This is a genomic window from Pseudomonas sp. URMO17WK12:I12 (genome assembly GCF_000514395.1).
Lineage (GTDB): Bacteria > Pseudomonadota > Gammaproteobacteria > Pseudomonadales > Pseudomonadaceae > Aquipseudomonas > Aquipseudomonas mucoides.
Window position 1 is genome coordinate 1 of the sequence record NZ_AZVV01000004.1, and the last position, 115,343, is coordinate 115,343.

A 115,343-nucleotide genomic window follows, 5' to 3' on the forward strand; every position below is an offset into this window, starting at 1 on the left:
TGTTAAAGAGCGGTTGGTTAAGATCTTTCGTCTCAACCGAGGCGCGCATTCTACAGCAGCCTCTGTTGCTGTCAAGCGGTTATTTTCAGAAGTTTTCAAAGTTTCGCTTGGAAATCTCTAACAACTTCAACCACTTGCGCCTCCGATCACTCGGTAGCGGGAGGCGAATTCTACAGCGTTACACGCTGCTGTCAACACCTCTTTTTCAACTCCTTTCGCGCTTCGATGACCTGAAGCCGCTTGCTGCCGAAAACTGCGTAACTCTTTGTTTACCAAGGAGTTTTCCGTTTCGACTGCGCCGGAAGTGGGGCGAATTATAGACATCCAGAATCTGCCGTCAACCTTTAATTTCACAATTCTGTCATATAAGGCAAAAAGGCCCGGAAACACAAAGGCCGGCCCCAAGGGGCCGGCCTTCTTCCCTTCTACTTACAAGCTAGGGAACGCAAATTGCGACGCCTCATGGCTCGCACGTTGCGGCCAGCGCTGGGTGATGGCTTTGCGACGAGTGTAGAAACGCACACCGTCCGGACCATAAGCATGCAGGTCGCCAAACAGCGAACGCTTCCAGCCACCGAAGCTGTGGTAAGCCACCGGCACCGGCAACGGTACGTTAACGCCGACCATGCCCACTTCGATCTCATCGCAGAACAACCGCGCCGCTTCACCATCACGGGTAAAGATGCAGGTGCCGTTGCCATACTCGTGATCGTTGATCAGCTGCATCGCCTCTTCCAGGCTGTTGACCCGAACGACGCACAGCACTGGCCCGAAGATTTCTTCTTTATAGATGCGCATCTCTGGCGTGACGTTATCGAACAGGCAGCCACCCAGGAAGAAACCTTCCTCATGACCGGCCACGCTCAAGCCACGACCGTCGACCACCAGGGTCGCGCCGGAAGAAACGCCGTCTTCGACATAACCGCTGACCTTGTCGCGTGCCTGACCGGTGACCAGTGGCCCCATGTCCAGACCACACGTAGTCCCCGCGCCGATTTTCAGCGCCTTGATCTGCGGCACCAGTTTTTCCACCAGCGCATCCGCCACCTGGTCACCGACGCACACTGCCACCGAGATCGCCATGCAACGCTCGCCGCAAGAACCGTAGGCAGCGCCCATCAACGCGCTGACCGCGTTATCCAGGTCCGCATCCGGCATCAGCACCGCATGGTTCTTCGCGCCGCCCAGTGCCTGAACGCGTTTGCCGCGCTTGGTGCCTTCGGCGTAGATGTATTCGGCAATCGGCGTCGAACCGACAAAACTCAGCGCTTTGACTTCCGGCGCTTCGATCAGCGCGTCCACCGCCGCCTTGTCACCGTGCACGACGTTCAGCACGCCTTTAGGCAGACCGGCTTCCAGCAACAGTTGAGCGATCAACAGCGTGGAGCTCGGATCGCGCTCGGACGGCTTGAGGATAAAGCAGTTGCCGCAGACGATGGCCAGCGGATACATCCACAGCGGCACCATCGCCGGGAAGTTGAACGGGGTAATACCAGCCACCACGCCCAACGGCTGGAAGTCCGACCAGGCATCAATGTTCGGGCCGACGTTACGACTGTATTCACCCTTGAGGATTTCCGGCGCAGCGCACGCGAACTCGACGTTCTCGATACCGCGCTTCAATTCGCCGGCCGCATCTTCCAGGGTCTTGCCGTGCTCTTCGCTGATCAGCTGAGCAATGCGTGCTTCGTTCTGTTCCAGCAGTTGCTTGAAGCGAAACATCACCTGGGCACGTTTGGCTGCCGGCGTGTTGCGCCAGGCCGGGAATGCAGCCTTGGCCGAGTCGATGGCTTTTTGAATGGTTTCACGGCTGGCCAATGGCAGCTTGTGGATCGCCTGGCCGGTAGACGGGTTGAACACGTCGGCCGTGCGACCGTCTTCGGTCACCAGTTCGCCATTGATCAAATGCGGGATAAGGCTCATGTAACGCTCCTGAAAAGTTGTCCACAGGCGCCCCGTATAAGGACGCCTCTATATAGAAGAGAAAATCAGTCGATCTTGTTCAGCACTTCGCCGACCGCGTCGAACAGACGATCAAGGTCTTGCGGCTTGCTGTTGAAGGTTGGGCCGAACTGCAGGGTGTCGCCGCCGAAGCGCACATAGAATCCGGCTTTCCACAGCGCCATACCCGCTTCGAATGGACGCACGATCGCGTCGCCATCACGCGGCGCGATCTGAATCGCACCGGCCAGGCCGAAGTTACGAATGTCGATGATGTTCTTCGAACCTTTCAAACCGTGCAGCGCATTTTCGAAATGCGGTGCCACCTCGGCCACGCTCTGCACCAGGTTTTCCTTTTGCAGCAGATCGAGTGCTGCCAGGCCAGCAGCGCAAGCCACCGGGTGCGCGGAGTAGGTGTAGCCGTGCGGGAATTCAACCGCGTACTCAGGCGTCGCCTGGTTCATGAAGGTCTGGTAGATCTCGGAACTGGCAATCACCGCGCCCATCGGGATCGCTCCGTTGGTGACTTGCTTGGCGATGCACATCAGGTCCGGGGTCACGCCAAAGGTATCGGCACCGAACATTTTGCCGGTACGGCCGAAACCGGTGATCACTTCGTCGAACACCAGCAGGATGTTGTGCTGATCGCAGATCTCGCGCAGACGCTTGAGGTAACCCTGTGGCGGAACCAGTACGCCAGCAGAACCGGCCATCGGCTCAACGAATACCGCGGCGATGTTTGACGCGTCGTGCAGCTCGATCAACTTCAGCAGCTCATCGGCCAAAGCAATACCACCCAGCTCCGGCATGCCACGGGAGTAGGCATTGCTCGCCAGCAGCGTGTGCGGCAGGTGATCGACGTCCATCATCGCCTGACCGAACATTTTGCGGTTGCCGTTCACACCGCCGAGGCTGGTGCCGGCGATGTTCACGCCGTGGTAACCGCGAGCACGGCCGATCATTTTGGTTTTGGTCGCCTGACCTTTCAGACGCCAGTAAGCGCGGACCATTTTCACTGCGGTATCCGCACACTCGGAACCCGAGTCGGTGAAAAACACGTGATTCAGGTTGCCCGGGGTCAGGTCGGTGATTTTCTCGGCCAGTTGGAACGATAGCGGATGGCCATACTGGAAGCCTGGCGAGTAGTCGAGCGTGCCCAATTGCTTGGCGACCGCTTCCTGGATTTCCTTGCGGGTGTGCCCGGCGCCGCAGGTCCACAGACCGGACAGCGAGTCATAGACTTTGCGGCCCTTGTCGTCGGTCAGCCAGCTGCCTTGCGCCGCCACGATCAGACGCGGGTCGCGCTGGAAGTTACGGTTGGCGGTATAGGGCATCCAGTGAGCATCAAGCTTGAGCTGGCTGGCCAGGGAAGACGGGGCGTTTTCAGGCAAGTTCATGGGCAAAACCTCGCAGGCAATAAGCGGCATAGAGATCAAAAGCGTTCTTGCAGCTAAATTGCCACGGGGATAAAGTCTGTGAAATCCAACTCTTCTAACGTTCAGTCAGGCCGCTACTAAACTATGAGCACGCGTCGTCCCGATCCACTGGCGCAAGTCAGCGACTTTGATATCCGCTTGTTGCGGATCTTTCGCAGCGTGGTCGAGTGCGGCGGCTTCTCGGCGGCGGAAAGCGTGCTGGGGATCGGTCGCTCGGCCATCAGCCAGCAAATGAGCGATCTGGAACAACGCCTGGGCTTGCGGTTATGCCAACGCGGTCGCGCCGGATTTTCCCTGACCGAAGAAGGTCGCGAGGTGTACCAATCGGCCTTGCAGCTATTAAGTGCGCTGGAAAGTTTCCGCACCGAGGTCAATGGCCTGCACCAGCACTTGCGTGGCGAATTGACCATTGGCCTGACCGACAACCTGGTCACCCTCCCCCACATGCGCATCACCCACGCGTTGGCACAATTGAAGGAACGCGGCCCGGACGTGCAGATTCAGATCCGCATGATCGCGCCCAATGAAGTGGAGCAAGGTGTGCTCGATGGCCGCTTGCACGTCGGCGTCGTGCCGCAGGCCAGTGCGCTGTCGGGGCTGGAATATCAGCCGCTCTATAGCGAGCGCTCGCTGCTGTATTGCGCAGTCGGCCATCCGCTTTTTTACGTCGACGACAAACAACTCGACGATGACCGTCTCAACAGCCAGGACGCGATCGCGCCGACCTTCCGACTGCCAGCGGAGATCCAGGCCCATTACCAGGCACTCAACTGCACCGCCAGTGCTTCGGATCGTGAGGGCATGGCGTTCCTGATCCTCACTGGGCGCTACATCGGCTACCTGCCGGATCATTACGCCAGCCTCTGGGTGCAACAAGGTCGCTTGCGTGCGCTGAAACCGAAGGCGCGTTTCTATGACCTGAGCCTTGCATCGGTCACGCGCAAGGGCCGTCGCCCGCATCTGGTACTGGAGAGTTTCCTGGAAAGCCTTGCTGCGACGCGCTGAACAACCGAAGAATCCTGTGAACCGGGACTTGTCTGAAGCCCGTGGGTGCGCTATCAACGCACTGGTTGCACCCACCTACCTGTCTGTCTGGAAGTGCCTATGACCTTTGAAGTCCCAGCTCACGGCGGTAAACCTGCCAGCCGCATTCGTCAGAAGAACGAAGAGACCATCATCAAAGCCGCCGAAGACGAGTTCGCCCGTCACGGGTTCAAAGGCACCAGCATGAACACCATTGCCCAGAATGCCGGGTTGCCCAAGGCGAACCTGCATTACTACTTCACCAACAAACTCGGTTTGTACGTGGCGGTGCTGAGCAACATCATCGAGTTGTGGGACAGCACCTTCAACACATTGACTGCGGAGGATGATCCGGCCGAGGCATTAACCCGCTACATCCGCGCCAAGATGGAATTTTCCCGGCGCCAGCCACAAGCGTCACGAGTCTTCGCCATGGAAGTGATCAGCGGCGGCGAATGCCTGACCGAGTATTTCAACCAGGACTACCGCGCCTGGTTCCAGGGCCGGGCCGCGGTGTTCCAGGCGTGGATCGACGCCGGCAAAATGGACCCGGTCGATCCGGTCAACCTGATCTTCCTGTTGTGGGGCAGCACTCAGCATTACGCCGACTTCGCGACCCAGATCTGCCGAGTCACTGGGCGTACCAAGCTGACCAAGCAAGACATGGAAGAAGCCGGCAATAACCTGATCCGCATCATTCTCAAAGGCTGCGGCCTGACCCCGTCTAATTAAGATACCTATGCCTTTTACCCTCAGCGGTTTTTGCGAATACCGCGAAGAGATTCGCAAAAGCCGCTTCATCACCTTCGCTGCGCCGATCTCAAGCCCGGCTGACGCCCAGGCGTTCCTCGAACAGCACAGCGACCTTAATGCTTCGCACAATTGCTGGGCATGGAAACTCGGCGACCAGTACCGCAGCAACGACGATGGCGAGCCCGGCGGCACCGCAGGCCGACCGATTCTGGCGGCGATCGAAGCACAGGACTGCGACCAGGTCGCGGTGTTGGTGATTCGTTGGTACGGCGGCATTCAATTGGGCACCGGCGGCCTCGCCCGGGCGTATGGCGGCGGTGCTAACAAATGCCTGCAAGCGGCGCCCAAGGTTGAGCTGATCAGCCGAGTGCCCGTCAGTTGCGCCTGTGCCTTCAGTGAATTGGCGCTGGTGAAACTTCGCGTGACGGAACTGGGCGGGCTGATCGTGGAAGAAACGTTCACCGCTAACGGCGTCGAACTGCAATTGGCGATGGGAAAAGCACAGATCCCTGCCCTGCAAACACAACTGGCGGACTTGAGTCGCGGACGCATTGTGTTGCAGCACTGAACGCACCAACAACGTTCACCCTTATTCCGCCGACGTCGGGATTTTGCCCACATCTACTGTGCACCCGGCTGTGGATAACCTGAGCACATGTGCCTGTAACCCTTCTGTCATGCGGGTTTGCGGGCTTTGTTCATTTTTCGTCCAATTTCCCACCACCAACGTTAAATTCACGTAAAAACAAACAGTTAGCGCGGGTTATCACCTTTAGAAGATAGCCGCACGGTACTTATGCCCGACGTTTGAGCTTGCGCACAAATACTGTGGAGCAATCTGTGGATAACCCGTTCATGGTCGTCGCGGCCCCATGTCCGGCATGGCTTGCGGGCTACTGTTCATTTTTTAACCAATCCCCTGCGAGCAAAACTGGAGCCTGATCAACAGCTTCGCCCTCAAGTGGTGCCTGGCCCGGCGCCGATGGATCGCAATGCACTGACCCTGAGGCCTGTGCTTGCGCGGATTTTCAGCTTTCCTGACCCAATGGCCAGGAAATTGCTTTATCCACAAGCATCACGCCCATCGACCCGAGTCAGTCATGCCCAACCCCGTGCCGATCCCCGATCAAACACCCCGCCTGCAATTGCGCCACATCAGCAAACGCTACCCCGGATGCCTGGCCAACGACGCCATCGACCTGACCATTGCGCCTGGCGAAATCCATGCCTTGCTTGGGGAAAACGGTGCTGGCAAAAGCACGTTAATGAAGATCATCTACGGCGTCACCCAGGCCGATTCCGGGGAAATGATCTGGCAAGGACAACGCGTGAACATACGCAATCCTTCCCAGGCCCGTGGTCTTGGGATCGGCATGGTGTTCCAGCATTTCTCGCTGTTTGAGACATTGAGCGTGGCGCAGAACATTGCCCTGGCGATGGGCGCAGCGGCCGGCACACCAAAACAGTTGGAACCGAAGATTCGTGAAGTGTCCCGCCGTTATGGCATGGCGCTGGAGCCCGAGCGACTTGTCCACAGCCTGTCGATTGGCGAGCGGCAACGGGTGGAAATCATTCGGTGCCTGATGCAAGACATCCGCCTGTTGATCCTCGATGAACCGACCTCGGTCCTGACCCCGCAAGAAGCCGAAGAACTGTTCATCACCTTGCGCCGACTCGCGGCCGAGGGCTGCAGCATTCTGTTTATCAGCCACAAGCTCGGTGAAGTCCGGGCGCTGTGCCACAGCGCCACCGTGTTGCGCGGCGGTCGAGTGGCCGGGCATTGCGTACCCGCCGAGTGCTCGGACCGGCAACTGGCGCGGCTGATGGTCGGCGAAGTCGCCGAGACAATTACGGACTATCCGAAGGTGGTAGGCGGCGGGGTGTTTCTCAGCGTCAGTCAGTTGTCCTGGCTCAATCCCGATCCGTTCGGCTGCTCGCTGAAGGATGTAGATCTTGAAGTGCAAAGGGGTGAAATCGTCGGCATCGCCGGTGTTGCGGGTAATGGTCAGGATGAATTGCTGGCGTTACTCAGCGGCGAAGAACGGCTGACCCGAAACAACGGCGCAACGATCCGTTTCGCCGGGCAAGCGGTCGCCCACCTGCGACCCGATGCACGACGCGAACTCGGCCAGGCCTTCGTCCCCGCGGAACGACTGGGTCACGGCGCCGTGCCGGAATTGAGCCTCGCCGACAACGCGTTGCTCACGGCGTTTCAACAAGGACTGGTCAGCAACGGCTTGATCCAGCGTCGCAAGGTCGACGCGTTGGCCGAAGAGATCATCCGTCGCTTCGGGGTCAAGACACCCGATGCCCAGACACCGGCCCGCAGCCTGTCCGGCGGCAACTTGCAGAAATTCATCCTCGGCCGGGAAATCCTCCAGCAACCCAGACTGCTGATCGCCGCACACCCGACCTGGGGCGTGGACGTCGGCGCCGCCGCGACCATTCACCGTGCGCTGATTGCCTTGCGCGATGCCGGCGCGGCGATCCTGGTGATCTCCGAAGACCTCGACGAATTGTTCCAGATCAGCGACCGCCTCGGCGCGTTGTGCGGCGGTCGCCTGTCGCCACTGAAAGCGACCGTCGACACACGCTTGATTGACGTCGGCGGCTGGATGGCCGGCCAGTTCGACGCCCCTCACTCACCTGCACCCGCATCGGCTTAACGGAGTTTTCCATGCTGCTTTTTCTCGAACCCCGTGGCCAGCAATCACGTCTGATGCTCTGGTGCTCGCCGTTGCTCGCGGCGGCCCTGACGCTGGGCTGTGGCTCATTACTGTTTATCGCGCTAGGCCACGATCCGTTGCTGACCTTGCACACCTTGTTGATCGCACCGATCAGCGACGGGTATGGCGTCTCGGAACTGTTGGTCAAAGCGTTGCCGATTTTGCTCTGTGCATTGGGGCTGGCCGTGGCCTATCAGGCGCGCATCTGGAACATCGGCGCCGAAGGTCAATTGCTGCTCGGCGCGTTGGCCGGCAGTGCCTTGGCGGTGAACATCATCGACCTGCAAAGTCGCTGGGCACTGGTGTTGATTCTGCTGGTCGGCACCCTGGCCGGCGCGGCGTGGGCCGGACTGACCGCGTGGTTGCGCACGCGCTTCAACGCCAACGAAATCCTCACCAGCATCATGCTCAATTACATCGCCCTGAACCTGCTGCTGTTTTGTGTGCATGGGCCGTTGAAGGACCCGGCCGGGTTCAATTTTCCGGAGTCGGCGATGTTCAGTGACTTCAGCCGATTGCCATTGCTGATGGAGGATGGTCGGGTTCACGCCGGGGTGTATTTCGCCTTGCTGGCGTTGGTTGCGGTGTGGGTGTTGTTGCAGAAAAGCTTTATCGGTTTCCAGATCAAAGTGCTGGGGCTGGACAAGCGCGCGGCGGGTTTCGTCGGGTTTCGCGAGAAGCGTCTGATCTGGCTGGCGCTGTTGATCAGCGGTGGTTTGGCGGGGCTGGCCGGCGTGTGTGAGGTGACCGGGCCGATCGGCCAATTGGTGCCGCAGGTCTCGCCGGGCTATGGCTACGCGGCGATCACGGTGGCATTTCTCGGGCGACTCAATCCCGTCGGCATTCTGTTTTCCAGCCTGCTGATGGCGCTGCTGTACATCGGCGGCGAGAGCGCGCAGATGAGCATGAACCTGCCGCAAGCCATCACCCAATTGTTCCAGGGAATGATGCTGTTTTTCCTGCTGGCCAGCGACGTGCTGATTCTCTACCGACCACGCTTGAACGTGCGCTGGGCCCGTCGCGCACCAGCCACCGTACCTGCAGGAGCGCTGTGATGGATATCGATCTGCTGAGCAATATTTTCTACGCGATGGTCCGTTGCGGCACGCCGTTGCTGTTGGTGGCGTTGGGTGAATTGATCTGCGAGAAGAGCGGCGTGCTCAACCTCGGTCAGGAAGGGATGATGCTGTTTGGTGCGGTGATCGGTTTTATTGTCGCGCTGAGCAGCGGCAATCTCTGGCTCGGCGTGCTGTTGGCGATGCTCGCCGGAATGCTGTTGTCGTCGCTGTTTGCCTTGGTGGCGCTGGTGTTCAACGCCAATCAAGTGGCCACCGGGTTGGCGCTGACCATCTTCGGCGTGGGCCTGTCGACGTTTGTCGGGGCGGCGTGGGTCGGCAAACCGCTGGCCGGATTTGAGCCGGTGGCGATCCCGTACTTGAGCGAGATCCCGCTGATCGGGCGGATGCTGTTTGCGCAGGATCTGTTGGTGTACCTGTCATTCGCGCTGTTTGCGTTGGTGGCGTGGGTGATTTTGAAAAGCCGCGTCGGGTTGATTATTCAAGCGGTTGGGGAAAACCCGGACGCCGCCAGTGCGATGGGCTTGCCGGTGTTGGGTGTGCGCACGCTGGCGGTGTTGTTTGGCGGTGCGATGGCCGGGTTGGCCGGGGCGTATCTGTCCCTGGCGTACACGCCGATGTGGGCGGAGAACATGAGCGCCGGGCGCGGCTGGATTGCGCTGGCGCTGGTGGTGTTTGCCAGTTGGCGAGTGTGGCGCTTGCTGCTGGGCGCGTACCTGTTCGGGCTCGCCAGCATCCTGCATTTGGTGGCGCAGGGGTTGGGGCTGGCGATTCCGTCGAGCCTGCTGGCGATGCTGCCGTATGTCGCGACGATTGTGGTGTTGGTGTTGTTGTCGCGGGATGCCGTGCGGACAAGGTTGTATGCGCCGGTGTCGTTGGGGCAGCCGTGGCAGGGTGGGCATTAGGATTGAATCGACCGGCCCCTTCGCGAGCAAGCTCGGCGCCTACAGGTTTGGCGCTGCGCCCGTAGGAGCATGGCTTGCCAGCGACGGCTGCCGAACTGGCAACACCTGAACCACGCCCCAAGCCAATTCAAAGACCAGGAAAACCACTAACAGCGAACTGGCCCCATGCAGCAAGGCATACAGCTGCCAAGCCGAAAACAGGAATCTTCCAACCGCGTCATACCGCCCAAACACCTGCTGCGGATCCCGAATCCGCAGCACCGCCCAAACGCACACAATCGACCCCAACAGATTTGCCATCAGCATGTGCATCGGCTCAAACGCCGGTAGTGTTCCAGGCAAATCCAACGCCTGACTCAACCCCGTCAGTGCCCCATGCAAACCCGCAAAACTCCACGGCGTGACAAACGCCGCTGTCACGATCAAGTCATACCAGGCACTGCCCCGCACCACCCGGCGATATTGCGCTGAAGTCCACATCGGCCCTGCTCCATATATATTCGAGGAGCAACAAGGCTAAAGCCTGGAGTATGCTCCAAGGTCAAGCCCTCTCGAGACGTCAACATGCGCATCGGTGAATTAGCCCAGGCCAGCGCCGTCAGCCGTGACACGCTACGGTTTTACGAGCAACGCGGATTGATCGCGGCGCAACGCAGCGCCAATGGTTATCGCGACTACCCGGCAGACATGGTGCAACTGGTGCAGTACATCAAGACCGCTCAAAGACTGGGTTTTACCCTCGGCGAAATCGGCAACAGCGTCGCGGCAATCCAGCAGTCGCCTGATCCAGACAGCGCCGTCACGCAATTGCTGCGAGACAAACTCAAACTGATCGAAACCCGGATGGATGAACTCGGCGCGTTGCGTCACGAGTTGCAACAACGGCTCGGGCAACGCTGTCCACTGAATCCGTGAACCTCTTTTTTCAAGGAAGCCACTCATGTCCAAGGCAAAAACCGCGCTCATCATCGGAGCCTCACGAGGCTTGGGCCTCGGCCTGGTGAAAACCCTGCTGGCCGACGGCTGGCAAGTCACCGCCACCGTGCGTAACCCGCAAAACGCCGACGCCCTGCGGGCCGTGGGCAACGTGCGGATCGAGAGACTCGACATGGACGATCAGTCGGCGGTGATCGCCCTCAGCCAACAGCTCAAGGGCGACGTGTTTGACCTGCTGTTCGTGAATGCCGGGGTCAAGGGCCCGGACGTTCAAACACCGGGCGGCGCGACGCTGGCCGAGGTTGGCCAGCTGTTTTTCACCAACGCCGTGGCCCCGATCAACCTGGCCCAACAATTCGTCGGGCAGATTCGCCCGGACAGCGGCGTGCTGGCGTTCATGAGTTCGGTGCTCGGCAGCGTGACCATGCCGGACGCACCGGAACTGGCGCTGTACAAGGCGAGCAAGGCTGCACTGAACTCGATGACCAACAGCTTTGTGACGCAATTGGGCGAGCACAAACTTACCGTGCTGTCGCTGCATCCGGGCTGGGTGAAAACCGACATGGGCGGTGAAGGTGCGGACATTGATGTGGAGACCAGCACCCGTGGGCTGGTTGATCAGGTAAATGCCTACACCGGCAAGGGCGGGCATCACTTCGTGAATTACCGAGGTGAAACCATTCCCTGGTAATCACCACACAATCCCCTGTGGGAGTGAGCTCGCTCCCACAGGGGATCATTCCAGACAAGGGATTTTTGTTGTCTGGTCGGGTCGGGCTTGCCCGGCGCTGCGTTTTGTCCGAAACTCCGCACCTCGCCCCCGCGGCGATCCTGGATCAGCAGACAGGGTAATCACTGAGCTGGCAACCCTGAACCCCACTTTCAGAGGAGCCGGCCAAAATGCCCGCATCCCGTACCTGGTTAAAAAATCCCCTCGCTATCTTCACTGCCAATGGCCTCGATGCCCGTGGCGGTCTGGTTGTGCAAGACGGTGTGATCGTTGAAGTGCTCGCCGTCGGCCAGCAACCGTCCGCGCCCTGTGGACACGTTTTCGACGCCCGCGAGCATGTGATCCTGCCGGGGCTGATCAACACCCATCACCATTTCTATCAAACCCTGACCCGCGCCTGGGCGCCGGTGGTCAATCAGCCGTTGTTCCCGTGGCTGAAAACCCTGTACCCGGTCTGGGCTCGCCTCACCCCGGAAAAACTGGCCCTCGCCACTAAAGTCGCGCTGGCCGAGTTGCTGCTGTCTGGCTGCACCACTGCGGCCGATCACCATTACCTGTTTCCCGAAGGCCTGGAAAACGCGATCGACGTGCAAGTCGAAAGCGTCCGCGAACTGGGCATGCGCGCCATGCTCACCCGCGGTTCCATGAGCCTCGGCGAGAAGGACGGCGGCCTTCCACCGCAGCAGACCGTGCAGGAAGGCCAAGTGATCCTCGACGACAGTCAACGCTTGATCGCCGAGTACCACGAACGCGGCGACGGCGCGCAAATCCAGATCGCCCTGGCGCCATGTTCGCCGTTCTCGGTGACTCCGGAAATCATGTCCGCCAGTGCTGAACTGGCAAACAAACTCGACGTGCGCCTGCACACGCACCTGGCCGAAACCCTCGACGAAGAAGATTTCTGCCTGCAACGTTTCGGCCTGCGCACCGTGGATTATCTGGACAGTGTCGGCTGGCTCGGCCCGCGTACCTGGCTGGCCCACGGCATCCACTTCAACCCGGACGAAATCGCCCGCCTCGGCGCTGCCGGCACCGGTATCTGCCATTGCCCAAGCTCGAACATGCGCCTCGCTTCCGGCATCTGCCCGACGCTGGACCTGACAGCGGCGGGCGCGTTGCTCGGGCTGGGCGTGGACGGTTCGGCGTCCAACGATGCGTCGAACATGATGCTCGAAACCCGCCAGGCGCTGTACATCCAGCGCCTGCGTTATGGTGCGGAGAAGATCACGCCGGAACTGGTATTGGGCTGGGCGACCAAGGGTTCGGCGAGTCTGCTGGGGCGTACCGATATCGGTGAGCTGGCGGTTGGCAAGCAGGCGGATCTGGCGTTGTTCAAACTGGATGAACTGCGTTTCTCCGGCAGCCATGATCCGGTGTCGGCGTTACTGCTGTGCGGCGCAGATCGGGCGGATCGGGTGATGGTCGGTGGCAAGTGGCGAGTGATTGATGGGCAGGTTGAGGGGTTGGACCTCAAAGGATTGATTGCCGACCACAGCCAGGCCGCTCGCCAACTGATCGCCGGAACCTGATACAACACAAATCTAAAACTGTGGGAGTGAGCCTGCTCGCGATGACGGTGTGTCAGACGCTATCAGTGTCGACTGATACGCCGCTATCACGAGCAGGCTCACTCCTAAAGGAGATTTGTGGTGGTTTCAGAGACCGAGCAGCGACAACATGATGAATGTCGCGAACAGCACAAAGTGGGTCATCCCTTCGATGGCGTTGGTTTCGCCATCGTTGAGGTTGATCGCACTGACGATCAACGTCAGGAAGATCATCACCGTCTGCACCGGCGTCATCGCCATCTGAAATGGCTGGCCGGTATACAGCGCCATCGCTTCCATCACCGGCACGGTCAGGATCACCGTCGATAGCGACGCCCCCATCGCGATGTTGACCACCGACTGCATCCGATTGGCCAACGCCGCGCGCAACGCCGTCAGAATCTCCGGTGCCGCCGAAATGGCCGCGACCAGAATCGCCGTAATCACCGGCGGAGCGCCCGTCCCTTCCAGCCCCAGATCAAGGGTCTTGGACATCACCTCGGCCAGTGCGCCGATCACCACCACACCAAACACCAACGTGCCGATACTCAGCGCCACATTGACCGGTTCGGCTTCTTCTTCCGGGACTTTGCGCCGGCGTTTTTCAGGGTAGCTGTAGCTGAAAAAGTAACTGTGCGGCCCGACCTGCATCCGCAGGAACAACGCATACAGCACGACCATGGCACCGATGGTGAAGCCCGAATAAATCTTCCAGTTGGCCGCGGGAATGAACTCCGGCACCACCATCGACACGCCCATGGCCGTGAGGATCATCACGCTGTAGCTGCGCGCCGAATCATCGTTGTAGGACTGCTCGCCGTGCTTGAGCCCGCCCATTAATGCGGCGAGGCCGAGGATGCCGTTAATGTCGAGCATGACGGCCGAGTAAATCGTGTCGCGCACCAGAGTGGACGAGGCTTCGTTGCTCATCATGATCGCCAGGATCACCACTTCCACCAGCACCGCCGCCAGCGTCAGGATCATCGTGCCGTAGGGGTCGCCAACTTTTTCCGCCAACAGCTCGGCGTGATGGGCGACGCGCATGGAGGCGGCGACGATGAACGCAATCAACACCAGCCCGGCGGCCAGCGCGACCGGTTGGCCGCTGTGGAGCATCCAGTGCTCCAGCGGGTACGCGACGACGGCGGCGAACATGGCCAGCAGCAGAAATGCTTCTTGCTTGAGGTGTGTGAACATTGCGGGCCTTTTTGCGCAGTGAAGCGAAAGCAGAGTGATGAGCTACTGACTGCGGTGAAGCGCTAACGTTTCGTTACACCTTAGCGCACCAGTGGATGGCAGCAGGTTCAGGGCGTGCACTTTTATCGGCCTCAAGGGCCGCATTGCGAGCAGGCTCACTCCTACATTGGAATGCGTTCCCCTGTAGGAGTGAGCCTGCTCGTGATGGCCTCGACACGGTCTCACGTCGTTTGTTGTCCTGTTGGTCAGCAATTTGCATTACCCCTTCCAACCACAAAACAAAATGGAGTTGGAATTCATGCATAAACGTCCGCTGAAGAAGCTGCTTTGCGCCGTCGCCGCCGCCATCGGTCTGAGCGCCAGCCTGACCGCCAGTGCCGCCGACCCGCTGAAAGTCGGCTTCGTCTATATCGGTCCGATCGGTGACCACGGCTGGACGTATCAGCATGAACAGGGGCGCAAGGTGCTGGCTGAAAAATTCGGCTCGCAGATCACCACCAATTACGTGGAGAACGTCGCGGAAGGCGCCGACGCCGAGCGGGTAATCCGCAACATGGCCAAGGACAACTACGACCTGATCTTCACCACCTCCTTCGGCTACATGAACCCGACGCTCAAAGTCGCCAAACAATTTCCCAAGGTCACCTTCGAGCACGCCACCGGCTACAAGCAGGACAAGAACCTCGGCACCTACCTCGCGCGCACCTATGAAGGGCGCTACGTCGGCGGTTTCCTCGCGGCGAAGATGACCAAGACCAAGAAGATCGGCTATGTCGCCTCCTTCCCGATCCCGGAAGTGATCCGCGACATCAACGCCATTCAACTGGCCCTGAACAAGTACAACCCCGGCACCGAGATCAAAGTGGTGTGGGTCAACTCGTGGTTCGACCCAGGCAAGGAAGCCGACGCCGCCAACGCGCTGATCGACCAGGGCGTGGACGTGGTGTTCCAGCACACCGACAGCCCGGCGCCGATCCAGGCGGCTGAACGTCGCGGTGTGTATGCCGTCGGCTACGCTTCGGACATGGCGCACTTCGGGCCGAAAGCGGTGCTGACATCCATCGTCAACGACTGGGGTCCGCACTACATTCAGGCGACCCAAAGCGTGCTCGACCACGACTGGAAATCCCAGGATTACTGGGGTGGATTGAAGGAAGGCACTGTTGAACTGCCGATCAGTGACCTGGTGCCGGCACCGGTGAAAGCCGAAGCCGAGCAGATCATTGCCAACATCAAGAGCGGTGCGCTGCACCCGTTCACCGGGCCGATCAAGGATCAGGCCGGCGTAGAGAAAATTGCAGCGGGGGCGACGGCGAGCAATGCCCAGCTGGCGTCGATGAACTACTACGTTGAAGGCATGAAGGCCGAGATTCCGAAGTAATCCATTTCAGCCACACCACCGTACCTGTGGGAGCGAGCTTGCTCGCGATAGCGGACTATCAGTCAGCCTCATCGCGAGCAAGCTCGCTCCCACAGGGGTACTCCGGTGTTTTTCAGACTGCGTATTCCTCAGGACAATTGCATGAACCGTCTTCCTATCATCGACATCGCCCCGCTCTACAGCGATGACCAAAATGCGTGGACAGCCGTCGCTACCGAGATCGACCACGCCTGCCGCGAATGGGGTTTCTTCTACATCAAGGGCCACCCGATTTCCGCGCAACGCATCGCCGCCGTACTCGACCACGCCCAACACTTTTTCGCCCAACCCACTGCCGAAAAGCTGAAAATCGACATCACCCAAACCCGCCATCACCGCGGCTACGGCGCCATCGCCACCGAACAACTCGACCCGAGCAAGCCCAGCGACCTCAAGGAAACCTTCGACATGGGCCTGCACCTGCCGGCCGATCACCCCGAAGTCCTGGCGGAAAAACCTTTGCGCGGGCCTAACCGTCATCCGTTGCTGCCTGGGTGGGAAGCGCTGATGGAGCAACACTACGTCGACATGCAGGCCCTCGCCCAAACCCTGTTGCGTGCGATGACGCTGGCCCTGGGCATCGAGCGGGATTTTTTCGACAGCCGTTTCAACGATCCGGTCAGCGTGTTGCGAATGATCCATTACCCGCCCCGCCACACCGCCAGTTCCGCCGAACAACAAGGCGCCGGCGCTCACACCGATTACGGTTGCATCACCCTGCTCTATCAGGACGCCGCCGGTGGCTTGCAAGTGCGCAACGTGAAAGGCGAATGGATCGACGCGCCACCGATTGAGGGCACGTTCGTGGTCAACCTCGGCGACATGATGGCGCGCTGGAGCAACGACCGTTACCTGTCGACGCCGCATCGGGTGCTCAGCCCGTTGGGCGTGGACCGTTATTCGATGCCATTCTTCGCCGAGCCGCACCCCGACACACGCATCCAATGCCTGCCCGGTTGTCAGGATGACGTGCACCCGGCGAAATACCCGGCCACTACCTGCGCCGAATTCCTGCTCTCGCGTTTCGCCGATACCTACGCTTATCGACGGGAACCGGAAGCGGTGTGATCAACCGGCTGGTCAGGTTTTGCTAAATGTTTCTACGAGCATCTGTAGAATGCTCGCCATCTGCACCTGATGAGAAAAGACCATGTACGACTGGCTGAACGCCCTGCCCAAGGCAGAACTGCATTTGCACCTCGAAGGCTCGCTGGAGCCTGAGCTGCTGTTCGCCCTGGCCGAACGCAACAAGATCGCCCTGCCGTGGAGCGACGTCGACACCCTGCGCAAAGCGTACGCCTTCAACAACCTGCAAGAGTTTCTCGACCTGTATTACCAGGGCGCCGACGTGTTGCGCACCTCGCAGGATTTCTACGACCTGACCTGGGCGTACCTGTTGCGTTGCAAGGCGCAGAACGTGATTCACACCGAACCGTTCTTCGACCCGCAAACCCACACCGACCGGGGCGTACCGTTCGAAGTGGTGCTCAACGGCATCGCCGCTGCGCTCAAGGATGGCGAGCAGCAACTGGGCATCACCAGCGGTCTGATCCTGAGCTTCCTGCGCCACTTGAGCGAAGACGAGGCGCAGAAAACCCTCGATCAGGCGCTACCGTTCCGCGATGCGTTTGTCGCCGTGGGCCTGGACAGTTCCGAGAGGGGACACCCGCCGAGCAAGTTCCAGCGCGTGTTCGACCGTGCCCGTCACGAAGGCTTCCTGACCGTGGCCCACGCCGGTGAAGAAGGCCCGCCCGAGTACATCTGGGAAGCCCTCGACCTGCTGAAAATCCAGCGCATCGACCATGGCGTGCGCGCCATCGAAGACGAGCGCTTGATGCAGCGGATCATCGACGAGCAGATCCCGCTGACCGTGTGCCCGTTGTCCAACACCAAGCTCAAGGTGTTCGATCACATGTCCCAGCACAACATTCTCGACATGCTCGAGCGTGGCGTGAAAGTGACGGTGAACTCCGATGACCCGGCGTACTTCGGCGGCTACGTGACCGAGAACTTCCACGCGCTGTACACCGACCTGGGCATGACCCAGGATCAGGCCAAGCGCCTGGCGCAGAACAGCCTGGATGCCCGGTTGGTAAAACCGTAAGGCTGCTGAAGATCACATGTGGGAGCGAGCTTGCTCGCGATGACGCCATCACACCCAACATCATTGTTGAATGTAAGGCCGCCATCGCGAGCAAGCTCACTCCCACAGGGATTGTGATTAATTGACGACCACTGCTTCCGTCAACTCCTCCAGCGTCTTCCCTCGCGTCTCCATCCCGAACACCCACACCACCCCCGCCGCAATCGCAAAACACATCGCCCCCAACGCGAAGACCCCGCCCTGCCCGGTCACCGGAAACACCAACCCCGTCACCAATGGACCGAGCAACGAGCCCACCCGACCAATCGCCGAGGCAAACCCCGAGCCCGTAGCGCGTGCCGACGTGGGGTACAACTCCGGCGTGTAGGTGTAGAGCACCGCCCACATGCCGAACAGGAAGAACTGCATCAACAGCCCCGACGCGATCAACAGGCTGACATTGCCGCCAAACACTGCGCTTTGCCCGTAGAGAAACGCCATCACCCCACCGCCGAGCAAGGTCACCACGCACACCGGCTTACGCCCCCAACGCTCCACCAGCCAGGCGGCCATGAGGAAGCCGGGAATCCCGCCGAGGGAAATCAGCACCGTGTAATACACCGACTGGGTCACGGCAAAACCCGACTGCTGAAGCAAGGCACTGAGCCAGGACGTGAGGCCGTAGAAACCCAGCAAGGCAAAGAACCAGACGCTCCAGATCATCATCGTGCGCTGGCGATACTGTGGCGACCAGATCTGTTGCAACGCGGAAAAGAAGTTGCCTGGCGTAGTCGCCACGTGCGGCAGCCGAACCGGCTCAGGTAAGTCCCCACGTCCCAGCGACACACGCACACGCTCTTCGATGCGTCGCAGCACCGTGTCGGCCGCCGCATGATGCCCGGCCTGTTCCAGCCAGCGTGGCGACTCGGGAATGAAAAAGCGGATCGCCAGCACAAACACCGCTGGCACCGCCAGAACCAGGAAGATGTCCCGCCAGCCAATCACCGGCAACAGAAAATAGGACAGCACCCCGGCCGCGACAAAACCCAGTGGCCAGAAACCGTCCATCAACGCGATGTAGCGCCCACGCCGTTTGGCCGGGATCAGCTCGGACAACATCGACTGGGCAATCGGAAACTCCATGCCCATGCCGATGCCCAGGAGGATTCTGAACAAGGTCAGCGTTTCAACGCTCTGCGCCGTAGAACACAGGTAACTGGCGATGCCCCACAGCACGATGCTCCACTGGAACACCGGCTTGCGACCAAAGCGATCGGCCAGCATGCCCGACAGTGAGGCGCCCAGCACCATGCCGAAGAAACTCGAACTGGCCAGCAGCCCGGCCTGCGCCGAACTCAGGCCGAACTCGGTTTTGATCGAGCCGAGCAGAAAGGTCATCATTGCCAGGTCCATGGAGTCGAAGAAAAACGCCAGGGCAATGATGATGAAAATGATCCGGTGATAACCGCTGATGGGCAGACGTTCCAATCGTTCTGCCGCGCTGAAGCCACGTGATTCCATGCCACATCCCCCTCATCCGAAAGTCCCTGGATCGAGTGTGCGCGATAGTGTCTGGCGGCTATTGCTGGATGCGACCTGTCCACAGCTCTGAACGACGCCTGAACACGATGCCGGCAGACGTCGACATCAGGACGCTCTAAAGCGCCATTTCCAGTTCGGTTTCCTTGGCGAAACGATGGATTTCACGCTGCCCCGCAGCGGTGATCTGCAAGGCGCGGGACTCGTTGGGCAGGCTCAACCAGCCCGATTGCATGAACAGCTGCAACAACGCCGCCCCCAGTGAACCGCCCATGTGCGGGCGTCTTTCGCTCCAGTCCGGGCAGGCGCAGGCCACTCGACTGTTGCGATGGGCCAGCGCCTGGATGAACACGCCGCGTGTCGCCAGTTGCGTCGAGCCTTTATGGGTAATCATGACCCGCTGATCGATCTGTTCGATCCAGCCTGCATCCAGCAATCGCTGGTAAAGGTCGGCGGCCAGGGTGCCGCCCAAATGGTCGTCGCACAGTCTCGCCCGCAGCAGTGAAGATGGCGCCGCCTGAGGTTTGGCGACGGGATTGGGACGCTTGAAAACATCCGGGACTTCCCGTGGCGTACTGGCCAGCGTGGCGCTGGCCAATGCCTCGATGGCCGCGCCGACTTCGGGGGCAGCCAGGCGGAAAAAACGCTTTCGCCCGCGAACGTCAACTTTCAACAGACCGCCTGCGGACAATCGCCCCAAGTGCGCGCTGGCCGAAGAGGGTGACAGGCCGGCCAACAACGCCAGCTCTTCGGTATGCCGCGCCGCGCCGTCCATCAAGGCCCACATCATTGCGCTGCGCTTTGGGTCAGCCAGTAACGTGGCGATCTGGCTGATGCAAGGTGCATGTTCCATGTATTCACTCCCTGTTGAATCGTTTCGTCTGCTGCTCAGAGACATCTTGACCAGTAATGTGTCGTCGGCCAAGACGCGGAAACCGCCATTAGCCGGGCAAAGTCCCCCGCTCACCCGAGCCATTTCTTCGCAGCCAGGGCAAAGGTCGGGTACTTGAACGGAGTGCCAGCCGACTGTAACGCGGACTCGCCATCGCGAGATCGACGGTGCGTACATGAGGCGGGCGCTAGTATAAGCGGGTTAACCGCCGGTTCCTGCCCTTGGGAAACCGTGGGTGCTGATAGTTGCTGACAGAAATTTCTCTATTTGCCTGCGACTATTGATCGTTGCCCGATATCGTCGGGAATTGTCTGCCCAAATCAGCACATCGGCTGGCAAGCATTTCCCGCAACAGGTTCACAGGCTTACTCAATTGTGCGCGATGGGCGCACAGCAAATTCAGCGGTGCGCGCTCACAGAGCAGTTCCGGCATCAACACTTTCAACCGCCCGGCGAGCACATCGGCGGCGACATCGAGCCAGGACTTGTAAGCGATCCCGGCGCCGGCCACCGCCCACAGACGCACCACATCAGCATCGTCACTGAAACGATCACCGCTGACCGTCAGGCCGACCTCGCGTTTGCCGTCATGGAAACTCCAGTGATCGTGGACCCGACTGCCGAGCATGAACAATAAACAATTGTGCTGGGCCAATTGCTCCAGCTGCCGGGGTTCGCCATGTCTGGCCAGGTAATCCGGCGCGGCACACAGGACGCGGCGGTTCTGCGGGGCGATGGGCAGCGCCACCAGGCTCGAGTCTTCCGGCTCGCCATAACGCAGGGCGATGTCGACCGGTTGCCGGAACAAGTCGGCAATGCGATCACCCAGCAACAACCGCACGGTCAGTTTCGGATGCTCGCGCTGAAACTCGTCCAGCCACGGCAATAACAGGTTGCGGCCAAAGTCCGACGGGGCGGACAGTTGCAGAATCCCGCTGACCTGGTCCTGACCACTGGCCAGCAAACGGCGCCCTTCATCCAGGTTGCTCAGGGCCGCCCGGGCATATTCCAGAAAGCCCTCGCCTTCGGCCGTCAGGCGCAGGCTGCGGGTGGAACGTGCGAGCAAGCGGGCACCGAGTTGTTGCTCGATGCGCTTCAACGCCGCGCTGGCCACCGCCGCGGACATGTCCATCACCCGCGCCGCAGCCGACAGGCTTCCCAGATCGGCAGCGCGAACGAACAGCTGCAAGTCATCGAAACGCAGCATTTTCAGCCTCGATTATCAAAAAAATATTGAAAGAGACTGCTCTTTTAGCGGGTTTTATCTTGCGGCGAAATAGCCAATCATCTGTGCCATCGAATTCATCACGCTCCCGGAGTCGTTCATGTCCCAGCCATTTACTGCCATTGCCACCCTCATCGCCAAAGCCGGCCAGCAAGACGCTCTCGAACAGCACCTGCGCGCCCTGCTGGAACCGACCCGCGCCGAGGCCGGTTGCGGCCAATACGATCTGCACCAGGACCTCGCCAATCCCTTGGCCTTTTACATGATCGAACAGTGGAGCAGCGACGAAGCCCTGCAAGCGCATGACGCCAGCGCCCATATCCAGAATTTCCGGGCCAAGGCCGGCGACTTCCTCGAACACTTCGACCTCAAGCGCCTGCGTACCGTGGCCTGACCCCTCCCGCCGACGCGCACTTTGTAGCAGCCGGACGCAGGCTTCGCCAGCTGCTACAGATCGGCATCAGGCCTACCCCTTCTTTTATTACCTTTCGGAGCTCCTTAGATGAAAGCCATTGCCTACTACAATTCGCTGCCGATCAGCGACGAGCACTCCCTGCAAGACATCGAGCTGCCAGAACCGGTTGCCGGTCCGCGCGATCTGTTGGTGGAGGTCAAAGCCATCTCGGTCAACCCGGTGGACACCAAGGTCCGCCAGAACGTCCAGCCTGAAGAAGGCGCAGCCAAGGTGCTCGGTTGGGACGTGGCCGGTGTGATCACGGCCGTCGGCAGCGACGTGACCTTGTTCAAGGTCGGCGACAAGGTTTTTTACGCGGGCTCCATTGCGCGTGCCGGTGGCAACAGCGAACGCCATGTGGTGGATGAGCGGATCGTCGGCCACATGCCGAAAACCCTCGGTTTCGCCGAAGCCGCCGCACTGCCGCTGACCGCCATCACCGCCTGGGAATTGCTCTTTGAGCGCCTGCAAGTTCGCGAAGGCAACACCGATGAAGGCCAGAGTCTGCTGATCGTTGGCGCGGCCGGTGGCGTGGGTTCGATCCTCACGCAATTGGCCAACCAGCTCACCGGGCTTAAGGTCATTGGCACCGCCTCTCGTCCGGACACCCAAGACTGGGTTCGTGAATTGGGGGCAGACCTGGTAATTGATCACAGCCAACCGCTGAGCGACGAACTCAAGCGTGCCGGCGTGGACGCCGTGACCCATGTCGCCAGCCTGACCCAGACCGATCAGCATCTGGACCAACTGGTCGAGGCGCTGGCGCCGCAAGGCAAACTGGCGCTGATCGATGACCCCAAGTCGCTGGACGTGACCAAGCTCAAACGCAAGAGCCTGTCGCTGCACTGGGAGTTCATGTACACGCGCTCGCTGTTCGAGACCGCGGACATGATCGAGCAGCACAAACTGCTCAACCGCGTTGCCGGGCTGATCGACGCTGGCACGTTGAAAACCACGGTCGGCGAGCACTTCGGCACCATCAATGCGGCCAACCTGCGCCGGGCACATGCGCTTCTGGAGAGCGGCAAAGCCAAGGGCAAGATTGTGCTGGAAGGCTTCTGAAACATGATGAAACAGTGTCGCTCAGCAATGAGCGACACCGTCAGTCCGAAGGTTGACGTCTGTCACAATAGCGATCGTATTCGGGTCTACAATCGAAATCTCTGCGGCACAATCTTTACGTAGCAACTTTTACGAGAGGAGAGATCAGCAATGAAGATCCTGATAAAAGAAGTGGCTAAATCTCAGTGGCAAGTCCGTCTGGACCAGCATGCCGTGACCTTTCGCAGTGAAGCCGAAGCACTGGCCTTTACCCGAACCCTCGAAGCCCGCCTGTACGCTCCCCACCAGATTCCCGGTCGCCAACAGCAGCGCGCTGCTGGCTGAGCCCTGCCTCAGACCTGGGCTTGCGCCAGCGCCCGGGCATTTTGCAAACGACGGGTGAGCATTGCAGCGCTCACCACCAACAGTCCGCACAGGCTGATGACCATCGCCATCGGCACGGCGCTGCCATCGTGTAAAACACCCACAAGCGCAGCCGCACCGGCAGCGACGGTGAACTGCAGGCACCCAAGCAATGCCGACGCACTGCCAGCACGGGCGCCCTGCCCGTTCATGGCGCACGCCGACGCATTGGGCAGGATGCAACCGAGGCTGGAGATGCAAATAAACAGCGGGATCAGCAACGGCCACAGGTGCTCAGGGTGCAGCGCACTGACGGCGAGCAGCGCCAGGCCGGCGGTCAGGTAAACCCACACGGCACGCGCCAGCAGGAACGCCGGCCCCCGCTTGGCCAGCAATCGCGCATTGACTTGCGCCACCAGAATAAACCCCGCCGCGTTCGTGCCGAACAGCCAGCCGAAATGCTCGGCCGGTATGCCATAGAGTTTGATGAACACGAACGGTGATCCGGCGATGTAGGAAAACATCCCGGCAATGGCGATGCCACCCGTCAGGGCGTGACCGAGATAGACCCGGTCGGACAACAGGCGACCGTACTGACGCAAAGCCCCCGCCAGCGGCTGGCGCGGCATATGCGCGGGCAAACTTTCCGGCAACCCGAGTGCCACGGCCAAGGCAGCCAGGGCACTGAAACCGGACAATACCAGGAAGATCGACTGCCAACCCGTGGTGTTGACCAGCAAGCCGCCGAGCATCGGCGCGAGAATCGGTGCCAGCCCCATGACCAGCATCAGTTGCGAATAAACTTTCGCCGACCCCACGGCGTCGCATTTATCGCTGACCACCGCACGGGAAATCACCATCCCCGCACAACCGCCCAACGCCTGGACAAAACGCGCGCCGATCAGCCATTCGAGGTTCGGCGCATAAGCGCAGGCCAGCGAAGCGAGGGTGAACAGACCGACCCCGGCCAGCAACGGGATACGCCGTCCAAAACGATCGGCCACCGGGCCGTAGGCCAGTTGACCAATCGACAAACCGAGGAAGTACGCCGCCAAGGTCAGTTGAACGTGTTTTTCATCGGTGCCGAAGGCCAGGGCCATTGCCGGGAAGGCGGGCAGATAGAAGTCGATCGCCAGCGGACCGAAAGCGGTCAGGGCGCCAAGAATCAAAATGGTACGGAAATTCATCAGGCATCCAGTTGAGCATGGGTCGGCAGGCCCCACAGTCTAGCCGCGCATGAACGCCTTGAACATTCCGATAGCTCGCTAACTATTAAAAACCCGCTGAATGAATGTAGATTCCCTGTAGGAGTGCGTTGGGTCAGGCGACTTTGGCGTCGTAGCCTTCTTCGGTGATCGCGGCGATTACCTGCTCAACCGTCAGCGCGCTCTCAACCCCGACTTCCTTGGCCGCCAGATCGACCCGCACGCTGGCCGCCGGATCCTTGGCTTGCAAGGCCTGGGTAATGGCTTTGACACAGTGACCGCAAGACATGCCCTGAACGTTGAACACTTGCATGGTGTGGCTCCTTTATTGAGGTTGCGAACAGTCTCGAGCTTGCCACCATGGCAAGGTCAAGTTCTTCAACAATCTGCCGGGCTGGCATTCGGCGTCGTGCTCGGCCAAGCTGCGTGCATCAATGACTCGATTTCAGGAGATTCAGCCATGCGCTGGTCAGCTCTCAGCCTGTTTGGCTTGCTCAGCCTCTTTGCCGCGACACCTTCGGTTCAAGCCGCCGGGGAGGACTATGGCGTACTGATCATCTCCCGCGAGCGCCTGGAAGTCGCGACCTCCTGCGAAATCGGTGTGTACATCCAGGACCAACTGTCCGCACGACTGTTCCAGGAACAAAGCACCTCGTTCAACCTGCCACCGGGCCCCGTGTCCCTGCGCCTTAAACTGCTGCCGGGCCAGGTGCCGGGTTGCAACCCGGGCATGCTCGCGCCGGGTTCGCAGATCATCTCGCTCAAGGCGGGGGATGTGTTGAAGTACCGGATCGCGATGACGCAGGAAGGGATGTACCTCAAGCCTGCTTCTCTCGAATACTGAGCAAATCCAATGTGAAGCCCCTGTGGGAGCGAGCTTGCTCGCTCCCACAGGGTTCGGCGCAGGCATAAATATTGGTGCTTGACCTTGCCCGCATGGCAAGGTTGATCCTGTGGGTATCTACTACAGGGAGTACGACCGATGTCCGAATCCACCACATTCGATCTGCCGATTGCCGGCATGACCTGCGCCAGTTGCGCCGGGCGTGTCGAACGCGCCTTGAGCAAAGTCATCGGCGCCACCGCCGTCAGTGTCAACCTGGCCACCGAACAGGCCCGCGTCCAGGCGCCCAGCGACAGCTTGCCCGCGTTGATGGCCGCTGTTGAACAGGCCGGTTACAGCGTGCCCCGCCACAGCCTGGAACTGAGCATCGACGGCATGACCTGCGCCTCGTGCGTCGGCCGGGTCGAACGTGCGCTGGCGAAGGTGCCGGGGGTCCAGAGCGTCAGCGTCAACCTGGCCAACGAACGCGCCCACCTCGAACTGCTCGGCCAGATCGATCCACAGACCTTGATCGCGGCAGTAACCAAAGCCGGTTACGCCGCCAGTGTCTGGGAAGTCGAACACCCGCCCACCGACACTCAACAACAGCGCCTGCACCGTGAACGCTGGGCGTTGATCATGGCTCTCCTCCTCGCCTTGCCGCTGGTGCTGCCCATGTTGCTGCAACCGTTCGGCGTGCACTGGATGCTTCCCGCGTGGGCGCAATTCGCCCTGGCAACGCCAGTGCAATTCATCTTCGGTGCACGTTTTTATGTCGCGGCCTGGAAAGCCGTGCGCGCCGGGGCCGGGAACATGGATTTGCTGGTCGCCCTCGGCACCAGCGCGGGTTACGGCCTGAGTCTTTACGAATGGGCCACCGCCGCCGGGCGCATGCCGCACCTGTATTTCGAAGCCTCGGCCGTGGTGATTGCCTTGGTCCTGCTCGGCAAATACCTGGAAAGCCGCGCCAAGCGCCAGACCGCCAGCGCCATTCGCGCCCTCGAAGCCTTGCGTCCGGAGCGGGCGATTCAAGTGATCGAGGGACGCGAACAAGACGTCGCCATCAGTGCCCTGCGCCTAAATGACCTGGTCATGGTCAAACCCGGTGAACGCTTCCCGGTGGACGGCGAAGTGGTCGAAGGCCAGAGCCACGCCGACGAAGCGCTGATCAGCGGCGAAAGCCTGCCGGTACCCAAGCAACCGGGGGACAAGGTCACCGGCGGCGCGATCAATGGTGAAGGGCGATTGTTGGTGCGCACCCAGGCCTTGGGCGCGGAAACCGTGTTGGCGCGCATCATTCGTCTGGTCGAAGACGCCCAGGCCGCCAAGGCACCCATCCAGAAACTGGTGGATAAAGTCAGCCAGGTGTTCGTGCCTACTGTTCTGTTGATCGCCCTGGCGACCTTCATCGGCTGGTGGCTGTACGGCGCGCCGATTGAAACCGCCCTGATCAATGCCGTCGCGGTGTTGGTGATTGCCTGCCCCTGTGCCCTCGGACTGGCCACGCCAACAGCGATCATGGCCGGGACTGGCGTGGCGGCACGTCACGGGATTCTGATCAAAGACGCCGAAGCACTGGAACGCGCCCATGAAGTCAGTGCGGTGGTATTCGACAAGACCGGCACGCTGACCTCGGGCGCACCGCGTATTGCCCATCTGACGGCTATCGACGGCAATGAAGCGGCCCTGCTGCAAATGGCCGGTGCGTTGCAACGAGGTAGCGAACACCCGCTGGCCAAGGCCGTGCTGGACGCTTGCACCGAACGCGGCTTGACCGTGGCGGATGTCGGCGACAGTCAATCGCTGACGGGGCGAGGCATCGCCGGCACGCTTGAGGGTCGTCGACTGGCACTGGGCAATCGTCGTCTATTGGAAGAAAGTGCTTTAAACGCGGGTTCATTGGCGGACTCGGCAACCGCCTGGGAAACCGAAGGCCGAACCCTGTCCTGGCTGATCGAACAAAGCCCTGAATCGAAAGTGCTCGGCCTCTTTGCTTTTGGCGACACCCTCAAACCCGGCGCCCTGCAAGCCGTGCAACAACTCAGCGCGCGGCACATCAGCAGTCACCTGCTGACCGGCGACAACCGTGGCAGTGCCAAAGTCGTCGCCGAGGCACTGGGCATCACCGATGTCCACGCCGAAGTGCTGCCCGCCGACAAAGCCGCCACCGTCGCCACACTTAAAAAAACCGGCGTGGTGGCGATGGTCGGCGATGGCATCAACGACGCCCCGGCGCTGGCTGCGGCGGACATCGGCATCGCCATGGGTGGCGGCACCGACGTGGCCATGCACGCGGCCGGGATCACGCTGATGCGTGGCGATCCACGGCTGGTGCCGGCGGCGCTGGAGATCAGCCGCAAGACCTACGCGAAGATCCGGCAGAACCTGTTCTGGGCGTTCGTCTACAACCTGATCGGCATTCCGCTGGCGGCGTTCGGTTTCCTCAACCCGGTGCTGGCCGGGGCGGCCATGGCGTTGTCGAGCGTCAGCGTGGTGAGCAATGCGTTACTGTTGAAAACCTGGAAGCCCAAGGACCTGGAGGACAATTGATGAACATCGGTCAAGCAGCCCGTCAAAGCGGCCTGAGCGCAAAGATGATCCGTTACTACGAGTCCATCGGACTGCTCAAGGCTGCCCATCGCACCGACAGCGGCTACCGGGTTTATGGCGACGACGACCTGCACACGCTGGCATTCATCAAGCGCTCCCGGGACCTGGGGTTTTCACTGGAAGAGGTCGGCAAGCTGCTGACCCTCTGGCAGGACCGCCAACGCGCCAGCGCCGACGTGAAGGCCTTGGCCCGTCAGCACATCGACGAGCTGAACCAGAAGATCCGCGAACTCGGCCAGTTGCGCGACACCTTGCAAGACTTGGTCGAGCATTGCCAGGGCGACCATCGCCCCGACTGCCCGATCCTCAAGAACCTGGCGTCGGGCTGCTGCGCCGAACCTGTGCGCCCCTGATCGCCAGGCCCTTCACCACCAGCAACGTGGTGAGGGGAATGCCGTGGAACAGCAACACCACCGCACCCGGCGTCCACCATGAATAGAACGGTGCGGCGATCAACATGCCGACGCCGAACCCGGTCATTTGCAGCAGGGTTAACAAACTGAAAATCGGCAAACGCAGAGCGTCCGGTTCGCGTTGCAAACGGGACATCAAGCCGACTTCCGAGAAGCCGTCACCCAATCCCGCCGGCAACGAGAACAACAGCAAACCGAACAGGGTCTGCTGCTGAAACATCAGGATGAAGCCGCAGGACATCAGCAACACCCCGAAGAAAAATCGCCGCTCCAGATTGATGTTGTCCGAGCCTTTCAGGCGACTGGCGATTCGAGCGCCGATTAACTTTCCGCACGCCCAGACCGCCAGCGCCAAGCCCAGCGTGGTGCTGGCTGATTCGGGGGTCAGCAGTTTGGAAACTATTGGCAAACCCACGTTGTGCGCGGCACTGCCAAGGGTGTCGGCCATGGTGACCGCGAGCATCGCGGCCACGACCGGTGCGCTGTGCAACCCTTGGCGCAGGGCCGCCCATTCACCGCCCTTGCGGGACGACTCATCACTGGCTGCCGGGATGGAAAATCGCAGCGGCAATATGAACAACGCGGCCAACAGGTACGTCACCACGTTCAGCGCAAACACCGTTTCAAACCCAAACGCCGCCACCAAAAGCCCCGCCACCAGACTGCCGCCGACCATCGCGGCCGACGATGCGGAGGTGATCCAGGCATTGGTCTTGAGCAGGTGTACGCCATCGATAAAATGCGGCAGCTGACTGTTCAGGCCGATGGCAAACATCGAGTTGCCCAAACCCAGGCCGAACGCGATAACGGGGAGCAGCAGCGCCTGTTGACTCACCGGCAGCACCAGCAACAACCCGAGCAATCCTGCGCGCAACAGGTCGAAGGCGATCAACGGCATGCGCCCGCCCCAGCGGCGATAGAACGGGGTGCCGATCAGACTGGCGAAAATCCCTCCGCCGACACGGCTGGCGAGGAAAATGCCGACACTCATGGCGCTGTTGCTGAGCAGGTAAACATAAGTGGCCAGGGCGACCATGTTGAGGAAAGCGCCAAAGTCCGAAACCAGACGGGCGGCGATGATCAGTCGGGCGTTGCGGGTGGAGGTGTTCACATTCAATCCTTGAGTGTGGAGGGTCTGGCTGTTGTGGATTGTCTGGTCTGACGCCATCGCGGGCAAGCCACGCTCCCACAGGTTATGTGCAGACCACGGATCTGTGATCGACATCTAACCTGTGGGAGCGTGGCTTGCCCGCGATGCAGACGCCGCGGTTCCACAAATAAAGCCTCTACAAAAAACCCGGCCGAAGCCGGGTTTTTGTTTAGCCCATCACTGCATCCAGGGCGGAGGCGGTTCTTCGGCTTTGCTCGGGGGCGCGTCGTCAGCAGCGCGGATCGCTTGCTTACGCTCTTCGTCCAGCCGCGCAGCCTCGATTTCACGCATGATCCCGCCAACGTCGGCCAACTCTTCCGGCTCGTCGAACTCGCCGGTCAAGATACTGGCCGGGTGCAAGGTGCCGGCTTCGTACAACGCCCACATTTCCTTGGCGTACTTGGTCTTTTTCAACTCCGGCGCAAACCGCCCGAAGTAGGACGCCATGTTGCCCACGTCCCGTTCCAGCATGTTGAACGCGTGGTTGTTGCCCGCCGCATCCACCGCCTGAGGCAAGTCGATGATCACCGGGCCGTCCGGGGTCAACAGCACATTGAACTCGGACAGGTCACCGTGCACCAGACCGGTACACAGCATCAGCACGATCTGTGAAATCAGGAACGCGTGATATTCACGGGCCTGGTCCGGTTCCAGCACCACGTCGTTCAGACGCGGCGCGGCATCGCCGTATTCATCGGCCACCAGTTCCATGAGCAGTACGCCTTCGAGGAAGTCATACGGCTTGGGCACCCGCACACCGGCACCGGCCAGACGGAACAGGGCCGCCACTTCGGCGTTTTGCCAGGCGTCTTCGGTTTCTTTCTTGCCGAACTTGGAGCCCTTGGCCATGGCACGAGCCTGACGGCTGTTGCGTACCTTGCGGCCTTCCTGGTACTCGGCCGCCTGACGGAAACTGCGTTTATTCGCCTCCTTGTAGACCTTCGCGCAACGTAACTCGTTGCCGCAGCGCACCACATAAACAGCTGCTTCTTTACCACTCATGAGTGGGCGCAGCACCTCGTCGACCAGACCGTCCTCGATCAGGGGTTCAATGCGTTTTGGAGTCTTCATCAGCTTTTATTGTGGGTCCTTTATTACCAAACACGCGAAAGTCATTCGTTATACGGCAATCCACTCGTTCGGGGGAGGGGTTGCCGACCTATGAACGTCGTGATGCACACAATGTGCCGGATTAATTGCTCATTCGCCGCCGGTCGTCAATGACCGCCGTAGATCATAGCTGAGCCGATGACACACGTAAGCGAATGGTTTTTAGGGCATTTACGACAGAAGCTGACATCCAGATTCGTACCCTTCGTAGGATTTTTCCAAACAGGCCTCAATTTCCCCCGCCAGCAGCCGAAGTCCTCAGTGACAAAGGTATTTGTCCGACAATTTTTCCTACAGAAAACGACGGCGCACTCACGGACCCGAGATGAACAACAACGTTTTCGGCTGCCAATATTCCGCGAGTCATCTGCACTGCGTGGGCCTACAAGAAAATCTGGAGCGCGGATGAACATCAAACAGAAGTTGACCTGGGCGTTTGCAATCATCGCCTGCTTGCCCGTGGTGCTGGTCGCCACCCTCGTTGTGATGAACCTGCGCAGCGATGCCAAAGAGAGTTTCGTCGATGGCAGCGGCCGCGAAATTCGTCAGGTCAGCAACGCCATGCAACTGTTTTTCGACGGCATCAGCCAGAACGTCGACTATCTGGCCAAACAACCGCTGATCAAAAACTCCGACGACAGCCTCAAGACCTACATGAGCGCCAACGCCGAGAGCATTCCGCAAGGCGAGATGGACAAAAAAGTCTTCGGCCTCCTGCAGGACCTGGGCAACAGTCACCCGTCCTACGCCTACGCCATTCTCGGCACCGCGGCCGGTGGTTATGTGTCGTGGCCGGACGATGCGAAGCTGAACAACTACGACCCGCGCCAGCGCCCCTGGTACAAAGCAGCCCAGGCCAAACCGGGCAAGCCGTTTCGCACCGAGGCCTACTATTGGGCACAGGACGACGCGACTTACGTCAGCACCGTGCGCACCATCGACAACAAATTGGGCAGCAACGGCGGCGTGGTCAGCATCGACGTGACGCTCAAGCAGCTCACCGAAATCGTCAAACAGATCAAGCTCGGTGAAACCGGCTACCTGATGTTGCTGGAAAACACCGGCATGGTCCTGGTGGACCCGAAACAACCGGAGCACAACTTCAAGCCACTGAGCAGCCTCGGCGAGGGTTACGCACAACTGGCCAAGGCCGGCAAAGGCCTGGTGGAAATCGAGCTCAATGGCGAACGCTACATGGCCAACGTCTGGCCGTCGGAGCAACTGGGCTGGACCTTCATCGGCCTGATCAAACAAAACGACGTGATGAGCTCGGCCACCCAACTGACCTGGCTGATCGCAATCATCGCCGCCGTGCTGGCCGTGTTCTTCGCCATCCTCGGCGCCAGTTTTGCCAGTGTCATCGTGCGGCCGATCCGCAGCGTGGCCAGCGGTCTGGAAGGCATCGCGCAAGGCGAAGGCGACCTGACCAAGAACCTGGAAATCCGTGGCAGCGACGAAACCGCGCAACTGGCCAATTGGTTCAACCAGTTCCTGACCGCGATTCGTAACCTGATCCAAAGCATCGGCGGCGCCGCGACCAAGATTCTCGCCACCTCGAAAAGCTCGACCCAGGTCTCCAACGACATGGCCGAAGCCGCCGGGCGTCAGCGTGAAGCGGTGGACATGGTGTCCACGGCGTTCCACGAAATGGTCGCCACCGCCAACGAAGTCGCGCGCTCTTGCAGTCAGGCGGCGGACTCTGCCGACAGTGGCCAGCGCCAGGCGCGCGAAGGCCAGCAGCAAATTGATGCGGCAGTAAGCAGCGTTGATCGCTTGAGCCAGGAAATCGAACAGTCGGCACAGTCGATGCAGCAACTCGAGCGCGACAGCAACGATATCCAGTCGATCCTGGGGACCATTCGCTCGATCGCCGAGCAGACCAACCTGCTCGCGCTGAACGCGGCCATTGAAGCGGCCCGTGCCGGCGAGCAAGGTCGCGGGTTTGCGGTGGTGGCTGACGAAGTGCGGGCGCTGGCCAAGCGCACGGCGGATTCCACGGCAGAGATCGACGGTCTGCTCGGCAACCTCGCCAAGCGCACCAGCCAGGTGACTCAACAGATGCATGCGAGCCTGGAAGTGTCGCAGCAGTCGGTGAGCCGCATCGGCGAAGCGCGCAACAGCTTCGGGTTGATTCGCGAGTCGGTGGACGTAATCCGCGACATGAACACGCAGATCGCCACCGCGGCCGAAGAGCAGCATCACGTGGCCGAAGACATCAACCGGCACATCAGCCAGATCCATGGCGACGCGCAATTGGTCGCGGAACTGGCGAACTCGGCGCGTCTGGATTCCCAGAGCCTGGCCGGGCTTTCGAATGAACTGGACGGGTTGGTTCGACGCTTCAAAACCTGATCTCAAGAACACCACACATCCACTGTAGGAGTGAGCCTGCTCGCGATGAGGCCATGTCAGTCAACATCAATGTTGAAGGTCAGTCAGCTATCGCGAGCAGGCTCACTCCTACAAGGATCAGGTGGTGTTATTGCTTGAAGAGCTCGCCAGGGGTAAACCCGAACAGCCCTTTGAACGCCGCAATAAACGCCGACGTCGAGTCATACCCACACGCCAGCGCTGCATTGGTCACGCTGTCGCCCTCCTCCAGCAAACTCAACGAAGACAACAGCCGCATCCGTTGTCGCCAGCCGCGAAAGCTCAAACCCGTCTCGCGCTGAAACAGGCGCATCAGGGTCTTTTCCGACGTGCCCAAGCGCTCCGCCCACGCCTGCAATGTCACGTTCTGCTCAGGGCTTTCAATCAACTCGTTGCACAACCCCAGCAGCCGCTCATGCCGTGGCAGCGGCAGGGAAAACCCCACCTCCGGCAAGTTCGCCAACTGATCCAGCAACACACCCACCAACCGCGCTTCCTGGCTGTCGCCTTGTGGATATTCCACGGGCAACATGCAAAAACTCTTGATCAGCTCCCGCGCCAACGGCGTGACCTCCAGCACCCGGCAGCGCCCGTCCGCCCACTCACAATCTTCGCGACGCACGTACAGGCTGCGCATTTCGGCGCGCATCGAGGTCACGACTTGATGTTCAAGGTCCGCCGGAATCCAGATACCCCACTGCGGCGGCGCATAGAAACTGCCTTCGGCGGTGTGCACGCCGAGAACACCACTGATGGCGTAGGAAAACTGCACCCAGTCGTGGCGATGCGGGGGTGTCCAGGACCCGGCGTTGAGACTTTCTACCCGGGCGAATAACGGTCGGGGCAGTAACGACAGGGTTGGGATTGTTCGTTCGAGGGAGATCTGTCCGTTAGTCGGCATCAACGAGCCTTATATCGCACGAGGGCTGATGGGGCCGACGTTAGGCCAAGTAGCAGATTCATACAAATCTATTTGATGCCGAGAATCCTTGTAGGCGTGAACCTGTTCGCGATAGCGGTGTGTCAGCCAACATTCATGTGTCTGACACACCGCTATCGGGAGCAGGCTCACGCCTACAGGTTACGGTGTTTCTTCAGCGTTCGATGATGGCGGTGACGCCTTGGCCACCCGCCGCGCAGATCGAAATCAATCCCCGCCCCTTGCCCGCCGCGTCCAGCAACTTCGCCAGGTTGGCGACAATGCGCCCGCCGGTCGCCGCAAACGGATGCCCGGCCGCCAGCGAACTGCCTTTGACGTTGAGGCGGCTGCGGTCAATGGAGCCCAGCGGCGCATCAAGGCCGAGCCGGGTTCTGCAATAGTCAGGATCTTCCCAGGCCTTCAACGTGCAGAGCACTTGCGCGGCGAAGGCTTCGTGGATTTCGTAGTAATCGAAGTCCTGCAAGGTCAGGCCATTGCGGGCCAGCAAGCGCGGCACCGCGTAGACCGGCGCCATCAACAGGCCTTCGGCACCGTTGACGAAATCCACCGCCGCCGCTTCGCCATCGCGCAGGTACGCGAGGATCGGCAGCCCCCGTTCCTTCGCCCATTCTTCACTGCCCAGCAGCACCAGCGACGCACCGTCGGTGAGTGGCGTCGAGTTGCCCGCCGTCATCGTGCCCTTGGCGCTTTTCTCGAAGGCTGGTTTCAGCTTGGCCAGTTGTTCCAGGGTCAGGTCCGGGCGCAGGTTGTTGTCGCGGGTCAGGCCGAGGAACGGTGTCATCAAGTCGTTGTGCCAGCCTTCGGCGTAGGACGCGGCCAGATGCTGATGGCTTTCCAGCGCCAGTTGATCCTGTTCTTCGCGGGGGATGTTCCAGGTCTGCGCCATCAGCTCGCAATGTTCGCCCATGGACAACCCGGTGCGCGGCTCGCCGTTGCGCGGAAATTCCGGAATCAGATGCCCGGGGCGCAATTGCAGGAATGTTTTCAGCTTGTCGCCGGTGGTCTTGGCGCGGTTGGCTTGCAGCAAAATCCTGCGCAGGCCCTCACTGACGCTGATCGGCGCATCCGAAGTGGTATCGACGCCACCGGCAATGCCGCAATCGATCTGCCCCAGGGCAATCTTGTTCGCCACCAGCAACGCCGCTTCCAGCCCGGTGCCGCACGCTTGCTGGATGTCATAGGCCGGCGTTTCCGGCGACAGCCGCGACCCGAGCACGCATTCGCGGGTCAGGTTCATGTCCCGCGACAGCTTGAGCACCGCCCCCGCGACCACTTCCCCCAGGCGCAGGCCGTGCAGGTTGTAGCGTTCGATCAAGCCTTCGAGCGCTGCGGTGAGCATCGCCTGGTTACTGGCGGTGGCATACGCCCCGTTGGAGCGGGCGAAAGGAATACGGTTACCGCCGATAATCGCGACGCGGCGCAGCTGAGTCATGAAAAGCTCCTTAAAAAAATGAAATGTGAATGCACATCCCTGTGGGAGCGGGCTTGTCCGCGATAGCGGTGGATCAGCCAACAACAATGTCGGATTGGCTGGCCCCTTCGCGGGCGGGCCCGCTCTCACAGGTTCTGCATGACCCCGCAAGTTCTGCTAAACCCAAGCTCCAACTACTCTGCAATGTTCAAGCGTAGGCCTTATCTCGTGGATCGAACGACTGATTGCCATTCGTGGTCCACACTTTGAACCACAGCCGCCGGAGCACGTTCCATGTCAGACCGTTATATCGACTTCGCCAATTCGTCCATCGGCCATCGCCTGGTCGGGGCCCTGGGTTTGCCGTCGCCGGTTCGCCTGGAGCGCTGGCAGGCAGGCCGGCTGCGGCCTGTCGAAGGGGCGCTGTTGATCGGTGGAGGCCCGTTGGCGGACAAGGTCAGCGCTTTAGCCAATCGCCTGACCGACGCGATTTACAGCTACGGTACCGAGCCGTCCCTGGCCACCGCGTGGATTCCCGGCCACGGTCCGAAACTCAAAGCCGTGGTGTTCGACGCCAGTCATTTGCTGCAGACCGATCAGCTCAAACAGCTGCGCGAATTCTTCCAGCCGCTGATGAAAAACCTCGATCACAGCGCACACCTGGTAATTCTCGGTCGTGCACCGGAGACCTTGAGCGACCCGTTCGCCGCCAGTGCCCAGCGCGCGCTGGAAGGCTTCAGCCGTTCGCTGGCCAAGGAACTGCGCAGCGGTGGCACCTTGCAGTTGATCTATGTCGGCGACGGTGCGGACGATCAGCTGGAAGGACCGCTGAGGTTTTTCCTCTCGCCGAAAAGCGCGTTTGTGTCCGGGCAAGTGATTCGTTTGAAGGCGTGCGCTACGCCCGTTGAGGACTGGACTCGACCGCTGGCGGGACGCAAGGCGTTGGTAACCGGTGCAGCGCGTGGCATCGGCGCTTCAATCGCCGAGACGCTGGCCCGTGACGGCGCCGAGGTGATTCTGCTCGATGTGCCACCGGCCAAAGCCGATCTCGACGCTCTCGCCGCACGCCTTGGCGGACACAGCATCACCCTCGACATTTGCGCCGAAGACGCCGCTGCACAGTTGATCGAACACCTGCCCGACGGCGTCGACATCGTGGTGCACAACGCGGGGATCACTCGCGATAAAACCCTGGCCAACATGACCCCGGAATTTTGGGATGCGGTACTCGCGGTCAACCTCAACGCGCCACAAGTGCTGACCAAGGCCCTGCTCGACAGCGGCACCCTGCGCGACAACGGTCGGGTGATTTTGCTGGCCTCGATCAGCGGCATCGCCGGCAATCGCGGGCAAACCAATTATGCGGCGAGCAAGGCCGGGCTGATTGGCCTCGCGCAAGCCTGGGCGCCGTTGCTGGATCAACGCGGTATCAGCATCAATGCAGTGGCGCCTGGGTTTATTGAAACGCAGATGACCGCGCACATTCCGTTCGGCTTGCGTGAAGCGGGCCGGCGCATGAGCTCGCTCGGCCAGGGCGGCTTGCCGCAGGACGTCGCAGAGGCCGTGGCGTGGCTGGCGCAACCGGGCACCGGCGCGTTTACCGGCCAGGCGTTGCGGGTCTGTGGACAAAGCGTTCTGGGGGCCTAAGTGATGATCACCGACTGGCACACACTCAGCCGCGAACCGAGCTTGCCGGCGTTGTACATGCGAGCGGCGACGCGACGCAAAATCACCGGCACCACCCTGCCCGACACCGGGTTGCACTGCTGGGTCAATGTCGATCCCAAACGCCTGGCGGCGTATCGCAACGTCTGCGGATTTGCCGACAACGGCTTGCTGCCGCCGACCTATCCGCACATCCTCGCGTTTGCCTTGCAGATGCAATTGCTCACGGCCAAGGAGTTTCCGTTTCCCCTGTTGGGGCTGATTCACCTGAGCAACCGCATTCGCGTGTTGCGCCCCATGGGCGGCGTGAATCGGGTGCGCGTGAGCGTGCAGGTGCAGAATCTGCAACCCCATGCCAAGGGTGCGACGTTCGATCTGGTGACCACGCTGGACGATCAATTGGGAACGCTCTGGGAGGCGCAAAGCCAGATGCTGTGCCGGGGCGTCAAACTGGACGGCGAACCGCTCGAGGACGTGTTGGCCCCGACGCTGGAGATGATCGAAGTGACCCGCTGGAAAGCGCCGGCCGACATTGGTCGGCAATACGCCAAGGTGTCCGGCGACTACAACCCGATTCACTTGAGTGCCGTCAGCGCGAAACTGTTTGGTTTCCCGACCGCCATTGCCCACGGGTTATGGAACAAGGCACGCACATTGGCGGCGCTGGCCGATCACTTGCCGACGGCGAACATCGAGATTGCCGTGCAATTTCGCAAACCGGTGCGGTTGCCCAGTGAAGTGACATTACTGGCGAGCGCGGCGGGGTCCAGTGGGGATTTTCGGTTGGTAGGTGTTGGAAATCTTGAGCACATGGTCGGGCATTGGCGGCCGGTGGCTTGATGCCAGGCAACAAAATATCTTGCGAGTTTGAAATGGCTTTCGCGAGCAGGCTCGCTCCCACACTGGATTTGCGCAACAACACAAATCCCTGTGGGAGAGAGCCTGCTCGCGATAGCGGTCGTCCAGACTAAGACGGAGCCACAGGCTGCGGAAACAAATTACCCAGCGTCTCCAGCAACCGCACGTGAAAAATCGGCTTGCGAAACAGTTCGAGCACCTGCAAGCGCAACATGTCGCTGACATCCTCCATGTCCGCGTGCCCGGACGTGACGATTACCGGCAAATGCTGACGCGACGTGTGCTCGCGCAAGCGCTTGATCAATGACATGCCGCTTTCCTCGGGCATACGCAAATCCGTGATCACCAGGGCAATGTCCGGATGGCGGGTCAAGTGCTGCAAGGCGAGCTTGACCGAGGTTGCGGTAAAACAGCAAAAACCCTCCCCTTCCAGCAACTCCGCCAGTTCCATCAACGCGTCCTCCTCGTCATCGACCAGGAGCAGCTGTTGCCGTGGGTGTGCGGGCGCATTCATGAGGGCTTCCTGCAATGGACCAGGCGATAACGTTAGAACCACTCAGGCTAGTTGGCAAACAGCAATGATCAAGGACCAGGCAGCACAGCTTTGATACTGGCGGTAAGCGAAGTAAAAGCGCTTGTAATGGAGCCCATGAAAACGCCCACAGCCACTGCCGCAAGACCCGCGATGATGGCGTACTCGATGCCCGAAGCGCCTTCGGTGTCTTTGGCCAGGTTGTAGTAGAAAACGATCTCGCTCTTGATGTGCTGAAAAGCGCTTTTAAAGGACATGACGACTTCTCCTAAGGACTGCGGGTGTTGCACGGTCGCAACATGATTCCCCTTTGCCAGCATCAGCATTGTCGGCATTCCCCAACCCAACAACTGTAAGAACGTATTAATACTTAAGTAGTACCCCACCCGTTTTCGGCAAAAAACGGGGCCTGGCATTTCAAACACCCCCATTTCCTCGTTTTTTTGCCACCCAGTAATGGCGTTTTGCTCTAGCTGCGCTACCTTCAAATAGCGAAATAGTTCCATGTATTTAAATGCTTTTTTGCGAATCTATCTCGTTCGAGACGGTACGGATCATCGGCAGCTGGAAAGGGAGAGCCCTCATGAACAGCCGCGTCACCCTGGGATTGGCCGGATTGTTTCTGGTGGGTGCCATCATTGCCGGTTACTGGGGACTTGCGCTGAGCCGTCAACCCGCTCCCGAGCCTGCCGCGCAACCTGTCGCTAACACAGCGCCAACCGTTCCAGCCCCTGTGCCAATGGACGATCCCACGCGCCAACCGGTGGTGGTCCTGCTGCACGACGTAGCCCCCTTCGTTCAAATCACCGCAGCCGACGTCACCCTCGAAAAACTGCGTACCGCCCCGGCCGGCAGTTTGACCACGCTTGAGCAAGCGATTGGCCGTACGCCTTGGCACGCCCTCACCGCCGGCACCTGGCTCAACGATCAAAGCTTCGAGGCCGGCAGCTCGCTGGCACGGATGATCCGCCCCAATGAACGAGCACTCGCGGTCGCAGTGGACGAAGTGACCAATGCCGGCGGACAACTGAGCCCTGGAGATTATGTCGACGTGATGCTGTTTCTGCGCGCCGACGCCAACAACACTCAGCAATCAGCCCAGGTGGTAGTCCCGGCGTTGCGCGTACTCGGGGTCGGCGAACAATTGGGGCTGACTAACGACGGGCGCCCCGCCAACCCGGCGCGCAGCAGTGAAGAACAACTCAAGCAGGACCAACTGCGGGCCAACGCACGCTCGGTGTTGCTCGCCGTCCCCGAACCCTTGCTGAGTCGCCTGACGCTCGCGGCCCAGGCCGGCACGTTGCGCCTGGCCGTGCGCAGCGCCGAAGAAAAACGCCTGGCGCATTACTGGGCCGGCGAAAGCGCTTCGCCGGCCAATCTCGCCAGCGCCAATCGCGACCTCGTGCAATTCAGTCAACTGGCCCTCGTCGGCACCCCCAAACCCCTCACCCTCGGTGCCAGTTCGGCACCGCAGAAAAAAGGCGTGGAAGTCATTCGCGGCAATCAGATCACTCAACAAACTCCCTGAATTGAGCAAGGACGCATCTACATGCGCAGAAGTACCATGTTCATGTTTCAAGGCCTGCTCTGGGGCACGCTGCTGAGCAGCGTGCCACTCACGGCAACCTTTGCGGCTAGCGGTAACTGTGCCGCACTCGGCCAACTGCCGGCGACACTGCAAGTCGGCGAAGGCTTACAGCAGGAAGTGCAATCCCCGGTGGCGATTACGCGGCTGGCCGTGGGAGATCCGAAAATCGCCGACGTGCGGGTCAACGGTAACCAGGCCTTTTTGCTCACCGGCATGGCGCCCGGCGCTACCAGCCTGATGGTCTGGACGGCGTGCGCCAGCGCCCCGCGTCAAAGCATGGTGTTTGTGCAGGGTCGCGCCACGGCGGCCATGACCGGCAAGTCAACCCTGGCCTCTCAGGACCCGCTGCTACCGTCGCAAGTGCAGACCGACATTCGCTTCGTCGAGGTCAGCCGGACCAAACTCAAAGAGGCCAGCACCTCGATCTACGGTAAAAACTCGAACTTCCTCTTTGGCTCCCCCGGCACCGTGCCGAACACCGCCGTGACACCGCGAGTGCTGCCATTGCGCAACCTCGATCCACGCATCGCCGTGCCGAGCATTCCGCTGGCCAATGACATGTTCAACATCGTCGCCGGCGGCGGCAACTTCCTGGCGATCATCAACGCCCTGGAAGGCAGCGGCTTCGCTTACACCCTGGCGCGGCCGAGCCTGGTGGCGATCAGCGGGCAGAGCGCGAGTTTTCTCGCGGGCGGCGAGATCCCGATCCCGGTGCCGAGTGCCAACAGCAACAGCTACTCCATCGAGTACAAGGAATTCGGAGTCCGCCTGACGCTCACGCCGACCGTGGTCAGCACCGATCGCATCGCCCTGAAAGTCGCGCCGGAGGTCAGCGAGCTTGATTTCGCCAACGCCGTCACCATCGGGGGCACCACGGTCCCGGCGTTCACCATTCGCCGCACCGACACCAGCATCTCCCTGGCCGATGGCGAGAGTTTTGTCATCAGCGGTTTGATCAGCACGCAAAACACGTCACAGGTCGACAAGTTTCCGGGACTGGGGGATATCCCGGTCCTCGGCGCCTTTTTTCGTAGTTCATCGATCAGGCGCGAAGAGCGTGAACTGCTGATGATCGTCACCCCCCACCTGGTTCAACCGCTGGCCGTCAATGCACCACTGCCGTCGCTGCCCGGTGAACAACTGCGCAACTACGACCCCGGTTTCTATCGCATGTTCTTCCTCGAAGACGGCAACTTCGATAAACGCAGCGGGTTATCGCAATGAGCCAGAACCTGAGCCAGACCTTCCTCGCGATCACGCGCAACGACACTGACCTTGAGTGGCTGCAAGGCGCCCTCGCCCCGTTGGGCCAAGTGGTCAGCGCCGGCGGCGGCAGCCTCGACGAACTGTTGGCGCTGGTCGACGTCACCTTCGCCAGCCTGGTGTTCGTCGGGCTGGACCGCGAACACGTGGTGGCGCAAAGCGCGCTGATCGAAGGCGCATTGGAAGCCAAGCCGATGCTGGCGATCGTGGCGCTGGGCGATGGCATGGACAATCAGCTTGTGCTGAATGCGATGCGTGCCGGTGCGCGGGATTTTGTCGCCTATGGCTCGCGCTCCAGTGAAGTCTCGGGGCTGGTGCGCCGGCTCGGCAAACGCCTGCCAACGGTGGCGCCGAGCACCCAGCTCGGTGGCCTGACCGTGCTCTACGGTGCGCAAACCAACGCCGACGGAGCGCTGATCGCCAACCACATGGCGCAAGTGGTGCAGAAAAGCGGCCAGCAAACCTTGTTGCTGGACCTGGGTTTGCCGCGCGGCGACAGCCTGGCGTTGCTCGGGCTGGAGAGCTCGTTTCATTTCGGTGACGCCGTGCGGCACTTGCGGCGCCTCGACGCCACGCTGATCGACAGTGCGTTCACCAGCAATGAGGCGGGACTGCGAATCCTCGCCTACGCCAGCCACGATGAACCACTGGAGCGCACCAGCGCCGCCGAGTTGTACATGCTGCTCAGCGCCCTGCGCCAACACTTCCAGCACATCGTGGTGAACCTCACCGGCCAGCCGGACAGCGAAGCGCTGCGCACCTTTGTCAGTCATTGCGACAAGCTGCTGTGGTACACCGATCAGAACGTGCTCGACTGCCGGCGCAACCTCGCGGTGCTCAACCTGTGGCGCGAAAAAGGCATGAAGCTCGATCACGCCCGGTTACTGATTGACCGCTACCTGCGCAATGTCGCACCCGACGCCGACACCCTGGGCAAAAGCTTCGGCATGGAAGTCTTCGCGATTCTGGCCTTCAGCCCGGAAGTGCGCCTGAACGCCAAAAACCAGGGTGTGAGCCTGTTCGAACTGGCCCCGCGTGAAGGCCTGACCCAAAGCCTGCGCACCCTCGGCGAAGGCCTGGCCAAACGCTCCGAAGGCCTGGCCAAACCCAGGATCGGCTGGTTCAACCGGCTGAGGGGTGCGCAATGAGTACGGAAAAACTCTTCGGCGCCCCGGCGCGCACGCCGTCCGGCAACACCGACAACGAAGGCCTGAAACTGGTGTTGCACCGCTACATCATCGATGCCATCGAAGAGTCCGGAAAAAACTTGCTGGAAGGGTCGCGGCCGGCGCTGTCGCAATTCGTCATCGACAAAGTGGCCGAATACATCGCCCGGCTGCACCTGGCGATTTCCCGTTATGAGATGGAGCGCTTGGCCGAAGAACTGGTCGACGAACTCACCGGTTTCGGCCCGCTGGAAGTGCTGCTGCGCGACCCGTCCGTGACCGAGATTCTGGTCAACGGTCCGCACCGGGTGTTCATCGAACGCGACGGCGTGCTGCATCAAAGTGACTTGCGTTTCATTGACTCGCACCACGTCGAACGCGTCATGCAACGTATTCTCGCGCCCTTGGGCCGACGGCTCGATGAGTCCTCGCCCATGGTCGATGCACGCCTGCCCGATGGCAGCCGGGTCAACGCGATCATTCCGCCGATTGCCCTCGACGGGCCGTGTCTGTCGATTCGCAAATTTCGCAAGGACATGCTCAAAAGCAGCGACCTGATGGCAATGCAAACCATCGATCAGGCGATCTACGACTTCATTCAGGAAGCCGTGGGCAAGCGCTGCAACATCCTGATCAGCGGCGGCACCGGCACCGGCAAAACCACGTTGCTGAACATCCTCAGCCAGTTGATCAATCCGCACGAACGCCTCGTCACCATCGAAGACGTCGCCGAACTGCAACTGGGCCACCCGCACGTCGTGCGCCTCGAAACCCGGCCGCCGAATGCCGAAGGTCACGGCGAAGTGAAGTCCAGCGACCTGATCCGCAACGCCCTGCGGATGCGTCCGGACCGGATCATCCTCGGCGAAATTCGCGGCGTCGAAGTGCTCGATGTCCTCACGGCCATGAACACCGGTCACGACGGTTCGATGAGCACCGTGCACGCCAACAATGCCCAGGACGCGCTGCTGCGCCTGGAGACATTGGTCGGCCTGACCGGCCGCACCATCGCCGAAAAAACCTTGCGCCAGATGGTTTGCGCCGCGCTGGACGTGGTGATCCAGCTCACCCGCATGCCCGACGGTCGCCGCTGCGTCAGCGAGGTGGTGGAAGTGGTCGGCGTGCGCGAAGACGTGTACGTCACCAACACCTTGTTCCGGCTCGACCGTCGCACCGGTTTCGGTTTTATGCGCGAGGCGGTCAACCCCGCCGGCGACAAACTGCGCCGCGAAACGGCACTTGTTTCCTCACCGCACTGAGGCCACGGCATGCTCAAACCGGCGCTGCTGATTCTCGCTTGCCTGATCCTGTTCGGGCTATCGATCCGCTTGTTGCTCCGCGGGCTGCGCCAGACCGGGACCGAACGCGTATTGGGTCGCCTGAGCCAAGGGCAGCCGCAAATCGTCGTCGAAAAAACCTCCTGGGCCGGGCCGGAACGGGCGTTCTTGCGCGCCGGTCTCGGGCGTCCGACTGAACGGTTGGGACGCTGGGTGCTGCTGTGGGCCCTCGGTATTTTGCTGGGCGTTGTCGTCGGTGGCTGGATCGGTGCGCTGCTGTTTGTACTGGTGCCGCCGTTGCTCCTGCGGCTGTATGTCGGCTGGCGTTATCAGCGCCGGCTCAAGCGCATGCTCGAACAACTTCCGCCGTTGCTTGATCACACCGTGCGCAGCCTGAAATCCGGTCGAACCCTGGCCGATGCCCTGCTCGGCGCTATCGAAGCCGCCGATGACCCATTGAAAAATGCCATGGGCCGGGTCCAGCGCAACGTGCAGTTGGGCGTCAGCCTGCCCGACGCCGCGTCGGACTTCGCCGAGTTGTATGAGAGAGATGAACTGCGCCTGCTGGCCCTGGGTTTGAAGGTCAATCATCGCTACGGCGGCAATGCCAGTGAACTGCTGGAGAACCTGATCAAAATGATCCGTGAGCGCGAGCAGGCCGCCCGCCAGCTCAGCGCCATGACCGGTGAAACCCGGGTGACCGCGTGGGTGCTGGGCATTTTGCCGATATCGATGGCCGGCTATTTTCTGGTCGCCAACCCCACCTACTTCCTCGCGATGTGGCACGACAGATCGGGACAAATCATGCTGGCGACAGCGTTCGGCCTACAGGCGGTGGGCAGCCTCGCGCTCTGGCGCATGTTGCGCAGCGTATGAAAATGCCTCTACTGATCAGTGCACTGCTGTTTTTCGGGGCCACGCTGTTGCTGCTCAGCAGCCTGCTGGACCAGCGTCGACGGGCGCGTCAGGTGGCCCAGCGGCTGGACGGCAAGCCGCTCGGCCACAGCCAGTTGGGTCTCTGGTTGCAGGCGTTGGGCAATAGCCGGATCGGTCAGCGCTCGGTCAATCTGGACAACGAAACCCAGGCACTGCTCAACCGCCTCGGCTGGCGCAGCACCCGTCGTCGCTCACTGTTCGCCGCGTGCCAGGTCGGCGTGCCGGTGCTGGCACTGGCCATGAGTTTGCTGATTCAGGGGGTGTTCTATCCCGATGCGCAGAATCACTGGATCGCCCCGCTGTTCGCCACGGCCATCGGCTATTTGCTGCCTAAGCGCTTACTCGCCGCTGCCTCGTTGCGTCGACAAAAACAACTGGCGTCCGAGATTTCCACCTTCATCCCGCTGCTGCGCATCCTGTTCGAATCGGGCATGGCGGTGGAGCAGTCGTTGCGCGTCCTGAGCACCGAAGGCAAACAACTCATGCCCGCGCTGACCCATGAACTGCGTCTGGTGCTGGCCCGTGTCGATTCCGGCCTGGAACTGGGTGAAGAACTGCACAAGGTCAGCCGTTTGCTGGCGGTCGATGAATTCACCGACACCTGCGTGATCCTTGAACAGTTGATCCACCAGGGCGGCGGTGCGATGAAGTCCCTGCTGACGCTCAAGCAATTATTCGATGACCGGCGCCTGACGCGCCTGCAGGAATACATCTCCAAGATGTCCGCCAAAATGTCCGTCGTGATGATGCTGTTTCTCTTCCCGGCGTTATTGATCGTGCTGGCCGGCCCGGGCTTCACCGCCCTGGCCCGGGCCATTGGTTCTTAGAGGGGTCCTGATGAAAGCGATGATTGCCGGTTTGAGTTTGCTGTTATTGGGCGGTTGCGCCACCGACGGCCAGACACCATGGAGCGCCCTGACCAGCAGCGCCAGTTGCAGCAAATTGAGTGCCGATGAACAACTGAAATTGAACCTGGCCGACGACATGGCCAACGACGGCAAACTGCACGCCAGCCTGGCCAACCTGCAAAGCCTGCCGGACAACGTGGCCGACGTACGCCTGCGCCGGGCCAAGGTCTACCGCCTGCTGGGGCGCAGCGAAGCCGAGCCGTTATACCGCAGCCTGCTCGGCACCTGCATGGCCGCCGAAGCCGAACACGGCTTGGGCCAACTCGCTGCCGCCAAGGGCGACAACGGCCTGGCCCAGGCTCACTTGCTGCGCGCCGCGCGGCTGGCGCCCACCGACGACAAAATCCGCAACGACCTCGGCGTGGTGTACCTCAATCAACTGCGCGTCGACGATGCACGCTTTGAATTCCTCACCGCCATGGAACTCAAGCAAGGTGATCAACTGGCCGCATTGAACATGGTGACGCTGCTGATCTACCAGGACGACTGGAGCCGCGCCGCCGAACTCGTCAGCCGCCTTGGCCTCAGCCCCGCCCAAGTCATCGAAGCCCAGGAACGCGCACAAAAACTCAAGACCCCGGGCAAGACAGGCCCGATTCCTGTTAACCAGGTCGCCGTCGTCACGACGCCGAGCCTCCAATAGGGAGTCCTTTGCGATGAAACCAATCGTCCTCAGCTGCCTCGGCCTGCTGGCCCTGCCCCTCGCCGCCCTTGCGCTCGACGGCCCATCCTCGCCACAACAAGCGGAAACCGAAGGCTGGCTGCAACTGCAAAGCAGCAACAAGGCTGCTTCGCAGAAACCACAGACCTCGACAGCGACTGAACGCGAGCTGAGCATGCAGCGCTGGTTGAAGAGTTATGAGCATGAGATCCCGCAGTTTTTTGATCAGGATCAGGGGGGGACGGTGAGCAGTGGGTCGGGGGGGTAGGTTTTGGTTTTTTGTGTGTGGTTTGCCGCCTTCGCGAGCAGGTTCGCTCCCACAGGTCAAACAGTGTGCAGCGGAGGAAAATCAGTGAGCCGTAACCCGCTGGCGCATCCCGGAACTGCTGGGCGACAACGCCAACGCCAACTGGGTGCGGTTATGCATATGCGTTAAACGCAACACCTGCGACACATACAATTTCACCGTGTTCTCGGTAATCCCAAGCTCACAGGCAATCTGATAATTGGTCTGCCCCTTGCCCACCAACCGCGCCACATCCAGCTGTCGTGGCGACAACTGATTGAAAATCGCCGGCATCTCCACCCGCTCCACATCACTGACCTCAGCGTCGCCGACATCCGCCTGAGGCCCACGTCGAACCTTATCCAGATCCTGATACAAATCATCGATCGACTCGGACAGATACTGCAGCTTCTGATTCAAATGCCCCAGCTGCAGATTTTTCTGCCGCTCCTGCAACGCCACTTCCTGACGCTGAACCCCTTCCAGCAACTCACCCAGATCAACCGGCTTCTGATAGTAATCAGCAAACCCGGCCCGCAGCGCCTTGATCACATCCTGCTTGTCCGCACGCCCTGTCAGCATGATGGCTTCAAACGCCCGGTGCTTGCCAGACAACCGCTGCAACACCTGAACCAACTCAATCCCGTTCAGCCCAGGCATCTGCAAGTCGCACAGCACCAGGCCGACATCCAGATCCTCCTCAAAGCGCTCGATCGCCTGCTGGCCAGACTCACACGGAATACAGCCATAGCCCTTGCTCTCGAGGAATTCGCACAGCTCCTCCACGATCAAAGGCTGATCATCGACCACCAGGATTTTTACCGCAGACGTAAACTTATTCACGCGCCACTCCATGCTCAGGCCAACGCTGACCGCTCCTGTACTGACAGCCCCAGGCTGCACAACCAGTGATTTGAAAGTAGACGCACTTTCTGACTCTGTACATAGAACGGGCGACTAGTGAATCCAGGCGAACGTGAACAACAACCCCACCAACACAAAGGGCGCAAATGGCTGCTTCCTAGACACTCCCGGCTCCAGGTAGCGAAGACGAGCCCTAAGCCCTTGACCCAAATGAAGCCAGACTCTTGGCGCCACCAGCAGCCATAAAACACTGGCCAGTGCGGCACCGATAAAGCTGCCCAGCAGGTGTATACCGTCCGTCGCGAGACCCAGGGCGCCCATCAGTTTCACATCGCCCGCGCCCATGCGGCGCAGCGCATAACCGGGCAAGGTGAAGGCCAGCGCCAGCAACAACGCCCAACCGCCCTGCGCGGCCTCGGCGCCCAGCCAGGTGGTGTCGGTCCACAACAACCAGGTCAGCGCCAACGCGCCTGCACCGAGGGTCAGGCCATTGGCGATGTGCTTTTCCCGGGCATCCTGTGCCGCGCAGAGCGTCAGCCAGATCAATAAAACAAAGCTTTGCATTCGGTAAAAAACATCCGTTATGGCTGAATGATTCTATGCTGATATCACGCTGTGACAGTCAGGGTAGACGCACTCATGAAATCAAGCCTCCCCCGCAAACAAAAAGGCGCCGTTGCGATTGAGTTCGCCTTGGTGTTCGTGCTTTTTTTCGCCGTGTTCTATGCAATTGTCAGTTACAGCTTGCCGCTGTTGCTGATGCAATCGTTCAACCAGTCGACCGCTGAAGCGGTGCGCCGCAGCGTGGCGGTGGACCCGAGCGCGCCCGGTTACGCGGCCACCGTGCAAGCCACCGCAGCAGCAGAATTGAACCGGCAGTTGGCCTGGATTCCTGCCGCACTGAACTTCAATGCCGCCACCGATTCCACCATCACCTTTGTCGCCGGAGTGCTTAAGGTCAAAGTCGATTACCCCACCAGCAAGCTCAACCGTGTGGTGCCGTTTCTGGTGCTGCCGGGGATCGGTTCGGTGCCCAATTTGCCGGCGACGCTCAGCGCCAGTTCGAGTCTGCAATTTTGAGTTCCGGCGACAAACTGTTCGGCCGTCTGCTGAACCGCCATCCGCCACAGCCTGTGACCATGCCCGACACCCTGTGCGTGCAGAGTGTGGGCTTGCAACTGTACCTGGATGCCGAAGGCCGGGTGATTCATCAGACGGGACCGCTGCGGCATATGCTGGCCCAGCAGATTCCAGCCGCGCAGTCCCCGCTGCTGGTGGATTACCTCATGCCCCACAGCAGCCTCGCGGTCGAAGGTGTGCCCGCCGACTGGCAGGGACAGACCCTGGACCTGGACTTCTACACCGTCAGCGGACAGCCCCTGCACCTGCGCGGCTGGGTCCAGCCCGCGGACAAAAACTGGTTGTTGCAGTTACTCGACATCGGCGACGTCTTGCTCGAGCGCCGGCAATCGCGCAGCCGCGAACAGAACCAGTTACTCACGGCGAAGATCAGCGAACAGCTGCGCCTGTGCAGCCTGGTGCGTCTGCCCGATGTTTTGCTCGATCAGCTTCAGGTGCTGGCGCAACGTTTTCACATTCCCTGCGTTGCGGTGGCGTTGCTCGATGAGCAGGCTCAGGGCTGGCAAATTCATCAGCAATATGCCGCCCTCGATGCGCCGAAGCTGTGGCAAAACGCTCAGCGCCTGGGCACCGGGCTCGACAGTTTGAACGGCTCGGTCGCCCAACACCTGACGCCCGCCGCGCACCCGCGCCTGCAAGACATCTTCGGGCATGCCGACGGCTTGGCGGTGCCCTATTACGACGCTCACGGTGTGGTCGCGTGGTTACTCTGCGGTGTGTATACGGCGCAGCAACGTGCTCCGGATCTCAACGACAGTGACTGGTTGCAGCTCTGCGCTGCACTGGCCAGCCCGCTGCTGGAACGCCTGCGCGAGCATCGTCATCAACTGCAACTGGAACGGCTGGAATCACTGCAAGGATTGCTCGGCACCGGTTGGTGGGAAATGTTCAGCGACAGCGCCCAGGTGCAGTTGGCGCCGTCGCTCGCCAACGTGCTGAGCCTGACGAGCACGCAATTACCGTTGAACGAATGGCTCGACCACATTCACCCCGCTGACCGCGAAGAACTGCGCAGTCGCCTGCTGGACTTGCAGGACGCCGGCACGCCGTTGTTGCTGTGTGTGCGTCTGCACCGCCCCGAAGCCACACAAACGCCGATCTGGTATCGCCTGCAAGGCCAGGCCCTGGGCGCCGGTAAACAGCGCCGTTTGGTTGGCTTCATGCTCGACATCAGCGATATCAAAAATCAGCAACAGAACGCCGCCACCGCCCATGCGCGACTGGACAACCTGATCGCCAGCTCACCCGCGGTGATTTACGTGCAGCGCTACGTCGAAGGCGCATTGCAACCGACGTTTTTCAGCGACAGCCTGCTGCCGCTACTAGGGCTGACCCTCGCCGATTGCAGCGTCGGGGCCTTGATCGAACGCATTCACCCGCAGGACCGCGATCAGTATTTCGAGCGTACCCGGCAGTTGCTGCGCGAAGGCTCGGTGCGTGCCCGTTACCGACTGCGCGACCATCGCGGCGATTACCACTGGCTGCTCGATGAGGCCAAGCTGCTGCGCGATGACCTCGGCCTGCCGGTGGAAGCCGTCGGTTTGTGGCTGGACGTCACCGAAGCGACCCTGGCCGCCGAACAGGTGAAACAGAGTGAAGAGCGCTACCGGATTCTGGTGGAGGACTCGCCCGCGATGATTTGCCGGTATCGCCCGGACCTGACGCTGACCTTCGGCAATCGGCCGTTGGCGACCTATCTGGAATGCCAGCCCGAACAATTGCCCGGGGTGAATCTAGGCCAATGGATGTCGGACGAACAACGTGAAGCGTTCGTGCAGCGACTCAGTCAACTGAGCCCTGAGTTCCCGGTGAGCACCGCGGAAATCAACCTGCAACTGCCCGGCCGGGAGCACGCGTGGTGGGTCTGGTCTGATCGCGGGGTGTTCGATGAGCAAGGGCTCCTGCTGGAGATTCAGGCCGTAGGGCGCGATAACACCGAAGTCCGGCGCTCGCAGCAGCAACTCACGCAGAGCGCAAAAATGGCCACCCTCGGCGAAATGGCCACCGGCCTGGCCCACGAAATCAATCAGCCGCTGAACGTGATGCGCATGGCCATCGTCAATGTGCTCAAGCGCCTGAGCACGGGCGAGGTGCAGATCGACTACCTCACCGACAAGCTCAACCGTATCGATTCCCAGGTCCAGCGCGCCGCGCGAGTGGTGGATCACATGCGCGTGTTTGGCCGTCGTTCGGAGATCGAACAGCATCCGTTCAACCCGGCGCAGGCCATCGAGGGCACGCTGGCGCTGTTGGCCGAAGGCATGCGTGGCAAAGGCGTTGAATTACGCGTCAGCGAGACCGGTTTTGACGTGCAAGTGCGCGGCTACGTCGATCAGCTGGAGCAGGTGTTGATCAACCTGATGGTCAACGCCCGGGACGCGCTGCTGAGCAAACGCGAGGCCGACCGCGAGTTCAAGCCGTGGATTTCGGTGTACGCCGAACGGGACAAGCAGTCGGTGCGGCTGTGGGTCGAGGACAATGGCGGCGGCATTGACCCGCGGTTGATGGAGAAGATTTTCGAACCGTTTTTCACCACCAAACCGGTCGGCATCGGCACGGGGTTGGGGTTGTCGGTGAGCTACGGCATCGTCGAGAACATGGGCGGACGCCTGAGCGTTCGCAACTCAGTGGAGGGCGCACGGTTTTGCATCGAGCTGCCGGTTGCGTTGGATGATCAGAGCAGCAGTGATGCTCGACCGGAGTGACAGCTGAGGTTGGCGCCGACCTGAATTTTCCCGACCTCGATGCCAAGGGTTTTCAGGACGGTGTTGAGCAGGTTGTCGAGCAGCGGGCTGAGGATCGAGTTCAGCGTTGTCGTCAACAGCGACAGCACGCTGGTCAACAGCGAGTTCAGCAAATCGAAAACCGCCTGCAGCAGGAAGCCGGGACTGAATGACGGGGTGTGAACAATCAATGGCAAGGGATTGATCGCCTGCGACAAGCCGGAGATCGCATTGGTGGCGGTCAAGGTATAAGGCGGACTGGAGGGGGCCAACCCGACTTTCGGCGGGTTGATGAACGTGGTTGATGCGCTGGTCGGCACGACGGGGCTGTCGATCCTGAGTTCAGCGCCACCACCGGAAAAGGGCACGCCGGCATGCCGGATATCGAGCAAGGTGAAGGGCGTGACGCTCAGAGGCGCAATCGAGGAGGCCCAATTGGAGTTGACCCGCCCGACCCGCAATTCAGCCACGGTGGTGGTGGTGAAAGCGGTCAGGCTTTTATTGGATTCGCTGGCGCAGGTGTAGTCGGTGACGTAACTGCTGCCCCCGCCCGCCTCAAGACTCACGTCCAGATTGGGATTGGGCAATACATACAAATCGAGTCCCAGTAACCCGGTGACCACAGACAAAGTGCTCGTCACTAAACCGGTCAGGTTAGTGACCAGCGACAAATCCAGGCTCACCAACACCCGGACCTGCGCGGTGCGCACATAGATTCGATTGGCGCCCAACGGCGCCAGTTTTGCCAAGGCCGGGTTACCCACTACCGACAACTGTGGCGGCTCGATCACCTTGATGTTTGCCGTGGCCCCGAGGCCCAACCCCAACAGATTCACCGGAAGCGTGCCCGTCAGCGCACTCTTGCTGTTGCCCAGTTCGATAAACGCCTGGACCAGTTGAAAGGCATTCACGTTAGCGTTCAGGCCGGACGCGGTGCTGCCCGTCTGCAACTGCAAGATGTCACCCAAATGCACTTTGAGCGGATTGACGACGGTGTTGGCCAGCGCATTCAAACCGGTCTGAACGTCCGCCGTCGCGCCATTGGCCTGGGCCACGGTCGCGGCAGCTCGCAGCAGCTGGCCCACCGTGGCGTCTGCGCCGAGCAATTGGGTGTAGTCGCCGGCGGTGACCTGCAGGTCAACGGCAAGCTGATCCATGTATTTGAGCAGGTTGATATTGGCAGCCACCAAACCGTTCCAGCTGGCGACGGTCAAGTTGATCGGCGCACCGCTCAAGCCAGACAACATACCGTTCAACAAATTAACGTCTGCCAGCGTGCTTTGAATACTCAGTTGGGCCACCGGCGGCCCCGCGACACCCGCAACGGCCGTGGCGCTCAGGTTAATGGTCGAGTTGGCAGGGGAGCCGCCGAACATCGCTCCGAGACCGCCGACCAGACTCTGCGGCACCACATGGCTGGCGATGACCCGGATCGCTTCGCTTTTGCTCGGGTCCGCCGCGAATACCCGAAGGTTGCCGGCGTTCACGGTCACCGCGCCGCAGGCAACGGCCAAGGCGCGGCCAGCGCTGGGGAGGGCGAAACCATTGCGTTGGGCGCTGGCGGTGGCGTAGGTGACGGCGGAGGCGCCGACCAGGCAGTCACCGCCCCGTGTGGCGGCTTCCAGCGCAGCCATGTCGGCGACCCGTTGCAGGTTGCGTTTTTCCAGGTAGAGCCGGCCGGTGTCGACCACAACCACCAGGCACAATAGCGCCGCCGCCATGGTCAGCGCCGCCATCAAGCCAATCGCCCCCCGTTGCCGGGCCGGTCCACGAAACTGCAAGCGGGGAGACATCGCGCACTCCTTTGCCGGTGCACTGCCGGGGCTTTCTGCGATCGTGAAGAGCAGTGTAGACAAGGGTTGGCCAGAATGCTGGCAACTCGCCAGCCCAGACAACAAAAACCCCTGTAGGAGTGAGCCTGCTCGCGATAGCAGAGTGTCAGTCGACATCAATTTTGACTGTTACACCGCTATCGCGAGCAGGCTCACTCCTACAAGGGGATTAGTGGGCTAATTTGGGTGGATAGTTGGCCAGGATGCGCGCCACGGTTTCGTGGATCGCAGTGCTGCGATCCGACGGGTTCGGCGAGCCGCTGAGCAGTTGCTCGTCGCTGCCGCGCCACACCAGTTTGCCGTCCTTGCCGTCGAGCAGGTCGATCTGGATGGTCGCCACTTTGTAGCTGACGTTGCGGGTTTCGTTGTACATCGGCGCACCCCAGTAACCGTTCCAGGGGTTGCCATAACCGCCGCCATAGCTGGTGGTGACTTGTTGCTGGCGCTCTTCGACGATCAGATAGGTTTGTACGTTCAAATCGCCCCGGGTGCCGGTGGCGGCCGGGCGCAAGCCGCGCTGATCAAGCTGATCGGTCACCGATTCACGGATGCGTTGTTCGGTCAGGTCACTCTTGATCCGCGGATCATCCGGGCGGTATTGCAGGGCCGGTTCTTTCCAGCTCCAGCTGCGGTAGGCGGCAAAATCGCGGCTGGCGTCAAAGTCATGATTGACCTGGTTGGCGGCGCAGGCACTGAGCAGCGCGGCCACAACCAGTACAGCGAGACGGCGGAACATGATCTTTCTCCGGTTGAGGCGTCACCTGCGCAATGCTTCTTATCGACAGAAGCTAACTCGGAGGATACGCCGACATTGCCTTTTCTACAGCCTTTCGCAGGGCATCGGCTTGTTCGCTCTGGCTGCCGCTTTGGCCGGTTTCGGCGCTGCCGCTCCACACCGGCTGACCGGTGCCGGCGTCGTACAGATCCACCTGCACCACCAGGACTTGCTCCTGATACGTGCGCACGATCGGCACGCTGCCGTACATGCCGTAACCGTTGCCATAGTGGTTGTAACCGCCATAACCAGCGCCGTAGTAACCGTAGTCGTCGCGCTCCTGGCGCAAGCGGGTTTCGATGTGCAGGTTGGCGCTGACAAACAGGTCGGCCGGACGGTTATCGTGCAGCGGACGCAAGCCGCGCTGATCGAGGGCGTTGCTGACCACTTCGGCCACCTGCGCCGGGTCGGCCCAGGTGGTGCCCGGCGGCAGATGGCCGTCGAGCCACGCCCAGCTGCGATAACGCCCATAGTCATGAGGCGGCGCCGGGTAGGCGCTGCGATCGAACACCTTGGCAGCGCCCGGCGGCGCTGGCGGAATCGGGTTCGACGACGCCACATACGGGTTGCCGCCCTGACAGGCCGCCAGCCCGAGACAGATCACCAGTAACCCTGAACGACTTTTCATTTCGAGCTCCGATCAGACCGGCCGACAGATCCAGTGCAAGTAGCGCCCGAGCCCGGCAAAGCTCGGGTGACGACGGTGGGCCAGTTCCATTTCGAGCAGGTCCACCAGCTCGGCACGGGCCTGGAATTCCACGGGCATATAGTCGTGAAAAACCCGCACGCCACTCTGGGTTTCGACCTGCCACAAGCCCTCAAGTTGCGCCGCCAATTCCCGCGGGTCGAGCGGTTGTTGCGGGGTCAGGCTCTGCTTTTCGCCCGCCATGTCGTTCTTGCGCATCTTGCGAAAGTGGCCCTTGAGCAGGTTGCGGTAAATCAACGCATCGCGGTTGTAGAAGGCCAGGGACAACCAGCCGTCTTTTTTCGTCAATTGATGCAATACCGGCAAAATCGCGTGAGGTTCGGCCAGCCATTCCAGCACGGCATGGCACAGGACCAGGTCGTAGGGTTCGGTGAGCTGACCGAGCAGTTCCTGCCACGGTGCCTGGATGAAAGTCGCGCTCTGCCCCGCCTCGGCGAAACGTTGGCGGGCGCCTTCGAGCATCGGTTCGGCGGGCTCGGCCAGCGTGACGTCGTGACCACGCTGGGCCAGCCACAACGACATGTGGCCCAGGCCGGCGCCGATGTCGAGCACACGCAGCGGCCGGTCCGGCAGGGTTTCGGCCAGGTCGGCCTGAAGCACCGCCAGGCGGATTGCGCCTTTGGCCCCGCCGTAGATTTTTTCGGCGAAGCGTGTCGCCAGTTGATCGAAATGACGATCACTCATCAGCTGAACCTCTTTTCGCTGTCCGCGAGTTTGCTGAGCACGACTTCATTCATGTCCAGCCCCAACTCGCTGCACAGCAGCAATAAATAGAGCACGATGTCGCCGACTTCCTGCCCGGCATGGGCGAGCTTGTCGGCCGGCAATTGACGCGACTGGTCTTCGGTCAGCCACTGGAAAATCTCCACCAGCTCGGACATTTCCACGCTGGCGGCCATGGCCAGGTTTTTCGGGCTGTGAAATTGCCGCCAGTCGTTGCGGTCACGGATGGCATGCAGGCGTTCGGTCAGTTCAACAAGGTTCATCGGGCTCTCCTGAAGGCGTATAGCTTCGGGGGGATGGCCGGGGATGGCAAGGGCGCTTTTCCCACAGGTGCAGTGCAACCCTCTATGCTTGTGGGGAACTCGCCACTGCGATCAATGGCCCAAGGCTCAACCACTTACATCAGGACGTTAACGACATGCAGGTAGAAGGTTTTTTCGAATGGCTCGGCCAGGCGCTCGGTTCGGTCATCCGCTTTATCGTTGACGCCCTCAGTGGCTTGTTCAACCTGTTGAGCCACGCCGGCAGCAACTTTGTCGATGGGTTGTCCCGGACACTGGGAATGGACACTTCGATCATCAACATCATTGCGCTGATCCTGGGGTTGATGCTGTTGTGGTCGGCGATTCGGGCATTCATGAATGCGTCGGTCATCATGGGGATTATCTGGTTGCTGTTGGGGCTGTGGCTGCTGAGCTGGATCATCCACTGACACCCAAAAATCTCTGTAGGAGCGAGCCTGCTCGCGATTGATCATTCCCACGCAGAGCGTGGGAACGATCACCTCCAACTATCGCTACAATGCCGGCTTCGCCAAGGAGCCTGCATGTCCAACCTGATTGCCGACTGGCGTGACCGCCCGACCCATCGGCGGGTCTGGGCGCTGGCTGCGCCGATGATTCTGTCGAACATTTCCGTACCGCTGGTGGCGCTGGTCGACAGTACGGTCATCGGCCACCTGCCCCACGCCCATCAGTTGGGGGCCGTCGCCGTCGGGGCCAGTTTGTATACCTTCCTGGCCTGGGCCATGGGTTTTCTGCGCATGGGCTCCACCGGTTTCGCGGCGCAGGCTGCCGGCCGCGGGGATGGCGCAGCGTTGCGGCAGATTTTGCTGCAAGGCTTGTTATTGGCGATGGGGCTGGCGATTGTCCTGGGGGCCGCGGGTGTTCCCTTGAGCGGCGTCGCGCTGCACTTCATGCAACCCTCGGCAGAGCTGGATCAACTGACCCGCGAGTTTTTCCACACGCGGCTGTTCGGACTGCCGGCAGCGCTGGCCAGTTATGCATTGGTCGGCTGGTTCCTCGGCACCCAGAACGCCCGGGCGCCGCTGGCGATTCTGCTGAGCACCAACCTGGTGAACATCGCGCTGAACCTGTGGTTCGTCCTTGGGCTGGAATGGGGCGTGGTCGGTGCCGCCCGCGCCTCGGTGATTGCCGAATGGACCGGCGCACTGATCGGTTTGCTGATGACGCGCAAAGCCTTGCGCGCCTACCCCGGTCATATCGTCTGGGCCGCGTTGGCCCTATGGCAGAGTTGGCGGCCATTGCTGGCGGTCAATCGCGACATCTTCATCCGCAGCCTGGCGCTGCAATCGGTGTTTTTCCTGATCACCGTGCAAGGCGCGCGACTTGGCGATGCCACCGTTGCCGCCAACGCACTGCTGCTGAACGGCTTACTGCTGACGGCCCACGCACTGGACGGTTTGGCGCATGCCGTGGAAGCCCTGTGCGGGCACGCCATCGGCGCCCGTGATCGAGGGGCGCTGCGGCGTTCTCTGGTGGTCGCCTGCGGCTGGTCATTGCTGGCGAGCCTGGGCTTTGCCGTGCTGTTTGCGTTCGCCGGGCATGTGTTTATCGAGATGCAGACGAACATCCAGAGCGTGCGCGACACCGCCTTCATCTACCTGCCCTACCTCGCCGCGCTGCCGCTGATTGCGGTATGGAGTTACCTGCTCGACGGGCTGTTCATCGGTGCCACTCGCGCCCGGGAAATGCGCAACGGCATGCTGTTGACCGTGGTTCTGCTGCTGCCTTTCGCCTGGGCGCTGCAAGGCTTGGGCAACCATGGACTGTGGATCACCTTTCTGCTGTTCATGGTGTTGCGCAGCCTGACCCTCGGTGCGTTTGCCTGGTACTTGCGCAAGAACGACGGCTGGTTCACTGGATGATGGGGTCAGGGCCCTCTCTGGGTTGAGCGTTCTGCCACAGGGTGCGCAGGCTATCGAGACGCGCCTGCTGGGTGGCGCCCGACAAAGGCAGTTCAGGCGTTGCGCCGGGGTGCTGCAAACGTAGCCACAACCAGCCATCGAGCACCGGTCGCTCGCTGAAGCCCAGCGCCAGCCCTTCCCTCAGATGGGACCATAGACGGGTGTAATCGCGACCGGTGGATTGGCTCCAGCGCCAGGCATGCTGCTCCAGCAGGCAGGTTTGCAAAGCGTCGCGCTGACGCGCACTGAGATCTTCCTCAATCCCTAGCGGTTTGACGACAAGCCCTGGATTGAACAACTGCTGCCAGCCCTGACAACCGATGGCCCGATCAGCCCAGGTTCCACCGAACCAGCGTATCTGCCGGATCGGACCGAGCCAGCGACTCAGTTCCGGGGCATCGCAGGCATCGAAAAAGTAACTGGCCGTGTGGGAGTTGTAGAAACTCAGCAAGGCGCGGTGGTGCAGGCCAACAGTGACGGTGAGCATGCGGCGTAAATGCTCGAGCAACTGTGACGCAGGCGCCTGACTGACCAGCCACAACCCGCTCCAGAGGTGGGGTTCGCGCAGACAACGCTCGGCCAGCGCCGGGCATCCCTTGAGGTCGACCAGCACGGGCCCGTGATCCCGTAACGACTGCCATTCGGTGTCGTCAAACAGCCCGTACTGGCGGACGTGGGCAAAGGGTTGCCGCAGCGTTGCTCCGGCCCCGGGTACGCCCGGCACATCGAGCAAGAGCCATTGTGAAGTTGGATCGGGAGCCTGGGCGGCAATCATGGTGCACCGCTCTGGCCAAGCTGTGTCGCTGCCCGGCACGCGCAAAGGACTTGTGTGCAATGTACGAAACTGCCCCCGCCGGGTAGCAGACACAGCAACACCAACGGTTCGCTGGACTGTAACAGGCGCAACAATCCATCAACCGACACATTGTTATCCGCCACCACAGCGGGCTGCGCATCGGCCAAGCCTGGCGCCTGGGCGACTGGGGGGCCGCAAAGAAATCCGGTGATGAGCGGTTGATCGGGATCGCCTTCGATAAAGCTCACCAGCACCTCAAGACCTTCTCTCATTGGCAGGGTGTGGGCGCCGCTCAATTCAGGCGCTATCGACAACCAACAGTGGCTGGGGGCCGCGCCTTCGCCCTGATAGAGCCAGTCAAATTGCACCGCGACAGGTCTGGCTACATCGGGTTGAGGCTCATCGACTTCGACCACCCAAGCCCGTTGCAGGCTGTGCATTCGGGGGCCAGTGGACAAATTCATCGGAGGCAACTCTGCGCCGTCCTGAACATGCCCGTCACCCAAGACCAGACAATGACCACGCCTGCGGTGCTCGAAGTGGTAATGCAGGCGTTCCTGCGCGCATAGCCGCTGGAAAAACTGCAGGTCCGATTCCTGATACTGCGTGCAGAAATCCCGAGGCGGGTAATCGCCGGTCAACTCGAAACGCCGATCCTTGCCGGCAATGCCATGTTCCTTGAGTACCTGGGCGAGGATCTCCGGGACCGAACGGTTGCTGAAAATACGCTGGCTGAATCGCTGGGCCAGGCAGGCCAGTTTCGGCTTCAGGCGTACACGACAGCGCCTGGGTGTGGCGCTCTGTCCGGCCTGGACCAGTTCATGCAACTGTCCGTGAAAACCGTTTCCCGGTGGACCGACATGCAAAAAGGCCGGCCGGTACAACAGGCTTGCCAGGTCCAGTGCCGGATCGTCAATCAGCAGCTCCATGTTGAACTCAAAAGGTTCGCTGATCGCGTCACTGCCGCTAAAGGCCAAGACCGCAAAGGGATCAGGCAGACCCTCTACATCCAGACGAAATGACGTCTCGTTGGCTGGATCGAACATCGGCGATTCTCTACAGGAGGGGCGGCTGGGGATTCTCTCTGAGAGAGTTGGCCGAGTAGAGAGCTGAACTACAACTTAGGAAATGACCTACGCGAAAAGAAGACCACATCGCAGGGATAGACGAGGATGTGAGTCATTTCGCGGGAAATCAAAGACGCGTCGCACCAGGTCATCTGAAATTTCCGCAGCGTGCGGAACATTTTCAGACAACCTGATGGGAGCGGTGCCCTACCTTACGAAGACAGGTAAGACGAACGGGTCAGGCCCAGGCGCAGAGCGTCGAGGAACTGGGTGCGCTCGGCCGCGGTGATGCGTGCACTGGCGCACTTGTCGCGGTAGTGGGTCATCAACTCTTCCGGCGACAAGTGCACGTAACGCAGCATGTCTTCGATGGTGTCGTGGGTTTCGATACCGGCGTGGTACACGCTGCCGTCGGCGTTCTGGTAGATGTTCACCGAGTCGGTGTCACCGAACAGGTTGTGCATGTCGCCGAGGATTTCCTGGTAAGCGCCGACCAGGAAGATCCCCAGCAGGTAGTCTTCACCTTCGTTCAGTGCGTGTACCGGCAGGCTGGTTTCGATGCTCTGCTCGTCGACGTACTGCTTGATCTTGCCGTCGGAGTCGCAGGTCAGGTCTTGCAGCACGGCGCGGCGCAGCGGCTCCTCGTCGAGACGGTGCAGCGGCAGGATCGGCAGGACCTGGCCGATGGCCCAGGTGTCCGGCAGGCTCTGGAACACCGAGAAGTTGCAGATGTACTTGTCGGCCAGCTTGTCGTTGAGTTCGTCGAGCACCTGGCGGTGCGAACGCTGACGGGCTTTCAACGAGTTGTGCAGGCGACGGCACACGGCAAAGTAGCATTGCTCGGCCAGGGCTTTTTGCGCCAGGGTCAGCTTGCCGTCGGCGTACTGGGTGGCCACGTCGCTCATGTAGTGCGTCGCGCGCCAGTAGGTTTCGGTGACCATCTCGATGTCGGTCGGGCCCAGCAGGTCAACCAGCCATTGCACGGTTTCCGGCAGTTCTTCCTTGTTGTCGATCTGCGGCACGTCGTCGTTGTGTTTCTCGACGTCGGTGACCTGCACCACCAGCATGGCGTGGTGAGCGGTCAGGGAGCGCCCGCTTTCAGAGAAGATGTTCGGGTGCGGCAGGTTCTGCGCGTCGCAGAATTCCTTGAGCATCCCGACCACGACACCGGCGTAATCGTCCATGTCGTAGTTGATCGAACTGGCGTTACGCGAATGCGTACCGTCGTAATCAACGCCCAGACCGCCGCCCACGTCGATGTGATCCACTGGCAGGCCGAGGTTGCGCAGTTCGCCGTAGTAACGAATCGCTTCCTTGAAACCGTGCTGGTAGTCCGCCAGGTTGGCGATCTGCGAGCCCATGTGGAAGTGCAGCAGGCGAATGCCCTGATCCAGGCCCGCGGCGCGGAAACGCTCAACCACCGACAGCAATTGTGCCGCCGACAGACCGAATTTGGATTTCTCGCCGCCGGTGTCCGCCCATTTGGACGAGGCCAGGGACGACAGACGTACGCGCAGGCCGACCTGAGGCTTGACCTTCAGCGAGGCCGCTTCTTCGATCACCAGGCCGACTTCGGATTCTTTCTCGATCACGATAAAGACGTTGTGACCCAGCTTCTGGCCCATCAGCGCCAGACGAATGAACTCGCGGTCCTTGTAACCGTTGCAAACGATGGTGCCGCCCTTCGGCGCCAGCGCCAATACCGCTAGCAACTCTGGCTTGGAGCCGGCTTCCAGACCAATGGAGACGTCCTGGGTCGCAATGATGTTTTCAATCACCGCTTCTTGCTGGTTCACCTTGATCGGGTACAGCGCGGTGTACTTGCTCTGGTATTCCAGACGCTCGATGTTCGCATCGAAGGCGCCGGTCAGCTGACGCACGCGGTCTTGCAGGATATCCGGGAAACGCACCAGCAATGGCAAGGACAAACCGCTTTTGCGCAGTTGGTCGACTTGCTCGAACAGATCAATAGGCGAACTGGTCGGACCGTTCGGACGAACTTCGACGCGACCGGCGTCATTGATCGCGAAATACCCGGCCCCCCAATGGCGAATCCCGTAAACACTGCGGCTGTCCGCAACTGTCCATTGGCTGCCATCGTCTTTGCGTGTGCGTCGTACGGACATTGAAGTCCCCTATAAAGAAGTCATAGAGCGTCGCCTGGGTTCAGGCCGGCGCAGTCTAAAGAATGAAAATGACGATTAGCCTGCATGCAAGGGCGATAGACCTCACATTCAGGTTTGAGTTTAGAAACCAGTCAGAACAGGCTCTGTGAAAACCATGTAGACGACGCCAGACCCGTTTTCAGGACTGGATCAAGCCGAGGGTGGTTTTCACAGAGGCTGCTAGCCGCCGGACTTCTTCGCTTTGAAACCGAGTTTGATCAGCTCGCCCAAGAGTAGCTCGACATGATCGCCCTGGATTTCAATGATCCCGTCTTTCAACGCTCCGCCTGTGCCACAACGTTTTTTCAACGTGGTGGCCAGTTCCTTGAGCGCGTCTTCGGCCAACGGCACGCCGGTGATGGTGGTCACCGTCTTGCCGCCACGGCCCTTGCTTTCGCGACGCACGCGAGCGATGCCGTCGCCGGCCGGGATAACGGTCTGTTTGCAGATACAGGCGTCCACCGGTTTACTGCAATCCGGGCAATGACGACCTGCGTCGGTGGAAAATACCAGGCCACCAAGGGCGGCGAAGGATGCGGCTTTTTTGGCCACCGGCAATCCTCTTGGGAGGACAAAGACTGGTCGCGGCAACCTGGGCAGGAGCCATCGACCGCGAAGCCCCACTCAGGCAGGGGCAGCGCTACTGAACCAGACGTGCGGGTTCAGCTTGAAAAGGTCGCGCAGTGTAACGGCAAAAAGCCGACTTGCTAAGAGCCAATCGGCGCCAATTTACAGCTCTTTTGCGACGCCATCCCGTTGCGCGCGCAGATAGCGCTTCAACGCCGCCAGAGAGTCCGGGCAATAAGGCTTTTGCTGGATTTCCAGCATGACCTGATCGATGGGCATAAAGCACGCTTCAAGCACCTCTTCGGGCTGCAGAATCAACGGCCCGTCCCAGACCGCCGAAAACGCCGAACACCAGAGCCGGTTGCCGGTGTCTTCAAAGAAGAAGTGATCGTGGGCGGTCAGTTCCACACCGCTCACGCCCAGCTCTTCTTCCAGCTCGCGGGCAGCTGACTCGGCGTAGGTTTCGCTGGCGAGCACCATGCCCCCTGCCGCCACATCCCAGTACCCCGGATAAATGGCTTTGCTCAAGGTTCGGCGGTGCACACAGAGATCACCGGCCGAATTGAACAGCATGATGTAGGTGCCGCGCCCGATCAGCCCACGCTCGCGCAAATCGGAACGGACCAGGGCACCAAGCAGGTTGTCCTGCTCGTCGACCCAGGCGATCTGTTCGGCATCCGAGGCCGCGCGATGGGCGGCCTCTTTGGCGTTATCAACCATGACTCAGCCTTGATTGAGCAATTGACGCAGATCGATCACTGCAGCGTTGGCCCGGGAAATGTAGTTGGCCATAACCAGCGAGTGGTTAGCCAGTACACCGAAGCCGCTGCCGTTGAGGATCATCGGGCTCCAGACCGGCTCCTGCGATGCTTCCAGCTCACGGATGATCTGGCGCACGCTGACCGTGGCGTTTTTCTTGGCCAATACGTCGGCGAAGTCGACTTCGATGGCGCGCAGCAGGTGAGACAGTGCCCAGGCCTGACCGCGAGCCTCGTAGAACACATTGTCGATCTGCATCCACGGCGTCTCGACGATTTCTTCGTCCACCTGTGGCACTTGCCCTGGCGTCAGGACTTCGGTTTTCAGCGAAGTGTTGAGTTTGACCCGACCGACGCTGGCCGACAGGCGTTGCGACAGCGAACCCAGTCGGGTGCCGACGTCACCGAGCCAGTTGTTCAGGTTGTCGGCGCGGGCATAGAACAGGGCGCTTTTCTGGTTAGGATCGGACAACCGCGCCTGATAGCGGCTCAGCGAATTGATGCCTTCCTGATACTCGGACTCACTGGAAGGCAGCACCCAGCTCTTGTTGTCGAAGTTGAAACGCGGTTCGGCCTTGGCCAGGTCGGCGTCTTCGGCCGATTGCGACTGGGAGCGGGCGAAGTCTTTACGCAGTGCACGGCTCAGGTCGCGAACCTGGACCAGCACGCCATATTCCCAGCTTGGCATGTTGTCCATCCACAGGCCCGGCGGGAAACGGTCGTTGGAAATGTAGCCACCCGGTTTGGTCAGCAACGTACCGGCGACGGTCTTGAGGGTTTCCACTGTGGTGTAGCCGACGACCATCTGCTTGCCTTCTTTCTCGGCAGCGATCTGGGCATTTTGCTGGACCGGGAACAGCGCGGGCTCCTCGCTCCAATACCAACCCAGGGCAATCGCCACCAGCAGGTAAAGGCCGATCAAGGTGGCCAGCGCCCGGCTGAACAGCAGGCCGCCGATATAACTGCGGGTGGCCGACTTCGGTTCAGCGGCACGTTCAGGGGCACTGCCCGCGCGGTTCTTCCAGTCCAGCATGGCGATATCCTTTCAATCACTTGAGTTCATCGGTTCGACCACAACCCTACGCCATCGTGCCTCGTTTTGCCGCGTATTAATCGGCGCGCTGCTGTGAGCCAGGATTGCATCGTCGAGGCGCCACTATAAAGGAAGCACACGCCTTGAGCCTATCCGACCAGCCGGTCACAAACTGAATGACGCCGCATTACAGATTATTGACGTACGACACTCGTGCAATTGCAAAGAGGTGCTAGCATAGAGCCACCAGTCGATCTCAGCTTTTACCCTAACTAGTAGTCAGGATATGACCGAGCCAGAAGACCCCAGCCGTGAGCGCCTCAAGCACCACTTTGCCCAGCGGGTAATTCATCAGGCACGTCAAATTCTTGAGATCTGGCAGCGCCTGCAACGCAGTGAGTGGTCCATCACCGACTTATCGGAACTGAGCGAGGCGAACCTGCGCCTGTTGCGGTTTGCCGAACGCTTCGAACAACCGGAACACACTCAACTGGCGCGCCACATCGGCCAGTCGCTGGAGGCTGTCGACGCCAATCGCGGACGCCTGAGCAGCGGGCTGATCACCGACCTCAATCGCTTGATGCAGCGCCTGTCGCGTACCGGCCTGCGGCATGGCGATCAGTACGAACAAACCTTCCTGCCGCCGTTGCGCAAGCCGATCTACGTGATGCTGCAGGATCACGACCGCGCTGAGCGCCTGGCCAAGCAACTGGAATTTTTCGGGCTCAGCGCCCAATCCCTCGACAGCGTTGCCGCGTTCCGCGCCTCGATGGTCGAGCGTTTGCCCGCTGCAATCGTCATGGACGTGGACTTCAGTGGCCCCGGTATCGGCCTGAAACTGGCCGCCGAAGCCCAGGAAGGTCTCGATCATCGCCTGCCGCTGTTGTTCTTCAGCCTGCACGAAACCGACACCCCAACCCGCCTGGCCGCCGTGCGCGCCGGCGGCCAGGAGTTTCTCACCGGCACCCTGGAGGCTTCGAGCCTGCTGGAGAAAATCGAAGTCCTGACCTGCGTCGCCCAGTACGAACCTTATAAAGTGCTGATCATTGACGACTCCCGCGCCCAGGCCCTGCACACCGAGCGCCTGCTCAATAGCGCCGGGATCGTCACGCGCACGTTGATCGATCCGATTCAGGCCATGGCCGAACTCTCGGACTTTCAGCCTGACCTGATCATCCTCGACATGTACATGCCGACCTGCACCGGTACGGAACTGGCCAAGGTGATCCGTCACAACGACCGTTACGTCAGCGTCCCGATCATTTACCTGTCGGCCGAAGACGATCTGGACAAGCAGCTCGACGCGATGAGCGAAGGCGGCGACGACTTCCTGACCAAACCGATCAAGCCGCGCCACCTGATCACCACCGTGCGCAACCGCGCGGCGCGGGCACGCAATCTGAAAGCCCGGATGGTCCGCGACAGCCTGACCGGCTTGTACAACCACACGCACATTTTGCAATTGCTTGAAGACTGCAGCTTCCGCTCCCGCCGTGAGAACAAGCCGCTGAGCTTTGCGATGCTCGACATCGACCACTTCAAACGGGTCAACGATAGCCACGGGCATCCCATGGGCGACCGGGTGATCAAGAGCCTGGCACTGTTCCTGAAGCAACGCCTGCGCAAGACCGACTTCATCGGCCGCTATGGCGGTGAAGAATTCGCAATCGTCATGCCTGACACCGACCTCGCATCGGCTTATGCCGTGCTGGATGAAATTCGTCAGCGCTTTGCCGAAATCCACTATCCGGCGCAGCCTCAAGACCTGTGGTGCACGTTCAGTGCCGGCGTGGTGGAGTTGTGCGAGCACTCCGACAGCCTGATGATGGCCAGCCAGGCAGACGAGGCGCTGTACCGCGCCAAGGACGCCGGACGAAATCGTGTTCAGGCGGCGCGAACGTCACAGCAAAGTGCCACTTTTTCATCAGAATCCACCGATTCGGTCATAACCCTGTAACACAAACGCAATAAATTCAGGCGCTTACCATTCTGCCGTTGGTAGATCCGCTATGCGCCTGAAGCTGCTGACCAATCTCAACACCCTCCTTTTAGTCGCCGTGTGCGTGGCCCTTGGCGCCACGCTGTGGTGGTCGCAAAAGGCCTTGGAGCGCCCCTATCTGTTGATGGAGCGTTACCTGGGGCTGTCCCAGCAATTTCAGAATGAAGTCGCGCGCAATATCGAGGACTACCTCGCCAGTGGCGATGCCCTGCGCCTGAGCAGCGCCAGCCAGGCGATTGATGTCTTGCAAAAAGATCTGGCCGAGCTGCCACCGGCACTGGCCGAGACCTTGCGCCCGAGCCTGTCGACGCTGGATGAGTTCAGCAAAACCGACCTGTTGGCCGCCGGCAAACTCGCGGGCGACCCGCAGGCATTGCTGCTGCAAGCCGAGCGCGAACTCGGCGCCAGTCTTGACCAGCTCAGCCAGTACGCCAGCGCAAACGCGGCTTACCTGACGCCGCTGCTCGCCGCCTCTCAACATCTGGGCAAACTCTCTCTGGCCCGGGACAAACTGGTCAGCAGCGGCCGCAGCGAACTGGCCGCCGACGTCGAGCGTGAAGTGGCCAGCATCCGTGCTCAGGCGGAACTGCTGGCCAGCTTGCCATTGCTCGGCGTAGCCGCCAAGACAGAGTCCAGCACCGATGATTTCGCCTCGATGATGGGGTTGGAGAACAACGAGAAAGCCGCCGCGGAAGACGCTGGTGTCGGCCTCAAGCGTGAACTCAACAGCCTGCTCACACGCTACCCGGCCGAGCTGTCGCGCACCCGTGATCAGATCCAGAAACGCACCGACCTCAGTGCCGCCACACACCTGAAAATCGCCGCCGTGCAGCAAGCGATTGCCGGACTCGAACCGGTGGTCCGCGCCCAGCACGGGCAGATTCAGGGCGAAGTGCGCTTGATGCAGGGTGTGATGATCGGGCTGATCCTGCTGATCGCACTGCTCATCGATACCCTGCAACGACGCCTGGCCCGAACCCTGACCAACCTGGCGCCGGCCCTGTCCACCTGGGCCGAAGGCGACTTCAGCCGCGACATCGAGCTGGGCAATACCAATCGCGAATTGCATGACATCCAGGCGTCGCTCAATCGCTTGCGCGCCTACCTGGTGGATCTGGTCGGGACCATTCGTCTCAACGCCGAGCAGGTCGCCGGCAGCAGCCGAACCCTGGCCGACCTGAGTAACGACCTGCACAGCGGCGCCGAACATCAAGCCGGCGACACCGCCCTGATCCGCGATTCCCTTGGTGAACTGGAGGCGACCATTCAACAAGTCGCCGGCGATGCCAGTCAGGCAGCAGATGCCAGCCGCCATGCCGGCCTGGCGGTCGAACACGGTCAGAAAGTCATTGGCCTGAGCCTGACCGGCCTGCATGCGCTGGTGGGTGAAGTGCAGGGCAACGCGCAGATGATCGAGCACCTGGCGGAAGAGTCGGCGACCATCGGCGGCGTGCTGACAGTAATCCGCTCGATTGCCGACCAGACCAACCTGCTGGCCCTGAACGCCGCCATCGAAGCGGCCCGCGCCGGCGAGATGGGGCGCGGGTTTGCGGTGGTGGCGGAAGAGGTTCGCTCACTGGCGCAACGCACCGCAGGCGCGACAGCAGAGATCCAGACACTGATTGCCGGCCTGCAAACCGCCGCGCGTCAGTCGGTAGAGGGCATGCGCGCGCAGGTCGAACACGCCGAAGCCACGGCCAGTCAGGCGCAGGCGGCAGATGGTGCGCTGGATAAAATCGTCGGCGCGATCCAGACCATTGCCGACACGGCCGTGCGCATCGCCGATGTCACCGCCCAGCAGAGTGGCGCGGTCAGCGAGATTCGCGATCACAGTGAGCGCATCCATCAATTGGGTGGGGATAACTTGCTGCGCATTGGTGAAGGGCGTGAGCAAGGGGAGAATCTGTTGGTGCTGGGCGGGCGGCTGCGTACCGCCGTTCAGGCTTTCCGCGTCTGATAGACCGCCATCGCGAGCTTGCTCGCGATGGCGTCGGTACAACCACCACCGAACGCCCCGCCCTGCACACCCGCGCGCCGTCCGCTATCATGCCCCCAATTCCGATACGCGAGATTGTCATGCGCCGTTTGCTCTGCCTGCTGCTTTTAGTGCTCGCCCTGCCGGCCACCGCCGCCGGGTTGCTGGACACCCGACCCAGCTCCACCCTGGGCTCGATCAACAACAGCGCCGACTTCCTGCCGGTGCGCGAAGCCTTTCAACTGAGCCTGGTAGACAGCACGCCGCAATCGATCAAGCTGCGTTTCGTCGCCACCGAAGGCTATTACCTCTATCGCCATCGTTTCCAGTTTCGGGCTGACCCGGCCGAGGTAACGCTGGGCGTCGCCCAACTGCCCAAGGGCGAACAGAAGCACGACGAGTACTTCGGCGATGTCGAGGTGTATCACGGGATCATCGAGGTGGAACTGCCGCGCACCGATCAGCGCGCCTTCACGCTGGCCGTAACCTATCAGGGTTGCGCCGACAAAGGCCTGTGTTATCCGCCGGAAACCGAACGCCTGAGCATTAATGGCATCGGTGCTCCTGATCAGGCCCCGACGCAAAACTGGGGATGGCGTGAACTCGCGCTGTTTTTCCTCGCCGGCCTGGGTCTGACGTTCACGCCTTGCGTATTGCCGATGCTGCCCATTCTTTCCGGTGTGGTGTTGCGCGGTCAGGTCGGTGGTTTGCGCGGTTTCAATCTGTCTTTGGCCTACGTGCTGCCGATGGCCGCCTGCTTTGCCCTGCTGGGTGCACTGATGGGCCTGTTCGGCGCACAACTCAATCTTCAGGCGCGCCTGCAATCGGCCTGGGTGCTGGTGCCGTTCGCGACGTTTTTTGCGGTATTTGCCCTGGCCATGTTCGGCGTATTCGAACTCAAGCTGCCGCACGCCATCAGCAGTCGCCTGGATCGCATTGCCGGGCGCACGGAAGGCGGTTCGCTGTGGGGCGCCGCGGTGCTGGGCGTGGTGTCGAGCCTGCTGGTTTCGCCCTGCGTTTCGGCGCCGCTGGCCGGTGCGCTGCTGTACATCAGCGCCAGTGGCGATGCATTGGGCGGCGGTTTGAAGCTGTTCATGCTTGGCCTCGGCATGGGCGCGCCGCTGTTGCTGGTGGCTACCGGTGGCGCGGCCTGGCTGCCGAAAAGCGGGCCATGGCTGGTCTATGTGAAAAACGCGATTGGCGTGTTGTTACTGGGATTGGCGATCGGCCTGCTCAGCCGCGTACTGCCGGGCCAGATCACCTTGCTGCTGATCGGTTTGCTGGCCGGTGGTGTCGGCTTGTTCATGGGCGCGCTGGAGTTCGTCTACAAACCCCCTCGAAAACGCCTTGGCCAGTTGCTCGGGATGTTCCTGCTGTTTTACGCATTGGCCTGCTGGTTCGGGGCGTTCAGCGGACAGACCGATCCATTCAACCCCATCGGCCAATCGCGTGCGATTGCAGGTAACGCGCCTGCGCAAAACGCCGGTACCTGGCAAACCATCAACACGCCCTCAGAACTGGATCGCGTGCTCGCCGATGCTCAATCCTCCGGCACCCCGCTGTTGCTCGACTGGTACGCCGACTGGTGCATCAGTTGCAAAGTCATCGAACACGAAGTGCTCAACGACGCCAACGTCATCGAACGCCTGCAAGGCTATCGACTGGTTCGTTTCGATATCACCGCCAGCAATGCCGAACAACGCGCCCTGCTCGACCGTTACAAACTGTTCGGTCCTCCGGCCCTGATGTTTTTCGGCAAGGACGGTGTTGAGCGTGCCGATGTGCGAGTGATCGGCGAGATCAACGCCAAGGACTTCGCCGAACGTGTTGCGAAGGCAAATGACCGGATTTAATCAGCCGGTCACATATTTCGCGCAAACATCGGCTATCGTGCTGGCTATTGCATAGAACTGGACAGTCACAAAGGCTTTGCGGCATAGTCGCCGGGTTCTGACACTTGCACACAGATAACAAGGAACAGCAGATGGCGACCCTATTGGTGCTGCACGGCCCCAACCTGAACTTGCTCGGCACCCGTGAACCGGGCACCTATGGCGCTACGACACTGGCGCAGATCAACCAGGACCTGGAACGCCGCGCCCGTGAAGCCGGCCATCATCTGCTGCACCTGCAAAGCAACGCCGAGTACGAATTGATCGACCGCATTCACGCCGCTCGTGGCGAGGGTGTGGACTTCATTCTGATCAATCCAGCAGCTTTTACACACACAAGTGTCGCATTACGTGACGCGCTGCTGGCGGTGAGCATCCCATTCATCGAAGTGCATTTGTCTAACGTGCACAAACGCGAACCTTTCCGCCATCACTCTTACTTCTCCGACGTAGCGGTGGGAGTGATCTGCGGCCTTGGCGCCAGCGGTTATCGACTGGCCCTGGAGGCCGCCCTGGAACAGCTTGAACCACAAGCTATACGCCCCTGACCGACCCTTGGGAGTTGATGATTCATGGATATCCGTAAAGTTAAGAAACTGATCGAACTGCTGGAAGAGTCCGGCATCGACGAGCTCGAGATCAAGGAAGGCGAAGAGTCCGTACGTATCAGCCGTCATAGCAAGACGCCGGCTCAGCAATACTACGCACCTGCTCCAATGCAGCACGCTCCGGCACCTGCGCCTGTTGCTGCTGCTCCGGCTGCCGCCGCTGCACCTGCTGCACCGTCCGCACCTGTCCTGAACGGCACCGTAGCCCGTTCGCCGATGGTCGGCACCTTCTATCGCAAATCTTCGCCATCCTCGCCTTCGTTCGTTGAAGTTGGCCAGACCGTGAAGAAAGGCGACACCCTGTGCATCGTCGAAGCCATGAAGATGATGAACCACATCGAAGCTGAAACCAGCGGTGTGATCGAATCCATCCTCGTCGAAGACGGCCAGCCGGTTGAGTACGACCAACCGCTGTTCACCATCGTTTGAACCGCGGAGAAACTTTGATGACTGCGAAGTTGGAAAAAGTTCTGATCGCCAACCGCGGTGAGATTGCCCTGCGGATCCTGCGTGCCTGCAAAGAGATGGGCATCAAGACTGTCGCCGTTTACTCCAAGGCTGACAAAGAGCTGATGCACCTGGGCCTGGCAGACGAATCCGTCTGCATCGGTCCGGCCTCGGCCGCGCACTCTTACCTGCACATCCCGGCAATCATCGCCGCAGCTGAAGTGACCGGCGCTACCGCCATTCACCCAGGCTACGGTTTCCTTGCGGAAAACGCTGATTTCGCTGAACAGGTCGAGAACTCCGGCTTCGCCTTCATTGGCCCGAAAGCCGACACCATTCGCCTGATGGGCGACAAGGTATCGGCCAAGCACGCCATGATCGCTGCGGGTGTTCCAACCGTTCCGGGTTCCGACGGCCCGCTGCCTGAAGACGAAGAAACCGCTCTGCGCATCGGTCGCGAAGTCGGTTATCCGGTGATCATCAAGGCCGCTGGCGGCGGCGGTGGTCGCGGCATGCGCGTTGTGCATAAAGAAGAAGACCTGATCTCCTTTGCAAAACTGACCCGCACCGAAGCTGGCGCGGCGTTCGGCAACCCGATGGTCTATCTGGAAAAATTCCTGACCAACCCACGCCACGTGGAAGTCCAGGTACTTTCCGACGGCCAGGGTCACGCCATCCATCTGGGCGACCGCGACTGCTCGCTGCAACGTCGTCACCAGAAGGTTCTCGAAGAAGCGCCGGCACCGGGCATCGACGAGAAAGCACGCCAGGAAGTCCTCGCTCGCTGCGTCAAGGCGTGCATCGACATCGGCTACCGCGGCGCCGGTACCTTCGAGTTCCTTTACGAGAACGGCCACTTCTACTTCATCGAGATGAACACTCGTGTCCAGGTAGAGCACCCGGTTTCGGAAATGGTCACCGGCATCGACATCGTCAAGGAGATGCTCAGCATCGCCGCTGGCAACAAGCTGTCGTACACCCAGGACGACGTGGTGATCCGCGGTCACGCCCTGGAATGCCGTATCAACGCCGAAGACCCGAAAACCTTCATGCCGAGCCCAGGCACGGTCAAGCATTTCCACGCACCAGGCGGCAACGGCGTTCGCGTCGATTCGCACCTGTACAGTGGTTATGCCGTTCCGCCGAACTACGATTCGTTGATCGGCAAGCTGATCACCTACGGCGCAACCCGTGACGAAGCCATGGCGCGCATGCGCAATGCGCTGGACGAAATCGTTGTCGACGGGATCAAGACCAACATCCCGCTGCACCGCGACCTGGTCCGTGATGAAGGCTTCTGCAAAGGGGGCGTGAACATTCACTACCTCGAGCACAAGCTGGCAGGCGAGAAGCACTAAGCTTCGACCCGATCAACAAAGCCGCCTTCGGGCGGCTTTGTTGTTTCTGGGTATTTCTTATGAGCTGCTACAGGGGCGCGTTGCACATGGCTTCTGCGTTTGGAGCCACCCCACTCCCACAAAACCTCCGCGCTCGCGTAAACTTGCGCGCTTCTCGCAGCCCGCTAGGCTGCAATCAATATTTTTCAAAGGTGCCCGCCATGCCTTGGCTGCAAGTCCGTCTCGCCATCAGCCCAGAACAAGCCGAAACCTACGAAGACGCTTTCCTTGAAGTGGGCGCCGTGTCGGTGACCTTCATGGACGCCGAAGATCAGCCGATCTTCGAGCCAGAACTCAACACCACGCCGCTGTGGTCGCACACGCACCTGCTGGCCCTGTTCGAGGGCGGCACCGAAGCCGCCAGCGTATTGGCCCACCTTGAGCTGCTGACCGGCAGCCCGCTGCCCGAGCATCACAGCGAAGTGATCGAAGACCAGGATTGGGAACGCAGCTGGATGGACGGCTTCCAGCCGATGCGTTTCGGTCAGCGCCTGTGGATCGTCCCGAGCTGGCACGCCGCACCCGAGCCTGACGCCGTGAATCTGCTGCTGGACCCGGGCCTGGCGTTCGGCACCGGCACCCACCCGACCACCGCGCTGTGTCTGGAATGGCTTGACGGTCAGGACCTGAAAGACTGCAACGTGCTCGACTTTGGCTGCGGTTCGGGGATTCTGGCGATTGCCGCCTTGCTGCTAGGCGCCAAGGAAGCCGTCGGCACCGACATCGACGTGCAGGCCCTGGAAGCCTCTCGCGACAATGCCGGGCGCAACAACATCGACGAAGCGCTGTTCCCGCTGTACCTGCCTGAAGACCTGCCACAGGTGAAGGCCGACGTACTGGTCGCCAACATCCTCGCCGGCCCGCTGGTTTCTCTGGCACCGCAACTGTCCAGCCTGGTCAAGCCGGGTGGTCGCCTGGCACTGTCCGGGATCCTTGCAGAACAAGGCGAAGACGTTGCCGCCGCCTACGCTCAAGACTTCGATCTGGACCCGATTGCCAATCGCGATGGCTGGGTGCGCATCACCGGCCGTCGGCGCTAGAATGAACGCCTGCATAAACCGGATCGCCGCATGACCGACAGCTTCGTCACCCAGTGCCCGCATTGCCAAACCAGCTTCCGCGTCAGCCATGCTCAGTTGAGCGTGGCACGCGGAGTGGTTCGTTGCGGCTCGTGCTTGCAAGTGTTCAACGCGGCCAAGCAGCTGCTTGAGCAACGGGCCGACAAGGAAGCCGTCAAACCGGTAACCCCGGCCATTGTTGAGCCACCAGCGCCACGCGCGATCAGCCAAAAGCAGTGGACGGCCTCCGAACTGGATCTGGACAGCCTGGACCTGGACGAAGAACTCGCCCGGCTCGAACAGCGGGAGATCCAGCCGACCAAGGAGTTTGGCCGGCACCGCGAAGACGGCCTCAGCGCCCGGCGCGACTCTAGCGAGCACGACGAAGAACAGTGGTCCGACAGCCTCTTCAGCGAATCGGCCGCCGACCGCGCCCAACCGGTAGAGACCGAACACCCGGAAACAGCCCCCGAACCGGACAACCACGAACGCACCGAGCCTTCGTTTTCGCTGGAACCGGTTGATCTCGATGATGAACCCCAGGTGCCCCATCTGCGCCTGCACGACCCTCTCGACGCCCCGCTCAACCATGAACGCCTGTCGGCAACCGAGGCACTCGACGACGACCTGCCGTCGATCGAACCGCTGCGCAAACGTCGCGAGCGCAGCGAGCCGGGCGTGCGCGCCGAGGTATTGCAAGACCTGACCGATGACCCACTGCAACTGGACTGGCAAAAACGTCGCTCCCCCTGGGGCCGACGCTTGTTCTGGATGCTGCTGGTCTTGCTCGGCGCTGCGGCGCTGGCCGGCCAATACATTGCATACCATTTCGACGAATTGGCCCGCCAGGACCAGTACCGCCCCTGGTTCCAGCAGCTGTGCCCGCAACTCGGCTGCACGGTGCCATCCAAAGTCGACATTGCAAAAATCAAAAGCAGCAACCTGGTGGTCCGCAGCCATCCGGAGTTCAGTGGCGCGCTGGTGGTCGATGCGATTATCTACAACCGCGCGCCGTTCTCGCAGCCCTTCCCGCTGCTGGAGCTGCGCTTTGCCGACCTCAATGGCCACTTGATCGCCAGCCGTCGCTTCAAACCCGGCGAGTACCTCAACGGCGACCTCGAAGGCATGGCGGAAATGCCACCGCAAACGCCGATCCACATCGCGCTGGATATTCTCGACCCGGGCGCCAAAGCGGTGAACTACAGCCTGAGCTTCCACTCCCCCGAGTGAAACGCTTCACCGCTACAAGCCTGGCGGCAGATTTCTGACTGGGACCGTCCGTACCAAACTGCTGGCAATAACAGAATAACTGTTCAGATTTTGTTCAATTCAGCCTTTATCCAGTCATCGAGAGCGGGTATCATGCCAACCCTTTTTCGAACTCTAATGATCCGGCCCCACAACAGGGAAGTCCTATGTCGGCGGTACGCATCGGTCCATACACATTGCAAAACGGCTTGATTCTCGCCCCGATGGCGGGAGTCACCGACCAACCCTTTCGTCAGCTGTGCAAGCGATTGGGTGCGGGGCTGGTTGTCTCGGAAATGGTCACCAGCGACATGAGTTTATGGAACACCCGCAAGTCGCGGATGCGCATGATCCACGAAGGTGATCCCGAGCCACGCTCGGTCCAGATCGCCGGTGGTGATGCACAGATGCTGGCGGACGCGGCCCGGGCCAACGTCGAGCTGGGTGCGCAGATTATTGATATCAACATGGGCTGCCCGGCGAAGAAGGTCTGCAACAAGGCTGCCGGTTCTGCGTTGTTGAAGGATGAAGCATTGGTCACCGAGATCCTGCAGGCCGTCGTGGCTGCGGTTGATGTGCCGGTGACCCTGAAGATCCGTACCGGCTGGGACCGGGACAACAAGAATGGTTTGACGGTGGCGAAGATCGCCGAGCAGGCAGGCATTACGGCGTTGGCGGTCCATGGCCGCACCCGTGCCGACCTCTACACCGGTGAAGCCGAGTACGACACCATTGCCGCGATCAAGCAGGCGGTGTCGATGCCGGTCTTTGCCAACGGCGATATCGATTCACCAGAGAAAGCCCGGTACGTGTTGGACGCGACCGGTGCCGATGGCTTGTTGGTAGGCCGGGCAGCCCAAGGGCGGCCATGGATTTTTCGCGAGATCGACCATTTCCTGCGTACCGGCGAGAAACTCCCGGCGCTGGAATTGATCGAGGTGGAACGCATTCTGCTAGAGCATCTGGCTGCCCTGCACGTCTTCTATGGCGATGTCATGGGTGTCCGGATCGCTCGAAAGCATGTGGGCTGGTATCTCGCAACCTTGCCGGGCGCCAGGGAGTTTCGCGCCCACTTCAATCGTTTGGAAGATACGGAAGCACAATGCGCCAACGTTCAGGGCTTCTTCGCCGAACGTTACAAGAGCCTGACAGGGGACGGAGAAGGGGTGGCCGCATGACGATGATGACCGAGACTTTAGTGAGTGGAACAACACCCGTGAGCGACAACGTGAATTTGAAACAGCACCTCAATACGCCCAGCGAAGAAGGTCAGACCCTTCGCGGGAGTGTCGAGAAGGCGCTGCACAATTATTTCGCCCACCTTGAGGGCGCTGCCGTCACGGATGTGTACAACCTGGTGCTCTCCGAAGTCGAGGCTCCCCTGCTCGAGTGCGTGATGAACTACGTCAAGGGCAACCAGACGAAGGCCAGCGAGCTGCTCGGACTCAACCGGGGCACGCTGCGCAAGAAACTCAAGCAGTACGATTTGCTGTAAGCATTCAATCAAACCAGAAAGGCGCCCGCGTAAAAACGGTCGCCTTTTTTGCTGACTCCTTTGCTTTTGATGGAAATTGAAATGACCGACCAGACTACCCGCCTGCCGATCCGCCGCGCCTTGATCAGCGTTTCCGACAAGACCGGGATCCTCGAATTCGCCAAAGAGCTTGAAGCCCTGGGCGTCGAGATCCTCTCTACCGGCGGGACGTTCAAGCTGCTGCGTGACAACGGTGTTGCCGCAGTGGAAGTCGCGGATTACACCGGTTTCGCAGAAATGATGGACGGTCGGGTGAAAACCCTGCACCCGAAAATCCACGGCGGGATCCTCGGTCGTCGCGGTATCGACGACGCGATCATGAACGAGCACGGCATCAAGCCGATCGATCTGGTCGCGGTCAACCTGTACCCGTTCGAAGCCACCATTAACAAGCCAGGCTGCGACCTGCCGACCGCCATCGAGAACATCGACATTGGCGGCCCGACCATGGTCCGTTCCGCGGCCAAGAACCACAAAGACGTGGCCATCGTGGTCAATGCCAGCGATTACGCCAGCGTCCTCGAAGGCCTCAAGGCCGGCGGCCTGACCTACGCTCAGCGTTTCGACCTGATGCTCAAGGCGTTCGAACACACCGCCGCCTACGACGGCATGATCGCCAACTACATGGGCACCGTGAACCAGGCCGCTGACACCCTCAGCACCGAAGGTCGCAGCGAATTCCCGCGCACCTTCAACAGCCAGTTCGTCAAGGCTCAGGAAATGCGCTACGGCGAGAACCCGCACCAGAGCGCGGCGTTCTACGTGGAAGCCAAGCCTGCCGAAGTCGGCATCGCCACCGCGACCCAGCTGCAAGGCAAAGAACTGTCGTACAACAACGTGGCCGACACCGACGCCGCGCTGGAATGCGTGAAGAGCTTCGTCAAGCCGGCCTGCGTGATCGTCAAGCACGCCAACCCGTGCGGCGTGGCCGTGAGCCCGGACGCCGAAGGCGGCATCCGCCAGGCCTACGAACTGGCTTACGCCACCGACACCGAATCGGCGTTCGGCGGCATTATCGCCTTCAACCGCGAACTGGATGCCGAAACGGCCAAAGCCATCGTCGAGCGTCAGTTCGTCGAGGTGATCATTGCCCCGTCCGTCAGCGAAGAAGCCCGCGCCATCGTTGCAGCCAAAGCCAACGTGCGCCTGCTGGCCTGCGGCGAATGGTCGGCTGATCGCGCCGCTGCCTGGGATTACAAACGCGTCAACGGTGGCCTGCTGGTGCAGAGCCGCGACATCGGCATGATCAGTGCCGACGACCTGAAAGTCGTGACCAAACGCGCCCCGACCGAACAGGAAATCAATGACCTGATCTTCGCCTGGAAAGTCGCCAAGTACGTGAAGTCCAACGCCATCGTCTACGCCAAGAACCGTCAGACCATCGGTGTCGGCGCGGGTCAGATGAGCCGTGTGAACTCCGCCCGTATCGCCGCGATCAAGGCTGAACACGCCGGTTTGCAGGTAGCCGGTTCGGTGATGGCTTCCGATGCGTTTTTCCCGTTCCGCGACGGTCTGGACAACGCCGCCAAGGCGGGCGTGACTGCCGTGATTCAACCGGGCGGTTCGATGCGTGATGCTGAAGTGATTGCTGCGGCCGACGAAGCCGGCATTGCCATGGTCTTCACCGGCATGCGCCACTTCCGCCACTGATTCAACTCGATCCAAATGTGGGAGCTGGCTTGCCAGCGATAGCATCCCCTCGGTCTAACTGATGAACCGAGTCGCCTGCATCGCTGGCAAGCCAGCTCCCACAGAAAAGCAGCTCCAACGCTGCCCACAGAATTTGCGTCATCCGAGGTTTTTTGAAATGAATGTTTTGATCATTGGCAGCGGTGGCCGTGAACACGCACTGGCCTGGAAAGTGGCTCAGGATCCGCGTGTGCAGAAAGTGTTCGTGGCCCCTGGCAACGCCGGTACCGCCATCGAAGCCAAATGCGAAAACGTCGCCATCGACGTGCTGGCTCTCGAACAGCTGGCAGACTTTGCCGAGAAAAACGTTTCCCTGACCATCGTCGGCCCGGAAGTGCCCCTGGTGGCTGGCGTCGTCGATCTGTTCCGCTCCCGCGGCCTGGATTGCTTCGGTCCGACCGCTGGCGCTGCCCAGCTGGAAGGTTCGAAAGCCTTCACCAAGGACTTCCTCGCTCGCCACAAAATCCCGACTGCCGATTACCAGAACTTCACCGAGATCGAGCCAGCCCTGGCTTATCTGCGTGAAAAAGGCGCGCCGATCGTGATCAAGGCCGATGGCCTGGCCGCCGGTAAAGGTGTGATCGTTGCCATGACCCTGGCCGAAGCCGAAGACGCCGTGCGCGACATGCTCGCGGGCAACGCGTTTGGCGATGCGGGTTCACGCGTAGTGATCGAAGAATTCCTGGACGGCGAAGAAGCCAGCTTCATCGTCATGGTCGACGGCAAGAATGTGCTGCCAATGGCCACCAGCCAGGACCACAAGCGCGTCGGCGACGGCGACACCGGCCCGAACACCGGTGGCATGGGCGCTTACTCCCCTGCCCCGGTCGTGACTGCCCAAGTGCACCAGCGGGTCATGGACCTGGTGATCTGGCCGACCGTTCGCGGCATGGCCGAGGAAGGCAACGTCTACACTGGCTTCCTGTACGCCGGCCTGATGATCGACAAGGCTGGTAACCCAAAAGTCATCGAATTCAACTGCCGTTTCGGCGATCCTGAGACCCAACCGGTGATGCTGCGTCTGCAGTCGAGCCTGGTATTGCTGGTCGAAGCGGCTCTGGCGCAAGCGCTGGACAAGGTCGAAGCGCAATGGGATCCACGTCCGAGCGTCGGCATCGTGTTGGCCGCTGGCGGTTATCCGGGTGACTACGCCAAAGGCGTGGCCATCAACGGTCTGGATGCAGCCGCCGCACTGGAAGGCAAGGTCTTCCACGCCGGTACTGCACTCAAGGACGGTCAAGTGGTCACGGCCGGTGGTCGGGTGCTCTGCGCCACGGCCATGGGCGCCAGCGTCGATGAGGCTCAGCAGCAAGCTTACAAACTGGCGGCAAAAATTGACTGGGAAGGCTGTTTCTATCGCAAGGACATTGGCTACCGTGCCATTGCCCGTGAACGTGGCGAAAGCCAGGAGTAAGGCCATTCATTCGGCCGGGCAAGGGCCGCTGGTCCTTGCCCCACTATTCCGGCACCGCGCATAGTTATAATCTGGCATCAACCTACGAAGGGATTTCGCCGTGCGCAGGCTCAGGATTGCCATCAGTCTCACCGTCACTCTGCTGACCTTGCTCTGCATGCTCCCGGCCCAGGCCGGTCAAGGCAGTGGCTGGGCAGTATTGCTCGACGAACAGGGCGACCTGCAGCTAAGCGACATTCGTTCTGCTCGCTACACCAATCAATTCAGCCCCATCGAACTCGATCGCCTCACGGCGGCCGAGCCCGATGGCGCGTTATGGCTGCGTTTCAGGCTGGCCCCCGGCAAGCATGAACAATTACTGCGGGTGTTCGCTCCCGACCTGTCGTCGCTCAAACTGTATGTACTCGATGGCGACAAACTGATCGATCAAGTGCAGACAGGAACCGTGCAACGCCAGGCTGACCGCCCCCTGCCCAGCAGCGATTTCATGTTGCCGCTGCCGCAAAGTGACACCCCCCTCGACGTCTACTTGCGACTGGTCTCCGACCATCAGCTACGGCCCTACATCACCCTGCAATCGGCGGTCATGACCGCGGCCGATCAGAATCAGACATTGCTCTATGGTCTGCTGTTCGGTTGCCTCGGCATGCTGATCCTGCACAACTTTGTCCGTTATGCCTACACACGCTCGCGCAGCAGCCTCTGGCTGGCCTGGTGTGAAGGGTTGTTGATGCTCAGCTTGCTAATGCTGCTGAACCTGGCCGGGCCATGGTTGCCGAACTGGCACGCCATCCAGACGCCTGGTGCCTACCTCGCGTTACTGATGACAGCGCCGAGCGGCCTGATGCTCGCCTGTCGCTTCTTCGCCCCGCTTGGCCCGCACCCGCTGAACAAACTGCTGCTGGCGGACATTCTGTTCATCATCGTCTGCGGCCTGCTGTTATTGTTCGTCAACACACTGCCGCTGAATATCATCACCTATGCCCTGGTTGCTCTGGCAGGCCTGAGCATGTTGTTCGTCAGCGCCTATCACTGGCAAAAAGGTTATCGTCCGGCGCGGTTTTTCGTTGCGGCGATGGTGGTGTTCAACATTGGCACCCTGATCATCCTGCCCGCCCTGTTGGGACTGACTCAGGTCGCGCCGCAAGGCCTGATCACTACGCTTCTGGTGTTCGTTTGCATCAGCGGCCTGCTGATGAGCATTGCCCTGAGCGAACGTCAGCGCAGCATCACTGAAGATCGCTTCAGCGTCAGTCGCGACCTGGCGGCCAGCAACGCGGAGATCAACGCCAAGGCCGAATTCCTGGCGAAAATCAGCCACGAAATCCGAACCCCCATGAACGGCGTGCTCGGCATGACCGAGCTGCTGTTGGGCACACCACTGTCGGTCAAGCAACGCGACTATGTGCAAACCATCCATAGCGCCGGCAACGAACTGCTGACGCTGATCAACGAGATCCTCGACATCTCCAAGCTCGAGTCAGGGCAGATCGAACTGGACGACGTGCAATTCGACCTCAACGCCTTGATCGAAGACTGCCTCAGCATCTTCCGCGCCAAGGCCGAGCAGCAAAATGTCGAACTGATCAGCTTTATTCAGCCGCAAGTGCCACGCGTCATCAGCGGTGACCCGACACGCCTGCGCCAGACTCTGCTGAGCCTGCTGGAAAACGCGCTGAAGAAAACTGAAGAAGGCGAGATCCTGATCGTTGTCGCCCTTGACGAACGCAGTGCCAAACCACGGCTGCGCATCGCCGTGCAGGACAGCGGTGTGCCGATGGAAGCCGAAGAACGCGATGCCCTGATGCACGCCGAACTGCACAGCAAGCACTTCCTCTCGGCGACGAGTCTGGGCGGCAATCTGGGGCTGGTGATCGCGCGCCAGCTGATCCGCCTGATGCAGGGCGAGTTCGGCATCAAGACCGGCGCCAACCAGGGCAGTACCTTGTGGCTGACGCTCCCCCTGGACCCGGACCGGCTTGAACACCCGACCTCCGACCTCGATGGTCCGCTGCAAGGGGCGCGCGTGCTGGTGGTGGACGATAACGACACCTGCCGCAAAGTACTGGTGCAACAATGCAGCGCCTGGGGCCTGAATGTCAGTGCCGTACCGTCCGGCAAGGAAGCCTTGGCATTGCTGCGTACCAAGGCTCATTTGCGCGACTACTTCGACGTGGTCTTGCTGGACCAGAACATGCCCGGCATGACCGGTATGCAACTGGCCGCCAAGATCAAGGAAGACCCGAGCCTCAATCACGACATTCTGCTGATCATGCTGACGGGCATCAGCAATGCACCGAGCAAGATCATTGCACGCAACTCCGGGATCAAACGCATTCTCGCCAAACCCGTGGCTGGCTACACCCTCAAGACCACCCTCGCGGACGAGCTGAATCAGCGCAACAAAGGCCTGGCGGTTTCACATCACCTACCTGCCGGCCCTGCACTTCCGGTCAAGGTCCCGAGCGACTTCCGCATCCTGGTGGCGGAGGACAACACGATCTCGACCAAGGTGATTCGCGGCATGCTCGGCAAGCTCAACCTGCAACCGGACACCGCCAGCAATGGCGAAGAAGCCTTGCAGGCGATGAAAGCCCAACGCTACGACCTGGTGCTGATGGATTGCGAAATGCCGATCCTCGATGGCTTCTCTGCCACCCAGCAACTACGCGCCTGGGAAGTCAGCAATCAACGCACCCGCACACCGGTGGTGGCATTGACGGCCCACATTCTCGCGGAGCACAAAGAGCGTGCGCGCCAGGCCGGCATGGACGGGCACATGGCAAAACCGGTGGAGTTATCGCAGTTGCGCGATTTGATCGAGCATTGGGTGGCGCAGCGGGATGAGCAAAACCGGGTAGCCGTTAATACGCCCTGAGCGGACAGTGCAGTAGTGCCAAAGCGACGAAACCTCGTCGGTAAGCGTGCCTTACCACTCGGTGTTTGGCGAGGACACCGCCCGTATCTGCTCTTCACGAAAAGGAGCCACAGCCATCGCAATCCGTCCACGCCACGAGTCATAAGCAGCTGAATCCAGCACAGCGACACACCCTTTAAACTCGATTTCCCCGACGATGTCATCGGTTAGAAAGTTTTGCTCGATGATCGAACTCGAAAACGCTTCACGGGTAATGAAACTTACCGTCAGATAGATTAGCCGAGCACCCGCCACGACAATTCCAAACTGCAACCGGACCGTGGTCAGTTTCGAGACCGGATCTTCGGCTATCGAATAATATCGCAGTAACGTACGGGCCAAATGGTGCGGTGAAAGTCTGGACACTTCGATAAACGCGCGACCCACAGCATCGACATATTCAGCGGAAAGAAAACGACGGACTTTGGACGCCACTGCCTGGCTGACCGTCTGGGGCAATAGATCTGGATCAGACCTGAACGAGCCTTCGAAATCCTGAATACGCGACCAACCAAATTTATTAAGCTGCGAGCGATAACCCCCCCACCACTGCTCATACCCGTCCAATCCTGGCTGCTCTGCCGCCGCCGCAAGCTGCATGAATAACGTTGAATCCAGTACATCAGTACACTCACGCGCACTGAGCTCATGCGACAGGAGTAAAACGCTCCCACCATCAATATAAACGGCGTAATTAAAATCCAGCATAAGATTCACTTCCGGACTAAAAAAAACCGGAGACAAATGCCTCCGGCCTTTTTGTTACTTACTGGCTAAAATGGCTTGAAACGCACGCTCATCAAGCTCGTCCAGATAGGCATTCACCGTCGTCTCCCTTGTACCAGGGTAGTCTTCCTCATGAATGACCAAATACGCCGTGTCCTGGTAAACGTCCACCTCGGAACTTTTCCATTCAACGAACAGCACACCGCCATCTTTACCAGGTTCTTTGGAATAGTTGACTGCTGCGACAGCCATGTTGACGGAACCCTCCTTGTCCTGTGCACAGGAGGCCACACCAAAGCGGCGACCCTGATCTTTCTCTACAGAGCGATTGAAAAGGTTGAGCGCCTTTTCATCCTGTTTGAGGGATCCCAGTGTGTCAGCGACAAGCGAGGGGATACCAATACCTCCAGCGACGCCCTTCACTACGCCGCTAATAATATCGACCGCTACATTGGCCATGGTCAGACTTTGTGTCTTCTTTTCATACGCCTTGGACACCTGAACGACTTTGGTCCACTTCAACGCTGTCAGTACACTGATCAGAAACTGAAAGCGTTGTTCGATCTGATGCTTGGCCGGGTACTTGTTAGTGGCCATGATTTCGGCAAACCGATAAGTATTTAGCGCGATTCGTTTGTTGCGCCGACTCATCCCGTCAAACATACCGATGACGTTAGGGCCGTCGACAACTGCTTGAATATCGTCGAGATTGATAATGCTCGACCCCGAACGTGCGGAAAAACCTGCAACCCGCGGTTTAGCCATTGAAGCAGGGTAACTTTTAACCAAGTCAGAAATAAACGCTGCTTGTTCCGACTCAGCCAACACTTGTACTTCATTCACAATTTAACTTCCTGTTAATTAATATGAGCAAATCCAGCTCGAAGACAACACTACCCAACCCCAGCTTATAACTCAACTCAGAACACATACAAATAATTACCGCCCCAGAAAACAGCACATGAACAACCAAACTAATATTCAACTAACTTGTTTGACCATGCGTTAGCCGCGAGACAGCAAATCCATAAACTCCTTACCCTCCAACTCCGTTAACGCGTCCTGCAACTCCTTGCGGTTTTGCTCAATGACCCGCTGCCGAATGGTAAATTGTCGAACACGGATATCCAGTTGCGCCATCGAATGCCCCACGCTCCAAAAGCCCGTGGACCAATCCAGTTTCAGTAGACGAACATGGCTCAAAAATATCCCCAGGGAGCCGTCCGGCTCACGGTCGGTGGGCAATACTTCAAACGCACCGAAGGCTCTCACTCTGGCGGCGAACGTTCCTTGCAACACTTCATCGCTCTGCAGCATGTTTAAGGCATTTTCAAGCGTTGCAAGCTTGCTGCGTGCAACCCTGCTGGACATGACGTCCAGATACGCTCGCGTCACACTTCCGGAGAACTTCCTGTCAATCACCTCCACCAGGGGTTGATCAAGCCCCCAGCCGATAGACCACATTACCCCGGAGTAGTATTCGAACCACTCAGCCGCCTGTTTGACACTGTTGTATTTTTGGTCCGCCCGGGCTTTGGCATATCGAACGCTGTTTTTGACGAACTGCCTGTCCTGACTCGACAGCTGAGCGCTTAAACCCAGCAAACTATTGTGCAAAACCGCGGCGCCATTTTGCGGCGTAATACCCCGAGTAATGTCTTGTGATGAAAATTCCATTTTGATGCTCCTTTTTTTCATTCCATTGATTGATTTAACGCTGCGCAGAATCTTCTCCTGCGATTGAAAAAACGCGGCACAACTCCCCGTCTGTTAGCCGACAGCCCCCGTACCGCCTGATAGACTCCCCTCGACTTCCCTGACCTGAGAGCGACCACCATGCTCCACGTGTTATTCAGCGTTTACCTGAAGATGCTGGTGCTCTACAGCCCGTTCTTCGTGTTGTCCTGCTTCATCAGCCTGACCCGCGGTTATTCACGCAAGGAACAGCGTCGGCTGGCCTGGAAAGTGGCCACCGCGACGCTGGTGTCCAGCGTCTTGCTGTACTTGTTCGGACGGGTGATTTTCAGTGTCTTCGGCATTACCGTGGATGCGTTCCGCATCGGTGCCGGCAGCGTGCTGTTTATCTCGGCACTGGGCATGGCCCAGGGCAAGTCGGCGGTGCAGACCGACAATGTGCAGCAGGACGTGACGATCGTCCCGCTGACGATTCCATTGACGGTCGGCCCCGGCACCATCGGTGCCTTGCTGGTGATGGGCGTGAGCCAGCCACACTGGGACGACAAACTCACGGCCATTCTCAGCATTGCCCTGGCCAGCTTCACGGTCGGTGTGGTCCTTTATTTGTCCAACCGCATCGAACGGATTCTTGGAGACCAGGGCTTGCAGATTGTCAGCCGATTGATGGGATTGTTTGTGTGTGCGCTGGCGGCACAGATTATCTTCACGGGTGTGAAAGGTTATCTGGTGCCGTAATCAGTGCGGGAACGCTACGCCCTGGATTTTGCCGGTTCTGCGACCACCTCGACCTGAGAACTCGACATCAGCTCCGTTAACGTGGCGCTGCCGGCAACGCCTTTTAGCCTCAGTAACTCGGTCACTATTTCCGAAACCGCCCGTGACCGATAGCCATTGAGCGAAAGGAACACGTCACCCCGCAACGCCACATCCGCAGAGTAAACACCGCGAAAAATCAGGCTGTGCCCGCTGTCCAGGCCGTTCATCACCAGGTGTTCATCGACCAGGCTGACCCATAACTGATCCATGATCGAAGGGTCCAGAATCAGTTTCCCGGGAATCGAGGGTGGCCGCTCAAGCGAATAACGACAATCGACGATGACCGATTCAAGTTTCAACCAGGCCGCTCGGGTCAGTCGGCTTGTCGTGGTCCCCTGACCCATTTTGAGCACCAGGATGCTGACATCATCAGCAATCAACGGCAGAAGGTCATGGGCCCTCTTCGGCCCCTCGACCACCAGCACTTGGGCGTTACGCTGGATATAGTCGAGCGGTCCGACCGTGCTTTTTTGCGGATAGGTGTACAACAAACCATCTTCGCGTTCGTGCAGCATCGCACTGGTTTGATCCCGGGTGCCCACCAGCGTGTAGTGCGCAGTAACGGCGGCCTTCGGAATCCGGATCAATCGTCCGCTGCGGACCACATACCATTGAAGGCTGTCGGGGTCTTTGACGGACAGGAAATCGGCGCAGCGATATTCGTTCGCCAGCGCTGCCAGCCCCTCACTCAATGGCCCTTCCAGTGCCGCAACCCAGCGGCTGCCCACCCCCGTAATCCGGACCGGTTCGTTGTGCTGTAAATCCATCTCCAGGCCATCAAGCGTTGTGGCCTTCAGGCCGGCACCCTCCACTTTCACGTCGGTAAAGACCCAGGGCGCCCATTCCTGCATCGGAGCGGGCAATGCCTCAGCCTGCAAAAGCCGGGTTCCCGGGCCAAATGCAGCGTTCAAGTGTGTCGTTTCGATAAAGCGCTGGCTGAAAATCCTGCCCGTTGAAAGATCGAATAACCAGGCAGCCTGATTGTCCGGAACACTACTCAGCAACCGCACTTCTTTGCCATGGCCCAGGTCCGCGAGCAACAGCCGATCCTCCACATACCAGGCGCATAAATCGCCGCTACCCGTAAAGTTGCTCAACCCAAGAAGGGCGAGACTCGACACCGGATACTGCGTCGACACCGCAGGCAGTTCGGACCACCACCGGGCCCGATCCTTGAACCAGGTGCCCGTCAATCCGCCCAAGCGCAGATAGCCTTCCGACGTCATCGTGAAGAACAGGCCCGAGTCGGTCAGGGCAAGATGCCCCTGCTCGACCGCTACAACATTTTTCAGCCCTGTGGGGGCAATTTCTCTGGAAGACCATTGCACGCGCCCCTCGACCATCGACCTTTGCTGGCGCACGAGGCTTTGAATGTCCTTGTCGTAGGTCACGAACACCTCGCCCTCGGCACCGTCGGGCGCAATGAGTAAAAGGGTATCCAAAGCCTTGATCGAATCCTTCCAGCCTCGCACATGGTGACGCCGGGCGGGTGCACGGATGATCAACCCGTCAAGATCGCGGACCCAGACCAGATCACGGGAGTTGTCTTCGCGCTGCCAACAGATCGAAACCAGCGCACCGGGGCGCCAGTCCACGGTATCAACGAACGCTCCCGGCAACACATAATTGCCCAGTATCCGCTTCCAGTCCGTCAGCGTGTCAGCCTCTAAAACCGCCTGCAGTGCTGGATCCTGACCCAGGGTGATCGAGGCGAGCAACACCGTTTGCTGATGGATCAGGAAGGTCAGTTCATCGCGCTGGCCATCCTTGCGAACGTACTGCTGCACGATCTGAATGCCGCCGTTGGCCACGGCCTCACAGCGGCCAATGGTCAAGCCATCCCTGAACAGCAAACGGTAGCGCTGAACCAGCGTGCCGGTGATCGCGTCGACCTGCCAGACATCAAAACTCGCGGGGTGATAGAAATAGGCCGAGCCCTCGACCACGGCGCCCAGCACGGCTTCATCGGCCAGCAGGACATTCGGGTCGCGGATATACAGAAAACGATCCTGCGCCGAGTCGTAATACGCAGCCACCGTTCTCGGTTCGTCCGGTTTTTCAAACGGCACCACGAAGTTGTGAACGGGGGTGTAAGGCATGGCCAGTCGATGTTCGCGGGCCAATGACTTGAAGTGATCCAGCAGCGCTTGTTCCCCGAGCGCCGGATCGGCGTCTTCCTCGACCACCTCCAACTTCAGGGCAACAAGATCAACGCGCACGATTGTGTTCCCCGCCAGCTTGAGCAACACATCGTGAACGCCGCTGCCACTGAACTTCACACCCAGCGTGTCCGAAACGAGCCTGCCCGCAGTGGCTATCCGGATGTCTGCCTCCGTCAACCAGGGCGCCTGCAACACCCAGCGCATGGCCGTGTGACCGGGTGCGTCGAGTACAAGGCTCACCCCGGGATTGAGCAGTACGGAACATTGGGCGCCGGCGCCTTCGATCCGGTAGGAAACCAGTCCGTGCCACGCTTTTGGCAGGGCTGGCACCACCAGCGAACGTTCGATGTTGTCGAGACGCACGTTGAACACCGTGGGCTTGTAGACCGGGTTCAGCCGGCTGACCACGTACTCGCCGGGAAACGAGTAGAACGAAAACAGAAACTGCCATTGTCCCTGTTCATTCTTTTTCTCCAGCCGACGGGCCGTATCGAAGCCGCCGGCATGACGAAACGTGACAAACGGCAGCAATGTGTACTCATAGCCGTACCAGGTTTTGGGTGTGCCGGGCAAAACGATCGCCTGCCCGGGCGGCGGCGCGAAAGGCGCCGAGTCGGGCAACCCGAGGCCCACGCGGATGTCGGTGGCGCGGTCGTAATCCACATCGAAATCGGGAACCCCGAAATGGTCCCGTAGCGGGAACAGCCTGGGGCTGTCGAAACGGACGCAGGATGCGTGCAAATCGAGCTCGGCAAATACCGGCAAGGGGTGCGCAAGCCAGGCGTTCGAGGCCTTGTCCAGATGATAGCCGCCCTCTCGATAAGCCTTCTCCACCCCCTCAAAAAACCGGGCGACCTCCTTGGCTTCTTCGGCAATGGTGGCAAACCCTTCGGCCAGCGCAGCGACGCCCACCGCCAGCCCCCCCAGAATCACCCCGGCACCGCCCAGCACCGCCGCCACCGTTCCCGCCCCGGCCAATGCCGCACCCAGTCCGGCGGCGCCCAACATGGCGCTCGCGGAGTCGAACGCCAGCTGCGTGCCGAATTGCGCCTTCTCAATGTCATTGGTGGCACGGCTTAACTGGTAAATATCAAACCCGACATTCACCATCCCCAACACCGTGCCGACGCCTTCATTGGCCACATGCCCCAACGCCTTTTGCACCAACGGTGCGCTGGTGCGGGCGATCAGTTTTTCATCGTCCAGTGCCTGACGCACCAGCGTCACGACGCCAACCACATCCACCACGTTGCCGTGGACCAGTTGGGCGTAATTGACATAGGCATGCAAGCGAATGGCCGTGGTCAGCGCCTTGTCACCCCCGCTGGCCGCGCCCTCGTGATGACGCAGCGCATTCATCAAGGCTTGCACAGTGAAACCGGCATTGAGCGTATGGACGCTGCCCGCCTCCGTAGGGTCAGGCAAGCTGGCCGACTCATGCGGTTGCGCGGCCAGCGTACGGAAGGTTTCCGAGAGGTAATTCTTGATTCTCAGGAATCGCGGATCATCGGTGGTGACGCGCACAATGGTCTGCGCTGGATCGGTATCGACCAGACTGATTTTGTACTCGCCTGCGGGGGTGATCTCCAGCGTCTCGAACAACGCAACTGCGCTCGACGACAGCCCGTGCTGCGCCTGCAACTGCCGGGTCGCCTGGGCGATCTGATCACTCCACCAGTGGGCGTCCAGTTCCAGCAACGAACTGCCCAGCACCCCATTGCTGACCAACGACTGCCCTCGCGCGCTGGCCAGCCGCTGTCTTACCCGCGGCGCCTGGTCTGGCAGGCTGCCCGAATCGGAAAGACTCGACACCGGGACACCCGACGACAACACCTTTGCATTAAGACGGCCTGCGTCCAGCTCAATCAAATCAAAGGCTGGACGACCGGGCTCCCCATAAGCGGCGTAAGGCCCTGCCATCTCTTGGCTAATGAAAAAATGGGTCAATGCTGCACTGAGCGCTTGCGCGGTATTGAACTCGAAAACACCAAAGTTCGGATCGTAGAAATGATAAGTACTGCGCTCGTCCACCCTACTCTTGGCCAGCAGCATCGAGTGGTTATCCGAATTGAGCATCAACGTGCTGCTGCCGGTTTTCGCTTCAAGCGTCGCGATCACCTGTGCCAGATCGGAGCGCACGACCAGCCCGCCGAGGTCACGGATGTCGACGTCACGAAGTTCTTCGATAACGCTCACGAATGCATTCGAATCTCGGGTACCGGGTTCAATGACCGCCAGGTAAAACCGCTCGCGAAGCATGTTGGCCGCTTCGCTCCCCTTGCTGATCGCCGCCGCCATGGCCAATGCCAACGGATAGCAACGCCCGGCGATCCGGTCACCGGCGCCCTGGAGCAACAAATCCTGTGGCACCAGTTTGAAGGTGCCTTGATCGAAGCTTTCCAGTACATCGGTCATGCGCTCGCTGATGCGATCACGGAATTCGAGTTTGGCGACCTGCTGAATCCGGGCAACCTGGCGTCCCCATTGCAGCAAGGTCAGCGATTGCTCCAACGCCTGCTTCTTCAGTTCAATGCTGGTCTCGGACAATGTCACGGACGGTGTCGAGGCGCGGGCCAAACCGTCAACGAACGCCGGATGACTTTCTTTGAACAGCTCCCGTTCAATCGCCCCGTACCGGTGTGACACGCCCAATTCAGACACGTTGTTAGCGAGGTTTTCCAGCCGCGCGCGGACGTGATCAAAGTTGCGTTGATCCATCGCCCGCGCGCCCAGCAACGAACCGATCAGTAGCCGCTGTCGCGGATCAAGTTGCTCTACCTGCAACATCCCTCGGCCAATTCGGTGAAGCAATTCATCCAGAGCCAACTCCGCGGAGGCCGGCTCACCGACCAGCACCGGCGGTGGCGCGATCTCCTGCGCAAGGATGGATTGACGCTCGTCAAAACCCAGCTGCAATGGTTTGTCGAAAGCCACCTCACCGCTGGTCTGCTGACTCATTGCACGAAAGAAAGGTTCGCCAAGCTGTTCCGCCAGGGATTGCAGCAGTTCAGTCGACAACACGTGTCGACCTTCGATGACGGGCCAGCCATGGTCGAAAGAGAGCGTCTGGCTCTTCAGCAACTGATCCACTTTGCCCAGGTAACGCGCCTTGAACTGCCCGGTTTCCCACCGTTGTTTTTCGTTCTTGAACCACTCCTCGGTGTCGCTTTCGTTTTCTTTCCAGGAGTGGTCCAACTCCTCCTCGGTGGCCCGGTTCACCGTTGCGGCGGGGTCAATTGCCACATCCGTTCGCCAGGCGCCCGCTGCTCGTGGGGTGAAATGCCTGCTTGCGTAATCCGCGAGCGCATCGCGCATCGCAGCGGGCCCGGTCAGATAGATGGTCACTTCGCTTTGGGGGCGAATACCGTCGCTGTAGTAGGAAGCTGCAGCCAGAGCCAGAAGATACTGCGCAGGTTCTACATCCCCCGGCGAAGCACCCAATAGGGCGAATTTTTCTTCGACGACATCCAACGCAATTTGACTGATGGCCTCAACATCGATAGCGGCGACTTGACGCTCCATGGCCAAACGGGCCGTGGCATCAACGATCTCATAATTGAGTTTGAAGCGATCAATCACGGCGCTGACCATCGCCGATCCTGGATGCGCCATGAGAAACGCATTACTCAGGCTGCCCCCTTCGGCAACCGCTCGCAGTCCGTCCGGTCGTACAAGGCGCTCTGCGGGCTCGCGAAAAACGCTATTCAACGGCGGATGACTGTTGGCGAACTGCTCCAGCGCCGGGCGATGTTCTTCAGGTATGCGCTCGAAGTAGCTTGTGTACTTGCTTCTTGATGCCTCACGACCCGGCATCCACTCCGGGTTCTGATCCAGCAACAACTGCAAGACGCCCAGGCGCGCATCGCTGCTGAATTGACTGATGTCCACCCCGCCCAGCGTCTTCAGAAGAGGCGGCAGGTTATCGACATCCGCATAACTTCCGCCTTCAGCCATCAAGGCCTCAATGCGCACCACATCGGAAGCCGCGGCAAAGTTGCCTCGCAGACTGATTTCCCGTTGGTAAATATCCTGCAAGTGCAACGGTGTTCCATTCGCTGCAATATTACGAAGCTCCACACCGCCCTCGCCCATTGCCGAAATACTTTGATTATTCTTGTCCCGCAAGGCTTTCAAGCTGGCTTCATTCTGACCATATCCACGGACCAGATAATCAATTCGTGCATCATCCGCATTAACACCACGCGCTACCGCTTTGTTGATATGCGCGAACATTTGTTGTTTGAGAACAATGGCCCGCTCCTCATATTTATCACTCAGATCAAGAAACGATTCGCTGCCATGACCGCCATTGACCATTGCATCGGCCTTCGCGGCCTCGACAATGATCCGGTTGGTTTCATAGGCCAGTAATGCATCGCTGTCGTACCAGAGCTTCACGGTATAGCCCTGCCCGGCCAACACCTTTTGCCAGACATTAATATAGTCGCGCTGAATGTTTCCCAAGCCGCCCCCCAGCCAGACGAAGTGGAGATTTTTCGGCACTTCAGTGGCGGCGGTACTCAGCTGTTCAATGCTATTGGACAAGCGCGAGTGAAAGCCTTCGACCCTGTCGCGGATCTCCGTCAGCCCCGGCGCTGCGTCGCCCGGCTGTGCCGTGGGCCGCTCCACACCGGCTGCGCGCCGACGCCGGCGCTTGGGCTCGACAAAAGACCCGAGGGCCTCGCGCAGCAAACCCAGCGGCGCAAGCATTCTTGGAAAATCGAGCACTGAGATACAAGCAAAGTAATATCGAAATACTGCGTCATATTCCTCTGCACCTTTATGCTCTTGTAACGCCTGCTCAAGATCAGACAGTTTGAATAGATCGATAAAATCGACGTAGCCGTTTACATGACCAGTTGTTTGTTCACTCATAAAGATACTTCCCTGTAAAAATAAAAGCGGGCCTCCACCCGAACGGAGAACCCATCCGGTTATAAAACAACACTAACCGAACGATTTATCCGCTTCAAAGAAGAAAACAAACAATTAATGACCCGCCAAACATCCAGAAACTTTAGATATTCAAAAACAACAGAAAAAAGACCAGATAAAGGACAACCATCAACAAACTCGACAGTTTCCTTACACGTAAACAAAACATCGGCTTACATCAACACATCGAACGACCTGCCGCAATGACATCCTGTTCATTAACGGCAGATCGTTATAAAAGCGGCTTCAGAACGAGGCCGCCGACTTTCACGAAGAGGGTTTGTCACCGTACCAGCGTGGCGTATACACCCACTGGCCACCCTCGGCACGTGGGAACACGCAGGTGGTGGAAGAACCGACCAGCACCATGGTGCGCATGTCGACCTGATCGGGGGTCAGATCACCCAGCGTGGTGACACGCAACGTCTGGCCCGGACGACCAATGTCCCGCCCCAACACCACCGGCGTTTCAGCGGAGCGGTGCTGCGCGACAATCTCCAGTGCCCGCCCCAGTTGCCACGGGCGCGACCGCGAAATCGGATTGTAGAATGCCAGCGCCAGGTCGGCCTGAGACGCCAGGTCCAGCCGTTTCTCGATCATTGCCCAAGGCTTGAGGTTGTCTGACAGGGACATCACGCAGAAGTCGTGCCCCAATGGCGCGCCGGCCTGAGCCGCGGTTGCCAGGGACGCGGAGACGCCGGGAAGAATCTCCAGATCGACGCTGTGCCAGCCCGGCTCACTCGACTCATGCAGCGCTTCGAGTACGGCGGCTGCCATGGCGAATACGCCCGGATCCCCCGACGAAACCACCACCACCGACCGCCCTTGGGCCGCCAGCTCAAAGGCGTGGCGAGCGCGCTGCATTTCCTCGCGGTTGTCGGTGCAATGCAGCACTTGATCCTCGCGAAATGGCCCGGCCATGCGCACGTAGGTTTCATAACCCAGCACGTCATTGGCGCGCGCCAGTTCGGCCTTGACCGCCGGCACCATCAGTTCAGCAGCGCCTGGGCCCAGGCCGATCACGGCCAGACGACCGCGTGCACGCCCGATCTGTGCAAGCTCCAGTGGCTCGTTGGCCACCGCGATGGCGATGCCCGTCTCCGCCGACACAATGGTAGCGTTCGGCACGGTGTGGCGGGCCAGCTCGCTGACGCCGCCGTTGAACGACGCAAACCGCAGCGGCACGCCCAGTTCAAGCGCCGCTTCGCGCAACGCAGGATTGGCCATGTGCCGATCGCTGGCCAGCAAGCATGCCAGCGATTGCACGGCGATGTTTGCCTGATGCAACGCCCCGCGAATCGCGTTCGGCAGATCCGCCACCTCGGCGCTCACCGCCACCAGCACGCTGCGCGGGTAGATCAGCAATTCATTGGCCGCCGGCGTGCGCTCGGCACTGCCAACATGAATCGACAACGGCGCCTCCGGGTCTTCCGGCAACTGCGCTTGTGCCAGCCAAGGGGCCGCCCCTTCGATGCGCACGCTGTGGCCCGCGAGCAGATCCGAAACAAAACGTTTGCCCAGTTCCAGATCGCCGAGGGCGTAGCCGTTGGGTGGATTGAGCAGGCAGGTGCCGAAGCGCAATTCACCGCTGGTGGTGATCGCCGCCGCCACGTCGAGACCGGCAGCAATCTGCCGCGCCATGACGTTCACGCCACCGAGACCGCCCAGCAGCGGCACCACGGCGCTGCCGTCTTCGGCCACCGCGAGCACTGGCGGTTCGGCGCCCTTCTCAAGCAGCAACGGCGCCAGGGTGCGGATCACGATCCCGGCCGCGCACAAGGCAATGATCGGTGTGTCCTGCTGATAGAACTCGCGCACGGTGGCGCCAAACTCGTGATAAACACGGTCCGCGCCTTCAACCCGTCCGGCCAGGCCATGAATCAGGGCGCCGGGGTAGACCTGCTGGATTTTGCGTGCGGTCGCGAGGCTGCCGTTGCCCAGAATGACAATCGCCGGAGCTGGACGGGCCATCAGCCTTGCCACCTTTCGCCGGGAACGATGATCAGCGAGAAGTATGGCGACGACATCGGCTCGACCTGGTCCAGTGGGACGATTTTCTGATTGGCCATGGTCGCGCGTTCGACGTAGAGCGCACGTTCCGCCAGACCGAGTTCTTCAAGCACTTGGCGGACCTTGGGGAAATTGCGCCCCAGCTTCATGATCACCGCCGCATCGGCATCGGCCAGCCGACGCTTGAGATCGTCGTGAGGCAGCACGCCGGACAGCACCGACAGACTCTGATTGCGGTACACCAACGGCGCACCCAGCACCGAAGCGCCGCCAAGCATCGAGCACACGCCCGGCACCACTTCGGCTTCATAGCGTTCGGCCAGCCGATCGTGCAGGTACATGTAGGAACCGTAGAAGAACGGATCACCCTCGCAAATCACTGCCACGTCACGGCCCGCGTCCAGATGCGCCGCGAGCTCTTCGCCGGCCGCATCGTAGAAATCGCTGATCACTTGCTCGTACGACAGCGGTGCCGGCAGTGCTTCGGTGGTCACCGGGTACACCAGCGGCAGCAGGGTTTGCGCGTCCTGCAAATGGGCTTCGATGATGCCGAAGGCGTTGCCCTTTTTGCCCTTGGCGACGAAGTACGCCACCACTGGCGATTCGCGCAACAGGCGCAGGGCTTTGACGGTAATCAGTTCCGGATCACCGGGGCCGACGCCCAGGCCGATCAAGCGTCCAGGTTGCTGCATCATTCGATCTCCGTGGCGAGGGCGTTGACGGCGGCGGCGGCCATGGCGCTACCGCCCAGCCGGCCTTGCATGATCACAAACGGTACACCGCGACTGTCGGCGGCGAGCGCAGCCTTGGATTCAGCGGCACCGACGAAACCCACCGGGAAGCCGAGGATCAGGGCCGGTTTCGGCGCACCGGCATCGAGCATTTCCAGCAGGTAAAACAGCGCGGTCGGCGCATTGCCGATCACCACCACGCTGCCTTCCAGGTGCGGACGCCACAGCTCCAGCGCAGCGGCGGAGCGGGTGTTGCCCAATTCGCGAGCCAGCTCCGGAACGCTGTCATCGCGCAGGGTGCAGATGACCTGGTTGTTCGCCGGCAACCGCGTGCGCGTGACACCTTCGCTGACCATCCGCGCGTCGCACAGGATCGGCGCACCGGCGGCCAGCGCCTCGCGCCCGGCCTTGCCCGCGCCTTCGGAAAACTGCAAGCCGTCGATGGCATCGACCATGCCGCAGGCGTGGATCACGCGTACCGCGAGTTTCTCCAGATCGGCGGGGATGCGTGCGAGGTTGGCCTCGGCGCGAATGATCGCGAAGGAGTTGCGATAGATCTCCTGACCGTCGCGGATGTAATCAAGCATCTAGGGGGCTCCGTGAGCGGTCGTCGAGTAAGGCTGCGACCGCTTCAATAGTAAGATTGCGTGCGTGCAGCGCGCCGAAACCGGGCTGTGCTGCGTCGCGAAAATAGAGGTCGTAATGACCGGCGGAAACCGCCAGCAAGGTCATCGGCGCGATGTGCGCAGCCGCGCAGGAGCGCGAGCAACCCGACAGGTGAACGTTCAGCGCCAGCCCTTGGCGTTGCAGCAGCGCGGCCAGTTGCCGGGCATCGCCCTTGGTGTCGGCCAGGCCTTTGCCGCAACCGATCGAGCCGGTGCAGGCGATCAGGTGGGCCAAGGCGTCATCGGCCGAGCAGCGCAGGCCGAGTTGTTCGAGGCTGTGGATAACTTGCGCTGCCTTGTCGAGCGGCACGCCGGGCAGCAACAGGCTTTGCCACGGCGTGAATCGCAGGCTGGTGTCACCGTGTTCCCGTGCCAGTTGTGCGACACCGCGCAGCATCGCGGGGTCGAGACGTCCCAACGGCGGTACTGCGCCGATGTACACGCGCTCGGCGTCACGCTGCGCATGAGCGCCGATGTGCAAGGCATTCGGACCTGCGATACGCTGCCAACCCTCGATGGCTTTCAGCGGCACTCGCTCGGCCAGTCGAGCAAGAAACGCGTCGAGTGGACATTCAGCGAGCAAATGGCGCATGCGTGTCTGCTCGGGACGTGCCCCTTCAAGAAACAACTCCAGCACCGCAACGACCAGCGCATGGCCCTGATCCAGCGCCACCGAACCGGCAGGCACGTCTGTCGGGCACCCGGCCAGACCGAAGGCCCAGCGTTGTTCGCCGTCACGCTCAATCGCTGCCAGCCACAGGTCATGGGGATGTTCGAGCATCGCCAAGGCTTCGCCGCCATCCAGTTGCACGGCAAATTTGGCGCTGAGGTCATGCAAGCGTGCATCGCTTTGCAGCGTGGCGAGAACCTGCCCGGCCAACGGGCGCGTGTCGATCAACCGGTGCCGATCGATCCCGGCGCTCGGGCTGAGCATCAGGTTGCGCACATCATCGCCAGCGGCGCTGCTCGGGCCGAGTCCGGCCGCCATCAGGCTGTCGATCAAGGCTGCGTGTTCACCGCCAATCCCGCGAATTTGCAGGTTGGCGCGGTTGGTCGCCTCGATCACGCCCCCGGCATAGCGTTCGGCAGCACTCGCCACCGCGTCGGCCTGATCGGCGCTGATCGAACCACCATTCAACTTGATCCGGCAGATGCCGCCGTCCAGTGCCTGGACAATACGCAGCAACCCCGGGCAAGCCGAGGGGCGTAAGGCAGTGGACATCGGACGTTCGTTCAAGGGGGCGACCGGCTGTGTGGGAAAGGCGCTTCGCGGGCGAAGGCGCGGTATTATGCCTGCTTTGTCAGGCGGCATGAAAAGCCTGCCCGTCGGAACCGTCCGATTGAGGACTATTTTTAAGGACTGCAGATGTCACCCTGGCTGACAGTAGTGGGAATCGGTGAAGACGGCTTCAAGGGCCTGGGCAGAAACGCCCGGCATGCCCTGCTGCGCGCTTCGCGGATTATGGGCAGCCAGCGGCAACTGGATCTGCTGCCAGTGTGCATCCGTGGCGAGCGCCAGGTGTGGCCGAGCCCTTTTTCCCTTGAGCCGCTGTTGGCCCGTCGCGGTGAGGCGGTGTGTGTGCTGGCCAGCGGCGATCCGATGTTCTTCGGCGTGGGCGCCAGCCTTGCGCGCCAGGTGTCGGCTGAAGACATGCAGATCCTGCCGGCGCCTTCCTCCTGTTCGCTGGCAGCCGCGCGAATGGGCTGGCCGTTGCAGGAGGTGGTGACGCTTTCAGTCGTTGCCCGGCCGCTCGCCGCCCTCAATGCGCAGGTGTTCAGTGGCGTGCGTTTGCTGGTGCTGAGCAACGACGGTCAAAGCCCGGCGGCGATTGCCGCTCTGCTGCGCGAACGCGGTTTCGGTCCGAGCCGCCTCACCGTGCTGGAACATCTGGGCGGTGCAGCCGAACGGCGCATCGATGGCGTTGCCAATGACTGGAATGATCCGCTGATCGCCGATCTGAACCTGGTTGCCATCGAGTGCATCGCCGAGCCGAGCACAGCGAACCTTTCGCGATTGGCCGGGTTGCCGGACTCCGCGTTCAAACACGACGGCCAACTGACCAAGCGCGACGTGCGCGCCATCACCCTCGCGCGCCTCGCGCCGGTGCCGGGTGAGCTGCTGTGGGACGTCGGCGCTGGCAGCGGCTCGATTGGCATCGAATGGATGCGCGCCCACCCGACATGTCGCGCACTGGCCATTGAAGCCGATGAAGGTCGACAGTCGCTGATCGAACACAACCGCGACGCCCTCGGCGTGCCCGGCCTGCAACTGATTCGCGGCAACGCACCCCAGGCCCTGGCCGGGCTCGAACGCCCGGACGCGATTTTCATCGGGGGCGGCGTCACCCGTGAAGGCGTGCTCGACACCTGTTGGGCGCAACTCAAACCCGGCGGTCGATTGATCGCCAACGCGGTCACGCTGCAAAGTGAAATGACCCTGATGGCCTGGCGCGAACAGCATGGCGGCGAGCTGACCCGCATCCACATTGCCCAGGCGCAGCCGCTGGGTGAATTCGACACCTGGCGACAGGCGCTGCCGATTACCCTGCTGGACGTGACGAAGCCCTGCGATGCGTGACGAAACCGCCGAACAATCCGCCCCGTTGCGCAGCGGCCTGACCACCGGCAGCTGCGCCACCGCCACCAGTCTGGCCGCAGCGCGTCTGTTGTTGGGGGGCATGGGTGCTGACGCGGTCGAGATCGTATTGCCCAAGGGCAAGCACGTGCAGATGCGCCTGGAATTTTGTCGCCTGACCGACGACGGCGCCGAAGCCGGAACAATCAAAGACGCGGGCGACGACCCTGACGTAACGCACGGCGCCCTGCTGTACACACACGTGCGCCTGAGCGTCGAGCCGGGCATTCATTTCAAGGCGGGGCGTGGTGTCGGCACGGTGACGCGCCCCGGCTTGGTACTGGCCGTCGGCGAACCGGCGATCAATCCGGTGCCGCGCAAAATGATCACCGATCACCTGACCTTGCTGGCCGAAGAACTCGGCTACCGCGGCGGCTTCGAGGTCACCGTCAACGTCGAGGACGGCGAAGCCCTGGCGCTGAAAACCATGAACCCGCGCCTGGGGATTCTCGGCGGCTTGTCGATCCTCGGCACCAGCGGCATCGTCCGGCCGTTCTCCTGCGCGGCGTACATCGCCTCGATCCACCAAGGCATCGACGTCGCCAAAACCAACGGTTACCTGCACATTGCCGCCTGTACCGGCAACGCCAGCGAAGACACCATGCGCCGGGTCTACGACTTGCCGGAAATCGCCCTGATCGAAATGGGCGACTTCGTCGGCGCCGTACTCAAGCATCTGCGCAAAGTGCCTGTGGATAAACTCAGCCTGTGCGGCGGCTTCGGCAAGATCAGCAAACTGGCGGCCGGGCACATGGATTTGCACAGTCGGCATTCGAGCATCGACCTGCCGCAACTGGCGCAATGGGCAGCAGCGGTCGGCGCGGATGAAGCACTGCAACAGGCCATTCGCGAGGCCAATACCAGCCAGCAAGCCTTGGCGATGGCTGCCGCTGCGGGCATCGCCCTCGGTGATGCGGTGTGTCAGCACGCCCTGGAATTTGCCCGCAGCGTGGTGCCGGCGCAGGTTCAGGTCGAAGTGTTTGCCATCGATCGTCAGGGCGGCATTGTCGGCCATGCGGGGGCTTTTCAATGAAGCGCATCTTGCTGCTCGGCGGCGTGACGGAAGCGCTGGCCATCGCTCGCACCCTTGGCCCTGAACACATTTACAGCCTGGCCGGTGTGGGTCGGGTGCCAACGGATCTGACCTGTCAGGTGCGCGTCGGCGGCTACGGCGGCGCGGAAGGTCTGGCGCAGTTCATTCGCGAAGAAGGCATCGACCTGCTGCTGGACGCGACCCATCCCTACGCCGCCCAAATCAGCCACAACGCCGCGACGGCCGCACAGCTGACCGGCATCACCTGCTGGGCGCTGCGCCGTCCGGCCTGGCGACCCCTGGCCGGGGATGACTGGCGCGAAGTCGCCGACTGGTCCGAACTGATCGAAGCCCTGCAACCCTTCCACCGCCCCTTATTCACCCTCGGTCGCGAACCCTTGCAGCACCTGCACGAAATCCCGCCGGAGCAATTCTGGACGTTACGTGCGCTGGACGTTTACCCCGGCAACGACCGCTGCGAAGTCATCGGCGCACGCGGCCCGTTTGTGATCGAGGAAGAACGCGAGCTGTTTGAGCGCCGACAGATCGATGTGCTGATCAGCAAGAACAGCGGCAGCACCGCGACCGAGCCGAAGCTGGAAGTGGCGCGGGAGCGGGGGGTTCCGGTGATTGTTTTGAAGCGGCCGGTGTTGGCACAAGTTGATCGAGAGTTCAGTACGCTGGCGGACGTGCTGGCAGCCTTGCGCAAGAGTTCTACACAAAACCTGTAGCAGCCGGACGCAGCCTTCGGCAGCGGCTACAAAAAATGCGCGCCCCTCGCTGGTCGGCACTGGCAATCTGAAATTCGCGACTATCATGAAGTTTATGAAAGCGTGGCACTGCGACACCACACCGCACGCCGCTTTTTTACTTATCGGCCCTGATCAGGCTAAATAGCTGCGCTTGATCGCCCACCCAAACGGATTTCCCCATGTCCCGACATCGGCTTGCAATTGCCTGGATCGCCTGCTTCGCAGTGCTGTTCAACATGCTCGCCATGCCGATGAGCAATGCGATGGCGCAGTCTGCCAAATCGCCTGCCGAGCAATTGTTGTGGGGCAGTTTCTGCACGTCCAGCGGCACCAAGATGGTAGCGATTTCCCTGGGCGATCTCGGGCAGAAAGCGCCGCAAGGCGACGATCACTCCAACATGCAGCATTGCTGGTGTTGCTCGGGCGCAGCGCCTGTCGTGGCGCTGCCAGGGCATGAGCCGCAGCTGTACTTCGCGCAGTTCGAGGCCAATCGAAGCCTGCCTGCCGTCACACTCGATATCCCCACACCGCGCCAGCAATGGCCCAACCTCAACCCCCGCGCTTCCCCTCTGGTGTGATTCCTTCTCGCAATTGATCTGCGTTTTGAATCGCTCTGGAGAACTGCCATGTTGAACAAACTCATCGTTCTGGCCGCGTTGCTGCTGCCTGCCTGCTTTGCCAATGCCCACGAATACAAAGTCGGCGAGCTGGAAATCGCTCACCCGTGGTCGCAGGAGTTGCCGCCGAACGCGCCAACCGTTGCCGCCTATTTCGTGATTCACAACAGCGGCAAAACCGCTGATCGCCTGCTGAGTGTCGACTCGCCGATTTCGGCCGTAGCCGAGCTGCACGAACACGTGATGCAAGGCGATCTGATGAAGATGCAACAGGTGCCGAGCGTTGATATTCCGGCGGGCGGCAACGTCATGTTTGCGCCGATGGCCTATCACGTGATGCTGGTCAACCTGAAAGACCGTAGCCTGTTGAGCGACGGCAAACGCTTCCCGCTGACGATGCATTTCGAGAAGGCCGGTGACGTGACGGTCGAAGTCTCGGTGCAGAAGAAGCCGCCCGAAGACATGCAGATGCACGCTCACGCCCAGTAACCGGCTGAGCAAATGCGCCCGCCTAGCGCCAGGTCATCCGCGACACGCCGTCAGTCATTGAGCCTGACGCGCGGCAGCTGGATCAGCCTGTTCGCCATGCTGATGATCTTTATCGGTCCGCTGATTTCTCAGTCGATGCCGATGGATCAACGCGCCTCGGCAATGGCCATGAACATGTCGATGGACATGAGCATGGACATGTCAGCGATGGAGCACGCCGACCACGGCGCGCAACCCGCTGCCGAGCACTGCCCGCCCACCCCGTCGCACCACGCGATCTGGGAAAAATGCGGCTATTGCAGCCTGCTGTTCAACTGCCCGGCGCTGACCGGCGGTGTTTCATTCACAACTTTCAACACCCCGCTCCCCCACACCTTCACTACTCCGTCCCCCCGCCTGGGCCACGCCCGGCAAACCGTCTTTCCCGGCGCCCGAACCCGCGCCCCGCCCATCGTCGCGTAAACACCCACCTCTGATCTCACACGGATTCGAAGACAGCTTCAGGCTGTCGGCCGTGTCGTTTATGCCGCTCGATGGAAATTGTCATGTCCAGGTTTTCTGCTGACTCACGCTTGAGCACTGCCCAAGCTTCTTTTGCCCTGAACGACGCCAGTGTTCGTTTCAGGCACGCCACCGCCTTCCTTTGTGGCGCTCTATTAACACCCATGGCGCTGGCCGATGAACACGCGGGCCATATCGAAGAACTGAGCCCGACGGTGATCACCGCGATCGCTCCCAGCTCGCCGCTGACCATCGTCACCCACCCCAAGGACCCGCGCCAGCCGGTGCCGGCCAGCGACGGTGCCGACTATCTGAAAACCATCCCCGGCTTCGCCCTCGTGCGCAACGGCGGCACCAACGGCGACCCGGTGCTGCGCGGCATGTTCGGCTCGCGGATGAACATCCTCACCAACGGTGGCCAATTGCTGGGCGCCTGCCCCGGCCGGATGGACGCGCCAACGTCGTACCTCTCGCCGGAAACCTACGACACACTCACCGTGATCAAAGGTCCGCAAACCGTGCTTTGGGGACCGGGTGCATCCGCCGGGACCATCCTCTTCGACCGTGAACCGGAAAGCTTCGGCGAACTCGGTACGCGGGTGAACGCCAGCGTCTTGGGTGGCTCCAACGGCCGTTTCGACAAAGTGGTGGACGCCGCTGCCGGCGGGCCACTGGGCTATGTGCGAGTGATCGGCAACACCGCGCACGCCGACGATTATCGCGATGGCAACAACGACACCGTGCCCTCGCGCTACGACAAGTGGAACGGCGACGTCATGCTCGGCTGGACCCCGGACGCCGACACCCTGCTGGAACTGACGGCCGGCAAGGGCGATGGTGAAGCGCGTTACGCCGGGCGCGGCATGGACGGTTCGCAGTTCAAGCGTGAAAGCCTGGGCCTGCGTTTCGAAAAGTCGAACATTGGCGACGTGCTGGACAAGGTCGAAGCGCAGATCTACTACAACTACGCCGACCACGTGATGGACAACTACACCCTGCGCACGCCCTCCGGCACCGGGATGATGTCCGGCCCGATGGCCTCGAACGTCGACCGCCGCACCCTCGGCGCAAGAATCAAAGGCACCTGGCGCTGGGCCGATGTGCAGTTGATCAGCGGCCTCGATGCGCAAACCAGCGAACACCGCCAGCGCGGCGGCATGGGCGTCGACACTTACAAAAACCTGCCGTACACCGAGGACGCCGACTTCCACAATTACGGTGTTTTCAGTGAACTGACCTGGTACGCCGCCGACCGCGACCGGCTGATTACCGGCGCGCGCCTGGACCGCGCCTCGGCCAAGGATTACCGGCAAACCACCGGCTCAGGGATGACGACCCGCCCCAACCCGACCGCCGACGACACCCGCGCCGACACCCTGCCAAGTGGCTTCGTCCGCTATGAGCATGACCTGGCCGACAGCCCGACCACCCTCTACGCCGGCATCGGCCACACCGAGCGTTTCCCGGATTACTGGGAGCTGTTTTCACCCAAGCTCGGCCCCGCCGGTTCGGTGAATGCCTTCGATTCGATCAAGCCCGAGAAAACCACCCAGCTCGACTTCGGTCTGCAATACAAAACCGAAAACCTCGACGCCTGGGCCTCGGGTTACGTCGGCAAAGTCCACGACTACATCCTGTTCAACTACCTCCCGACCCCGATGGGCACCACCTCCCAGGCGCAGAACGTCGACGCGCGAATCATGGGCGGCGAGCTCGGTGCGGCCTACAAGCTGACCTCCAACTGGAAGGCCGACGCGACCCTGGCCTACGCCTGGGGCAAGAACAGCAGCGACGGCAACGCACTGCCGCAAATGCCGCCACTGGATGCGCGTTTCGGCCTGACTTACAGCGAAGACAACTGGAGCGCCGGCGCTTTGTGGCGGGTGGTCGCGGCGCAAAACCGCATCGATCAGAACAAGGGCAACGTCGTCGGCAAAGACTTCGACAAGACCCCGGGCTTCGGCGTGTTCTCGCTCAACGGTGCCTACCGAATCGACAAGCACTGGAGGGTCAGCACCGGCGTCGACAACCTGTTCGGCAAGGCCTACGCCGAGCACTTGAACCTGGCCGGCAACGCCGGTTTCGGCTACCCGGCCAATGACCCGCAGGCCATTAAAGAACCGGGACGAACGCTCTGGACCAAGGTGGACATGAGTTTCTAAAGGCATCGCGGGCAAGCCCGCTCCCACATGGACAGTGTGAAACCTGTGGGAGCGAGCTTGCTCGCGATCGGTTGCGCAGCAACCGCCAACAAACAACTAAAAGATCCATGCCAAAGCGGAGCACACGTGATGAAACAGCCCAAAGTGAATTTCTACAACCTGGCCTGGCGCTGGCATTTCTATGCCGGTCTGTTCGTGGCCCCCTTCATGGTGATGCTGGCCCTGACCGGCACCCTTTACCTGTTCAAACCGCAACTCGATCCGTTGATGTACGGCAGCCTGATGACCGTCCCGGCCGATCACCACACGGTGTCCGCCGACGACCTGCTCAAACGCGTGAAAGAGGCGTATCCACAAGCCACGATCAAACAGTACCTGCCGCCGGTCAACGCCGAGCGCAGCGCGCAATTCGTCGTGATCAACGGCGGCACCGAACTCAACGTGTTCATTGATCCGTACCACGGCGACATCCTCGGCGAGCAAGACGCCAAGAACAACCTGCAAGCCATTGCACGGGCGATTCACGGCGAGCTGATGATCGGCACCGTCGGTGATCGACTGATCGAAATGGCCGCCGGTTGGGGCATCGTGCTCGTGGTGTCCGGGGTGTTCCTGTGGTGGCCCCGTGGTCAGGCGGCCGGCATTTTGTGGCCACGCCTGAGCAGTCGCGGTCGCGTGTTGTGGCGTGATCTGCACGCGGTGACCGGGTTCTGGGGCGCCTCGTTGCTGCTGGTGATGCTGCTCAGCGGCATGACCTGGACCGGGTTCTGGGGCCAGCAATACGCTGGCGTGTGGAACGTGTTCCCGGCCGCCATGTGGGACAACGTGCCCACGTCCGATGTCGAAGCGCGCAGCCTCAACACCGCCACCCGACAGACCGTGCCTTGGGCAATGGAAAACACGCCGATGCCAATGTCTGGCGGCGACCACGCCGAACACATGGCCCACGGCGGCGCGCAAGCCGGCCCCGCCGCCCCGACCATCAGCCTGCAAGACGTGCAAAACATCGCCGTGCAACGCAAGGTCGAGCCGGGTTACAGCATCACTTTCCCGAAAACCGCCACCGGCGTGTTCACCATTGCCGTGTTCGCCGACGACCCGCGCAACGACGCCACCCTGCACGTCGATCAATACACCGGCGACGTCCTCGCCGACGTGCGTTATGAACAATACGGCCCCGTCGCCCGCGCCACCGAAATCGGCGTGATGCTGCACGAAGGCAAGATGTTCGGTGTGGTCAACCAGATCATCGTGCTGCTGATTTGCCTGATGATTTTGCTCAGCGCCGTCAGCGGCGTGGTGATCTGGTGGAAGCGTCGGCCACAGGGCAAATTCGGTGTTCCACCGCTGCGCCATGACCTGCCTAAATGGAAAACAGCGATGGTCATCATGTTCGCCCTGGCGGTGATGTTTCCGCTGGTGGGGGCTTCACTGGTGGTGGTCTGGGTGCTGGATCGCGTGTTGTTGTCGCGCCTCACCCGACAAACTGAATCGGCCTCATCTTCATCATGAAACAGGCGAGATGCGCGGGTTAGACAGGCCTGTAGACTTCCCGCGCTTATCTCGCGCTTATCTTTAGTGTTACTGTATAACTATAAATTCATCGTTTGTTTCAAAACCGCCATCGCGGGCAAGCCCGCTCCCACAGGGACTGCGCAATACCTGTGGGAGCGGGCTTGCCCGCGATGACGTCATCCGCATCACCAAAATCTCCGAGCAAACGCATGACCTCGCTGACCCTCAAAAACCTCGCCTGGACACCCCTGGGCCACGGCCATTGTCATCACCAGTTCCAACTGCGTGATGCCTCCTTGCACGTGGCCGCCGGCGAGTTCGTCGGGTTGATCGGCCCCAACGGCAGCGGCAAGACCAGCCTGTTGCGCTGCGCCTGGCGCTTCAGCAAACCCGAGAGTGGCGAGGTCCAGTTCAATCACCACAACGTCTGGAAGCAATCCTCCCGTTGGTGCGCGCAACGCATCGCCGTGGTCTTGCAAGAATTCCCCGACGCCTTCGGCCTGACCGTTGAAGCAGTGGTCGCCATGGGCCGCACGCCGCACAAAGGCCTGTTCGATGGCGACACCCTCGAAGACCGGAACCTCGCGACCCAGGCGCTGGAATCGGTCGGGCTCAACGGCTTTGAAGACCACGCTTTCGCCACCCTCTCGGGCGGTGAAAAGCAGCGGGTGATCCTCGCCCGCGCCCTGGCGCAACAGCCGCAATTGCTGATCCTCGACGAGCCGACCAATCACCTCGACCCGCGCTATCAACTGGAACTGCTGCAACTGGTCAAACGCCTGAAGATCGGCACCCTCGCCAGCATCCACGACCTCAACCTCGCCGCGGCTTTCTGTGATCGGCTGTACGTGATCAACCACGGCCGCATCGTCGCCAGCGGCACCCCCAAAGAAGTCCTGACCGCCCCGCTGCTGCGCAACGTTTTCGGCGTCGACGCCTTGATCGACGACCATCCCCTGCACGGCTACCCACGAATCACCTGGATAACCCAACCATGACGTTGCGTCCCCTGCTGTGTGCCGCCCTTCTGCTGGGCAGTGCCCAGGCCTTGGCCGAGGCCACTCATTACCCGCTGACCGTGCACAGCTGCAACCGCGAAGTGACCTTCAAGCACGCGCCAAAACACGCGGTCAGTCACGACATCAACATGACCCAGATGATGCTCGCCCTCGGCCTAAAACCGAGCATGGCCGGCTACAGCGGCGTGAGCGGCTGGAAGTCGGTGACGCCCGAGATGCAGAGCATCCTCGACGGCTTGCCGGAGCTCGCCGCCAAGTACCCGTCGGTGGAAACCCTGCTCAACGCCAACGTCGATTTCTTCTTCGCCGGGTGGGATTACGGCATGCGCGTAGGCGGCGACCTGACGCCGCAAACCCTGCAACCGTTGGGCATCAACGTCTATGAGCTGACCGAGTCCTGCGCCTTCGTGATGAAGCGCCCGGCCGCCAGTTTGGAAGACACCTACAACGACCTGCGCAACCTCGGCAAAATCTTCGACGTGCAAGACCGCGCCAACGCCTTGATCGCGCAGATGCAGGCGCAAGTCGACGAGGTGCGCCAGGACCTGCCGGCGGACAAGCCGCGGGTGTTCCTGTACGACAGCGGTGAAGACCGCGCCATGACCTCCGGGCGCCTGGGCATGCCGCAAGCGCTGATCGATGCGGCGGGCGGGCGCAACATTCTCGATGACGTCGACGCGAGCTGGACGCGGGTCAACTGGGAGAGCGTGGTCGAGCGCAATCCGCAGGTGATCGTGATCGTCGACTACGGCGAAGTCACTGCCGAACAAAAGGAGCAATTCCTGCTCGACAACAAGGCGCTGCAATCGGTGGACGCGATCAAGAACCAGCGCTTTATCGTCATTCCCTACGTGCAGGCCACGCCCGGCATCGACAACGTGTTGGCGGTAGAAACCCTGGCCAAAGGGTTCCACGGCGAATGATCAATCGTCGCTACGGTTTGTTGCTGCTGGCCCTCGGCGCGTTGCTGCTGGTGTCGTGCGTGGTGTCGCTGGGCTTCGGCCCGGCGCGAGTGCCGGTGGACGTGGTGTGGCAGATTTTGCTGCACAAGGTCTTTGGGCTTGGTGAGGTGAGCTGGAGCGCCGGGCAGGAACATATCGTGTGGCTGATCCGTGTACCGCGCATGTTGCTCGGCGCGCTGGTGGGCGCCGGGCTGGCGTTGATCGGTGCGGTGCTGCAAGCGGTGACGCGTAATCCGTTGGCCGATCCTCACCTGCTTGGGGTCACGTCCGGCGCGACCCTCGGCGCGGTGATTGTGGTGCTGCATGTGGGTGAGATTGTCGGGCTGCTGACCTTGCCGATGGCGGCGTTTATCGGTGCGTTGGTCAGCATGCTGATCGTGCTGGTGATCGCCCATCGGCACGGGCGGCTGGACAGTGATCGGCTGCTGCTGTGCGGTGTGGCGGTGTCGTTTGTGATGATGGCGATGGCCAATCTGCTGCTGTTTCTTGGCGATCACCGCGCCAGTTCGGCGGTGATGTTCTGGATGCTCGGCGGGCTCGGGCTGGCGCGCTGGGAATTGCTCGCGGTGCCGGCGGTTAGCGTACTGCTGGGGTTGGTGTTGCTGCTGGGCATGGCCCGGCCGTTGAATGCGTTGATGGCCGGCGAGCAGACGGCGGTGACCCTCGGGCTGAATGCGCGCAGTGTGCGGTTGCGGGTGTTTTTGATTGCGTCGCTGATGACCGGGGTGCTGGTCTCGATCAGCGGGTCCATCGGTTTTGTCGGGCTGATGGTGCCGCACATTGCGCGGCGGCTGGTCGGGGCGGAACATCGGCGATTGCTGCCGGCGTGCGTGTTGCTCGGCAGCCTGTTCCTCGTCTGGGTCGACGTCGCCGCCCGCACGCTGATTGCCCCGGAGGACCTGCCCATTGGCGTCGCCACGGCGGCCATCGGCGGGCTGTTCTTCATCGGCCTCATGCGCCGCCGCTGAGCCGTGCCAGCGCGGAAGGCACGGTTCATCCGGCACTCAGATCAATAAGTGCTGCACTTCACAGTTCGTCACGATCCGGCTTCGCCGCCGACTGCACAGGTGGCTGCCAAGTCGACTTCAATCGCCCGCGAAATTGCCAGTAGCCGTCGGTGTCCACGACCTCAAGCCGACCAACACCGGCGAGCGCGGCGAGGTAAGCCGCCACCCCGTCCTTTGCCTCCTCGTTGAACAAGGCCGTTTCCTGCGGCGAGAAGCTGGGGGTAAATTTGAACAGGGCCCCGCCACGACCGGTGAAATAACAACTGCCCCCGGAGACGCCGCTCTTTTTCACGACGTCTCTGCAAAACCACAGATCGGCCAGCGCCAGGTTGTCCATCAGTAGACGATCAGACGCAGTGGGGTCCCACACGAACAGGTTGAAGCGTTTGTAGAACTGATGAACAGCCACCCATTTGTAGTCCTGCGGAAAAACCGGCAACAGCAAGGGCTGCGCGCCCGGCACGGTGACCGGTGCAATGGGCCCGCCCGGTCCTGAGTAAAACAGCGCACTGACAGCCCCACTCTCGACGCCGTCCTCAAGCGGCTCGACGGCCACGAACGACGATGACGCCGGGTGTATCAGCACGCCACCCAGATACTGCTGGCCGACGTATTCGCCAATCTGACTTTGGGCCGAGCGAGCCGCATCATCGGCATGTGCGAATACAGGCCCGAGAGCAAAGCGGTTATCCGACGCCCACCTCACCAACCCGATGCCGGTTTTGACACCCCGGGCATCAACCCTGAACGGCGACCAGAAAGCACTGCGCACCACGACCTGCAATTCACCGTTGGCGATCACTTTGCGCAGATACTCGAACAGCGACTCCTGCCCTGATTGCACAATTCTCTCGTAGGCGTGCGTGGTATGAAACAAGGTCCATTCCGGGGCCTTGCTCCTAGGGGCGTAACGCAACAAGGCGCCATCGGAGCAGGACAAGTAGACGTTGAGGTACGTGGATCCTTCAGCCGTGCGCACACCGACAGCATCCAGCCCGTAGGACAGATCCCTAGGCGATATGAAGCTGTGCGTCACGTCATGGGGCAATCGTCCCGGACGGGTCGACGGACACAAATAGAGGCCCTCGACTCGATACCCCAACGGTAATAAACCTTCGGGAAACACCCGCTCGACCGTGAGATGCCCTTGTCCCCCGTCGATCGGCAACGTCGTCACGTACCGTTCACCGTTCAGCGCCTTGAGCACAAAGCCGAACATCAGGCTGGCACGGGCGCCCACCGTGCGATGGACATGCCGCACAGCGTCGTCCATCTGTGTGAAGACCGGGCTGAGCGCCGGCTCGGCAATGGCAAATCGCTTCACTTCCGACGAAACAATGCCGGGATAAGCACTCCAGTGCGACAGTGGCCTGGCCTCTCCCCACAGTCGGCTCCCCTGAACCACTTGCAACCGCCCGGCGCTTGCAACCTGATTGACGTATTCACTCGGGGTTCGCGTACCGTTGCGCATGTGCAGTTCAATCGGTGTGTGCTGGCGCTGCAACGGGCTGGGTGACGCCAATGCCCGGGCGAGCTGCTTTTCGCTGGCACTTGCACTGAGGGTGTAGCTGATCAGGCTGCCGTCGAGCCCCAGCAGGTATTCCTTGCCGGGCGACAGAGACGGGGAGCGCCCGGAGCCGGTCAGGATGTCCGCCAGAAAGTCGGTAGAAAACATGTTCAGATACACGTCCCGTTCGCGGTTCGACAGGGCGAAAATCGGTTCGATCTGAATTCGGGAATGGTAGCGGGCGACGACCGTACTCCCTGCCAAAAACAACCCCTGTTCAGCCAACTCGTCCAGACGAATCCAGCTGGCAGGGAAGTTCTCGACTTCGACGGCCACCGGCAACGTTGCGACAAACAAACCGTCGGCGCGACGCAGCACCAGGCCACCGTAGACCCGCTCACGCCGCGCGCCCAACTTCGCCAGCGCAAAGCGCGCGGCATCGTCCTGCGACAGAAAGACCGGGCTGAGCGCTCGCCGCTGGATCTGCACGAAAGGTTTCCAGTCAGGACCGACACTGCCCGGCTCGTCCCACAGTTCACTGGTGCGCAGCACCTTCAGTTCGCCGGCCTTGGCGACCATTTGAATGACGCTGGCATAGGGTGGTGTTTCCTTGCCCAATGCTGACGTCAGTTGCTGCACCCCCTTATTGTCGAATTGTGTTGAAGAGGCCGAGTATTGGTACTGCAACAATGCCCCATCCAGTGTCGCGATAAAAATCTTCAGGTCCTGAAAATGCGTCAGACGTTGCGTGCCCTTGTCGTCGTATATCGCTGCTGCCAGATCGCTGACGGGCGCTAAATGCCGGGCTAACCAGGCGTCCGTTGTTGATGACCCTTTAGGCATCCAGCTTGCCGCGTAGTAAAGCCCGAGGGTCCTAAACTCGTCGATCAACACGGGAGCGCCGAAGTCGCTCGCCTGGTTGAGCGTCCCCAGGCGCCCGGTCGTAACCGTTTCGGTCGCCACGTACTCCTCGCGCTCTTTGTGCTTGAGGATAAACCCCCAACCCGCCGCGGCTGCGCGGTAGTCGAGCCGGGCTCGATGACGGGCGTTCAGCACCGCGTCTTCGGCGCTGGTAAAAATTGCCCCCAGCGCCGGAGCGGAGATGTCTGTGCGGGTGGCCTCGTTATCTGGTTCATCACCCAGCAGCGCTCCCCGCGGCCCCCACACGTCGCTGCCGACCACCACACGCAATCTGCCCGTGCCGGCCAGTTCATCGACCACTGCACCGGGCTCCAGAGTGCCGGCCGTCAGCTCCCGATCTATTAGCGTGTTGCCATCAGCGAGTACGGCCACCCGCTGCTGCAGGCGGTTGCGAGCCGCCACTTTCGATACGTCGGGGCTATAAACCAATAGAGAGTCGGCCGAGCCAGACAGGTAAAAATCGACAACATGCGCGTGGCTGTCGAACATCGAGCGAATGTCTTCGGCGGTAAACATTTGCACGTGCGTCAGTTGCCCGTGCAAGTCTGTACGTGTGATGCCCACGGCATCGGCTTGCCAGCGCGAAGCGTAAAGCCCATGAAACGAGTGCCCCTGGACCAGCACAATCGGTGCGCCGTTAGCGTCGAGGGGGCAAAGCATGTCCAGTGCGAACCGTTTTGCGGCAAACACCGGCTCGGTGGCGACGAAGCGTTTGTTTCGATCCTGCAAAATCATCCCGACAAAGCCCTGTTCACGCCGACTGCCGATGTACTCATGGGCAAAACGTGCGGCATCGTCCGCCATGAGGAACGCAGGACTCAAACGCCGCGACCTGGCATAGGCTTGCCAGTCAGGGCCAACGATCCCGACCACATCCCACAACGCGCTGTCCTTCAGCACCGTCAGCTCGCCGGCTGCGACCACCAGCCTGATGTAGTCCGCAGGCTTGAGCGTGCCAGCCTGCAGTCGGACATTGAAATCCGCGCTGTCCTTCAGCGGAGCTTCACGCTGGTGCGCCGAGGGGCGGTACTGCAACACGGCACCGTCGCGGGTCCGGGCGTACACTTTCAGGTAGTCCGGGTATTCCTGCCGGTGAACATCCCACAGCGAAAATTTGATGCCCGCCGCCAATTCGTCCGGTGAAAAAAACCGCTCATAAAGCCAGGGCTCACTGGCACTCTGAGCCGCATCGCCCTGCGGCACGAAGTAAACGCCGTTCAAGTCGAAATCGAGCAGGCGCTCCAGCGTGCGATCAGCTTTCATCGGAAAAGTCTTGAACAATTCGGCTGCCGGCTCGCTGGAAAGTACCGGATAGGTCGCCATGCACTCCGAGCTGTCGGCAGAGGTCACAACAAACCCAAGATAAACGCTGCCGGTGGACAGGGTTACTGTCGCGGCGGCGGCTTCGATGGCCTTGTCCACTTGGTTGAACACCGCACAAAAAAACGGTTGTACCGGGGTCGGACTTCGCACCGCTGCGGTACCGAGCGTCCAGTTCGCCGGCACGTTTCCTCTTACGCCGCCCCACGGCGCATTGGCGACCAGTACGCTCAGCGTGCCGGTCTGGGCAACTTTTTGAATCAGGTGTTCAACGTCGGAGAACGGACCGAAAGCCTTGAACCCTTGCTCAAAGAGTTTTTTCTCTTCTGCCGGCTGAGTGGACTCGTACTTGATCAGTGAACCATCCGGACCCGACAGATAATGACGCTGGCCATAGGCACCCGGGTCCTGCATATGACTCAGAATATGTCCTCTGGAAAAAAATCCGAGGCTCAACGTGATCTGCTCGCTCGTCCAGCCTGGGTGAACACGCAGGACTTCAGCGTGATTGGCCGAATGGGACAGGTAATACGCCGCGCCACTGTAGCCCGGTGGAGCAAACAGCTCTCGGGGGGCTTCAGTAGACAGCAGGAAGTCGAATTCGAAATGCCCCATCCTCCCCGCCACTGGCAACGTGGGCTGAAATTTTCCGTCGCCACGCTGCACGATTACACCGCCGTAAGCCTTGTCGCGGCGCGCGCCGATCTGACGGTGAACCCAGTAGGCCGCGTCGTCCGCGCTGGTGAATGTCGGCCCCAGGGCAGGAAAGGTTGCCGCCCTTCGGGGTGTTGAAGGTGTACTGATTGAGGTGCCGTTCATGTGCTGCTCACTCGATTGAGAAGCCACGATGATCAGGATCCCGGAGCGCAGCAGGTGGTACATATGTATCGCCCTCCGGTGTTGCGCTTTTGACGCAGCCAGCACCAATGCTGCGCACGCCGGCGCACCGAAAATAAATCTGTCCCCTTTCTGACGAGTTTATTTTTTGTTTAATTGATGTGTCGAAATCTGGAAGTTTCCCACGGCTTTTTCAGGTTGTTCGTCGGACGTGGGCTGTCTAGTCTGGGGCTGTCACTGAAGACTCAGTGATCGGGTGTGAGAACCCGGACAGGTTTCAATCCAACGCTAGCTCCACCATAATTGCCGCCAGCTTATCCGCTGCCGGCAATGACTATGGCGGCTGTGTGCGGGCGGACTTCGGTTCGGCCGGGTTGATTCCTACCGGTTTCTCACTCCGCACATAGCTGCCACCCCTTCGTCGCGTGAGAAACGACAAGTGATGGCTCCAATTGCTTCAAGGGAATCATTACCATGTCTAAGAAAATCGTACCCGATCCACCCCTCGACACCACCACACCCGAACCCGAAACATCTCGCGACGAAGACCTGCTCCGAGACCGCGAAGCCATCAAACGCGCCCTCGACTACTACCTGGATCCGCCTGCGCTCTACACCAAAAAACCCCGCCGCCCCAGCACGATGTACATGATCGCCCCGGACAACGACAGCGAAAGCCTGTTGGTCCATGCCTGTGAATCCCTGGCGTCCGCCAGTGTCCTGGCCAGCGACTTCGCCGCCGACCTGATCGGCCCGCAGCGCCACAAGGCGATGGCCATTCAGCAGATCATCATGCTCGCCGAACTGGCCGTGAACCGCGCGGTGGATAAGGTCGTTCCCACCTGAATACACCGCAAGAAAAAATGTGGGAGTGAGGCTTCTCGCTCCCACCGGGGCTCAACATTCCTTACACTGCGCATCTCACGACCCTCAGGATGAGCCTCATGTTGAAAAGTATTTTCCTGTCGTTGCTGGTATTCGGCTCCAGCACCGCAATGGCCGATACCACCGTCGATGTCTCGAAGATTTACGGCAAGATCCAATTCGTCGACAGCTTCCCGGACTACAAGGTGCAGGTGGTGAACTCATTTCCCGATCTGAAGGTGCAGCAGGTCGACTCTTTTGCGGACTCGCCGGGCAAGTGGAAAACCGTCGACAGCTTCCCGGATTACAAAATCCAGATCGTCGATTCCTTCCCCGATTTCAAGATCCAATACGTCGACTCATTTCCCGGCCCCAACTGAACCCTTCTGCATCACCGCTGCCGCCACGCGGCAGCACCACAATGACGCACACCCTCGCACCACCGCCCCGCCCTCGTCCCTTCATGGTGCGCCGCCACCGCGCGCGAGCGCTCTAAAACGACATTTCCCTGCCTTTTGCCGACCGGGCACAGCCTTTGCAAAACACCCTTCAGTAGTCCGCATCTGCCAACCAAAAAAATTCATAAGTTCATGGAGATCGCACAATGAAGCGTCGTAGCTTGATCAAGGCTTTCACACTCTCGGCAAGCATTGCCGCGATGGGCATGACCTGGACCGTCCAGGCCGCCGAGACCATCAAGGTCGGGATTCTGCATTCGTTGTCCGGCACCATGGCGATCTCCGAAACGTCGCTCAAAGACATGGCCTTGATGACCATCGACGAGATCAACGCCAAGGGCGGCGTGAACGGCAAGATGCTGGAACCGGTGGTGGTGGACCCTGCGTCGAACTGGCCGCTGTTCGCCGAAAAGGGCCGGCAGTTGCTGACTCAGGACAAGGTGGCCGTGGTGTTCGGCTGCTGGACGTCGGTGTCGCGTAAATCGGTGTTGCCGGTGTTCGAAGAGCTCAACGGCTTGCTGTTCTACCCGGTGCAGTACGAAGGCGAAGAGATGTCGCCGAACGTGTTCTACACCGGCGCCGCGCCAAACCAGCAGGCGATTCCCGCCGTTGAATACCTGATGAGCGAAGAAGGTGGCAGCGCCAAGCGTTACTTCCTGCTCGGCACCGACTACGTCTACCCGCGCACCACCAACAAAATCCTGCGCTCGTTCCTGCACTCCAAAGGCGTGGCGGACAAGGACATCGAAGAGGTCTACACCCCGTTCGGCCACGCCGATTACCAGACCATCGTCGCCAACATCAAAAAATTCTCCGCCGGCGGCAAGACGGCCGTCATCTCGACCGTCAACGGCGACTCCAACGTGCCGTTCTATAAAGAGCTGGCCAACCAGGGCCTGAAAGCCACCGACGTTCCGGTCGTGGCGTTCTCCGTCGGCGAAGAAGAACTGCGCGGCATCGACACCAAACCGCTGGTGGGCAACCTTGCGGCGTGGAACTACTTCGAATC

Annotated in this window: 98 protein-coding genes and 1 pseudogene (1 of these 99 running past the window's edge); 62 read left to right on the plus strand and 37 right to left on the minus strand. The window is 60.7% G+C overall.

What is annotated here, in order from left to right; genetic code table 11:
* Positions 1 to 429 precede the first annotated feature (429 nt).
* Together D882_RS0102895 and D882_RS0102900 are read right to left on the minus strand one after the other, a co-directional pair.
* On the minus strand, positions 430 to 1,923 hold the full coding sequence (locus D882_RS0102895; RefSeq protein WP_027921834.1) for a CoA-acylating methylmalonate-semialdehyde dehydrogenase: 1,494 nt from the start codon (positions 1,921 to 1,923) through the stop codon (positions 430 to 432).
* Between the two features lie 65 nt (positions 1,924 to 1,988).
* Positions 1,989 to 3,338: an aspartate aminotransferase family protein gene (locus D882_RS0102900; RefSeq protein WP_027921835.1), complete on the minus strand. Its 1,350-nt coding sequence runs from the start codon at positions 3,336 to 3,338 to the stop codon at positions 1,989 to 1,991.
* A 123-nt stretch (positions 3,339 to 3,461) separates the two neighbouring features.
* Between D882_RS0102900 and D882_RS0102905 the strand changes: the two genes are divergently transcribed.
* The 6 genes from D882_RS0102905 to D882_RS0102930 all read left to right on the plus strand — a co-directional run bounded on the left by D882_RS0102905 (position 3,462) and on the right by D882_RS0102930 (position 9,860).
* Positions 3,462 to 4,382, plus strand: a complete 921-nt coding sequence (locus tag D882_RS0102905; protein WP_027921836.1) for a LysR family transcriptional regulator — start codon at positions 3,462 to 3,464, stop codon at positions 4,380 to 4,382.
* Positions 4,383 to 4,481: 99 nt separating this feature from the next.
* Entirely contained in the window at positions 4,482 to 5,132 is a 651-nt protein-coding gene (locus D882_RS0102910; protein WP_027921837.1) for a TetR/AcrR family transcriptional regulator, read from the plus strand.
* A gap of 7 nt (positions 5,133 to 5,139) precedes the next feature.
* A complete protein-coding gene (locus tag D882_RS0102915) occupies positions 5,140 to 5,721 on the plus strand; it encodes a YigZ family protein (protein WP_027921838.1) in 582 nt (193 codons plus the stop codon).
* A gap of 532 nt (positions 5,722 to 6,253) precedes the next feature.
* On the plus strand, positions 6,254 to 7,819 hold the full coding sequence (locus D882_RS0102920; RefSeq protein WP_027921839.1) for an ABC transporter ATP-binding protein: 1,566 nt from the start codon (positions 6,254 to 6,256) through the stop codon (positions 7,817 to 7,819).
* An 11-nt stretch (positions 7,820 to 7,830) separates the two neighbouring features.
* Complete coding sequence (locus tag D882_RS0102925; RefSeq protein WP_027921840.1) at positions 7,831 to 8,934, plus strand: ABC transporter permease; 1,104 nt, start codon at positions 7,831 to 7,833, stop codon at positions 8,932 to 8,934.
* Positions 8,934 to 9,860 (plus strand): ABC transporter permease, encoded by a 927-nt coding sequence (locus tag D882_RS0102930; protein WP_027921841.1) that lies wholly within the window; start codon positions 8,934 to 8,936, stop codon positions 9,858 to 9,860. The genes D882_RS0102925 and D882_RS0102930 overlap by 1 nt, the downstream gene beginning before the upstream one ends.
* A 39-nt stretch (positions 9,861 to 9,899) precedes the next feature.
* Here D882_RS0102930 and D882_RS0102935 read toward each other — a convergent pair whose 3' ends face one another.
* On the minus strand, positions 9,900 to 10,340 hold the full coding sequence (locus tag D882_RS0102935) for a hypothetical protein (protein WP_027921842.1): 441 nt from the start codon (positions 10,338 to 10,340) through the stop codon (positions 9,900 to 9,902).
* 84 nt (positions 10,341 to 10,424) lie between these two features.
* Here D882_RS0102935 and D882_RS0102940 point away from each other — a divergent pair, with 84 nt between their 5' ends.
* From D882_RS0102940 to D882_RS0102950, 3 genes are all read left to right on the plus strand, one after another.
* Positions 10,425 to 10,775 carry a MerR family transcriptional regulator gene (locus tag D882_RS0102940; protein WP_027921843.1) on the plus strand — a complete coding sequence of 117 codons (351 nt, stop codon included), beginning with the start codon at positions 10,425 to 10,427 and terminating at the stop codon, positions 10,773 to 10,775.
* A 25-nt stretch (positions 10,776 to 10,800) separates the two neighbouring features.
* Positions 10,801 to 11,487: an SDR family oxidoreductase gene (locus tag D882_RS0102945; RefSeq protein WP_027921844.1), complete on the plus strand. Its 687-nt coding sequence runs from the start codon at positions 10,801 to 10,803 to the stop codon at positions 11,485 to 11,487.
* 209 nt (positions 11,488 to 11,696) lie between these two features.
* Positions 11,697 to 13,055, plus strand: a complete 1,359-nt coding sequence (locus tag D882_RS0102950) for an 8-oxoguanine deaminase (protein WP_027921845.1) — start codon at positions 11,697 to 11,699, stop codon at positions 13,053 to 13,055.
* 126 nt (positions 13,056 to 13,181) lie between these two features.
* On the opposite strand, the gene D882_RS0102955 is transcribed toward D882_RS0102950, so the two are convergent.
* Entirely contained in the window at positions 13,182 to 14,270 is a 1,089-nt protein-coding gene (locus tag D882_RS0102955) for a calcium:proton antiporter (RefSeq protein ID WP_027921846.1), read from the minus strand.
* A 298-nt stretch (positions 14,271 to 14,568) separates the two neighbouring features.
* Here D882_RS0102955 and D882_RS0102960 point away from each other — a divergent pair, with 298 nt between their 5' ends.
* The 3 genes from D882_RS0102960 (at position 14,569) to D882_RS0102970 (ending at position 17,794) form a co-directional block, all read left to right on the plus strand.
* Positions 14,569 to 15,651, plus strand: coding sequence for a BMP family ABC transporter substrate-binding protein (locus D882_RS0102960; protein ID WP_027921847.1), 1,083 nt, complete (start codon positions 14,569 to 14,571; stop codon positions 15,649 to 15,651).
* 141 nt (positions 15,652 to 15,792) lie between these two features.
* Positions 15,793 to 16,758: a 2-oxoglutarate and iron-dependent oxygenase domain-containing protein gene (locus D882_RS0102965; protein WP_027921848.1), complete on the plus strand. Its 966-nt coding sequence runs from the start codon at positions 15,793 to 15,795 to the stop codon at positions 16,756 to 16,758.
* A gap of 82 nt (positions 16,759 to 16,840) precedes the next feature.
* Positions 16,841 to 17,794, plus strand: coding sequence for an adenosine deaminase (locus D882_RS0102970; RefSeq protein ID WP_027921849.1), 954 nt, complete (start codon positions 16,841 to 16,843; stop codon positions 17,792 to 17,794).
* A gap of 117 nt (positions 17,795 to 17,911) precedes the next feature.
* On the opposite strand, the gene D882_RS0102975 is transcribed toward D882_RS0102970, so the two are convergent.
* The 3 genes from D882_RS0102975 to D882_RS0102985 form a co-directional block, all read right to left on the minus strand.
* Entirely contained in the window at positions 17,912 to 19,294 is a 1,383-nt protein-coding gene (locus tag D882_RS0102975; protein ID WP_027921850.1) for an MFS transporter, read from the minus strand.
* 136 nt (positions 19,295 to 19,430) lie between these two features.
* Entirely contained in the window at positions 19,431 to 20,165 is a 735-nt protein-coding gene (locus D882_RS0102980) for a helix-turn-helix transcriptional regulator (protein WP_027921851.1), read from the minus strand.
* Between the two features lie 316 nt (positions 20,166 to 20,481).
* Positions 20,482 to 21,411 (minus strand): LysR family transcriptional regulator, encoded by a 930-nt coding sequence (locus D882_RS0102985; RefSeq protein WP_027921852.1) that lies wholly within the window; start codon positions 21,409 to 21,411, stop codon positions 20,482 to 20,484.
* A gap of 118 nt (positions 21,412 to 21,529) precedes the next feature.
* Here D882_RS0102985 and D882_RS0102990 point away from each other — a divergent pair, with 118 nt between their 5' ends.
* The 3 genes from D882_RS0102990 (at position 21,530) to D882_RS1000000132835 (ending at position 23,269) form a co-directional block, all read left to right on the plus strand.
* Positions 21,530 to 21,823 carry a putative quinol monooxygenase gene (locus D882_RS0102990; protein WP_027921853.1) on the plus strand — a complete coding sequence of 98 codons (294 nt, stop codon included), beginning with the start codon at positions 21,530 to 21,532 and terminating at the stop codon, positions 21,821 to 21,823.
* A gap of 108 nt (positions 21,824 to 21,931) precedes the next feature.
* On the plus strand, positions 21,932 to 22,945 hold the full coding sequence (locus D882_RS0102995; protein WP_027921854.1) for a zinc-binding alcohol dehydrogenase family protein: 1,014 nt from the start codon (positions 21,932 to 21,934) through the stop codon (positions 22,943 to 22,945).
* A 150-nt stretch (positions 22,946 to 23,095) separates the two neighbouring features.
* On the plus strand, positions 23,096 to 23,269 hold the full coding sequence (locus D882_RS1000000132835; protein ID WP_172825920.1) for a hypothetical protein: 174 nt from the start codon (positions 23,096 to 23,098) through the stop codon (positions 23,267 to 23,269).
* A gap of 8 nt (positions 23,270 to 23,277) precedes the next feature.
* Here the strand turns inward: D882_RS1000000132835 and D882_RS0103005 are convergent, their stop codons facing one another.
* Positions 23,278 to 24,474, minus strand: a complete 1,197-nt coding sequence (locus tag D882_RS0103005; protein WP_027921855.1) for a multidrug effflux MFS transporter — start codon at positions 24,472 to 24,474, stop codon at positions 23,278 to 23,280.
* Positions 24,475 to 24,607: 133 nt separating this feature from the next.
* Positions 24,608 to 24,805, minus strand: a complete 198-nt coding sequence (locus D882_RS0103010; protein WP_027921856.1) for a cation transporter — start codon at positions 24,803 to 24,805, stop codon at positions 24,608 to 24,610.
* Between the two features lie 147 nt (positions 24,806 to 24,952).
* Between D882_RS0103010 and D882_RS0103015 the strand changes: the two genes are divergently transcribed.
* From D882_RS0103015 to cueR, 3 genes are all read left to right on the plus strand, one after another.
* Entirely contained in the window at positions 24,953 to 25,336 is a 384-nt protein-coding gene (locus D882_RS0103015; protein ID WP_027921857.1) for a hypothetical protein, read from the plus strand.
* Between the two features lie 138 nt (positions 25,337 to 25,474).
* A complete protein-coding gene (locus D882_RS0103020) occupies positions 25,475 to 27,865 on the plus strand; it encodes a heavy metal translocating P-type ATPase (RefSeq protein WP_027921858.1) in 2,391 nt (796 codons plus the stop codon).
* Positions 27,865 to 28,278 carry a Cu(I)-responsive transcriptional regulator gene (cueR, locus tag D882_RS0103025; RefSeq protein WP_027921859.1) on the plus strand — a complete coding sequence of 138 codons (414 nt, stop codon included), beginning with the start codon at positions 27,865 to 27,867 and terminating at the stop codon, positions 28,276 to 28,278. The genes D882_RS0103020 and cueR overlap by 1 nt, the downstream gene beginning before the upstream one ends.
* Here the strand turns inward: cueR and D882_RS0103030 are convergent.
* Entirely contained in the window at positions 28,232 to 29,449 is a 1,218-nt protein-coding gene (locus tag D882_RS0103030; RefSeq protein WP_027921860.1) for an MFS transporter, read from the minus strand. The two genes, cueR and D882_RS0103030, sit on opposite strands and share 47 nt — an antisense overlap.
* 216 nt (positions 29,450 to 29,665) lie before the next feature.
* Complete coding sequence (locus tag D882_RS0103035) at positions 29,666 to 30,559, minus strand: PA4780 family RIO1-like protein kinase (protein WP_027921861.1); 894 nt, start codon at positions 30,557 to 30,559, stop codon at positions 29,666 to 29,668.
* A gap of 525 nt (positions 30,560 to 31,084) precedes the next feature.
* On the opposite strand from D882_RS0103035, the pseudogene D882_RS1000000133410 reads away from it, so the two are divergent.
* Together D882_RS1000000133410 and D882_RS1000000133415 are read left to right on the plus strand one after the other, a co-directional pair.
* Positions 31,085 to 32,092: pseudogene (locus D882_RS1000000133410) on the plus strand (cache domain-containing protein); the annotation flags it as partial.
* 129 nt (positions 32,093 to 32,221) lie between these two features.
* Positions 32,222 to 32,950, plus strand: a complete 729-nt coding sequence (locus tag D882_RS1000000133415; protein WP_371258932.1) for a methyl-accepting chemotaxis protein — start codon at positions 32,222 to 32,224, stop codon at positions 32,948 to 32,950.
* A 127-nt stretch (positions 32,951 to 33,077) separates the two neighbouring features.
* Here the strand turns inward: D882_RS1000000133415 and D882_RS0103045 are convergent, their stop codons facing one another.
* Together D882_RS0103045 and D882_RS0103050 are read right to left on the minus strand one after the other, a co-directional pair.
* Positions 33,078 to 33,869 carry a helix-turn-helix transcriptional regulator gene (locus D882_RS0103045; RefSeq protein WP_027921863.1) on the minus strand — a complete coding sequence of 264 codons (792 nt, stop codon included), beginning with the start codon at positions 33,867 to 33,869 and terminating at the stop codon, positions 33,078 to 33,080.
* Positions 33,870 to 34,062: 193 nt separating this feature from the next.
* Complete coding sequence (locus D882_RS0103050) at positions 34,063 to 35,340, minus strand: acetyl-CoA C-acetyltransferase (RefSeq protein WP_027921864.1); 1,278 nt, start codon at positions 35,338 to 35,340, stop codon at positions 34,063 to 34,065.
* Positions 35,341 to 35,613: 273 nt separating this feature from the next.
* On the opposite strand from D882_RS0103050, the gene D882_RS0103055 reads away from it, so the two are divergent.
* The gene (locus D882_RS0103055) at positions 35,614 to 36,966 is read left to right on the plus strand and encodes a 3-oxoacyl-ACP reductase (protein WP_027921865.1); all 1,353 of its coding nucleotides are present in this window, start codon (positions 35,614 to 35,616) and stop codon (positions 36,964 to 36,966) included.
* A 3-nt stretch (positions 36,967 to 36,969) separates the two neighbouring features.
* On the plus strand, positions 36,970 to 37,824 hold the full coding sequence (locus D882_RS0103060; protein WP_027921866.1) for a MaoC family dehydratase: 855 nt from the start codon (positions 36,970 to 36,972) through the stop codon (positions 37,822 to 37,824).
* Positions 37,825 to 37,951: 127 nt separating this feature from the next.
* Here D882_RS0103060 and D882_RS0103065 read toward each other — a convergent pair whose 3' ends face one another.
* Together D882_RS0103065 and D882_RS0103070 are read right to left on the minus strand one after the other, a co-directional pair.
* On the minus strand, positions 37,952 to 38,356 hold the full coding sequence (locus tag D882_RS0103065; protein WP_027921867.1) for a response regulator: 405 nt from the start codon (positions 38,354 to 38,356) through the stop codon (positions 37,952 to 37,954).
* Positions 38,357 to 38,424: 68 nt separating this feature from the next.
* Positions 38,425 to 38,631: a Flp family type IVb pilin gene (locus D882_RS0103070; protein WP_027921868.1), complete on the minus strand. Its 207-nt coding sequence runs from the start codon at positions 38,629 to 38,631 to the stop codon at positions 38,425 to 38,427.
* Positions 38,632 to 38,957: 326 nt separating this feature from the next.
* Here D882_RS0103070 and cpaB point away from each other — a divergent pair, with 326 nt between their 5' ends.
* From cpaB to D882_RS0103110, 8 genes are read left to right on the plus strand one after another with little or no spacing between them, the layout of a single operon-like run.
* Positions 38,958 to 39,902, plus strand: a complete 945-nt coding sequence (gene cpaB, locus D882_RS0103075) for a Flp pilus assembly protein CpaB (RefSeq protein ID WP_027921869.1) — start codon at positions 38,958 to 38,960, stop codon at positions 39,900 to 39,902.
* 21 nt (positions 39,903 to 39,923) lie between these two features.
* Positions 39,924 to 41,186, plus strand: a complete 1,263-nt coding sequence (locus tag D882_RS0103080) for a type II and III secretion system protein family protein (RefSeq protein WP_027921870.1) — start codon at positions 39,924 to 39,926, stop codon at positions 41,184 to 41,186.
* A complete protein-coding gene (locus D882_RS0103085; protein WP_027921871.1) occupies positions 41,183 to 42,373 on the plus strand; it encodes a pilus assembly protein in 1,191 nt (396 codons plus the stop codon). The genes D882_RS0103080 and D882_RS0103085 overlap by 4 nt, the downstream gene beginning before the upstream one ends.
* Positions 42,370 to 43,650: a CpaF family protein gene (locus D882_RS0103090; RefSeq protein ID WP_027921872.1), complete on the plus strand. Its 1,281-nt coding sequence runs from the start codon at positions 42,370 to 42,372 to the stop codon at positions 43,648 to 43,650. Before D882_RS0103085 ends, D882_RS0103090 begins: the two co-directional genes overlap by 4 nt.
* A gap of 9 nt (positions 43,651 to 43,659) precedes the next feature.
* Complete coding sequence (locus D882_RS0103095; RefSeq protein WP_027921873.1) at positions 43,660 to 44,544, plus strand: type II secretion system F family protein; 885 nt, start codon at positions 43,660 to 43,662, stop codon at positions 44,542 to 44,544.
* Positions 44,541 to 45,431, plus strand: a complete 891-nt coding sequence (locus tag D882_RS0103100) for a type II secretion system F family protein (RefSeq protein WP_027921874.1) — start codon at positions 44,541 to 44,543, stop codon at positions 45,429 to 45,431. Before D882_RS0103095 ends, D882_RS0103100 begins: the two co-directional genes overlap by 4 nt.
* 10 nt (positions 45,432 to 45,441) lie before the next feature.
* Positions 45,442 to 46,155 (plus strand): hypothetical protein, encoded by a 714-nt coding sequence (locus tag D882_RS0103105; protein ID WP_027921875.1) that lies wholly within the window; start codon positions 45,442 to 45,444, stop codon positions 46,153 to 46,155.
* A 13-nt stretch (positions 46,156 to 46,168) separates the two neighbouring features.
* Positions 46,169 to 46,441: a DUF3613 domain-containing protein gene (locus tag D882_RS0103110; RefSeq protein ID WP_027921876.1), complete on the plus strand. Its 273-nt coding sequence runs from the start codon at positions 46,169 to 46,171 to the stop codon at positions 46,439 to 46,441.
* Between the two features lie 81 nt (positions 46,442 to 46,522).
* Here the strand turns inward: D882_RS0103110 and D882_RS0103115 are convergent, their stop codons facing one another.
* Together D882_RS0103115 and D882_RS0103120 are read right to left on the minus strand one after the other, a co-directional pair.
* A complete protein-coding gene (locus tag D882_RS0103115) occupies positions 46,523 to 47,302 on the minus strand; it encodes a response regulator transcription factor (RefSeq protein WP_027921877.1) in 780 nt (259 codons plus the stop codon).
* Positions 47,303 to 47,416: 114 nt separating this feature from the next.
* The gene (locus D882_RS0103120) at positions 47,417 to 47,887 is read right to left on the minus strand and encodes a prepilin peptidase (protein ID WP_027921878.1); all 471 of its coding nucleotides are present in this window, start codon (positions 47,885 to 47,887) and stop codon (positions 47,417 to 47,419) included.
* Between the two features lie 75 nt (positions 47,888 to 47,962).
* Here D882_RS0103120 and D882_RS0103125 point away from each other — a divergent pair, with 75 nt between their 5' ends.
* Both D882_RS0103125 and D882_RS0103130 read left to right on the plus strand, forming a co-directional pair.
* Positions 47,963 to 48,403 (plus strand): TadE/TadG family type IV pilus assembly protein, encoded by a 441-nt coding sequence (locus D882_RS0103125; RefSeq protein ID WP_027921879.1) that lies wholly within the window; start codon positions 47,963 to 47,965, stop codon positions 48,401 to 48,403.
* On the plus strand, positions 48,400 to 51,168 hold the full coding sequence (locus tag D882_RS0103130; protein WP_027921880.1) for a PAS domain-containing sensor histidine kinase: 2,769 nt from the start codon (positions 48,400 to 48,402) through the stop codon (positions 51,166 to 51,168). Before D882_RS0103125 ends, D882_RS0103130 begins: the two co-directional genes overlap by 4 nt.
* On the opposite strand, the gene D882_RS0103135 is transcribed toward D882_RS0103130, so the two are convergent.
* The 5 genes from D882_RS0103135 to D882_RS0103155 form a co-directional block, all read right to left on the minus strand.
* The gene (locus D882_RS0103135) at positions 51,138 to 52,979 is read right to left on the minus strand and encodes a pilus assembly protein TadG-related protein (protein WP_027921881.1); all 1,842 of its coding nucleotides are present in this window, start codon (positions 52,977 to 52,979) and stop codon (positions 51,138 to 51,140) included. The genes D882_RS0103130 and D882_RS0103135 overlap by 31 nt on opposite strands.
* A 208-nt stretch (positions 52,980 to 53,187) precedes the next feature.
* Positions 53,188 to 53,754: a DUF4136 domain-containing protein gene (locus tag D882_RS0103140; protein WP_027921882.1), complete on the minus strand. Its 567-nt coding sequence runs from the start codon at positions 53,752 to 53,754 to the stop codon at positions 53,188 to 53,190.
* Positions 53,755 to 53,806: 52 nt separating this feature from the next.
* Positions 53,807 to 54,421: a DUF4136 domain-containing protein gene (locus D882_RS0103145; protein ID WP_027921883.1), complete on the minus strand. Its 615-nt coding sequence runs from the start codon at positions 54,419 to 54,421 to the stop codon at positions 53,807 to 53,809.
* Positions 54,422 to 54,433: 12 nt separating this feature from the next.
* Complete coding sequence (locus D882_RS0103150) at positions 54,434 to 55,183, minus strand: methyltransferase domain-containing protein (RefSeq protein WP_027921884.1); 750 nt, start codon at positions 55,181 to 55,183, stop codon at positions 54,434 to 54,436.
* On the minus strand, positions 55,183 to 55,485 hold the full coding sequence (locus D882_RS0103155; protein WP_027921885.1) for a MazG-like family protein: 303 nt from the start codon (positions 55,483 to 55,485) through the stop codon (positions 55,183 to 55,185). The genes D882_RS0103150 and D882_RS0103155 overlap by 1 nt, the downstream gene beginning before the upstream one ends.
* A gap of 155 nt (positions 55,486 to 55,640) precedes the next feature.
* Between D882_RS0103155 and D882_RS0103160 the strand changes: the two genes are divergently transcribed.
* Positions 55,641 to 55,934 carry a hypothetical protein gene (locus D882_RS0103160; protein WP_027921886.1) on the plus strand — a complete coding sequence of 98 codons (294 nt, stop codon included), beginning with the start codon at positions 55,641 to 55,643 and terminating at the stop codon, positions 55,932 to 55,934.
* A 114-nt stretch (positions 55,935 to 56,048) separates the two neighbouring features.
* On the plus strand, positions 56,049 to 57,389 hold the full coding sequence (locus D882_RS0103165; RefSeq protein WP_027921887.1) for an MATE family efflux transporter: 1,341 nt from the start codon (positions 56,049 to 56,051) through the stop codon (positions 57,387 to 57,389).
* Here the strand turns inward: D882_RS0103165 and D882_RS0103170 are convergent.
* The 6 genes from D882_RS0103170 to D882_RS0103195 form a co-directional block, all read right to left on the minus strand.
* Complete coding sequence (locus tag D882_RS0103170; RefSeq protein ID WP_027921888.1) at positions 57,379 to 58,203, minus strand: DUF4123 domain-containing protein; 825 nt, start codon at positions 58,201 to 58,203, stop codon at positions 57,379 to 57,381. The genes D882_RS0103165 and D882_RS0103170 overlap by 11 nt on opposite strands.
* Complete coding sequence (locus D882_RS0103175; protein ID WP_027921889.1) at positions 58,200 to 59,270, minus strand: contractile injection system protein, VgrG/Pvc8 family; 1,071 nt, start codon at positions 59,268 to 59,270, stop codon at positions 58,200 to 58,202. Before D882_RS0103175 ends, D882_RS0103170 begins: the two co-directional genes overlap by 4 nt.
* A gap of 233 nt (positions 59,271 to 59,503) precedes the next feature.
* Positions 59,504 to 61,417 (minus strand): arginine decarboxylase, encoded by a 1,914-nt coding sequence (gene speA, locus D882_RS0103180; RefSeq protein WP_027921890.1) that lies wholly within the window; start codon positions 61,415 to 61,417, stop codon positions 59,504 to 59,506.
* 219 nt (positions 61,418 to 61,636) lie between these two features.
* Positions 61,637 to 62,008, minus strand: a complete 372-nt coding sequence (locus tag D882_RS0103185; protein ID WP_027921891.1) for a translation initiation factor Sui1 — start codon at positions 62,006 to 62,008, stop codon at positions 61,637 to 61,639.
* A gap of 177 nt (positions 62,009 to 62,185) precedes the next feature.
* Positions 62,186 to 62,743 (minus strand): NUDIX hydrolase, encoded by a 558-nt coding sequence (locus D882_RS0103190; RefSeq protein WP_027921892.1) that lies wholly within the window; start codon positions 62,741 to 62,743, stop codon positions 62,186 to 62,188.
* A 3-nt stretch (positions 62,744 to 62,746) separates the two neighbouring features.
* Positions 62,747 to 63,814 (minus strand): DUF2333 family protein, encoded by a 1,068-nt coding sequence (locus D882_RS0103195; protein WP_027921893.1) that lies wholly within the window; start codon positions 63,812 to 63,814, stop codon positions 62,747 to 62,749.
* A gap of 286 nt (positions 63,815 to 64,100) precedes the next feature.
* Between D882_RS0103195 and D882_RS0103200 the strand changes: the two genes are divergently transcribed.
* The 13 genes from D882_RS0103200 (at position 64,101) to D882_RS0103260 (ending at position 81,953) form a co-directional block, all read left to right on the plus strand.
* Positions 64,101 to 65,771, plus strand: a complete 1,671-nt coding sequence (locus tag D882_RS0103200) for a PleD family two-component system response regulator (protein WP_027921894.1) — start codon at positions 64,101 to 64,103, stop codon at positions 65,769 to 65,771.
* Positions 65,772 to 66,726: 955 nt separating this feature from the next.
* Positions 66,727 to 67,770 carry a methyl-accepting chemotaxis protein gene (locus D882_RS1000000133420; RefSeq protein WP_371258933.1) on the plus strand — a complete coding sequence of 348 codons (1,044 nt, stop codon included), beginning with the start codon at positions 66,727 to 66,729 and terminating at the stop codon, positions 67,768 to 67,770.
* A gap of 119 nt (positions 67,771 to 67,889) precedes the next feature.
* Positions 67,890 to 69,641, plus strand: a complete 1,752-nt coding sequence (locus D882_RS0103210; protein ID WP_027921896.1) for a protein-disulfide reductase DsbD — start codon at positions 67,890 to 67,892, stop codon at positions 69,639 to 69,641.
* Positions 69,642 to 69,772: 131 nt separating this feature from the next.
* Positions 69,773 to 70,228, plus strand: coding sequence for a type II 3-dehydroquinate dehydratase (aroQ, locus tag D882_RS0103215; RefSeq protein WP_027921897.1), 456 nt, complete (start codon positions 69,773 to 69,775; stop codon positions 70,226 to 70,228).
* Between the two features lie 24 nt (positions 70,229 to 70,252).
* The gene (gene accB / locus D882_RS0103220) at positions 70,253 to 70,717 is read left to right on the plus strand and encodes an acetyl-CoA carboxylase biotin carboxyl carrier protein (protein WP_027921898.1); all 465 of its coding nucleotides are present in this window, start codon (positions 70,253 to 70,255) and stop codon (positions 70,715 to 70,717) included.
* 17 nt (positions 70,718 to 70,734) lie between these two features.
* The gene (gene accC, locus D882_RS0103225; RefSeq protein WP_027921899.1) at positions 70,735 to 72,093 is read left to right on the plus strand and encodes an acetyl-CoA carboxylase biotin carboxylase subunit; all 1,359 of its coding nucleotides are present in this window, start codon (positions 70,735 to 70,737) and stop codon (positions 72,091 to 72,093) included.
* A gap of 200 nt (positions 72,094 to 72,293) precedes the next feature.
* Positions 72,294 to 73,172 carry a 50S ribosomal protein L11 methyltransferase gene (gene prmA, locus D882_RS0103230; protein WP_027921900.1) on the plus strand — a complete coding sequence of 293 codons (879 nt, stop codon included), beginning with the start codon at positions 72,294 to 72,296 and terminating at the stop codon, positions 73,170 to 73,172.
* Positions 73,173 to 73,202: 30 nt separating this feature from the next.
* Entirely contained in the window at positions 73,203 to 74,420 is a 1,218-nt protein-coding gene (locus D882_RS0103235) for a DUF3426 domain-containing protein (RefSeq protein ID WP_027921901.1), read from the plus strand.
* 185 nt (positions 74,421 to 74,605) lie between these two features.
* Positions 74,606 to 75,616, plus strand: a complete 1,011-nt coding sequence (gene dusB / locus D882_RS0103240; RefSeq protein WP_027921902.1) for a tRNA dihydrouridine synthase DusB — start codon at positions 74,606 to 74,608, stop codon at positions 75,614 to 75,616.
* Positions 75,613 to 75,933 carry a DNA-binding transcriptional regulator Fis gene (gene fis / locus D882_RS0103245; RefSeq protein ID WP_007907419.1) on the plus strand — a complete coding sequence of 107 codons (321 nt, stop codon included), beginning with the start codon at positions 75,613 to 75,615 and terminating at the stop codon, positions 75,931 to 75,933. The genes dusB and fis overlap by 4 nt, the downstream gene beginning before the upstream one ends.
* An 81-nt stretch (positions 75,934 to 76,014) precedes the next feature.
* A complete protein-coding gene (purH, locus tag D882_RS0103250; protein WP_027921903.1) occupies positions 76,015 to 77,622 on the plus strand; it encodes a bifunctional phosphoribosylaminoimidazolecarboxamide formyltransferase/IMP cyclohydrolase in 1,608 nt (535 codons plus the stop codon).
* 157 nt (positions 77,623 to 77,779) lie between these two features.
* A complete protein-coding gene (purD, locus tag D882_RS0103255; protein ID WP_027921904.1) occupies positions 77,780 to 79,075 on the plus strand; it encodes a phosphoribosylamine--glycine ligase in 1,296 nt (431 codons plus the stop codon).
* A gap of 100 nt (positions 79,076 to 79,175) precedes the next feature.
* A complete protein-coding gene (locus D882_RS0103260; protein WP_027921905.1) occupies positions 79,176 to 81,953 on the plus strand; it encodes a hybrid sensor histidine kinase/response regulator in 2,778 nt (925 codons plus the stop codon).
* A 51-nt stretch (positions 81,954 to 82,004) separates the two neighbouring features.
* Here D882_RS0103260 and D882_RS0103265 read toward each other — a convergent pair whose 3' ends face one another.
* The 3 genes from D882_RS0103265 to D882_RS0103275 form a co-directional block, all read right to left on the minus strand.
* Entirely contained in the window at positions 82,005 to 82,700 is a 696-nt protein-coding gene (locus tag D882_RS0103265; protein WP_027921906.1) for a hypothetical protein, read from the minus strand.
* A gap of 54 nt (positions 82,701 to 82,754) precedes the next feature.
* A complete protein-coding gene (locus D882_RS0103270) occupies positions 82,755 to 83,561 on the minus strand; it encodes a hypothetical protein (protein ID WP_027921907.1) in 807 nt (268 codons plus the stop codon).
* 162 nt (positions 83,562 to 83,723) lie between these two features.
* Complete coding sequence (locus D882_RS0103275) at positions 83,724 to 84,395, minus strand: hypothetical protein (protein ID WP_027921908.1); 672 nt, start codon at positions 84,393 to 84,395, stop codon at positions 83,724 to 83,726.
* A gap of 159 nt (positions 84,396 to 84,554) precedes the next feature.
* Here D882_RS0103275 and D882_RS0103280 point away from each other — a divergent pair, with 159 nt between their 5' ends.
* Positions 84,555 to 85,151 carry a MarC family protein gene (locus D882_RS0103280; protein ID WP_007937197.1) on the plus strand — a complete coding sequence of 199 codons (597 nt, stop codon included), beginning with the start codon at positions 84,555 to 84,557 and terminating at the stop codon, positions 85,149 to 85,151.
* A gap of 14 nt (positions 85,152 to 85,165) precedes the next feature.
* On the opposite strand, the gene D882_RS0103285 is transcribed toward D882_RS0103280, so the two are convergent.
* The 5 genes from D882_RS0103285 to cobG form a co-directional block, all read right to left on the minus strand.
* Positions 85,166 to 92,269, minus strand: coding sequence for a TcdA/TcdB pore-forming domain-containing protein (locus D882_RS0103285; protein ID WP_032833432.1), 7,104 nt, complete (start codon positions 92,267 to 92,269; stop codon positions 85,166 to 85,168).
* Positions 92,270 to 92,596: 327 nt separating this feature from the next.
* Positions 92,597 to 94,300, minus strand: coding sequence for a precorrin-3B C(17)-methyltransferase (gene cobJ / locus D882_RS0103290; protein WP_027921910.1), 1,704 nt, complete (start codon positions 94,298 to 94,300; stop codon positions 92,597 to 92,599).
* A complete protein-coding gene (locus D882_RS0103295) occupies positions 94,300 to 95,031 on the minus strand; it encodes a precorrin-2 C(20)-methyltransferase (RefSeq protein WP_017336332.1) in 732 nt (243 codons plus the stop codon). Before D882_RS0103295 ends, cobJ begins: the two co-directional genes overlap by 1 nt.
* Positions 95,031 to 95,657 carry a precorrin-8X methylmutase gene (locus D882_RS0103300; RefSeq protein ID WP_027921911.1) on the minus strand — a complete coding sequence of 209 codons (627 nt, stop codon included), beginning with the start codon at positions 95,655 to 95,657 and terminating at the stop codon, positions 95,031 to 95,033. The genes D882_RS0103295 and D882_RS0103300 overlap by 1 nt, the downstream gene beginning before the upstream one ends.
* Complete coding sequence (gene cobG, locus D882_RS0103305) at positions 95,650 to 96,957, minus strand: precorrin-3B synthase (protein WP_027921912.1); 1,308 nt, start codon at positions 96,955 to 96,957, stop codon at positions 95,650 to 95,652. Before cobG ends, D882_RS0103300 begins: the two co-directional genes overlap by 8 nt.
* A 144-nt stretch (positions 96,958 to 97,101) precedes the next feature.
* On the opposite strand from cobG, the gene D882_RS0103310 reads away from it, so the two are divergent.
* The 11 genes from D882_RS0103310 (at position 97,102) to D882_RS0103360 (ending at position 108,388) form a co-directional block, all read left to right on the plus strand.
* On the plus strand, positions 97,102 to 98,313 hold the full coding sequence (locus D882_RS0103310) for a bifunctional cobalt-precorrin-7 (C(5))-methyltransferase/cobalt-precorrin-6B (C(15))-methyltransferase (protein WP_027921913.1): 1,212 nt from the start codon (positions 97,102 to 97,104) through the stop codon (positions 98,311 to 98,313).
* Complete coding sequence (locus tag D882_RS0103315; RefSeq protein ID WP_027921914.1) at positions 98,306 to 99,403, plus strand: cobalt-precorrin-5B (C(1))-methyltransferase; 1,098 nt, start codon at positions 98,306 to 98,308, stop codon at positions 99,401 to 99,403. Before D882_RS0103310 ends, D882_RS0103315 begins: the two co-directional genes overlap by 8 nt.
* A complete protein-coding gene (locus tag D882_RS0103320) occupies positions 99,400 to 100,134 on the plus strand; it encodes a cobalt-precorrin-6A reductase (RefSeq protein WP_027921915.1) in 735 nt (244 codons plus the stop codon). Before D882_RS0103315 ends, D882_RS0103320 begins: the two co-directional genes overlap by 4 nt.
* A 200-nt stretch (positions 100,135 to 100,334) precedes the next feature.
* A complete protein-coding gene (locus D882_RS0103325; RefSeq protein ID WP_027921916.1) occupies positions 100,335 to 100,733 on the plus strand; it encodes a DUF2946 domain-containing protein in 399 nt (132 codons plus the stop codon).
* Positions 100,734 to 100,781: 48 nt separating this feature from the next.
* Positions 100,782 to 101,261, plus strand: a complete 480-nt coding sequence (locus D882_RS0103330; protein WP_027921917.1) for a copper chaperone PCu(A)C — start codon at positions 100,782 to 100,784, stop codon at positions 101,259 to 101,261.
* 12 nt (positions 101,262 to 101,273) lie between these two features.
* Entirely contained in the window at positions 101,274 to 101,723 is a 450-nt protein-coding gene (locus D882_RS0103335; protein ID WP_027921918.1) for a DUF2946 domain-containing protein, read from the plus strand.
* A gap of 83 nt (positions 101,724 to 101,806) precedes the next feature.
* A complete protein-coding gene (locus D882_RS0103340; RefSeq protein ID WP_027921919.1) occupies positions 101,807 to 103,924 on the plus strand; it encodes a TonB-dependent copper receptor in 2,118 nt (705 codons plus the stop codon).
* A 129-nt stretch (positions 103,925 to 104,053) separates the two neighbouring features.
* Entirely contained in the window at positions 104,054 to 105,436 is a 1,383-nt protein-coding gene (locus tag D882_RS0103345) for a PepSY domain-containing protein (protein WP_027921920.1), read from the plus strand.
* 212 nt (positions 105,437 to 105,648) lie between these two features.
* Complete coding sequence (locus D882_RS0103350; RefSeq protein ID WP_027921921.1) at positions 105,649 to 106,437, plus strand: ABC transporter ATP-binding protein; 789 nt, start codon at positions 105,649 to 105,651, stop codon at positions 106,435 to 106,437.
* On the plus strand, positions 106,434 to 107,381 hold the full coding sequence (locus D882_RS0103355; protein ID WP_027921922.1) for an ABC transporter substrate-binding protein: 948 nt from the start codon (positions 106,434 to 106,436) through the stop codon (positions 107,379 to 107,381). Before D882_RS0103350 ends, D882_RS0103355 begins: the two co-directional genes overlap by 4 nt.
* Positions 107,378 to 108,388, plus strand: a complete 1,011-nt coding sequence (locus D882_RS0103360; protein ID WP_027921923.1) for an iron ABC transporter permease — start codon at positions 107,378 to 107,380, stop codon at positions 108,386 to 108,388. The genes D882_RS0103355 and D882_RS0103360 overlap by 4 nt, the downstream gene beginning before the upstream one ends.
* A gap of 58 nt (positions 108,389 to 108,446) precedes the next feature.
* Here the strand turns inward: D882_RS0103360 and D882_RS0103365 are convergent, their stop codons facing one another.
* A complete protein-coding gene (locus tag D882_RS0103365; RefSeq protein WP_155953700.1) occupies positions 108,447 to 113,057 on the minus strand; it encodes a DUF4329 domain-containing protein in 4,611 nt (1,536 codons plus the stop codon).
* 429 nt (positions 113,058 to 113,486) lie between these two features.
* On the opposite strand from D882_RS0103365, the gene D882_RS0103370 reads away from it, so the two are divergent.
* From D882_RS0103370 to urtA, 3 genes are all read left to right on the plus strand, one after another.
* A complete protein-coding gene (locus tag D882_RS0103370) occupies positions 113,487 to 113,858 on the plus strand; it encodes a DUF6124 family protein (RefSeq protein ID WP_027921925.1) in 372 nt (123 codons plus the stop codon).
* Between the two features lie 98 nt (positions 113,859 to 113,956).
* Entirely contained in the window at positions 113,957 to 114,256 is a 300-nt protein-coding gene (locus D882_RS0103375) for a hypothetical protein (RefSeq protein WP_027921926.1), read from the plus strand.
* 224 nt (positions 114,257 to 114,480) lie between these two features.
* Positions 114,481 to 115,343 carry the 5' portion of an urea ABC transporter substrate-binding protein gene (gene urtA, locus D882_RS0103380; protein ID WP_027921927.1) on the plus strand. The gene runs 403 nt beyond the window's last position, so only the first 863 of its 1,266 coding nucleotides appear in the window; the start codon lies at positions 114,481 to 114,483; its stop codon lies beyond the right edge, outside the window.

Coding starts and splice junctions, on each gene's coding strand:
- D882_RS0102895 (WP_027921834.1), bottom strand. CDS start 1,923: ATGAGCCTTATCCCGCATTTGATCAATGGCGAACTGGTGACCGAAGAC.
- D882_RS0102900 (WP_027921835.1), bottom strand. CDS start 3,338: ATGAACTTGCCTGAAAACGCCCCGTCTTCCCTGGCCAGCCAGCTCAAG.
- D882_RS0102905 (WP_027921836.1), top strand. CDS start 3,462: ATGAGCACGCGTCGTCCCGATCCACTGGCGCAAGTCAGCGACTTTGAT.
- D882_RS0102910 (WP_027921837.1), top strand. CDS start 4,482: ATGACCTTTGAAGTCCCAGCTCACGGCGGTAAACCTGCCAGCCGCATT.
- D882_RS0102915 (WP_027921838.1), top strand. CDS start 5,140: ATGCCTTTTACCCTCAGCGGTTTTTGCGAATACCGCGAAGAGATTCGC.
- D882_RS0102920 (WP_027921839.1), top strand. CDS start 6,254: ATGCCCAACCCCGTGCCGATCCCCGATCAAACACCCCGCCTGCAATTG.
- D882_RS0102925 (WP_027921840.1), top strand. CDS start 7,831: ATGCTGCTTTTTCTCGAACCCCGTGGCCAGCAATCACGTCTGATGCTC.
- D882_RS0102930 (WP_027921841.1), top strand. CDS start 8,934: ATGGATATCGATCTGCTGAGCAATATTTTCTACGCGATGGTCCGTTGC.
- D882_RS0102935 (WP_027921842.1), bottom strand. CDS start 10,340: ATGTGGACTTCAGCGCAATATCGCCGGGTGGTGCGGGGCAGTGCCTGG.
- D882_RS0102940 (WP_027921843.1), top strand. CDS start 10,425: ATGCGCATCGGTGAATTAGCCCAGGCCAGCGCCGTCAGCCGTGACACG.
- D882_RS0102945 (WP_027921844.1), top strand. CDS start 10,801: ATGTCCAAGGCAAAAACCGCGCTCATCATCGGAGCCTCACGAGGCTTG.
- D882_RS0102950 (WP_027921845.1), top strand. CDS start 11,697: ATGCCCGCATCCCGTACCTGGTTAAAAAATCCCCTCGCTATCTTCACT.
- D882_RS0102955 (WP_027921846.1), bottom strand. CDS start 14,270: ATGTTCACACACCTCAAGCAAGAAGCATTTCTGCTGCTGGCCATGTTC.
- D882_RS0102960 (WP_027921847.1), top strand. CDS start 14,569: ATGCATAAACGTCCGCTGAAGAAGCTGCTTTGCGCCGTCGCCGCCGCC.
- D882_RS0102965 (WP_027921848.1), top strand. CDS start 15,793: ATGAACCGTCTTCCTATCATCGACATCGCCCCGCTCTACAGCGATGAC.
- D882_RS0102970 (WP_027921849.1), top strand. CDS start 16,841: ATGTACGACTGGCTGAACGCCCTGCCCAAGGCAGAACTGCATTTGCAC.
- D882_RS0102975 (WP_027921850.1), bottom strand. CDS start 19,294: ATGGAATCACGTGGCTTCAGCGCGGCAGAACGATTGGAACGTCTGCCC.
- D882_RS0102980 (WP_027921851.1), bottom strand. CDS start 20,165: ATGGAACATGCACCTTGCATCAGCCAGATCGCCACGTTACTGGCTGAC.
- D882_RS0102985 (WP_027921852.1), bottom strand. CDS start 21,411: ATGCTGCGTTTCGATGACTTGCAGCTGTTCGTTCGCGCTGCCGATCTG.
- D882_RS0102990 (WP_027921853.1), top strand. CDS start 21,530: ATGTCCCAGCCATTTACTGCCATTGCCACCCTCATCGCCAAAGCCGGC.
- D882_RS0102995 (WP_027921854.1), top strand. CDS start 21,932: ATGAAAGCCATTGCCTACTACAATTCGCTGCCGATCAGCGACGAGCAC.
- D882_RS1000000132835 (WP_172825920.1), top strand. CDS start 23,096: ATGAAGATCCTGATAAAAGAAGTGGCTAAATCTCAGTGGCAAGTCCGT.
- D882_RS0103005 (WP_027921855.1), bottom strand. CDS start 24,474: ATGAATTTCCGTACCATTTTGATTCTTGGCGCCCTGACCGCTTTCGGT.
- D882_RS0103010 (WP_027921856.1), bottom strand. CDS start 24,805: ATGCAAGTGTTCAACGTTCAGGGCATGTCTTGCGGTCACTGTGTCAAA.
- D882_RS0103015 (WP_027921857.1), top strand. CDS start 24,953: ATGCGCTGGTCAGCTCTCAGCCTGTTTGGCTTGCTCAGCCTCTTTGCC.
- D882_RS0103020 (WP_027921858.1), top strand. CDS start 25,475: ATGTCCGAATCCACCACATTCGATCTGCCGATTGCCGGCATGACCTGC.
- cueR (WP_027921859.1), top strand. CDS start 27,865: ATGAACATCGGTCAAGCAGCCCGTCAAAGCGGCCTGAGCGCAAAGATG.
- D882_RS0103035 (WP_027921861.1), bottom strand. CDS start 30,559: ATGAAGACTCCAAAACGCATTGAACCCCTGATCGAGGACGGTCTGGTC.
- D882_RS1000000133415 (WP_371258932.1), top strand. CDS start 32,222: ATGGTGTCCACGGCGTTCCACGAAATGGTCGCCACCGCCAACGAAGTC.
- D882_RS0103045 (WP_027921863.1), bottom strand. CDS start 33,869: ATGCCGACTAACGGACAGATCTCCCTCGAACGAACAATCCCAACCCTG.
- D882_RS0103050 (WP_027921864.1), bottom strand. CDS start 35,340: ATGACTCAGCTGCGCCGCGTCGCGATTATCGGCGGTAACCGTATTCCT.
- D882_RS0103055 (WP_027921865.1), top strand. CDS start 35,614: ATGTCAGACCGTTATATCGACTTCGCCAATTCGTCCATCGGCCATCGC.
- D882_RS0103060 (WP_027921866.1), top strand. CDS start 36,970: ATGATCACCGACTGGCACACACTCAGCCGCGAACCGAGCTTGCCGGCG.
- D882_RS0103065 (WP_027921867.1), bottom strand. CDS start 38,356: ATGAATGCGCCCGCACACCCACGGCAACAGCTGCTCCTGGTCGATGAC.
- D882_RS0103070 (WP_027921868.1), bottom strand. CDS start 38,631: ATGTCCTTTAAAAGCGCTTTTCAGCACATCAAGAGCGAGATCGTTTTC.
- cpaB (WP_027921869.1), top strand. CDS start 38,958: ATGAACAGCCGCGTCACCCTGGGATTGGCCGGATTGTTTCTGGTGGGT.
- D882_RS0103080 (WP_027921870.1), top strand. CDS start 39,924: ATGCGCAGAAGTACCATGTTCATGTTTCAAGGCCTGCTCTGGGGCACG.
- D882_RS0103085 (WP_027921871.1), top strand. CDS start 41,183: ATGAGCCAGAACCTGAGCCAGACCTTCCTCGCGATCACGCGCAACGAC.
- D882_RS0103090 (WP_027921872.1), top strand. CDS start 42,370: ATGAGTACGGAAAAACTCTTCGGCGCCCCGGCGCGCACGCCGTCCGGC.
- D882_RS0103095 (WP_027921873.1), top strand. CDS start 43,660: ATGCTCAAACCGGCGCTGCTGATTCTCGCTTGCCTGATCCTGTTCGGG.
- D882_RS0103100 (WP_027921874.1), top strand. CDS start 44,541: ATGAAAATGCCTCTACTGATCAGTGCACTGCTGTTTTTCGGGGCCACG.
- D882_RS0103105 (WP_027921875.1), top strand. CDS start 45,442: ATGAAAGCGATGATTGCCGGTTTGAGTTTGCTGTTATTGGGCGGTTGC.
- D882_RS0103110 (WP_027921876.1), top strand. CDS start 46,169: ATGAAACCAATCGTCCTCAGCTGCCTCGGCCTGCTGGCCCTGCCCCTC.
- D882_RS0103120 (WP_027921878.1), bottom strand. CDS start 47,887: ATGCAAAGCTTTGTTTTATTGATCTGGCTGACGCTCTGCGCGGCACAG.
- D882_RS0103125 (WP_027921879.1), top strand. CDS start 47,963: ATGAAATCAAGCCTCCCCCGCAAACAAAAAGGCGCCGTTGCGATTGAG.
- D882_RS0103135 (WP_027921881.1), bottom strand. CDS start 52,979: ATGTCTCCCCGCTTGCAGTTTCGTGGACCGGCCCGGCAACGGGGGGCG.
- D882_RS0103140 (WP_027921882.1), bottom strand. CDS start 53,754: ATGTTCCGCCGTCTCGCTGTACTGGTTGTGGCCGCGCTGCTCAGTGCC.
- D882_RS0103145 (WP_027921883.1), bottom strand. CDS start 54,421: ATGAAAAGTCGTTCAGGGTTACTGGTGATCTGTCTCGGGCTGGCGGCC.
- D882_RS0103150 (WP_027921884.1), bottom strand. CDS start 55,183: ATGAGTGATCGTCATTTCGATCAACTGGCGACACGCTTCGCCGAAAAA.
- D882_RS0103155 (WP_027921885.1), bottom strand. CDS start 55,485: ATGAACCTTGTTGAACTGACCGAACGCCTGCATGCCATCCGTGACCGC.
- D882_RS0103160 (WP_027921886.1), top strand. CDS start 55,641: ATGCAGGTAGAAGGTTTTTTCGAATGGCTCGGCCAGGCGCTCGGTTCG.
- D882_RS0103165 (WP_027921887.1), top strand. CDS start 56,049: ATGTCCAACCTGATTGCCGACTGGCGTGACCGCCCGACCCATCGGCGG.
- D882_RS0103170 (WP_027921888.1), bottom strand. CDS start 58,203: ATGATTGCCGCCCAGGCTCCCGATCCAACTTCACAATGGCTCTTGCTC.
- D882_RS0103175 (WP_027921889.1), bottom strand. CDS start 59,270: ATGTTCGATCCAGCCAACGAGACGTCATTTCGTCTGGATGTAGAGGGT.
- speA (WP_027921890.1), bottom strand. CDS start 61,417: ATGTCCGTACGACGCACACGCAAAGACGATGGCAGCCAATGGACAGTT.
- D882_RS0103190 (WP_027921892.1), bottom strand. CDS start 62,743: ATGGTTGATAACGCCAAAGAGGCCGCCCATCGCGCGGCCTCGGATGCC.
- D882_RS0103195 (WP_027921893.1), bottom strand. CDS start 63,814: ATGCTGGACTGGAAGAACCGCGCGGGCAGTGCCCCTGAACGTGCCGCT.
- D882_RS0103200 (WP_027921894.1), top strand. CDS start 64,101: ATGACCGAGCCAGAAGACCCCAGCCGTGAGCGCCTCAAGCACCACTTT.
- D882_RS1000000133420 (WP_371258933.1), top strand. CDS start 66,727: ATGATCGGGCTGATCCTGCTGATCGCACTGCTCATCGATACCCTGCAA.
- D882_RS0103210 (WP_027921896.1), top strand. CDS start 67,890: ATGCGCCGTTTGCTCTGCCTGCTGCTTTTAGTGCTCGCCCTGCCGGCC.
- aroQ (WP_027921897.1), top strand. CDS start 69,773: ATGGCGACCCTATTGGTGCTGCACGGCCCCAACCTGAACTTGCTCGGC.
- accB (WP_027921898.1), top strand. CDS start 70,253: ATGGATATCCGTAAAGTTAAGAAACTGATCGAACTGCTGGAAGAGTCC.
- accC (WP_027921899.1), top strand. CDS start 70,735: ATGACTGCGAAGTTGGAAAAAGTTCTGATCGCCAACCGCGGTGAGATT.
- prmA (WP_027921900.1), top strand. CDS start 72,294: ATGCCTTGGCTGCAAGTCCGTCTCGCCATCAGCCCAGAACAAGCCGAA.
- D882_RS0103235 (WP_027921901.1), top strand. CDS start 73,203: ATGACCGACAGCTTCGTCACCCAGTGCCCGCATTGCCAAACCAGCTTC.
- dusB (WP_027921902.1), top strand. CDS start 74,606: ATGTCGGCGGTACGCATCGGTCCATACACATTGCAAAACGGCTTGATT.
- fis (WP_007907419.1), top strand. CDS start 75,613: ATGACGATGATGACCGAGACTTTAGTGAGTGGAACAACACCCGTGAGC.
- purH (WP_027921903.1), top strand. CDS start 76,015: ATGACCGACCAGACTACCCGCCTGCCGATCCGCCGCGCCTTGATCAGC.
- purD (WP_027921904.1), top strand. CDS start 77,780: ATGAATGTTTTGATCATTGGCAGCGGTGGCCGTGAACACGCACTGGCC.
- D882_RS0103265 (WP_027921906.1), bottom strand. CDS start 82,700: ATGCTGGATTTTAATTACGCCGTTTATATTGATGGTGGGAGCGTTTTA.
- D882_RS0103275 (WP_027921908.1), bottom strand. CDS start 84,395: ATGGAATTTTCATCACAAGACATTACTCGGGGTATTACGCCGCAAAAT.
- D882_RS0103280 (WP_007937197.1), top strand. CDS start 84,555: ATGCTCCACGTGTTATTCAGCGTTTACCTGAAGATGCTGGTGCTCTAC.
- D882_RS0103285 (WP_032833432.1), bottom strand. CDS start 92,269: ATGAGTGAACAAACAACTGGTCATGTAAACGGCTACGTCGATTTTATC.
- cobJ (WP_027921910.1), bottom strand. CDS start 94,300: ATGGCCCGTCCAGCTCCGGCGATTGTCATTCTGGGCAACGGCAGCCTC.
- D882_RS0103295 (WP_017336332.1), bottom strand. CDS start 95,031: ATGCAGCAACCTGGACGCTTGATCGGCCTGGGCGTCGGCCCCGGTGAT.
- D882_RS0103300 (WP_027921911.1), bottom strand. CDS start 95,657: ATGCTTGATTACATCCGCGACGGTCAGGAGATCTATCGCAACTCCTTC.
- cobG (WP_027921912.1), bottom strand. CDS start 96,957: ATGTCCACTGCCTTACGCCCCTCGGCTTGCCCGGGGTTGCTGCGTATT.
- D882_RS0103310 (WP_027921913.1), top strand. CDS start 97,102: ATGTCACCCTGGCTGACAGTAGTGGGAATCGGTGAAGACGGCTTCAAG.
- D882_RS0103315 (WP_027921914.1), top strand. CDS start 98,306: ATGCGTGACGAAACCGCCGAACAATCCGCCCCGTTGCGCAGCGGCCTG.
- D882_RS0103320 (WP_027921915.1), top strand. CDS start 99,400: ATGAAGCGCATCTTGCTGCTCGGCGGCGTGACGGAAGCGCTGGCCATC.
- D882_RS0103325 (WP_027921916.1), top strand. CDS start 100,335: ATGTCCCGACATCGGCTTGCAATTGCCTGGATCGCCTGCTTCGCAGTG.
- D882_RS0103330 (WP_027921917.1), top strand. CDS start 100,782: ATGTTGAACAAACTCATCGTTCTGGCCGCGTTGCTGCTGCCTGCCTGC.
- D882_RS0103335 (WP_027921918.1), top strand. CDS start 101,274: ATGCGCCCGCCTAGCGCCAGGTCATCCGCGACACGCCGTCAGTCATTG.
- D882_RS0103340 (WP_027921919.1), top strand. CDS start 101,807: ATGTCCAGGTTTTCTGCTGACTCACGCTTGAGCACTGCCCAAGCTTCT.
- D882_RS0103345 (WP_027921920.1), top strand. CDS start 104,054: ATGAAACAGCCCAAAGTGAATTTCTACAACCTGGCCTGGCGCTGGCAT.
- D882_RS0103350 (WP_027921921.1), top strand. CDS start 105,649: ATGACCTCGCTGACCCTCAAAAACCTCGCCTGGACACCCCTGGGCCAC.
- D882_RS0103355 (WP_027921922.1), top strand. CDS start 106,434: ATGACGTTGCGTCCCCTGCTGTGTGCCGCCCTTCTGCTGGGCAGTGCC.
- D882_RS0103360 (WP_027921923.1), top strand. CDS start 107,378: ATGATCAATCGTCGCTACGGTTTGTTGCTGCTGGCCCTCGGCGCGTTG.
- D882_RS0103365 (WP_155953700.1), bottom strand. CDS start 113,057: ATGTACCACCTGCTGCGCTCCGGGATCCTGATCATCGTGGCTTCTCAA.
- D882_RS0103370 (WP_027921925.1), top strand. CDS start 113,487: ATGTCTAAGAAAATCGTACCCGATCCACCCCTCGACACCACCACACCC.
- D882_RS0103375 (WP_027921926.1), top strand. CDS start 113,957: ATGTTGAAAAGTATTTTCCTGTCGTTGCTGGTATTCGGCTCCAGCACC.